This window comes from Psychrobacter sp. T6-6, assembly GCF_052258185.1.
In the GTDB taxonomy this organism is placed as follows: Bacteria; Pseudomonadota; Gammaproteobacteria; order Pseudomonadales; family Moraxellaceae; genus Psychrobacter.
Map to the genome: position 1 here is coordinate 173,014 of NZ_JBQQEX010000004.1, position 115,343 is coordinate 288,356.

The 115,343-nt window shown below is 44.6% G+C and carries 95 protein-coding genes and 2 riboswitches (2 of these 97 only partly in view); of the genes, 48 read left to right on the forward strand and 47 right to left on the reverse strand.

Features of this window, described 5'->3' with window-relative positions; genetic code table 11:
• Both ACTXGL_RS08565 and queC read right to left on the reverse strand, forming a co-directional pair.
• A protein-coding gene (locus tag ACTXGL_RS08565) for a hypothetical protein (protein ID WP_319050543.1) crosses the window boundary here: on the reverse strand, positions 1-255 show its 5' portion. Its footprint begins 75 nt before the window's first position; 255 of the gene's 330 nt are visible here — the first part of the coding sequence; the start codon lies at positions 253-255; its stop codon lies off the left edge, out of view.
• Positions 256-477: 222 nt separating this feature from the next.
• Positions 478-1,197, reverse strand: a complete 720-nt coding sequence (gene queC, locus ACTXGL_RS08570) for a 7-cyano-7-deazaguanine synthase QueC (protein WP_319050665.1) — start codon at positions 1,195-1,197, stop codon at positions 478-480.
• Positions 1,198-1,539: 342 nt separating this feature from the next.
• Between queC and ttcA the strand changes: the two genes are divergently transcribed.
• Positions 1,540-2,718: a tRNA 2-thiocytidine(32) synthetase TtcA gene (gene ttcA, locus ACTXGL_RS08575; RefSeq protein WP_443526225.1), complete on the forward strand. Its 1,179-nt coding sequence runs from the start codon at positions 1,540-1,542 to the stop codon at positions 2,716-2,718.
• A gap of 108 nt (positions 2,719-2,826) precedes the next feature.
• Here the strand turns inward: ttcA and ACTXGL_RS08580 are convergent, their stop codons facing one another.
• From ACTXGL_RS08580 to ccoN, 6 genes are all read right to left on the reverse strand, one after another.
• Complete coding sequence (locus ACTXGL_RS08580; RefSeq protein ID WP_443526227.1) at positions 2,827-3,408, reverse strand: FixH family protein; 582 nt, start codon at positions 3,406-3,408, stop codon at positions 2,827-2,829.
• A gap of 178 nt (positions 3,409-3,586) precedes the next feature.
• Positions 3,587-4,999 carry a cytochrome c oxidase accessory protein CcoG gene (gene ccoG / locus ACTXGL_RS08585; RefSeq protein ID WP_443526229.1) on the reverse strand — a complete coding sequence of 471 codons (1,413 nt, stop codon included), beginning with the start codon at positions 4,997-4,999 and terminating at the stop codon, positions 3,587-3,589.
• A gap of 439 nt (positions 5,000-5,438) precedes the next feature.
• A complete protein-coding gene (gene ccoP / locus ACTXGL_RS08590) occupies positions 5,439-6,584 on the reverse strand; it encodes a cytochrome-c oxidase, cbb3-type subunit III (protein ID WP_443526230.1) in 1,146 nt (381 codons plus the stop codon).
• Positions 6,581-6,763 carry a cbb3-type cytochrome oxidase subunit 3 gene (locus tag ACTXGL_RS08595; protein ID WP_194197257.1) on the reverse strand — a complete coding sequence of 61 codons (183 nt, stop codon included), beginning with the start codon at positions 6,761-6,763 and terminating at the stop codon, positions 6,581-6,583. Before ACTXGL_RS08595 ends, ccoP begins: the two co-directional genes overlap by 4 nt.
• Positions 6,763-7,401 (reverse strand): cytochrome-c oxidase, cbb3-type subunit II, encoded by a 639-nt coding sequence (gene ccoO / locus ACTXGL_RS08600; RefSeq protein WP_201601089.1) that lies wholly within the window; start codon positions 7,399-7,401, stop codon positions 6,763-6,765. The genes ACTXGL_RS08595 and ccoO overlap by 1 nt, the downstream gene beginning before the upstream one ends.
• A gap of 9 nt (positions 7,402-7,410) precedes the next feature.
• Positions 7,411-8,892 carry a cytochrome-c oxidase, cbb3-type subunit I gene (gene ccoN / locus ACTXGL_RS08605; RefSeq protein ID WP_319050538.1) on the reverse strand — a complete coding sequence of 494 codons (1,482 nt, stop codon included), beginning with the start codon at positions 8,890-8,892 and terminating at the stop codon, positions 7,411-7,413.
• Positions 8,893-9,746: 854 nt separating this feature from the next.
• Between ccoN and ACTXGL_RS08610 the strand changes: the two genes are divergently transcribed.
• Positions 9,747-10,136, forward strand: a complete 390-nt coding sequence (locus ACTXGL_RS08610) for an SCP2 sterol-binding domain-containing protein (RefSeq protein WP_319050537.1) — start codon at positions 9,747-9,749, stop codon at positions 10,134-10,136.
• Positions 10,137-10,276: 140 nt separating this feature from the next.
• Here ACTXGL_RS08610 and ACTXGL_RS08615 read toward each other — a convergent pair whose 3' ends face one another.
• Positions 10,277-11,251, reverse strand: coding sequence for a hypothetical protein (locus ACTXGL_RS08615; RefSeq protein WP_443526231.1), 975 nt, complete (start codon positions 11,249-11,251; stop codon positions 10,277-10,279).
• A gap of 444 nt (positions 11,252-11,695) precedes the next feature.
• On the opposite strand from ACTXGL_RS08615, the gene ACTXGL_RS08620 reads away from it, so the two are divergent.
• The 3 genes from ACTXGL_RS08620 to ACTXGL_RS08630 all read left to right on the forward strand — a co-directional run bounded on the left by ACTXGL_RS08620 (position 11,696) and on the right by ACTXGL_RS08630 (position 14,132).
• On the forward strand, positions 11,696-12,931 hold the full coding sequence (locus ACTXGL_RS08620) for a lipoprotein-releasing ABC transporter permease subunit (RefSeq protein WP_319050535.1): 1,236 nt from the start codon (positions 11,696-11,698) through the stop codon (positions 12,929-12,931).
• 44 nt (positions 12,932-12,975) lie between these two features.
• Complete coding sequence (lolD, locus tag ACTXGL_RS08625; RefSeq protein ID WP_443526232.1) at positions 12,976-13,656, forward strand: lipoprotein-releasing ABC transporter ATP-binding protein LolD; 681 nt, start codon at positions 12,976-12,978, stop codon at positions 13,654-13,656.
• A 167-nt stretch (positions 13,657-13,823) separates the two neighbouring features.
• Positions 13,824-14,132, forward strand: coding sequence for a hypothetical protein (locus tag ACTXGL_RS08630; RefSeq protein ID WP_319050533.1), 309 nt, complete (start codon positions 13,824-13,826; stop codon positions 14,130-14,132).
• Positions 14,133-14,188: 56 nt separating this feature from the next.
• On the opposite strand, the gene ACTXGL_RS08635 is transcribed toward ACTXGL_RS08630, so the two are convergent.
• The gene (locus ACTXGL_RS08635) at positions 14,189-14,764 is read right to left on the reverse strand and encodes a DUF2062 domain-containing protein (protein WP_443526234.1); all 576 of its coding nucleotides are present in this window, start codon (positions 14,762-14,764) and stop codon (positions 14,189-14,191) included.
• Between the two features lie 299 nt (positions 14,765-15,063).
• Here ACTXGL_RS08635 and ACTXGL_RS08640 point away from each other — a divergent pair, with 299 nt between their 5' ends.
• The 4 genes from ACTXGL_RS08640 to ACTXGL_RS08655 all read left to right on the forward strand — a co-directional run bounded on the left by ACTXGL_RS08640 (position 15,064) and on the right by ACTXGL_RS08655 (position 21,289).
• Positions 15,064-17,985, forward strand: coding sequence for a ComEC/Rec2 family competence protein (locus ACTXGL_RS08640; RefSeq protein WP_443526235.1), 2,922 nt, complete (start codon positions 15,064-15,066; stop codon positions 17,983-17,985).
• 189 nt (positions 17,986-18,174) lie between these two features.
• Positions 18,175-19,230 carry a signal peptide peptidase SppA gene (gene sppA, locus ACTXGL_RS08645; protein ID WP_443526237.1) on the forward strand — a complete coding sequence of 352 codons (1,056 nt, stop codon included), beginning with the start codon at positions 18,175-18,177 and terminating at the stop codon, positions 19,228-19,230.
• Between the two features lie 264 nt (positions 19,231-19,494).
• Positions 19,495-20,385, forward strand: a complete 891-nt coding sequence (locus ACTXGL_RS08650) for an alpha/beta fold hydrolase (protein WP_443526239.1) — start codon at positions 19,495-19,497, stop codon at positions 20,383-20,385.
• Between the two features lie 100 nt (positions 20,386-20,485).
• Entirely contained in the window at positions 20,486-21,289 is an 804-nt protein-coding gene (locus tag ACTXGL_RS08655) for a CPBP family intramembrane glutamic endopeptidase (protein WP_443526405.1), read from the forward strand.
• 84 nt (positions 21,290-21,373) lie between these two features.
• Here the strand turns inward: ACTXGL_RS08655 and dusA are convergent, their stop codons facing one another.
• The 4 genes from dusA to ACTXGL_RS08675 all read right to left on the reverse strand — a co-directional run bounded on the left by dusA (position 21,374) and on the right by ACTXGL_RS08675 (position 25,808).
• Positions 21,374-22,357, reverse strand: coding sequence for a tRNA dihydrouridine(20/20a) synthase DusA (gene dusA, locus ACTXGL_RS08660; RefSeq protein WP_443526240.1), 984 nt, complete (start codon positions 22,355-22,357; stop codon positions 21,374-21,376).
• 109 nt (positions 22,358-22,466) lie between these two features.
• Positions 22,467-23,771, reverse strand: coding sequence for an MFS transporter (locus ACTXGL_RS08665; protein ID WP_443526242.1), 1,305 nt, complete (start codon positions 23,769-23,771; stop codon positions 22,467-22,469).
• A gap of 222 nt (positions 23,772-23,993) precedes the next feature.
• Complete coding sequence (locus tag ACTXGL_RS08670; protein WP_443526244.1) at positions 23,994-25,637, reverse strand: phospholipase D family protein; 1,644 nt, start codon at positions 25,635-25,637, stop codon at positions 23,994-23,996.
• Between the two features lie 21 nt (positions 25,638-25,658).
• The gene (locus tag ACTXGL_RS08675) at positions 25,659-25,808 is read right to left on the reverse strand and encodes a hypothetical protein (RefSeq protein ID WP_443526246.1); all 150 of its coding nucleotides are present in this window, start codon (positions 25,806-25,808) and stop codon (positions 25,659-25,661) included.
• Positions 25,809-26,060: 252 nt separating this feature from the next.
• Here ACTXGL_RS08675 and ACTXGL_RS08680 point away from each other — a divergent pair, with 252 nt between their 5' ends.
• The 4 genes from ACTXGL_RS08680 (at position 26,061) to ACTXGL_RS08695 (ending at position 29,956) form a co-directional block, all read left to right on the forward strand.
• Entirely contained in the window at positions 26,061-27,368 is a 1,308-nt protein-coding gene (locus tag ACTXGL_RS08680; RefSeq protein WP_443526248.1) for an O-succinylhomoserine sulfhydrylase, read from the forward strand.
• A 111-nt stretch (positions 27,369-27,479) separates the two neighbouring features.
• Positions 27,480-27,809 (forward strand): YbaB/EbfC family nucleoid-associated protein, encoded by a 330-nt coding sequence (locus ACTXGL_RS08685; protein ID WP_319050524.1) that lies wholly within the window; start codon positions 27,480-27,482, stop codon positions 27,807-27,809.
• A gap of 118 nt (positions 27,810-27,927) precedes the next feature.
• The gene (gene recR, locus ACTXGL_RS08690) at positions 27,928-28,521 is read left to right on the forward strand and encodes a recombination mediator RecR (RefSeq protein WP_319050523.1); all 594 of its coding nucleotides are present in this window, start codon (positions 27,928-27,930) and stop codon (positions 28,519-28,521) included.
• Between the two features lie 124 nt (positions 28,522-28,645).
• Positions 28,646-29,956: a ribonuclease D gene (locus ACTXGL_RS08695; RefSeq protein WP_443526251.1), complete on the forward strand. Its 1,311-nt coding sequence runs from the start codon at positions 28,646-28,648 to the stop codon at positions 29,954-29,956.
• 47 nt (positions 29,957-30,003) lie between these two features.
• Here the strand turns inward: ACTXGL_RS08695 and ACTXGL_RS08700 are convergent, their stop codons facing one another.
• The 5 genes from ACTXGL_RS08700 to gcvT form a co-directional block, all read right to left on the reverse strand.
• Entirely contained in the window at positions 30,004-30,693 is a 690-nt protein-coding gene (locus tag ACTXGL_RS08700; protein ID WP_443526253.1) for an esterase/lipase family protein, read from the reverse strand.
• 197 nt (positions 30,694-30,890) lie between these two features.
• Positions 30,891-33,788: an aminomethyl-transferring glycine dehydrogenase gene (gcvP, locus tag ACTXGL_RS08705; RefSeq protein ID WP_443526254.1), complete on the reverse strand. Its 2,898-nt coding sequence runs from the start codon at positions 33,786-33,788 to the stop codon at positions 30,891-30,893.
• Between the two features lie 64 nt (positions 33,789-33,852).
• Positions 33,853-34,626 carry a nitroreductase family protein gene (locus ACTXGL_RS08710; protein WP_443526256.1) on the reverse strand — a complete coding sequence of 258 codons (774 nt, stop codon included), beginning with the start codon at positions 34,624-34,626 and terminating at the stop codon, positions 33,853-33,855.
• 318 nt (positions 34,627-34,944) lie between these two features.
• The gene (gene gcvH / locus ACTXGL_RS08715) at positions 34,945-35,325 is read right to left on the reverse strand and encodes a glycine cleavage system protein GcvH (RefSeq protein ID WP_443526257.1); all 381 of its coding nucleotides are present in this window, start codon (positions 35,323-35,325) and stop codon (positions 34,945-34,947) included.
• A 117-nt stretch (positions 35,326-35,442) separates the two neighbouring features.
• A complete protein-coding gene (gene gcvT / locus ACTXGL_RS08720; RefSeq protein ID WP_443526259.1) occupies positions 35,443-36,615 on the reverse strand; it encodes a glycine cleavage system aminomethyltransferase GcvT in 1,173 nt (390 codons plus the stop codon).
• Positions 36,616-36,783: 168 nt separating this feature from the next.
• A riboswitch (glycine riboswitch) is annotated at positions 36,784-36,932 on the reverse strand.
• 76 nt (positions 36,933-37,008) lie between these two features.
• A riboswitch (glycine riboswitch) is annotated at positions 37,009-37,159 on the reverse strand.
• 261 nt (positions 37,160-37,420) lie between these two features.
• On the opposite strand from gcvT, the gene ACTXGL_RS08725 reads away from it, so the two are divergent.
• From ACTXGL_RS08725 to ACTXGL_RS08740, 4 genes are all read left to right on the forward strand, one after another.
• A complete protein-coding gene (locus ACTXGL_RS08725) occupies positions 37,421-37,741 on the forward strand; it encodes a YcgL domain-containing protein (protein WP_319050517.1) in 321 nt (106 codons plus the stop codon).
• Between the two features lie 269 nt (positions 37,742-38,010).
• On the forward strand, positions 38,011-38,688 hold the full coding sequence (locus ACTXGL_RS08730) for a hypothetical protein (protein ID WP_443526261.1): 678 nt from the start codon (positions 38,011-38,013) through the stop codon (positions 38,686-38,688).
• A gap of 376 nt (positions 38,689-39,064) precedes the next feature.
• A complete protein-coding gene (locus tag ACTXGL_RS08735; RefSeq protein WP_443526263.1) occupies positions 39,065-39,913 on the forward strand; it encodes an AAA family ATPase in 849 nt (282 codons plus the stop codon).
• Positions 39,914-39,969: 56 nt separating this feature from the next.
• The gene (locus tag ACTXGL_RS08740) at positions 39,970-41,193 is read left to right on the forward strand and encodes a vWA domain-containing protein (RefSeq protein WP_443526265.1); all 1,224 of its coding nucleotides are present in this window, start codon (positions 39,970-39,972) and stop codon (positions 41,191-41,193) included.
• A gap of 130 nt (positions 41,194-41,323) precedes the next feature.
• Here ACTXGL_RS08740 and ACTXGL_RS08745 read toward each other — a convergent pair whose 3' ends face one another.
• The 3 genes from ACTXGL_RS08745 to ACTXGL_RS08755 form a co-directional block, all read right to left on the reverse strand.
• A complete protein-coding gene (locus tag ACTXGL_RS08745; RefSeq protein ID WP_443526266.1) occupies positions 41,324-42,136 on the reverse strand; it encodes a phosphodiester glycosidase family protein in 813 nt (270 codons plus the stop codon).
• 109 nt (positions 42,137-42,245) lie between these two features.
• Positions 42,246-44,069: an FMN-binding glutamate synthase family protein gene (locus ACTXGL_RS08750; protein ID WP_443526267.1), complete on the reverse strand. Its 1,824-nt coding sequence runs from the start codon at positions 44,067-44,069 to the stop codon at positions 42,246-42,248.
• Between the two features lie 180 nt (positions 44,070-44,249).
• Entirely contained in the window at positions 44,250-45,077 is an 828-nt protein-coding gene (locus ACTXGL_RS08755; protein WP_443526269.1) for an IclR family transcriptional regulator, read from the reverse strand.
• Positions 45,078-45,282: 205 nt separating this feature from the next.
• Here ACTXGL_RS08755 and ACTXGL_RS08760 point away from each other — a divergent pair, with 205 nt between their 5' ends.
• Positions 45,283-46,467 (forward strand): acyl-CoA dehydrogenase, encoded by a 1,185-nt coding sequence (locus tag ACTXGL_RS08760; RefSeq protein ID WP_443526271.1) that lies wholly within the window; start codon positions 45,283-45,285, stop codon positions 46,465-46,467.
• Between the two features lie 197 nt (positions 46,468-46,664).
• A complete protein-coding gene (locus ACTXGL_RS08765; protein ID WP_443526406.1) occupies positions 46,665-47,873 on the forward strand; it encodes a CaiB/BaiF CoA transferase family protein in 1,209 nt (402 codons plus the stop codon).
• Positions 47,874-47,923: 50 nt separating this feature from the next.
• Here ACTXGL_RS08765 and ACTXGL_RS08770 read toward each other — a convergent pair whose 3' ends face one another.
• Complete coding sequence (locus tag ACTXGL_RS08770) at positions 47,924-48,694, reverse strand: IclR family transcriptional regulator (protein WP_319050510.1); 771 nt, start codon at positions 48,692-48,694, stop codon at positions 47,924-47,926.
• Positions 48,695-48,915: 221 nt separating this feature from the next.
• On the opposite strand from ACTXGL_RS08770, the gene ACTXGL_RS08775 reads away from it, so the two are divergent.
• The 3 genes from ACTXGL_RS08775 (at position 48,916) to ACTXGL_RS08785 (ending at position 53,510) form a co-directional block, all read left to right on the forward strand.
• A complete protein-coding gene (locus ACTXGL_RS08775; protein ID WP_443526273.1) occupies positions 48,916-50,379 on the forward strand; it encodes an NAD-dependent succinate-semialdehyde dehydrogenase in 1,464 nt (487 codons plus the stop codon).
• A gap of 136 nt (positions 50,380-50,515) precedes the next feature.
• Entirely contained in the window at positions 50,516-51,775 is a 1,260-nt protein-coding gene (gene gabT, locus ACTXGL_RS08780) for a 4-aminobutyrate--2-oxoglutarate transaminase (protein ID WP_443526275.1), read from the forward strand.
• Between the two features lie 292 nt (positions 51,776-52,067).
• Positions 52,068-53,510, forward strand: coding sequence for an APC family permease (locus ACTXGL_RS08785; protein ID WP_443526276.1), 1,443 nt, complete (start codon positions 52,068-52,070; stop codon positions 53,508-53,510).
• A gap of 129 nt (positions 53,511-53,639) precedes the next feature.
• On the opposite strand, the gene ACTXGL_RS08790 is transcribed toward ACTXGL_RS08785, so the two are convergent.
• The 8 genes from ACTXGL_RS08790 to carA all read right to left on the reverse strand — a co-directional run bounded on the left by ACTXGL_RS08790 (position 53,640) and on the right by carA (position 65,239).
• Positions 53,640-55,004 carry a glycosyltransferase gene (locus tag ACTXGL_RS08790; protein ID WP_443526278.1) on the reverse strand — a complete coding sequence of 455 codons (1,365 nt, stop codon included), beginning with the start codon at positions 55,002-55,004 and terminating at the stop codon, positions 53,640-53,642.
• Positions 55,005-55,153: 149 nt separating this feature from the next.
• Complete coding sequence (locus ACTXGL_RS08795; RefSeq protein WP_443526280.1) at positions 55,154-56,026, reverse strand: TIGR03915 family putative DNA repair protein; 873 nt, start codon at positions 56,024-56,026, stop codon at positions 55,154-55,156.
• A gap of 77 nt (positions 56,027-56,103) precedes the next feature.
• Positions 56,104-57,372, reverse strand: a complete 1,269-nt coding sequence (locus tag ACTXGL_RS08800) for a putative DNA modification/repair radical SAM protein (RefSeq protein ID WP_443526282.1) — start codon at positions 57,370-57,372, stop codon at positions 56,104-56,106.
• A gap of 304 nt (positions 57,373-57,676) precedes the next feature.
• A complete protein-coding gene (locus ACTXGL_RS08805; RefSeq protein WP_443526284.1) occupies positions 57,677-58,579 on the reverse strand; it encodes a hypothetical protein in 903 nt (300 codons plus the stop codon).
• 551 nt (positions 58,580-59,130) lie between these two features.
• Entirely contained in the window at positions 59,131-59,607 is a 477-nt protein-coding gene (greA, locus tag ACTXGL_RS08810; RefSeq protein ID WP_057760725.1) for a transcription elongation factor GreA, read from the reverse strand.
• A 342-nt stretch (positions 59,608-59,949) separates the two neighbouring features.
• A complete protein-coding gene (gene carB / locus ACTXGL_RS08815; RefSeq protein WP_443526285.1) occupies positions 59,950-63,204 on the reverse strand; it encodes a carbamoyl-phosphate synthase large subunit in 3,255 nt (1,084 codons plus the stop codon).
• Between the two features lie 125 nt (positions 63,205-63,329).
• Positions 63,330-64,010: a hypothetical protein gene (locus ACTXGL_RS08820; protein WP_443526287.1), complete on the reverse strand. Its 681-nt coding sequence runs from the start codon at positions 64,008-64,010 to the stop codon at positions 63,330-63,332.
• On the reverse strand, positions 64,010-65,239 hold the full coding sequence (carA, locus tag ACTXGL_RS08825; RefSeq protein WP_443526289.1) for a glutamine-hydrolyzing carbamoyl-phosphate synthase small subunit: 1,230 nt from the start codon (positions 65,237-65,239) through the stop codon (positions 64,010-64,012). The genes ACTXGL_RS08820 and carA overlap by 1 nt, the downstream gene beginning before the upstream one ends.
• A gap of 508 nt (positions 65,240-65,747) precedes the next feature.
• On the opposite strand from carA, the gene ACTXGL_RS08830 reads away from it, so the two are divergent.
• The 12 genes from ACTXGL_RS08830 (at position 65,748) to ACTXGL_RS08885 (ending at position 81,676) form a co-directional block, all read left to right on the forward strand.
• Entirely contained in the window at positions 65,748-66,284 is a 537-nt protein-coding gene (locus tag ACTXGL_RS08830; RefSeq protein WP_319050497.1) for a gamma carbonic anhydrase family protein, read from the forward strand.
• 180 nt (positions 66,285-66,464) lie between these two features.
• Positions 66,465-67,166: an HAD family hydrolase gene (locus ACTXGL_RS08835; protein ID WP_443526290.1), complete on the forward strand. Its 702-nt coding sequence runs from the start codon at positions 66,465-66,467 to the stop codon at positions 67,164-67,166.
• Positions 67,167-67,290: 124 nt separating this feature from the next.
• Positions 67,291-68,386, forward strand: a protein-coding gene (gene prfB / locus ACTXGL_RS08840; RefSeq protein WP_443526292.1) for a peptide chain release factor 2 whose coding sequence is annotated in 2 segments (ribosomal slippage) — positions 67,291-67,362 and positions 67,364-68,386 — 1,095 coding nt in all. Because the reading frame shifts where the segments join, the coding sequence is not laid out codon by codon here.
• 61 nt (positions 68,387-68,447) lie between these two features.
• Positions 68,448-68,732, forward strand: coding sequence for a pyrimidine/purine nucleoside phosphorylase (gene ppnP, locus ACTXGL_RS08845; protein ID WP_319050494.1), 285 nt, complete (start codon positions 68,448-68,450; stop codon positions 68,730-68,732).
• Between the two features lie 207 nt (positions 68,733-68,939).
• The gene (locus ACTXGL_RS08850; RefSeq protein ID WP_443526294.1) at positions 68,940-70,070 is read left to right on the forward strand and encodes a DNA topoisomerase IB; all 1,131 of its coding nucleotides are present in this window, start codon (positions 68,940-68,942) and stop codon (positions 70,068-70,070) included.
• 345 nt (positions 70,071-70,415) lie between these two features.
• Positions 70,416-72,131: an AMP-binding protein gene (locus tag ACTXGL_RS08855; RefSeq protein ID WP_443526296.1), complete on the forward strand. Its 1,716-nt coding sequence runs from the start codon at positions 70,416-70,418 to the stop codon at positions 72,129-72,131.
• Between the two features lie 71 nt (positions 72,132-72,202).
• Positions 72,203-73,009, forward strand: coding sequence for an SDR family NAD(P)-dependent oxidoreductase (locus ACTXGL_RS08860; protein ID WP_443526298.1), 807 nt, complete (start codon positions 72,203-72,205; stop codon positions 73,007-73,009).
• Positions 73,010-73,120: 111 nt separating this feature from the next.
• A complete protein-coding gene (locus ACTXGL_RS08865) occupies positions 73,121-73,702 on the forward strand; it encodes a L,D-transpeptidase family protein (protein WP_443526299.1) in 582 nt (193 codons plus the stop codon).
• 216 nt (positions 73,703-73,918) lie between these two features.
• On the forward strand, positions 73,919-76,516 hold the full coding sequence (gene clpB, locus ACTXGL_RS08870) for an ATP-dependent chaperone ClpB (RefSeq protein ID WP_443526300.1): 2,598 nt from the start codon (positions 73,919-73,921) through the stop codon (positions 76,514-76,516).
• Between the two features lie 224 nt (positions 76,517-76,740).
• On the forward strand, positions 76,741-77,985 hold the full coding sequence (locus ACTXGL_RS08875) for a PQQ-dependent sugar dehydrogenase (protein ID WP_443526407.1): 1,245 nt from the start codon (positions 76,741-76,743) through the stop codon (positions 77,983-77,985).
• A gap of 166 nt (positions 77,986-78,151) precedes the next feature.
• Positions 78,152-79,795, forward strand: coding sequence for a BCCT family transporter (locus ACTXGL_RS08880; RefSeq protein ID WP_319050486.1), 1,644 nt, complete (start codon positions 78,152-78,154; stop codon positions 79,793-79,795).
• Positions 79,796-80,023: 228 nt separating this feature from the next.
• The gene (locus ACTXGL_RS08885; protein WP_443526301.1) at positions 80,024-81,676 is read left to right on the forward strand and encodes a BCCT family transporter; all 1,653 of its coding nucleotides are present in this window, start codon (positions 80,024-80,026) and stop codon (positions 81,674-81,676) included.
• A 129-nt stretch (positions 81,677-81,805) separates the two neighbouring features.
• Here ACTXGL_RS08885 and ACTXGL_RS08890 read toward each other — a convergent pair whose 3' ends face one another.
• The 7 genes from ACTXGL_RS08890 to ACTXGL_RS08920 form a co-directional block, all read right to left on the reverse strand.
• Entirely contained in the window at positions 81,806-82,150 is a 345-nt protein-coding gene (locus ACTXGL_RS08890; RefSeq protein ID WP_443526303.1) for a hypothetical protein, read from the reverse strand.
• A gap of 214 nt (positions 82,151-82,364) precedes the next feature.
• Positions 82,365-82,724, reverse strand: coding sequence for a DUF3144 domain-containing protein (locus tag ACTXGL_RS08895; RefSeq protein WP_443526305.1), 360 nt, complete (start codon positions 82,722-82,724; stop codon positions 82,365-82,367).
• 75 nt (positions 82,725-82,799) lie between these two features.
• Positions 82,800-83,966, reverse strand: a complete 1,167-nt coding sequence (gene metK, locus ACTXGL_RS08900) for a methionine adenosyltransferase (protein WP_319050483.1) — start codon at positions 83,964-83,966, stop codon at positions 82,800-82,802.
• A 162-nt stretch (positions 83,967-84,128) separates the two neighbouring features.
• The gene (locus tag ACTXGL_RS08905; protein ID WP_443526306.1) at positions 84,129-84,725 is read right to left on the reverse strand and encodes a DJ-1/PfpI family protein; all 597 of its coding nucleotides are present in this window, start codon (positions 84,723-84,725) and stop codon (positions 84,129-84,131) included.
• A gap of 154 nt (positions 84,726-84,879) precedes the next feature.
• Positions 84,880-85,575: an endonuclease III gene (nth, locus tag ACTXGL_RS08910; protein WP_443526308.1), complete on the reverse strand. Its 696-nt coding sequence runs from the start codon at positions 85,573-85,575 to the stop codon at positions 84,880-84,882.
• Positions 85,576-85,666: 91 nt separating this feature from the next.
• Positions 85,667-86,554: an RnfABCDGE type electron transport complex subunit B gene (locus ACTXGL_RS08915; RefSeq protein ID WP_443526409.1), complete on the reverse strand. Its 888-nt coding sequence runs from the start codon at positions 86,552-86,554 to the stop codon at positions 85,667-85,669.
• Between the two features lie 408 nt (positions 86,555-86,962).
• Positions 86,963-87,853 (reverse strand): LysR family transcriptional regulator, encoded by an 891-nt coding sequence (locus ACTXGL_RS08920; protein ID WP_443526309.1) that lies wholly within the window; start codon positions 87,851-87,853, stop codon positions 86,963-86,965.
• 93 nt (positions 87,854-87,946) lie between these two features.
• Here ACTXGL_RS08920 and ACTXGL_RS08925 point away from each other — a divergent pair, with 93 nt between their 5' ends.
• Positions 87,947-88,876, forward strand: a complete 930-nt coding sequence (locus ACTXGL_RS08925) for a DMT family transporter (RefSeq protein ID WP_443526311.1) — start codon at positions 87,947-87,949, stop codon at positions 88,874-88,876.
• Positions 88,877-88,928: 52 nt separating this feature from the next.
• On the opposite strand, the gene nudC is transcribed toward ACTXGL_RS08925, so the two are convergent.
• The 3 genes from nudC to dnaQ all read right to left on the reverse strand — a co-directional run bounded on the left by nudC (position 88,929) and on the right by dnaQ (position 93,547).
• Positions 88,929-89,849: an NAD(+) diphosphatase gene (gene nudC, locus ACTXGL_RS08930; RefSeq protein ID WP_443526313.1), complete on the reverse strand. Its 921-nt coding sequence runs from the start codon at positions 89,847-89,849 to the stop codon at positions 88,929-88,931.
• A 136-nt stretch (positions 89,850-89,985) separates the two neighbouring features.
• Positions 89,986-91,668 (reverse strand): hypothetical protein, encoded by a 1,683-nt coding sequence (locus ACTXGL_RS08935; RefSeq protein ID WP_319050476.1) that lies wholly within the window; start codon positions 91,666-91,668, stop codon positions 89,986-89,988.
• 259 nt (positions 91,669-91,927) lie between these two features.
• The gene (gene dnaQ / locus ACTXGL_RS08940) at positions 91,928-93,547 is read right to left on the reverse strand and encodes a DNA polymerase III subunit epsilon (RefSeq protein WP_443526314.1); all 1,620 of its coding nucleotides are present in this window, start codon (positions 93,545-93,547) and stop codon (positions 91,928-91,930) included.
• Between the two features lie 405 nt (positions 93,548-93,952).
• Here dnaQ and ACTXGL_RS08945 point away from each other — a divergent pair, with 405 nt between their 5' ends.
• Together ACTXGL_RS08945 and ACTXGL_RS08950 are read left to right on the forward strand one after the other, a co-directional pair.
• Positions 93,953-94,498 (forward strand): hypothetical protein, encoded by a 546-nt coding sequence (locus ACTXGL_RS08945; RefSeq protein WP_443526316.1) that lies wholly within the window; start codon positions 93,953-93,955, stop codon positions 94,496-94,498.
• Between the two features lie 100 nt (positions 94,499-94,598).
• On the forward strand, positions 94,599-94,904 hold the full coding sequence (locus ACTXGL_RS08950) for a hypothetical protein (protein ID WP_443526317.1): 306 nt from the start codon (positions 94,599-94,601) through the stop codon (positions 94,902-94,904).
• 159 nt (positions 94,905-95,063) lie between these two features.
• Here ACTXGL_RS08950 and ACTXGL_RS08955 read toward each other — a convergent pair whose 3' ends face one another.
• Entirely contained in the window at positions 95,064-95,576 is a 513-nt protein-coding gene (locus ACTXGL_RS08955; protein WP_443526318.1) for a YkvA family protein, read from the reverse strand.
• Between the two features lie 263 nt (positions 95,577-95,839).
• Here ACTXGL_RS08955 and ACTXGL_RS08960 point away from each other — a divergent pair, with 263 nt between their 5' ends.
• The gene (locus ACTXGL_RS08960) at positions 95,840-97,114 is read left to right on the forward strand and encodes an LD-carboxypeptidase (RefSeq protein WP_443526319.1); all 1,275 of its coding nucleotides are present in this window, start codon (positions 95,840-95,842) and stop codon (positions 97,112-97,114) included.
• 112 nt (positions 97,115-97,226) lie between these two features.
• Here ACTXGL_RS08960 and ACTXGL_RS08965 read toward each other — a convergent pair whose 3' ends face one another.
• Positions 97,227-98,249, reverse strand: a complete 1,023-nt coding sequence (locus ACTXGL_RS08965; protein WP_319050470.1) for a GlxA family transcriptional regulator — start codon at positions 98,247-98,249, stop codon at positions 97,227-97,229.
• Positions 98,250-98,431: 182 nt separating this feature from the next.
• Between ACTXGL_RS08965 and ACTXGL_RS08970 the strand changes: the two genes are divergently transcribed.
• The 6 genes from ACTXGL_RS08970 (at position 98,432) to arfB (ending at position 104,711) form a co-directional block, all read left to right on the forward strand.
• The gene (locus ACTXGL_RS08970; RefSeq protein ID WP_443526321.1) at positions 98,432-100,237 is read left to right on the forward strand and encodes an acyl-CoA dehydrogenase; all 1,806 of its coding nucleotides are present in this window, start codon (positions 98,432-98,434) and stop codon (positions 100,235-100,237) included.
• A gap of 22 nt (positions 100,238-100,259) precedes the next feature.
• Complete coding sequence (locus tag ACTXGL_RS08975) at positions 100,260-101,267, forward strand: NADP-dependent oxidoreductase (protein WP_443526323.1); 1,008 nt, start codon at positions 100,260-100,262, stop codon at positions 101,265-101,267.
• Positions 101,268-101,270: 3 nt separating this feature from the next.
• A complete protein-coding gene (locus ACTXGL_RS08980) occupies positions 101,271-102,065 on the forward strand; it encodes an SDR family NAD(P)-dependent oxidoreductase (RefSeq protein ID WP_443526325.1) in 795 nt (264 codons plus the stop codon).
• A gap of 208 nt (positions 102,066-102,273) precedes the next feature.
• Positions 102,274-103,038 carry an SDR family oxidoreductase gene (locus tag ACTXGL_RS08985; RefSeq protein WP_319050466.1) on the forward strand — a complete coding sequence of 255 codons (765 nt, stop codon included), beginning with the start codon at positions 102,274-102,276 and terminating at the stop codon, positions 103,036-103,038.
• Positions 103,039-103,381: 343 nt separating this feature from the next.
• The gene (locus ACTXGL_RS08990) at positions 103,382-104,236 is read left to right on the forward strand and encodes an HpcH/HpaI aldolase/citrate lyase family protein (protein ID WP_443526327.1); all 855 of its coding nucleotides are present in this window, start codon (positions 103,382-103,384) and stop codon (positions 104,234-104,236) included.
• A gap of 61 nt (positions 104,237-104,297) precedes the next feature.
• A complete protein-coding gene (arfB, locus tag ACTXGL_RS08995) occupies positions 104,298-104,711 on the forward strand; it encodes an alternative ribosome rescue aminoacyl-tRNA hydrolase ArfB (protein ID WP_443526328.1) in 414 nt (137 codons plus the stop codon).
• A gap of 169 nt (positions 104,712-104,880) precedes the next feature.
• Here arfB and ACTXGL_RS09000 read toward each other — a convergent pair whose 3' ends face one another.
• From ACTXGL_RS09000 to ACTXGL_RS09010, 3 genes are all read right to left on the reverse strand, one after another.
• Positions 104,881-106,734 (reverse strand): autotransporter domain-containing protein, encoded by a 1,854-nt coding sequence (locus ACTXGL_RS09000; RefSeq protein WP_443526330.1) that lies wholly within the window; start codon positions 106,732-106,734, stop codon positions 104,881-104,883.
• Positions 106,735-107,050: 316 nt separating this feature from the next.
• Positions 107,051-108,313 carry an MFS transporter gene (locus tag ACTXGL_RS09005; protein WP_443526332.1) on the reverse strand — a complete coding sequence of 421 codons (1,263 nt, stop codon included), beginning with the start codon at positions 108,311-108,313 and terminating at the stop codon, positions 107,051-107,053.
• 330 nt (positions 108,314-108,643) lie between these two features.
• Complete coding sequence (locus ACTXGL_RS09010; RefSeq protein ID WP_443526334.1) at positions 108,644-109,843, reverse strand: sugar transporter; 1,200 nt, start codon at positions 109,841-109,843, stop codon at positions 108,644-108,646.
• Positions 109,844-110,406: 563 nt separating this feature from the next.
• On the opposite strand from ACTXGL_RS09010, the gene ACTXGL_RS09015 reads away from it, so the two are divergent.
• Complete coding sequence (locus tag ACTXGL_RS09015; protein ID WP_443526336.1) at positions 110,407-111,042, forward strand: hypothetical protein; 636 nt, start codon at positions 110,407-110,409, stop codon at positions 111,040-111,042.
• A 221-nt stretch (positions 111,043-111,263) separates the two neighbouring features.
• Here ACTXGL_RS09015 and ACTXGL_RS09020 read toward each other — a convergent pair whose 3' ends face one another.
• Positions 111,264-111,902, reverse strand: a complete 639-nt coding sequence (locus ACTXGL_RS09020) for a TetR/AcrR family transcriptional regulator (RefSeq protein WP_443526338.1) — start codon at positions 111,900-111,902, stop codon at positions 111,264-111,266.
• A gap of 355 nt (positions 111,903-112,257) precedes the next feature.
• On the opposite strand from ACTXGL_RS09020, the gene ACTXGL_RS09025 reads away from it, so the two are divergent.
• The 3 genes from ACTXGL_RS09025 to ACTXGL_RS09035 all read left to right on the forward strand — a co-directional run.
• Positions 112,258-113,409 carry an acyl-CoA dehydrogenase family protein gene (locus ACTXGL_RS09025; RefSeq protein ID WP_443526340.1) on the forward strand — a complete coding sequence of 384 codons (1,152 nt, stop codon included), beginning with the start codon at positions 112,258-112,260 and terminating at the stop codon, positions 113,407-113,409.
• A 56-nt stretch (positions 113,410-113,465) separates the two neighbouring features.
• Entirely contained in the window at positions 113,466-114,674 is a 1,209-nt protein-coding gene (locus ACTXGL_RS09030) for an acetyl-CoA C-acetyltransferase (protein WP_443526341.1), read from the forward strand.
• A 71-nt stretch (positions 114,675-114,745) separates the two neighbouring features.
• Positions 114,746-115,343: the start of a 3-hydroxyacyl-CoA dehydrogenase NAD-binding domain-containing protein gene (locus ACTXGL_RS09035; RefSeq protein WP_443526343.1), read on the forward strand. 1,604 nt of this gene lie beyond the right edge of the window; 598 of the gene's 2,202 nt are visible here — the first part of the coding sequence; its start codon is at positions 114,746-114,748; the stop codon falls past the right edge of the window.

Sequence of the window (115,343 nt, forward strand, 5' to 3'; positions counted from 1 at the left end):
ATAAGGCAAGCCAGAGGGATCTTTTTTGTCTTTTGCGTAGCTTTCGATCTCCCACATCTGACCAATCGTCATATTACTACGCACGCCGATAGTACAATTACACAGTTTAGTAGCATCGTTTTTACTAGCAACTTTATATTTGACTGCGCCATTGACACAAGAGTTGATATTATCTTGCTTGATATCGGTAGCATTGGCTTGTGGCATGGCAAATACGGCAGCCAAGGCTAGGGGTAATACTGGCAATAACTTCATAAATTTCCTCTTACAGGTAGCGTCAGTTTTGTAGATTTGGTATTCAGTGCGTCATCAGCATATGAGCGACTATAACGGTCTATTTCATCTGATGACGCAGATAATCGTTCATACCATAGCAATTATATCGATTGAAATACAATGGCGACGTGCTGTGTTAATGCAAGCGAATGTTTCGCTAATGTTGATTGGTAGCGCTGTTTGATCCGCAGTCTGTCGTCTCTATCCTGCTTGATAATGAGTAGGATCAGTGACGCCAGCTTGGCTAAACCCTTGACGACGTAATGCACAGCTGTCACAAACTCCGCAAGCCAGGCCATTTGAATCTGCACGATAACAAGAAATCGTTTGTCCATAATCGACACCCAACGACAGACCAAGCTCAATCGTTTGTGCTTTAGACAGTTGTTGCAGTGGCGTTTGAATAGACAGGCGATGACCGGTAACGCCAGCTTTTGTGGCAAGATTGGCCATGTGCTCAAAGGCTTCTATGTACTCTGGGCGGCAGTCTGGGTAGCCAGAATAATCAACTGAGCTGACCCCAATGACAATATGGTTGGCATCCGTGACTTCTGCAACGGCTAGTGCATAAGACAAAAAGATTGTATTGCGTGCAGGCACATAAGTGTTTGGGATCGCGTCATTGTCAATCTCGTCACGCTTTTTGCTAGGGAACTTATCTGAATCACCATCTGGTACGATCATGCTATGGTCAGTGAGTGACGACCCGCCAAGTTGGGCGATGTCAATATCAATGATTCTATGATTAACACCTGCTGTCTCTGCGATGGTCTTTGCTGCGACAAGCTCGCTGTTGTGACGTTGACCATAATTAAAGCTGACCGCTGTTACAGAGGCATAGCGTGCTTTTGCCCAATACAAACAAGTGACCGAATCAAGACCACCCGATAATAGGACAACAGCGTTTTGATTTTTGTTAATGGTGTCCAGCTCAGTATCAGAGGATTGAGGGAGAGAAGTATCCTGCAAAGTAACGTTAGTCATAGTGATATCTATTATTGGTTTACGAAAACGGCTATTTTAGCAAAAATCCAGCGACTACAGAACCACGAAGCGACCAATCAGGCGTCATTAAGTAGCCAAGGCGAACGTGGTCAGTATGCTGATAAAAATAAAGTCCAAATGACTGTCCTCTTTTCAATCTGTTAGCAATATTTGTTATAATTGCAGCTTTAAAAGCACCAGCCACCACAGGTCATTCACTGTGCTTTACTGCAAACTGTTTTATCGCAAAACCCTTCTTATAAAGATATTGAGTAACTTATGACTGCAGCAACTTTATTTACGCCAAACATCCCTCCTAGTTTTGATGAGATGTCTGATCATATGTCTAGTGAAACGGGATTTAATAGCTATGCTTTAGAGGACGACACCGACATGGAGGCTACAGTGTCTATCAATGAGGATGTCGTTGCTGAGCAAGCTGCCGATACTCAAGCGCCTACTGCGTCTGCATACTTTCGTAAACTCCAAAAGAAGCTACGCCGTCAAGTATCATGGGCCATTCGTGATTTTAATATGATCGAAGATGGTGATGTGGTGATGGTCTGTGTCTCAGGCGGTAAAGACAGCTATACCTTACTGGATATTTTATTGCTACTAAAACGTATTGCCCCCATTCATTTTGACATTGTCGCGGTCAATCTGGACCAAAAGCAGCCCGGCTATCCTGAGGATATTTTACCTGCATATCTCAATGAGCAAGGCATTGCCCATTATATTTTAGAAAAAGACACCTACAGTATCGTCAAAAGCGTGGTACCAGAGGGTAAAACTTACTGTTCAGCGTGCTCACGTCTGCGCCGAGGCTCACTATATGGTTTTGCCAAACAAATCGGTGCCACCAAAATTGCGCTTGGGCATCATCGCGACGACATGCTTGCGACTTTCTTTTTAAACCTATTCCATGGCGGTGCGCTCAAATCAATGCCACCTAAATTGTTGAGCGATGACAAGCAAAACATGCTGATTCGCCCGCTAGCCTATGTCGAAGAAAAAGACATCATTGAATATGCCAAATTAAAAGAATTTCCGATCATTCCTTGTAATTTGTGTGGCAGTCAGACCAATTTACAACGCGCTATTATTAATGACATGTTACGTGAATGGGATGATGCGCATCCGCAGCGTTTGGCTTCTATCTTTAAGGCCATGCAAAACGTAGCGCCATCGCAATTAGCTGACCGTGAGTTGTTTGACTTTGAAACACTGAGTCTTGACCGTGATAATGATGAGCGTTTGTTTGAGGGTGACAATATTCAAGCAGGGCAGACTGATAGCTTGGCGGATATTGGTTTGCCAGTATCACCAAAAACGCAGACGTTCAATCCAAAGTTCGCCAGCGAGAAGTTACATTCGGTAGCGCCAGAATTAGCAGCAGACAGTACCTCAAAAAGTGAGCGTACCGCCCAAAAAATCCCAACGATTAATCCTATTATTTAGCCTTTATGAATGGATACTGATTGAGTAAACCATAAAAAACCAGCCACTGTTATGAGTGGCTGGTTTTTTTGCGTATGGATAGTAGAGCTAGGATATAACTTAATAACATTAACTCTTAGCGAAGACTGGTAATGGGTCAAAGCTAACTGTTGAGCGCGGTAGTTTTGCCACATCTTGCATGCGCCAATCATCCTGACCATCGTTGCTTACTTGCAAGTAATATTTGGCTTTTACTGAATCAAGCTCTACTTGCGCGCTGTATTTATTACCCTCGATATGCTGTAGCACGACGTCGTGGTCTTTTTTGACATCGGTTGCATGCGAGATAGACAGATCCAGCGTATCGGGGTAGGTGAGTGGTGCGCCGTTTAGTAGTTTGCCTGACTGCACGCTTTGCTCAGGATAATTAAGATAAAACACAATATCGCCATTATCTGTAAATTGCATTTCACCATGCAAGTCTAAATCATAAGTGAGCTTATCACGTGATACATCATGGTAGAGCGTCTTGCCATCCATATACCAGTCGTCACGTACCACGCTGTCACGGATTTGGTAGGAATAATAAACGAACCAGATGCACGCGATTACTACCACAGCTGGCATACCAATGACAAAGATAACAACCATATAGTTCTTGTACCATGGCTGAGTATCTTGATGCTTAAAGTTCGGTGCTTGATTAGACATAAAATACCTATTCATCAGATACTTATTTATCAGAAATCTATACATCAGATATCTATAAAAGGTATCAACGGATAATTTGACGGCTAAGCGCTGCCAGTTCAATGATAAATTCTTCATTCGATAGCTTACGATAGACCGCATCGCTAACTATCAAATGAAATATATAGGACCTAAAGGCTTACTGTCCTTGGGTGGTAAAGACATTCTGTTTACTGACCTGATACTTGCCGTCTTCACTGACCACGTTCAGGGTCACTGGCGTTTGACCAAACTCAATCACATCAGGGTCACCATAAATACTGACGGGCATATCAAAGCTTTCGCCTGCTTCTAATGGCACATCATTAAAGCGTAGCTCTAGACTCAGTCCATCTTGCGGTGCTAGCGTGATTTTATAAGCATGCGCATCTTGTGTTTTATTGGTCAGTTTAACGATATAGCTGTTTTCTATCATGCCTTCAGTATTGACGGAAGATAATTGATTGCGGTCACGGCGAATATCAATCTCTAACGGCACGCGATCTGTTAGAGCATATATGACCCCACCACACAGTACCGCTAATAAAGCCAAATAAGCAAACAGTCTGGGGCGAAGTACGCGGCTAGGCTCTTTTTCTGCCAGTTGACGCTCGGTTGTATAACGAATCAGCCCGCGCGGGTAGCCAACCTTATCCATGATCTCATTGCACGCATCAATACAGGCTGCGCATTGGATACAGGCGACTTGCAGGCCATCACGAATATCGATACCAGTGGGGCAGACCTGTACGCACATAGTACACTCGATACAGTCACCTAGATGCTCAGGATTTGTGCCTTTTTTGCGGGCACCGCGCGGCTCACCGCGCTCATAGTCATAAGAGACAATCAAGGTATCTTTATCAAACATCACGCTCTGAAAACGCCCATAAGGACAAATCTGTACACACATCTGCTCACGCATATAGCCTGCATTGGCATAAGTGGCAAAGGTAAAGATAAACATCGATACCCATACCCATGTAGGCCAATCAGGTATAGGAATCAGTCCTACTGTCTGCCAGCTATGATACAGAGAGTCTGTGCCCGCCACATAACTGACGAAAGTCGCCGCTGTGATAACTGAAAGCAAAAGCCAAATCGAATAGACCACCGTACGTTTGAAGATTTTACTCGCACTCAGGGGTGCCTTGTCAAATTTCATGCGTTTATTGCGATCACCAATGACCCATTTTTCAACATACTGATACAGATGTGTCCAAATCGTTTGCGGACAAGCATAACCACACCAAACACGGCCTGCATAGACAGTCACCATAAACAAAGTGAATGCGGCAATGATGGCAAATGCGGCAATAAAATAAAAATCTTGAGTCAAAAAAGTCATGCCAAAAATATAGTAGTGCTGTGAGGGCACATCGAACCATATTGCTTGTCTACCATTATAGCGCAGCCACGGCAAAAGTAAAAAAGCGGCTAAGAGCGCATACATCGTGATGACACGAATGTTTTGATAAAAACCTGTGACAAACCTTGGGTGGACACGATGCTTGGTCGCATCAAGATCAATCTGTTGGACAGGGATTTTATTGGGTGGTTGTTGTGCTGACATAAACGTGCCTCTTTAAAAAAAGAATCAGTCTGCTGGCATGATGAACAAATACCTCTAGCGTTGAAGTATATGAGTGTACGATGTTATCAATGTCAGTAAATAGAGGGTAGAGAACTGGACAAATACCAGTCTCATCCACTTACCAAATAGTCGATTATAGAGATCAAATTAGTAGAGACTAAGTTAGGACTTTATAGCGTCATACTTAACAGGCTATTTTGAACGACAGCTATTCTAACATTACCCCTACTAATAATGGGGTTATAATCTTGAAAAGCAATTACTATATCGTGATAATGTTTACTATCTATGATTGATTATCATAGTCATTCTGAATTCATAGTCATTTTGAATAAAATTCTGCAAAAATATATAAAAAGGGAGAACTGTAATGACAGTTCTCCCTTCATTAAATCTCGTCCATGTACAGTATTTATACTTAGTTAGCAGTTGCTTCTTGAGTTGCTACAGGCTGAGTCGCTGCTGCAGTAACCATTGATCCCTCAGGTGATTTACCAGTCTTGTCTGATAGTGAGTAGATGTAAGCAGCAAGAAGCATAATACGCTCATTACCTAGCTTAGTATCCCACTTAGGCATCACACCAGCACGACCATAACGTAGCGTCTCACGAATAGTCTCGCGGTCACCACCATATAACCAAATATTATCAGTCAAATTCGGTGCACCCGCTGAAATCATACCTTTACCATCTGGTCCATGACAAAGAACACAGTTGGTAGGCTCATTGAAAATAACCTTACCTTGAGCCACTTTCGTTTGATCAAGCTCATAGTCATTTTGATTGCCTGACATCGCTAAGACGTATTCGGCAACAGCACGTATGCCATCTTCACCAAGCTGATCACGCCATGCTGCCATACCACCGACACGCCCGTTATGTAACGTCGTTAGGATATTGCTGGCTTCACCACCATATAACCAATCATTGTCGGTCAGATTAGGGTAGCCTGTGGCACCTTTAGCGTTTGAGCCGTGACATACCGCACAGTTCTGCAAGAACAAACGGCTACCGACTTTCAATGCATTTGGATTTTCAGACAGTTTTTCGACATAGGGGGCAAGTTCTGCTACTTTACCATCGATTTGAGTCTGTAAGTCTGCTGGTGGGTTGTCACTACGACGCATAGTCGCTTGCAACTCATTCAGTGTCCCTAGCGTCGCGGTTGCACCTGCTGCATCGGCTTTGACCAAAATATTCTTTTCAAAGTTATCTGTAAATACTTTGTTGTTGCTTTCAAGCTCACTAAATAGCTCGTTCTTAGAGGTCCAAGGCACTGTTTCGCCATCGACTTCTACGGTTGCGATACCTTCCCAGTGTTTAGGGAACATGGCTGGGAAAAATACCCAATAGGCAACGCCCCAAATGATTGAACCAAAAAAGATTACCAACCACCATTTAGGGAGTGCTTTGTCGTATTCTCGGATGCCATCATACTCATGACCAGTCGTACCGTCGTCTTCTAGGCTCGGTTTGTATTTGATAACAAACAACAAGACACCAAGAATAAAAGCCCAGCAGCCGATACTGATTAGCGTGATCCAAGAACTCCAAAAAAATGTCATCGTTTATCCTTATTGCGCTGCTCTTCAGACAAGGATTTAATATCCTCGTCATCAAGCGCAAGTTGTGCATCTTCTTCGAAGCGTTTTTTGTTTTTTGGCGAATACGCCCACCATGCAACGCCTACGAAGGCAATAAAGGCAGAAACGGTCGCAATTGTTTGTAATTCACCAATACCCATTAGCGCTGTCCTTCCATTGCGGTACCTAACTGCTGTAGATAGGCAACCAAAGCGTCAAGCTCAGTGGCACCAAGTACAGCATCTGGAGCACCTTCGATGTCTTCTTCAGTGTAAGGAACACCAAAACGATCGCGGAATAGACGCATTTTAGCTTGAATGTCTTCACCATCTACTTCATTTTCAGCAAGCCAAGGGAATCCAGGCATCACTGATTCAGGCACTAGCGAACGTGGCGCAATCAAATGCTGCTTTTGCCAGTCTTCAGAATAACGACCACCTACACGTGCTAAATCTGGTCCAGTACGTTTCGATCCCCATAAGAATGGGTGATCCCACGTTGACTCAGCGGCACGCGAATACGGTCCATAGCGTTCGACTTCTGCACGTAGTGGACGAACCATTTGCGTATGACAAACGTGACATCCTTCACGGATATAAATATCACGACCTTCGAATTCAAGCGCTGTCCAAGGCTCCATAGCAGGTAGGGGAGCATTCACCCCACCTTCTTCAGGACCTTTGTTATCATAGATCAATGGTACGATTTCAACCAGCGTTGCAAAACTAATAGCAATCACGATACCAATGACCAACAAGCCTGTATTTTTTTCAATAATTTCATGCGGTGTACCAGCCATGATCGCTCCTTATACGTTAGCTGTCGAAGGTTTTTCGACACTAGGTTCATGATCCGTTGGATCAGCGACATCTACAGGCTTACCTTCTGGCATCTTGAGTGTTTTATAGCAGTTATAAGCCATAACAAACATACCCGATACATACAAGAAGCCACCAAAAGCACGACCGATATATGGGAAATGCGAGAATTCAACAGTATCAACGAAGCTATATACCAAAGTACCGTCTGGGTTCGTAGCAAGCCACATCATGCCTTGACCAATACCTGAGATCCACATAGATACGATATAGAAAATCGTTCCTGCAGTCGCCAGCCAAAAATGCGTGGTGATCAAGCTAATAGAGTACATCTTTGGTTTGTTATAAATACGTGGTAACAATACGTATAGCGAACCAATAGTAATCATACCAACCCAGCCAAGTGCACCTGAGTGTACGTGACCAATTGTCCAGTCCGTGTTGTGCGATAGCGCATTGACTGTCTTAATAGACATCATTGGGCCTTCGAACGTCGACATTGCGTAGAACGACAATGCCACAATCATAAAGCGGATGATCGGATCGGTGCGCAACTTATCCCAACTGCCTGATAACGTGAGTACACCATTAATCATACCACCCCAAGATGGCGCGAATAGAATGATAGAGAATACCATTGCCAATGACTGCGTCCAATCAGGAAGCGCTGAATAATGCAAATGGTGACCACCAGCCCACATATATGAAGCAATCAATGCCCAAAAGTGAACGATAGACAGACGATACGAATAGATAGGCCGACCAATCTGTACAGGAACGAAATAATACATCATTCCAAGGAAGGCGGCCGTTAAGTAAAAACCTACCGCGTTATGCCCGTACCACCACTGCACCATCGCATCAGTTGCACCGCCAAATAGCGAATAAGATTTGAACGCACTAACCGGAATTGCCATGCTGTTTACGATGTGTAGTAGGGCAATCGTAATGATGAAAGCGGCAAAGAACCAGTTAGCCACATAGATATGTGAGGTTTTACGTTTGATGAGCGTACCAAAAAATACAATGGCATAAGAGATCCATACCAAAGCAATCAAGATATCGATAGGCCACTCAAGCTCAGCGTACTCTTTACTTGTGGTCAAACCTAGCGGTAGGGTGATGATGGCTGCGACAATAACTGCCTGCCATCCCCAAAAGGTGAACCACGCCAAATACGGCGCAAACAAGCGTGTCTTACAGGTACGCTGGACGATGTAATAAGACGTTGCGAACAGGGCAGAACCACCGAACGCAAAAATCACCGCATTGGTATGCAGTGGTCTTAGATGACTAAAGGTCAGCCATGGAATGTCAAAGTTGAGTCCTGGCCATGCTAACTGTGAAGCAATGAACACACCAAGACTCATGCCGAAGATGCCCCAAACGACAGCCATAATCGTAAAAAATCTTACGACAGTAATTTCGTACTCACGGTCAACTGGGGCGACTGCTGTGTTTTGTAAACTCATTGGATGATTCCTTTACAGCCCGAATTATCAACAGAATTAACCAACAGTCCGCGCTATAGGTATTATAAAAACTGATAAACTATAATAGCTGCGGTACATACTGTTCTTTGCCATGCTTATCATCATAATCTCATTAACTATCAATATGGGCTGGTGTTTTCTATCAGTAGGTACTGATGGATAAAAAGAGGCGCTTTGTGCACCTTGTTTACAGCCAATCGATAGTAGGATTGTTAATAGATTATCGAGATAAATAAGAAGACGCGCCGTTTTTGAGCATCAAACATCTTGTAAGGCTAAATATATATCTTAATTATTACGAAAAAATCGGTACTAATGAAGATAGATACCCATACTATAGGGCTATAAAAACGCACTGACCATAGATGTATGCTAGCGGCGGCTGACAAAAAACATTTTTATGTAATGTTAGGTTAAAACTCCCGACTCTGTTTAAGGGTATTGTAACGCAATCCTAATCAAATATCATCAGAACTATGCGCCAAAATACAAACTCTTTGGTATAAAAATTCGCAAGCAACTTATTATTATTGCGCTATTTGCCTATTTTATACTCAATTTTATCACGATTCTAGATATGTATCTGTGTCAAACCAAGACAAACTTCATTAGAGGTAAATACGTGCTTCTAAAATAATTTTGTAACAATGGGCTTACAAGCGATACAAATAGGTTTTACTTATTATCAAATCGCCCCTTATAATGAGCCTGAACATCAGTGATAGCGACGTCTTATAAGTCTATCAATAACAATCATTTCAATAAATTGATAATGAGGTCAATACGCTAAATAGTAGTATTAACCCAACAAAATACCAATTAAGGATAATAACATGGCAGTTTTTTTGACAGATGAATGGTTTGAGCAAGTAGAGAAGATGGGTAGTGAAGCGGGTGAGTTAAACTTGCCACCAGCACTGGCTAATATGATCGTCAACCTAAAAGTATCTGATACGGAAAAAGATATCGAAGCCAATTTTGCTAATGGCCTATTGCATCGCGGTTTAAATAGCGATGCGACCACGACATTGCTATTGGATCGCAGCATTCTACAATCCATCATCACTGATTTTGACACTAACCAAATCATGGGTGCCTTTATGAGTGGCAAAATTCGTGTTGAAGGTGATATGTCACAGTTGATGGCAGTACAAACTGCTCGCCCAAGTGCAGAGCAAAAAGAGCTATATACTCGTATCAAATCAATGACGACAATGGCTTAATCACGTATTTGTACGACTTTTAATCTAGAGTTTTGAATGGTAAAAGTCGATAAGATAACAAAAAGCCCCTAATACTAGTTAGGGGCTTTTTGTTGTGTGAAAACAAGTCATAGCACGTAATACAGTCAGCTATCCAGTAACTAGCTGGCTTTTGATGGCTGTTTTGCGCTTTGCTGATTTTCTTTATATATCGCTGCTTGTAACCACACATTGGCTTGTACATAGTCGTGTACTTTTATACTGGCGGTCTCTGGTGTGTTTAGAGCACCGATACGCACCACAAACGGATCTGCATCCTGCTCACGTAGCGTCACCACATCAAACAAAATGATTGATTTGCCATTAAATTCAGTCTCTTGTTTCCCAAGGACTTGACCTTGACACCAAGCTTCGTCTTCTTGTCCTAAGGTATCGCCAAACAAGTAAGCGCACATATGACCTAGATTGATTTCAACAGGTGCCATTTGTTCTTTAGTTTCAGGTTTCCACTCACTGATTTGCGCTTGTAAGTCATCTGGAATTTTTCCGTCATTTGCTGCAACGATATCGTTAAAGGCGCGGTGATAGCGGATAGATTCCTGATCTTCTACCATGATCACCTCATTTTGTTCGCTTAGCTTAATCTCATGTGCCCATGCGCTAAAATTCACAAAATAAGAGGTATCGCGCTGATACAGATGGCGGTTGGTCGTATAGAGCTGATCAAATGCATAAATGATACTGCCATCAGCAGTACGCAGGCGTAACACTGCATCGTGTGAGTTGTCATTGGCAATGACGCGCTCGATTTTGCAGTCAAGCCCATAAGGGCTATCGACGCAAGGGTATGCATTGATAAAGCGCTCAGGCTTGCCATCTTTCATCGCTAGCACTTGATTAATATGACAAGGTCGGTCTTCTGATAACAACAAACAGCTGTCTTTTGCACTGACATTGTTGTTCAGGCCTTTGGGCATGGCGGCGACTTCAATCATTTTTTGTAGCCACTTTGGCACATCTTGACTCATGTCATCGGTCAAAATACGCCAGTGATCACCGTGACCTGCAGACTGCTCGTCGGTCAACGTGATCTTGGTAGGAGATTGAATGTTTTTATATTGATAATTTATGGTCATGAAAATACTCAAAATTAAGTCAGCGTGAGGTTTGTATCTAATACTGCTGTTACTTACACACCATTCAGTATTTCAAATTACTGGTTTATGATGTCAGCGATATGATCAGCAAAGCATGAACAAATCACAATGTGGGGTTAATGACAATTGTCTTTAGCATATAATATATAGGTATGGACACGGCTAATAGCAAGACCCTCTCTCAAAAATAATAACAGAAACCAGTTTTTTGGTAAAAAATCCTCTCAGTACTTGCTAATGACTGGCACATATCAGCCAAATTGTGTCAAACTAGCTCCCTTTTGACGGCTGTCTTTGGCTCGTCTGAAACCCTGTTTTTGTGTTCGATTTATATGTGAGCAGTAGCAAATGTCTGATGCATTGACTGCTGCTCATTATCCAACCTATATAAAGTCGCACGTAGATAAGATAAAGAGTTTGAATATGTTTCGTCCTTTAGCGTTATTTATCGGCTTACGATACACCCGAGCAGAGCGCAGTAATGGCTTTATCTCCTTTATATCACTCATCTCAATGATCGGTTTGACGCTTGGGGTTGCCGTATTGATTACGGTGCTATCAGTCATGAATGGGTTTGATCGCGAGCTAAAAACCCGTATTTTGGGTATGGTGCCGCAGGCCACGGTGGTATCTACTGAGATCATCGGCGATTGGGAACAATTGGCGGATAAAATAAAAGAAGACCCAGAAGTGGCGGCGGTGGCACCCTTTATCCAATTACAGGGCATGCTGACATCTAATGGTCAAGTCGCAGGCATCATGGTGACTGGCGTCGAGCCTGAATACGAAAAGGATGTCTCCATCATCAATGAGCACATGATTGAAGGCAGTATTGATACCTTGCAAAGCGGTGACTTTAGTATCGTATTAGGCGAGGAGATGGTTCAGTCTTTGGGCTTGCAGATAGGGGATAAGGTGACTCTAGTGCTTCCAGAGGCCTCACCGTCACCCGCAGGCGTAATACCGAGATTTAAGCGCTTCACCTTGACAGGCATCTTCACTATTAGCCCAGAAGTCGATAGTCTCATGGCATTTATCCCGATGGGTGATGCCGCCAAACTATTACGTCTGCCTGAGGGTGCGCAGGGCGTACGTATGAAACTGGACGACATCTTTACAGCGCCAGCTGCAGCAGAGAAAGCCGCTGCTATTGCTCCTCAGCAACTGTATCCTAACGACTGGACACAGACGCACGGCAATCTATTTGGGGCGATTCAAATGGAAAAAGCCATGGTCGGTTTGCTGCTGTTTTTGATCATCTTAGTGGCCGCTTTCAATATTGTCTCAAGTCTTGTGATGCTCGTCACTGATAAAAAAGCCGATATTGCGATCTTGAAAACCTTCGGCGCATCACCTCGACTGATTACCCAAGTGTTCATGGTTCAAGGTGTGGTTATCGGTGTGATCGGTACGGTTGCTGGTACGATATTGGGTGTGATATTTGCACTGACTGTCAGTGATATTTTGGGCTTTATCAATCAAGTCTTTAATCTAAATCTGTTTGATGCGTATTTTGTGAATTACTTGCCTTCACAGCTGCGTTTGCTTGATGTGTTATTGATTACAGGGGCGTCGTTTGTACTGAGCTTTTTGGCGACTATTTATCCAGCACGTCGCGCAGCCAAGATTCAGCCAGCTCAAACGCTACGCTACGAATAGCCTAAACGCACAAATATCAAAATAAATAAAATAAAGGAAGCGCTATGTCTGCCATTTTGAAGGCGACCAATATCAACAAGATATATGATGAGGGTGCAGTCAGTACACAAGTATTGACGGGTCTCGATCTAATGGTTCATGCTGGTGAGCGCATCGCTATCGTTGGTACCAGTGGCTCAGGAAAAAGTACCTTACTGCATCTACTTGGTGGTCTCGATACACCAACCAGTGGTGAAGTATGGCTACATGGTCAGCTACTAAATAGCATGAATGAGACTGAACGCGGTGCCATGCGCAACAAGCATTTAGGGTTTATTTACCAGTTTCATCATTTGTTGGCAGAGTTTACCGCTGTTGAAAACGTTGCGATGCCGCTGCTCATGCGTCCAGAAGTCTCAACGACCCAGGCACGCACCCAAGCGATTGAGATTTTGGAGAATGTCGGTCTTGAGCATCGACTGATGCACAGACCAGGCGAGCTGTCAGGCGGTGAGCGTCAACGTGTGGCGATTGCGCGTGCGCTAGTGACCAAGCCCTCGCTTATCTTGGCAGATGAGCCAACTGGTAACTTGGACTACGACAATGCGCAAAGCGTCTTTGGACTGTTGTCAGAGCTACAGAGCACGATGCAAACGGCATTATTGATGGTCACACATGATCGCAATCTAGCGGCGCTTGCTGACCGTCAATTGTTGCTGCGCAATGGTCATTGGGAGCAGTATTAACCCTCCATATGACGAGAATGTCAGATTGACATAAGTATTGTGTCTATTGGCGCTAATAAGCGCTGTTCTGGTGAAATATATTGTTGTATTATCGAGTAGATATTTAATAGCAAGAGATACTGAGGCGGCTACCAATCAGCTGCCGTATCTATTTTATAGGAACACATATGATGAATTTAGATGACGATCCAATCGCTGCTTTTGGTAGTGCTGAAGAAGGTGATGAGCCATTAAAGCCTTATATCGATCCGTCTGTGTTTGAGACTATTGATAGTCAAGAGCAAAAGGATTTAATCTCGCCAGTGTTTGATGCGATTACTCTAGCTGGGGTTGATTTTGATCTCAAGGTTCAAGACAGCGCAACTGGCAAGCGTTATACGCTATGCAAAAACGATGAAGTTATTGAGATTGTCTCTATGGACAAAGACTTTACAGATAAGCTCAAAGCCGCCATAGATAAGAACAAAGCAGAGTAGCGGTATCAAATGAAGGCAACCTTAATACCGCTGGACTGACACTGACATAAGCGGTATTAAGGCTCAAAGGATTTGTCAGTGGGTTTTTTCTGACGTTTTTGCCAACTTGCAACGGTTTTATAGCGCCACACTGCCTTAAAGGCAAGTCCACAAATAATGCTGGTTACAACCGCCAAAAGCGTTAATCCGATACAAAATGCTGTCAGCGATACTGTGCCTTTATAGGTAATAAATGGATTGGCACCATCCGATAGCGCCCATAAGCTAAAGTCTGCAATCATCCTACCGATAAACCGCAAACTGATCACAGGTGCGTCAATAATTTTTGCGCCGATATAATATCCAGCATAAAAGATTGGTAGACTAGTCAGTGGATTGGTAATCCATGTCAGACCGAGCGCCATAGGTACATTGGCTCGAAAAATAAGCGAGCCAATTAAGGCCAATAACATCTGCCCTGGCAATGGAAAAAACGCGCTGAGCACACCAATATAAACCGCCTTGTTGAGACTATGGCGATTAAAATGCCATAAACGTGGGTCTGCTAAATGCGGCGCGAATAATTTTAAGGTGCGACTTTCTAGGACTTTTTCTGGTGTAGGAAGTAAGTCTTTTAGACGTTTTTGGGGCACAGGATCGCCTTTAATCGTTAACCACAGTCCGCTCAATGATGTTGAGGGGCTGGTATAGAGTAATATTATGGATAAAAAGTAATAGTGAGTATACATAGGGCAGTGATGTCAGACAGGCATCACCTTCGTATTTCTCATCAGTATAGGGTAATATAAATATAAATGCTATTGCATCATAACTATGCTCATTCAGTTGCTTCCAATATGTCTACGAATGCAGTTATGTCTATGCCTTTATTGGCATAAATAACCATAGCGAACGACGTTATCTTATTTTGCCCATCAAGCAAGGAGTGCTGGTGTATTGGTTAATTGGCAGCCTCGTCGTTATTGCTATGATGGGGACTTTGACAGTCGCAGACAAGGTGGCGATCCCTACTGAACTGTTTTCGATAGGGCTGGCTAGTACGTCTGGTTTGTTTATCTTACTTATATTATTTTCTATTATTCTACTGACACTTACCCAGTGTCATGTATCCTCAGCAATAAATCATCACACCTCAAGCAGCATATTCAAAAATGCTGAACGCTCATCTCGTATCGTTAAGTACTTTTTATTTACCATATTAGCCATTTTGTTGGTAGCAGGTAGCGCGCTACAGGCGTTAGTGGCACATCATAAAGCTGCAGCCGCAGAAATCACCGATCCTATACGTGTGCAAGCGCTTGTTCGTATTGAAGGGCTAAGCGACAGTGTCTATAGTCCATCCGCAGATAGTGGCTATCGACAAGTAGCCGTGCTAACAAATATAACGCCATTAGTAACTGAATTAACGCCTCAAGATTTGGCAAATAGTACAAGAGACTATATAGCAAAAAATAGCCTAAGTAATAACAACACCAATCGTTCTAACCAAGACAACGACAGTAACGTCACGTACCGAGCATTACTTACTGCTTATCCAAAAGGTGCATCGACTGATGCCACACTCTCAAACCTCAATAATTTGCAGCCTGGTGATACGCTGTTTATGAGCTTAGCACTTGCGCCATTGGTGGCCTCCGATCAGGCAGTCAACAACGCTTCTGGTTTTGATAGCTATCGCTGGTTGCGAGGTCGGCATATTGATGGCAGCGCAAATATCTTGGCTATCAGCCCATTGACCGTAAGTAATAACAAAGCTAGCCTGAATGAGGCGTCACATCAAAATCCGACTTCTGACTCGTATCTTGAGCGCTTGCGCTTGCATATTGATATAGGGCGCTGGCAATTAAGACAGCATTTTTATAGAGACTGGTCAGCACAAACGACAGCAGAACAGCAGGCTAAAGCTGTCACGTTGAGCTTACTCACAGGCGATCGTAGTCTAATTAATCGAGATACCAAAGATTTGTATCAACTGGCAGGTATTTCTCATTTACTGGCTATCTCAGGGACGCACGTATTGTTCTTGGCTATTGTACTAGGTGGTCTCATTGTGCTGCTGCTTAATCAGTTATGTCCAGCACTTTATCGTTATATTCCGCGCTGGCAAGTGCGTTGGTGGACAATGATTGGCGCAGCCTTTATCTACGCGTTATTTACAGGTTTTGATGTACCTGCTGCTCGTACGGCTTGGATGCTACTAGCGATTGGACTTGTGAGAGTGACATTGCTACCTATTAGTACGATTCGAGTACTATTGGCGCTGGCCATACTGATGGCATGGTATGATCCTTATGTGCTCTGGCAGGCAGGATACTGGTTGTCCTTTATTGCAGTAGCGCTATTGCTCAAATATGACGATACGTTACATCAGCACAGTACCGCTGAGTTGGCAGGGCCATATACGAATAATAAAAGCACTCACGTAAGCACGGCGCTATTTAAGCATGCTTTGCGAGCTGTCCGGCGTATCCTTAAGCTACAGTTCTGGCTATTCTTTACTTTATTGCCCATCACATTGATCTTATTTGGCAAGGCCTCATTATGGGGATTGGTGGTCAATTTATTTGCCATTGGGCTTTTTGGTTGGTTGATTGTACCGCTTAATCTACTAGCAGGACTGTGTTATCTGTTATCACCTATGGTAGCCGATAGTATTTGGTCGCTAGTGATTACTATTGTCAGCAGCTTACATGAGCTGATTGGTTGGTTAACATCGTTGCCAGCACTGTCAGAGGCATGGCTCTATACACCAGTGAGTATGGCTATATTGCTTATGGTTGTATTGAGTATTTTGCCTTGGTTGTTGCCTAGAGGTCTGCTCAGTCGTTGGTTGATACTGCCACCATTGACGCTATTGATGATGACGGTGTATGCCAATCAGCAGTCGCTGACCATAGTGCCGACACTGTATGTCCTACCGACGGGTGATACGTATATAACGGCAGCATTGCTGACATATCCTACCGTAAACAAAGAAAGTAGTAACTGGTTATTCTTAGCTGATCACAGACCCGCTTCTACACGAACCACGCCAAATAGCCTGACAGCAGATACACTGTCTGCTTCTTTAGAGCAGCAACTGGGGAGCTTATCGGTTAATCGTTTGGAGAGTGTCATAGTACAGAGCAGTAGCGCCGCACTGACGGATACGCTGACCTCTGATAATCAACGAAAGATTTCTAGCACCAACAACTCTGAGTTATTACCAAAAACAGTCATTCATTTGGGAGAGCGTCTACCGATCAGTCGATATTGGCAAGCAGGGCGCTCTGAGCATTGGCTTACGTTTCAGCAAGCATACAAAACAACAAGCCGTGTCAAGAGTCAAACAAATATCAGTGCCCAAAACTGCAAGCAGGGAAGTGTATGGCAGCTTGCAAACGGAGATATATCAATACAGGCAATGACAGGCTGGAGTCAGATAGGTGACACTAGTGTTTGGGACTGTACAATTGCCATCGATAGCCGCACACCTATACAAGTACGAAGATACAATGCAGCTGATCCACTCAAGTCATCACCTATAAATCCTCATCTGCAATTGGCCAATAGCTATCTGAATGATAGTCGTACAGACACTTCTCGCTCACGACTGATTTTAGATACCGATACACACCAGCGCGTCTGGCAAATGTGGTCGCTACTATGTACGGCCGATCTGGCTGACGAGCGCGCAGTATTTAAAAATACAACCTGGCTAGGTCATAGTACCTCTCAGGTGACAGCCGATGTCATGGTTCGTCAAAGCGTTGATACTGTCATGACCTACGATAATAAACCATTACCAGTGGCATTGTCGTTGAACACGCTTGATAATAGTGTTGATATTGAAGCTGTTCGCCCTCAAGAATAATGCTGATACTACCAGCGTTACAATATAGTGATATTTCACAGTTATACTATTGAACCATGGTCGAAATACAACCATACTTAGCACCCCATGAATACCGATGACTGATTTGACATAGAGACCATTACTTCTAGTGGTATCTGTCAACCTCATCTTTTTATTGTTTTAGCTTGTTCTGACTTAGGAAGTTATATGCCCAACTGGCCACCAGACCCTAACAAACGTCCTGATAATTCGCCACATCAGCCAACACAAATGCAGCAACCAAACGCGCCGAGTGGACAAGAATGGAAGGTGCTAGAAAATACCTTATTAGCTAGTGTGGTCGAGCAGCGCCGCGCTCGTCGCTGGAGCATTTTCTTTAAATTATTAACCTTTGGTTATATTTTATTGATATTTTTGACCCTAGGTCGCGGGTGCAGTAGCGCGCCAACAGGTATGGATGCCGTAGATACCAGCTCGCCGCATTTAGCTGTAGTGGATCTGCAAGGTGTGATCAGTAGCGATGATGTGGCCAACGCCTATGATGTCAATGATGCGCTAAGAAGTGCCTTTGCAAACAGCAACTCCAAAGCCGTTGCATTAGATATTAACTCACCTGGTGGTTCACCTGTACAGTCTGATGAAATTTGGCAGACTATGATGGAATTACGTGAAGAGTATCCGGACAAAAAGCTTTATGCAGTGATCGGTGATATCGGCGCATCAGGTGCTTACTATATTGCTTCTGCAGCAGATGAGATTTATGTCAACCCATCGAGCTTGGTCGGCTCTATCGGTGTCATTATGCCAAGCTACAATGTCGAAGGTCTGATGGACAAAGTTGGTGTAGAAGATCGTACGATTACCGCTGGTGAGTATAAAGACATCTTAAGCTTGTCACGTCCATTGACTGATTATGAAGAAAAGCATGTTGAAGGAGTGCTGGCTAATACGCATAAGCATTTCATCAATGCAGTAAAAGAAGGTCGCGGCGACCGTCTCAAAAACCCTGAACAAAACAAACTGTTTTCAGGGCTGTTTTGGACAGGTGAGCAGTCTATCGAGCTAGGACTAGCAGACGACAACGGTAGCATTACCAGTTTGAGTCGTCGGTTAGAGCTAGATACCGTAATCAGCTATAGTCCAACTGACCCGTTCCAAATGTTTATGGATCGTTTTGCCGTAAAACTAGGGGCAGGTATCGGCTCAAGCGTCAGCCTTGATGGTTTCTTACCGCAAGAAGATGGTGATGCAAAAATGCGTTAAGCGTTTTATGTTTTAGATATAGTGTGTATGATTGTTAAGGCTGGGCATATAATTATGCTCAGCCTTAATTTTGTGCAACCTTAAATAAAACATATGGTTTAAAGTTATAAGAATTACCAGATAAGCGACGTATATATGCCAATTATCAGACTTGCTATAGAGCATGTCTGGTATTTATGTTGGCAATGCAACAATATGACAATGCAATAATATGACAACCACTAAAAATAATAGACAAACCAAACGATTCAACGAGAGCCTGTTATGAGTGATGAAATAAATTCGCAGACCTTTGCGGTGCTACCTGTCTCCAAGATCACCAATAAACCTGTGCTACATTTTGCCCATGCCAATGGGATGCCAAGCGCTGTTTACGAGCCATTCTTTGAGAGATTGTCAGCGTTCTTTACGATTGAATATATCGCCATGTTGGGCGATACCCCCGATTACCCCGTAGACGATCATTGGCGTAGTCTAACGCAGCAGATTATTGACAGTGTAAAAGATGCCTGTGACAAGCATGGCGTCGCGCAAGTAGTAGGTGTGGGGCATTCGCTAGGAGCCATGTGTACCTTGCAGGCAACGTACCGTCGGCCAGAACTATTTGCTCAAGCCGTGCTTATGGATCCGCCTTGGATTTATGGCAAAGTCAGCCTGTTATGGCATTTGGCAAAAACGGCAGATAGATTGCCACTTATGAATAACCGCTTGATGGACAAACTATCACCAGCAGGTGTGTCCAAATATCGCCGCGATGTATGGGATAGCCGAGATGAGGCCTATAAAAAGATGCGCCACAAAGGATTTTTTAAAAACTTTGATGAACGCAGTTTTCAAGGGTATATCGATCATGGCTTACATAAGCGCGCGGATGGTAAAGTCACATTGGCCATTCCTAAAGCCAGTGAAGTAGAAGTGTTTCGCACCAATCCTTCTTGGTATTGGCTAGCCCCAAATCGTGGTCCGAAGGTGCCTGTTACCTTAATTATAGGTCAAGACAGTATCTTCTTAAAACGCCGCTTTCCCCAGCAGATACAGTCGCGCCTAGGCATTCCTTATGAGACACATAAAGGGGGTCATATGTTCCCGCTAGAGCATCCAGAGTCTGTCTCAATGCAGGTTCTCGCCTTGATCGAGCAGCAACTGCCAAAATAAAAGTAAGGTACCATCAACTCGTCAGGCTCTTAGATCTGAGCTGACTGTCTACTTGCTAAGTGATATTGATATGTCCAAGAACTCTGTGTCCAACAAATCTATGCCAAAAAACTCTACGCCAAATGACCTAGCTGAACCGTCTGATAGGCAACGCTTGCCTCATCGTGCGCCATTGTTTTCACGCTTAGGAGCGTTTGTATTAACAGTAGGTATGGTATTTGCGTTTTTTATCAGTCAATTGGTAGGCGTATATATTGCTGGCAAGCTGGTATTACCTGCTACAAAAAATGCATCGATGGGGGATATATTCTTTTTTGGTAGTAATGATGGGACGGTCGTGAGTATCTCGATAGTCATAGGCTGCATACTGTTGGTAGCGACCAGTATTCTCATTATTCGTCTACGAGGCGGTAAGGTGCGTCAGTACCTAACATTGAAGCCGTTTTCATTTGCGGTAGGTATGGGTATGCTGGGCGTGCTATTGATATTTATGATTGCCAGTCAAGCGCTGACCTATATGCTAGATATGACACCGCTGGTTTTTGTCGATCCACTATATCAATCGGTAAGCTCAATATGGCTGTTGGTCTTTGCGATGGTAGTCGTTGCCCCAATTTACGAAGAAGTTATTTTTCGGGGCATCTTATGGTCAGCGATTGCAGAGCAGTTCACAGCGCCGTCATACTCTGTGCATCACGGCGCGATAGTAGCAAGTATCGTGACAAGTTTGATATTTGCTATTATCCATGTGCAGTACGGTATTTATGAGATCAGCACTATTGTGGTACTGGCACTGATATTTTGCTATGCCCGTATTAAGTCAGGGTCACTATTACTGCCAATCGCACTACATATCATTAATAATGGGGCAGCGATGTGGCAGTATCTCTCACAAGTATCGTAGCCAAAATTGACATTGTAATAGTGACAATATGACAGTAGTGACTAAAATCTGTAGTCTGTTAAATTGACTGCATGCCAATCTGTGCTATGCGTCAGGATTTAACAACAATACCTCATCTGCCGCTCTTTTGACATCATCGAGGGTAAGCTGAGGTTTGCCGCTTAGTGCTTGTCGCCATTTACGTGCGCCCATCAACCCTTGAAACAATCCCAAGTAATGTCGCGTCATTGTTGGGAGTGCTTCGCCTTTTTCAATTTGTCCTTCTAGATATGGATATAGCCGTGCCAAGATTTCTGAGCGCTTAGGGATAGTCTCGGGTGTTGTCTCGTCCCACAAGCTATTGGCCTCTGCTAATAGGTACGGGTTATGATAAAACGCTCGTCCTATCATCACGCCATCGATATGCTGCAGGTGCATTTTGATGTCTTCTATCGTGTCGATACCGCCATTGATTTCGATATCTAGCTCAGGAAAGTCTTGCTTTAAGCGGTAGACATCATCATAACGTAGCGGTGGTATCTCGCGATTTTGCTTAGGACTAAGACCTTGTAGCCATGCCGTACGTGCATGAACAATAAAACGTGTACAGCCAGCAGCAGCTACTGTCTGCACAAAATCAACCATAAATTCGTAGCTGTCAAAGTCATCAATACCAATACGGTGTTTGACCGTCACTGGAATATCGACAGCTGCTTGCATGTGCTTGACCAAGTCGGCAACCGTTTTGGGCTCTGCCATCAGACAAGCACCTATCTTATTATGTTGTACGCGATCAGAGGGACAGCCGACATTGATATTGACCTCGTCATAGCCATACTGCTGAGCAAATTCGGCGCATTGTGTCATCTCACTGATATCTGCTCCGCCAAGCTGCAATACCAGTGGATGCTCAAGTGTGTCAAAGCGTAAGTGCCGTGCACGGTTACCGTGTATCAATGCACCGGTGCTAATCATTTCGGTATACAGGTACGTGTGCGGGTTAAATAGTCGCGCAAAGTAACGATAGTCTGTCGTTGTCCAATCAATCATTGGCGCAACAGAGAGGCGTTTGTTGGTCATATCAACCATGGTTATCAAGCCTTAATATCTGTGTCTTAAACAAATGGATAAGGTGCAATGAGATATCTCATTGCACCTTAGTTTTAAACATCGTTCGAATCAGTGACTGATCCATTATTTATAAAATAACATGATCAATCTTTTTGAATTCAGGCAAATTATAGAAATAAAGCCCCATAATAATACCGATAGAGCCCACAAAGGCAATATATAGCGCTGGCGAGAAACTGATGAGTGTCGTGGCGTAACCAAGACCAAAGGGTATCAGCACACCAACGATACCGTAGGTAATATTATAACAAAAAGCGATACCTGTGAGACGTACATTGGTCGGAAATAGCTGAACTAAAATGGCAGGGACCATACCTATAATACCGGCACAGAATCCTAGAAGTGCATACATAATCAATATATAGTCGCCACCTGCCTGTAAGTGATAAAAGAACGCCAGCATCTGAGCGATAAGTAAAACAGAACCAATCACCAAAATTTTACCAAAGTTCTCATGGGTCGAGATCATGCCATAAAAGACACAGCCAAGAACCATAAATACGATGCCCAAGCTATGAGAAAAGCTAAACAAATCACTGTCTAAAGTAAAGTTGATTTCTATTAGTTCTGGCAGTAGTAGGACAATGACTATAGTGATACTAGATATCACTATAGTCAGTACCATACTGACAAAGATAGAATGTTTGCAGCGCTTGAATAATACCGTAAATGGTCTACCTAGATTCTTACCAGTTTTTGGCTTATCTAACGCCAAGAAAAACGGAGTCTCTTTAACCAGTCGCCATACCAACAATGGTAGACAGGTTAGTAAGGCGCCAACAAAAAACGGCAAACGCCAGCCATAATCAGTCAGCTGTACGGTGGTCATAAAGTCAGTCAGCCACAGAAAAAACGCATTAGAGAACAGTACACCTACCAAAAAGCTAGCCGTAACGTAGCTACAAGCCACTGACAAATACTGCCGAGGGACATGCTCCGCCACAAATACCCAAGATAGCGGTGCGTAAAGACCAAATGCCATACCTTGTATGATTCTCAGCAATATGAATAACGCAGGTGCAAGCGCACCCCACTGCGCATAAGTAGGCAGACACGCCATTGCGAGCAAGCTACCTGCCGTAACGATTATGCTCAGGAAAAAGGTCGGCTTTCGACCTTTGAGATCACCATAACGCCCGAACAGAATACCACCAAATGGCCGAGCCAAGTAACCAATGACAAACAGCCCCATTCCTTGCAGCTTAGCAACCGTAGGATCGTTATTAGCGGGGAAAATAGCAGCTGAGACAATGTCTGCAATGTACAAATAAATCAAGAAATCAAAAAAGATTACAGCGCTGATAAAGCTTACGAATATGACTGTATTTTTGTCTTTTTTAGACATCAGGGCGTATTGAGAACGAGTCGGCATAATAGATCACGCATCCACGGAGTAAAGTGGTCATTAAGACGATCATCGTTTAGATAATCGGCCATGATAAAAACCGGCAAATCAAAGTATATAAACAATGATTCGCCGGAACAGTAATTTTGTGTATTGTAATAAGAACTTTGATTACAGGATTTGGCTTTTAACAAAAGCAAAACTGCACATCCTGCAATTTTAGGGACTATTTAGAAAAGAGTTTACATATTACAGTAGCCAGTCAATGGGTAACCAAGACATAATAGTAAGCCAGATATGATCACTCATATCGACCCGTGGCTCTGAGTCATAAACAACTTCTTTGCCATCTTCCATGGTGTGCCACTCCAAGCTACCGTTGTCTAGCAGCTTAACTTCATAAGCTTGGTTTAGTAAATCATCACTCAGTGCCCCGTGCAGCTGTCTTGCCAACTCATCATCATTGATGATTACACCCATTTCAGTATTGATATTGGCAGACCGAGGGTCAACGTTGTAGGAGCCGATAAACACTTGATAGTCGTCTACCGCAAACGTTTTTGCATGTAGGCTGGTTGATGACTGACTGCGTGCACGCCAGAGTTTATTGTCACGTTTTTCTTCAGCTGCCGTCGATTTTAGCTCGTATATTTTTACGCCTGACCGCAGCAGGCTAGGGCGCCATTGACTATAACCAGAATGAACAGCGGTCACGTCGGTCGCATCAAATGAGTTGGTTAATATTTTGATATCAACGCCAGATTCAGCCAGTTTCACCAACGTATCGACGCCATCTTTGGTCGGTACAAAATAAGAAGAGATAATGGTCAGCTGTTTGGTTGGGCTACCAAGTAACGTACGCAGTTGGTGAACCAAATTGGTTTCAGAGGAGACGCTTTTAGACAGTTTGCCCACATCATCACTCAAGAACTGCATGTCCGTCCAACGAAAAGGCACCTGTTTGTTGATCAGATCAGTATCAATGGTAGAGTCTTCGATAGCGGCCTTATAGACAGTCAAACTGCTGCCTTCGTTGTTTTGCTCATCGATACCGAGCTTGTCCAAAGCCTTTAAAAAGTCAGGCGTAACGTCAGTATCAAATTCGGCTAAGGTCTCAATGTCAAACGCCAAAGGAGATGACCAGTAACTGCCAAAGCTATTGTCAATGTCTGCGACCACCTTTCCGATAAGCAAAACATCCAAATCTGCAAACTGACTGCTTTGATCGTTACTTAGGTATTCGTTGCCGATATTACGTCCGCCAATGATGGTGATTTGCTTGTCAAAAGTCATGCTCTTATTGTGCATACGGCGATTGATACGCGGCAAACCAGTGACGTAGTTTAAGGTCGGCATTTTGCGGTGCATCAAAGGGTTGATGATGCGCACTGCGATATTAGGGTGGCTAGCAAAACGTAGCAAGTGCTGATCAAACTTTGCACTGTTATTAAAATCATCTAACAACAAACGCACGATGATACCGCGTTCAGCGGCTTCCCATAAGTCTTTTAAAAGTAACTGCCCAGCTTGGTCATTGTGCCAAATATAGTACTGGGCATCGATATTGCGCGTGGCCATACCTGTCAAGATACTACGCGCTGCAAACGCATTTGCCCCAGTGACAATCGGATGGTAGCCTGATAAGTCAGGGTGGATCTCATTTTGGGCAGTGATGGCAGTCACCAGATCAGTGGGACTTGGCTCTGCTGTGGTTGCTGGTTCAGAGTCTGGGCTATCTGACTGTTGGTATAATGCATTGACTCGGGCAGATAACTCTTGGCTATCAGACAGGTGCGGCTGCTCAGGTAGACTCTGGCAAGCACTTAGACCCAAAGTCAGACCAAGCGTTAGACTGAGCGATAAAGTGTTTGCTTTTATACTGAACGTCGACATAACGAGTTTACCTTAGTGAGTCTAAATAATACTGATAAATAAAATGTATGAATAAGTAATGTGCTGAAATCGTTCAGCTATTTTAGAGATAATAGCATTGATTGGATGCTCTATCATCATATCACCAACGGCAAAACCCAAATCGCCGCTCAGCTTAGCAGCTGTTTGCATATCTGCCTATTATAAATACGTTATTTTTGTTAGATGAAATGGCTGCTTTTACTATAATCTAGCCAATTTATATCGCGATAACAGAATCTGTATACGTGAGCAGTGCAGCATATGATAATAATATTTCGGGGTACTCTGAAACCAGATGTGTAGAATAAGGCGACATGATATGATAACCCTGATGAATTTGCTTGATAATCAGAAAAATAAGCAGTCATTTTATACCAACCAAAGTAAAGCAACGGAACGTCTATGAGTCAGTCGCAAACGAAAGATGAAAGCAGTTTGAACCAAAAAACCTCAACCAAAGGGTTGGATCCAAACTGGCGTAATGATGCCTTAGATTTGGGTCTTGACTATGGCATGCAAACCATTGCTGTACGGGCAGGTCAACACCGTACCGATGAGGGTGAGCATTCAGAGCCTATCTTTACTACCAGCTCTTATGTCTACCAATCAGCTGCTGATGCTGCTGCTCATTTTGATGGTACAAAAACTGGTAATGTCTACTCTCGTCATACCAACCCAAGTGTACGTACTTTTGAGCGTCGGTTGGCTGCATTAGAAAATGGTGAGCGTGCTGTCGCGACGGCCTCTGGTATGGGCGCGATCTTGACCATGTGTTTGGCGTACCTTAAAGCAGGGGATCATCTACTCGCAGCCAATCAATTATTTGGCTCATCTATTGGCCTATTTAACAACTATATGGCCAAGTTCGGTGTGGAAGTCAGCTATGTGGATTGTTTTGACAATGACGCATGGGCAAATGCTGTTCAACCAAACACCAAAGTCATTTATTGCGAAAGTCCCAGCAATCCGCTAGCGCAGATTTGTGACATCGGTTACTTGAGTGAGCTATGCAAAGCCAATGATATCTTACTCGTCGTTGATAACTGCTTTGCCACGCCAGCTCTACAGCGCCCACTAGATTTAGGTGCGGACGTGGTTATTCACTCGGCGACTAAGTATTTAGATGGTCAGGGTCGGGTATTGGGCGGTGCGTTGGTTGGTAGTGATAAGCTGATGCAAGACGCATTTACCGTGGTACGCTCAGGCGGTATCAGCATGAGCCCGTTTAATGCATGGGTATTTACTAAAGGACTTGAGACACTTAAATTACGTATGCAGGCGCATTGTCACAATGCCAATCAAGTCGCAGAGTTTTTGGTCAATCATCCTAATGTCAGCACCGTGCATTTCTCAGGCTTGAGCGATCATAGCGCACACGAACTTGCCACACGTCAGCATCATATGAAAGACGGCTACGGTGCTATCATGGGTTTTGAAGTCAAAGCGTCTGATAGTAATGAGTCAAACAGCCGCGATACAAAAGAAGCAGCGTGGCATGTGATTGACTCGACCCAAATGGTCTCTATCACCAATAATCTGGGTGATGCCAAAACCACGATTACTCATCCTGCAACGACCACGCATTTCCGCCTGACTCCTGAAGCTCGTGCTGAAGCGGGGGTTAAAGATGGTCTGATTCGTCTATCAGTCGGTTTAGAAGATGTCGAAGATATCATCAAAGACTTGGCACGTGGTTTAGACAGTTTGTAAAGATAGCGGTATAATCACTGTTCACGCATGATATGAACTTTACGTGGTTCATGACTACTAATTACGATGCGCACCGTATAACATTCAAATATAAAAGATAAAGAGGCAACTATGAACATTCAAGCATTGATGCAACAAGCACAAACGATGCAAAAGAAAGTAGAAGCAAACGTTGAGTCGGCTAAAAAAGAGCTGGCTAACAAAGAAGTACAAGCCGAAGCGGGCAGTGGCTTGGTTAAAGTAACGATGACGGGTCGTCATGTGGTCAAGCGTTTGACTATTGATCCAAGTTTGCTAGAAGACGAGCCTGATATGATCGAAGATCTTATTGCGGCAGCCATCAATGATGCGGTTCGTCAAGCGGACGAGTTGTATGAAGAAACAATGGCAGGCGCGACCTCAGGTATGGGTTTACCACCAGGTATGCAAGGCATGTTCTAAGCGCTAAATATGTCGTACTGAAGTCAAAAATGGGGTTGTTATCGACATGATACGACCCCATTTTTATAGCTACGATTTATAAATTCAGTTAAATAAAGTCAACTAAAGGAAAGTCACTTTGCTTACAGCCAAATTTGATCAGCTAGTCAAGCAGCTGCGTATTTTGCCAGGTGTCGGTCAAAAAAGCGCCCAGCGAATGGCGTTACATCTGCTCAGCAAAAAACGCCCGCAGGGTATGGCACTTGCCCAAGCACTCGATGAAGCCATGCGCGATATCGTTGAGTGTCAGCGCTGTCATAGCTTTAGTGATGAAGAGGTATGTCCTCTGTGCCAAGACCCTAGGCGCGATGACAGTCTGCTATGTGTGGTTGAGACGGCGGCAGATGTGATGGCCATTGAGCAGACAGCAGGGTACCGTGGTCGTTATTTTGTACTGGGCGGGCATTTATCACCTATCGATGGTATCAGTGCTGATGATCTAAATATTGACCAACTGGTGTGGCGAGTCAAGCAAGAACCCGTAGAAGAGATTATATTAGCCACGGGCACAACCGTTGAAGGTCAGACCACTGCTCATTTTATTAGCGAAGCAGTCAATCGTCATGTGAGCAGAGTCACGCGTTTGGCACAAGGCGTGCCGATGGGCGGCGAGCTTGAGTATCTTGATAGCATGACACTTGGTCAAGCCATGCAGAACCGCTCTTTTTTATAGTATTTGATAAAGACTAAGTCTTAGCCACTTTGTTTCATGAAGTTGTTATAATTGTATTCTCCTTTAATCTTAATAAGACGCATATTAGTGTTTTATTTTCTCTTATTTATGCAGGTATCTGCCCGTGTCCAATAATGTCTCAAACGCTCCAGCCCATTCTGACCCAGATAGCATGACTACTGATGTCTCAGAGCAATCAGCTCGTACTGAAACGATGCCAACAGCGTTAGACGTTGATACACTAGACATTGACGCATTGCTGGATATTGCTGATGCGGTTGATATCACTTGGGTGCGTGAGCAGAATCAATTAGACGACGTTATTGACGCCTTGGCGACTTGCGGACGTGTGGCATTAGATACTGAATTTATCAAGCGTGACACTTATTATCCACGTTTGGCACTGGTACAACTCAATACTGGCGATCATGTGTATCTACTGGATGCCCCGCAATTACAGCTGGCAGAGTTATGGGAAGCACTGCGTAAAGTCGATGTGGCTATTTGGCATGCTTGCGGTGAAGATCTAGGTATTTTTTATCTGCTGTCTGGTTGTCCGCCACTGACCAATATCTTTGATACGCAAATTGCCTTGTCTTACTTAACAGGTCAATTGCAAATGGGCTACCAACAGGCGCTCGCTGATCAACTAGATATGCATATCGATAAAGAGCACAGTCAGTCTGACTGGCTACAGCGTCCGCTTACAGATGAGCAAGAGCAGTATGCAATCGATGACGTGCGCTACTTGCCAGCGTTATATCTGAGTATTGAGCATGCACTAAAATCACAAGGGCTGTACGAGTATGTCTGGGCTGACTGTCAGCTCTATGCCAGTGACTTATATGATACGCAGCATGTCGAAGACGAGGCGATGTATCTCACGATGGCTGACTATCGCTATACCTCACAGCAAATGGCAATCCTTAAAGGCGTGGCGACGTGGCGAGAAGAGCTGGCACGTGCGACTAATCAGCCGCGTACCTTTATCATCAAGAAACAAGCGGTACGTGAGATCGTCACCGAAAAACCAAACAGCATGCGTGAGCTGTCGCACAAAACAACGATGCACCGTAGTATGCTGCGTCTGTATGGTGAAGAGCTGCTAAAAGTAATAAGAGAGGCAAAGAGCCTGCCATTCACAGAACATCCAGACTGCCTAGTGCCGCCATATCGCTCAAAAAATAAAGTGCTGTCCAAAGCTGTGCAACAAGCGATTGATGAGCATGCACGAGAGACTGGTGTACCTGCTAGCGTACTAATGCGCAAAAAATGGCTAGGACAACTGTATGAAGTCGTCGCTCTCGATAAAGATGTCAGCCAATTGCCACAAGGACTGAAGGGCTGGCGTAATGACTGGGTCATACAAACCTTGATACCAGTGATCGAAAAGCACAAAACTGAGTTGCGTCAAGGTATGGGTATCAATGCCTAATAACGTCTAGTAAAGCTAAGAGCTGATATCCAAGATACGTTTAATCGTTAGCGTTTAAAGACGCCGTGCACTAAGAAGTATTTGGTCTGCTCAGCGACTTCTGGGTTTACGAGCATACCAGTATGAGAGACAGGCAGGGTGATATGATCTGCTGCCGCCTCAATCTTAGTTTCCTCTATATAGACGGTTCCGTCATGTGCCAGATGCTCTTTGAGCGGTGGCTTATCTGATTTACGCAGCTTACGGTTGTGATACTGCAAAAACATTTGACCCAAGCCATAAGGACGATTACCAGCGATCACGCCAAGGGTCACATGCTGCGGTAGTGGTGCGACAGTGCCATCTAAGGCATCGATGTAGGAGCGACCAACGATAGCAGGAGTCAGTCGCCAGATATAATCGGCACAAACACTGCCGACATGCGGCGTCCCTAGCGTTACGCAATGTCCAATCTGCCATTTTGGGTACTGAGTGACAAAGTCACGAATAATCAGCCCGCCTAAACTGTGTCCAACTAGATCTATGGGGTGGTCTGAATGATGGTTTTTCTCCAACCAACGATTTAAGCGTGCGCTATTGGTTTTGATACTATCACGCATGCTCCGATAGCTATATTGATAGGTATCAAACCCCGCGGCTTGCAGACGTTTGGCAAGTGGACGCATTACCCAAGCTGTTTGGTGTAAACCATGTATTAGGATGACGCGCGCCTTTCGTTTAGGTGATTTGTGCTGCATAGTATTGCCCAATTAACTGCTTCGAAAAATCTAAGTTAAGTGTCTCATTATTGATACATTTTCCATTTTTATAAATACTACTATCAGTAATAGTACCTGCTAATCGAGCAGATAAAAAGTCAGCAAAATAAAAACCTCCAAGTCAGCTGCTGACTTGGAGGTTTTTTACTACAGAGAATAACTATCGAAAGTGATAATTACATATAGTTTTCGATACTTGGGCAAGAGCACATCAGGTTCTTGTCACCATACGCATCATCAACGCGTGCCACACTTGGCCAGAACTTGTTCGCACGGATGTATGGTAGAGGGAATGCAGCAGTATCACGGCTATATGGATGCGTCCACTCTTCGCTAGTAATCATAGCAGCAGTATGCGGTGCATTGACCAATGGGTTGTCTTCTAGCGTCCAATTGTCTTCACCCGCTTTGGCTTTCATCGCTTCAGCTTTGATAGATTTTAGCGCGCTAATGAAGCGATCCAATTCTTCTTTTGACTCAGACTCTGTCGGTTCAATCATCAGCGTACCAGCGACTGGGAAGCTCATCGTTGGTGAATGGAAACCATAATCCATCAAGCGCTTAGCGATATCGCTTTCAGTGATACCAGTCTCTTCTTTTAACGGACGAATATCAATAATACATTCGTGAGCCACACGGCCGTTTTTACCCGCATATAGGACAGGGTAGTGACCTTTTAGCTCGGCTGCTACGTAATTGGCGTTTAGTAATGCCAGTTCTGTCGCTTTTAGCAGACCATCACGGCCCATCATAGCAATGTACATCCACGAGATAGGCAAGATGCTCGCTGAACCATAAGGGGCTGCCGATACTGCTGAGCAGTCTTTTTGCGCATTGTGTACAGGGCTCAAGGTATGATTGGCCATAAATGGTGCCAAATGCGCCTTCATACCGATAGGACCCATACCTGGACCACCGCCACCATGCGGGATACAGAAGGTTTTGTGCAGGTTCATGTGCAATACATCAGCACCAACGTCTGCAGGCTGCATCATACCAACCTGAGCATTCATGTTAGCGCCATCCATATAGACCTGACCGCCGTGCTTATGAGTCAAATCACAGATATTGCGGATACCTTCTTCAAACACACCATGCGTCGATGGATAAGTGATCATTAGCGCACCTAGACGATCACTGTGCTCTTCACATTTGGCTGTCAGATCATCGATATCAACGTTGCCATTCTCATCGGTTTTGACGACGACGACTTTCATGCCCATCATCATGGCGGTCGCAGGGTTGGTACCGTGTGCTGACATTGGAATCAGGCACACATCGCGATCGGTCTCGCCGAGTGACGCGTGATAACGGCGAATGGCGAGTAGACCAGCATACTCACCAGAGGCGCCAGAGTTTGGCTGCATAGACACGTCATCAAACCCAGTAATGGCTTTGAGCTGATCTTGCAAGCTATCGATCATCGCGATATAGCCGGTGACTTGGTCACGCGGTGCAAAAGGATGCACGTTGGCGAACTCAGGCCAAGTGATTGGTAGCATCTCACTGGTGGCATTCAATTTCATAGTGCAGCTGCCCAGTGAAATCATGCTACGGTTCATCGCTAGATCTTTGTCTTCGAGCGACTTGAGATAACGCAGCATTTCATGCTCGGTATGATGCGAGTTGAATACTGGATGTGACAAGATATTATCTGTACGCAGATGCGCACTATCGAGAGAAACGCGAGCGGTTTCAGGTAGCTCGTGAGACTTACTTACAAAAAGCTGAGTCAAGATTTTAAAATCTTGCTGATCGCTGGTTTCACTAAAAGCAACGCTTAACTTGGTGTCGCTTAGACGCCATAAGTTATAGCCCACGTTGTCTGCGTTTTTGAAGATTTGAGTAGCCAGTTTTTCTGAACCGCAATCAATCACAACGGTATCAAAGAATTGATCATGTACTACATTTAGGCTGCTGTCATTGGCTTCTTTGATAGCATCAGCGAAAGCAGTCGCAAAGGCATGAATACGCGTGGCAATGCGTTTGACGCCGCCTGGACCATGATAGACCGCGTACATACCAGCGAGGTTGGCTAGTAATACTTGCGACGTACAGATGTTTGAGTTGGCTTTTTCGCGGCGGATATGCTGCTCACGGGTTTGTAGTGCCATACGCAGTGCGGTATTGCCCTGCGAGTCTTTTGATACGCCAATGATACGACCAGGCGCTGAGCGTTTGGCTTTATCAGAGAATGCAAAGAAAGCGGCATGTGGACCACCAAAGCCCATTGGAATACCAAAACGCTGCGTGCTACCTAGTGCCACGTCTGCACCCATATCGGCAGGTGACTTAAGTAGCACCAAGCTCATGATGTCACTGACGACACTCACGTAGGTTTTGTTTTCTTTTACGGCACTGATGACATCTGTTAAATCTTTAACGTCGCCTTCTACGCCAACATACTGGAATAATGCGCCAAAGTAGTCACCAGATTTAGCCGTTTCAAAATCACCAACAACCACGTCCCAACCGAAGTATTTCGCGCGCGTATTAATCACATCTAGCGTCTGCGGATAGACACGTTCATCAACGAAATACTGTGTTGATTTACTTTTGCTTACGCGCTTTGACATAGCCATAGCTTCTGCCGCTGCGGTTGCTTCATCAAGCAATGAGGCACCAGCTAGCTCCAGACCAGTCAAATCGATACATACTTGTTGGAAGTTTAGCAATGCTTCTAGACGACCTTGAGCGATTTCAGCTTGATAAGGCGTATAAGCAGTATACCAGCCTGGATTTTCAAGGACATTACGTTGTATAACAGCAGGCATACGCACAGGCGAGTAGCCTTGACCGATATAGCTTTTATTAACAGTGATGTCGTCTGCCATCGTGCGCAGTTTGGCAAGTGCAGCATGCTCACTCATCGCCACTGGCAAATCCAACTCTTTATGCAAACGTACTGGTTCAGGCACTGTGTCATTGATAAAGCTTTGCATATCTTTATAACCAACAGCGCTGAGTAGGTCAGCTTGCTTGGTCTCATTTGAGCCTAAGTGGCGATAGACAAATTCAGCTTCGTTGAACAATCCTTGGAAGGTATCAAACGATGGGTTTTGAGAGATAGTCATGACAATCCTTGGTTAAGGGAGTAATAAACAAAATAGCAATTAAGAAAACATTGTGAGCGGTACGTTATACGTAATGCACAAACTGAGTCTGATCAAAGCGGAACTGAGTATTATACACGCCATTGTCAGCGCGCTCGCCAGCACCAATCATCATAATAATGTGTTGATCGTCGCCCAAGCCTAGTAAGCGTTTCATCGCAGGCTCATCAAAGCCGCCCATGGCACAGCTATCAAACCCATGAGCGCGTAATGCTAGCATGAGGTTTTCGGCAGCAAGTGAGGTGTTATTGGTTGCCCAGTTTTTGGTATCTTCAAACGTATAATAAGGCGACTTGATTGGCCCTTTTACGCGTCTGACCACTTGCGTCGCGCCCCATTTGGCTGCTGAGACTACGTTGGCTGGACCGCGCAAAAAGTCCATCGTGACGACTTTGTTGTAGTAGTCTTTCACTTTCTTTGGGACTGGCTGGTCAGGGTATTCGCGCAGTACTTGCTGAGCGTGGTCGTGCCAAATGTCAGTACGGGCAACGATGGCTATCAAACGTGCTGATGTTTTTGCTGCGTTTTGATTCATGCAGTTTTTGATGGCACGTTTTTTATTTTCAGCATCATCGATAACATAAAACTCCCACGGCTGCAGGTTGCTAGAGTTCGGCGCTAGCATTGCCAAACGCAGACAGTCTGCCAATACGTCGTCAGGGATAGGTGTGTCAGTGAAGCGGCGTACTGAACGGCGTGACTCTACGATATCGCGAAACGCTTGTAGCTGTGGCGTATGAGTAGGCGTGGCAATTAGGTCTTTATTGTCGGTCTCTAAGGTGGCGGCGTCTGAGTTCATATTAGGATCCATGCTGGGGATTGGGTCATCTGTCCGAGTCGGTATTGGGGCACATCTATAATAGAGGTCAAACATGTGAGCAATACGAGCCAATAAGATAACGCTTGAGAGCAATAACATCGAGCGATCATGATTTGTGACGGTCTATATGATCTATGTACAACTATTCTCATATAACAAACGCATAAAACGACCAAGCGCTTTTGATGAGACAGGGTATTGAAGTAGAGAATATAGATACCAGCTGCTGCCAGTATCTATAACGTTTAGTCGGAGCTAATAATTTGTATGAGCTAATATTTTATAAGTTCTAAAGTCTTACAAGTCGCTTTCGTATTCATCAGCAGTCATCAATGCTTCGTAGTCAGCGATATTGTCAGGCTTCATTTTAAAGAACCAACCTTCGCCATATGGGTCAGAGTTGATGATTTCTGGATCATCTTCTAGTGCTTCGTTGATCGCAATAACTTCACCTGAGATAGGCGCATATACGTCAGAAGCTGCTTTTACAGACTCTACTACTGAGATTTCGTCATCAACAGCGATGATGTCGCCCACATCTGGTAGCTCAACGAATACCACATCACCCAATAGGTCTTGAGCATGGTCAGTGATACCAACAGTGATCGTACCGTCGTCTTCTAAGCGTAACCACTCATGGCTCGCAATATATTTTAGCTCTGCTGGGATGTTGCTCATGGTCTCTCTCCTAAATGATAGAGTTTATTTAACAAAAGTAATGGAGGCTGGGCGTGTCGTCATTTTCATAATCGTGTGCAAAATGACAACGCGCTCTAATGATAGAATTTATAAGACCTAAGAGTCAAACTGTTGCTTGCCGTTACGGACAAAAGGCAGCTTCAATACGCGCACATCGACGAATTTACCTTTGCCGCGTAGATCGACTTGTACACTGTCAGCTTCTGATAGGCTGGCAGGCACACGGGCAATCGCGATTGAGTTTTTTAGGCTAGGAGAGAATGTACCGCTGGTGATAATACCAGTTTGCTCGTTATCAGTGCCTTGATTGATAGTCACTGTCATGCCTTCACGCAATACGCCGCGCGTGGTCAATAGCAGACCCACTTGTTTCATAGCGGTGTTGTCTTCTTTTGACTGCTTACGTTTGCTGACCAATGCTTCGCGGCCGACAAAGGCGCGGTCGTCTTTTAGTGCAAGCGTCCAGCCCATGTTGCACTCGTAAGGGCTGATGGTCTCGTCCATATCGTGACCATACAGGTTCATACCGGCTTCCATACGCAGCGTATCACGCGCGCCAAGACCGGCAGGCTTGATACCATTTGCTTTTAATTGCTCAAAGAAAGCAGGGGCATCATCACCATGCATGATGACCTCGACGCCATCTTCACCAGTATAGCCAGTACGAGCCACAAACCAATCAGTGCCTTCAATATCTGTCAAATCAGCGCCAACGAAAGGTTTTAGTCCTGCTAAGGTATCTGCCCAGCTTGGCTTGGTAGCTGCCAGTTTTGCAATAGCATTTGGACCTTGAACAGCAAGCATAGCAAGTTCAGGACGCTCGGTAATTGTGATGTCAAAACCTGCAGCGACTTTATTGAACTGTGCTAAGTCTTTGTCACGAGTGGCAGCGTTAGAAACAATACGGTACTCAGTTTCCTCTGCATTCATGAGATAGACGATCAAATCATCAATGACGCCGCCTTGCTCATTGAGCATACCAGAATACAGCGCTTTACCAGTGGTAGTGAGTTTATTGACATCGTTGGCGAGTAGCTTTTGTAGCCATGCTTTAGTATCAGCACCTTTGATATCAGTCACAACCATATGTGAGACATCAAACATACCAGCATCTGTTCTTACAGCGTCATGCTCTTCGATTTGTGAACCGTAATTGATGGGCAACTCCCAACCAGAGAAGTCGACCAGTTTGCCTTCACTATCAATGTGAGACTGGTAAAAAGGGGTACGCTGAGGCGCTTTAGAGTGAATATCTTGGGTATCAGTCATAACAAATCCTTATGTGTACATCAGTCAAGCTCAGTAGAGCTGGGCATAATGCGCAACGTAAAAGTAGCGAGAAGCAATACTGCAAGGTGCAAATATTACATCAAAGGGTGACACAGAAAGCAAATATAAAGACGTAAGCCAAATAGACGCTGAACGTCAATTTGAGCTAAAGCCCCATCTGTCCTGTGACCTGAGATTTTCAACACGAATCATCATTTATGGGTAATGATATAAACCCTACAATCGATGATAGCGTATTTTCTCCCCTTCGGTGGGTAAGACGTCGTCCGTTCTTACCACTCTCCAGATTTGTTATGCCTTATGTTTAAAGTGTTTTGAAGGGGTAGTGCGCTATGAGCGTGATGCTACCAGACACTATCAAACAACAGTGACATGTGTTTTTCAGTCCTTTTACCTGAGCGATTGGCAGGGTGGATGCGCCTTCGGTGGTTGTATGGCAGTTATGATTTTCATATCGCCATTTGTATAACCAATGCGGTTCAATACAAAATGGATGCCATAAACTCTCTCCTGAAAAACGCTTTTATTATGAAAGGTTCAAAGCGCTTTTACAAGTCATCCGAGCCATTAAAATCGATAAATTTAGCAAAAATCATATTTTGTTTGGGCAGCTTACTGACAGTATGCGAGCGTTAGTATTGTATTTTCTGTCTCTATCAGCAGTTTTTAAACCCTTTCAAACCATATATAATCGCAAAAATTACCATAGCAAAACGCAAAGCAACTACTGGTATTTGCCTGAAATATGCTAACCTACGCCCATAGTTTCTGATAGGTGGTTTTTATGCATTGCGATATTTATAAATTTCCCAAACATGACGATATGTATGTCTACATTGCGCGTCCTGATTATCCTGATGATACTGATGAAATAAAAGACTGGCTTGGTGTGTTACCAAAAGATTTCCGTGCAGGGTTAGGTCGTAGCAAGTTTGTCATGCATTTGGACTTGGCAGCGACGCCAACACTTGCACGTGTTGATAAAGCAGAAGTACTGGCAAAACTACAGTCTCAAGGCTATTTTGTACAGCTGCCGCCGCAAGATGTGATGCGTCGCCAAGCAGAGCTACGCGCTCGTGAGGCACAAGACAGCATTTATGATTAGTGTGCTGGTTGAGGTATGATGGCAAAGTGATCTAGAGTGTGGTCTCTACAGCGATATGGTTAAAGCGTCCGTGACACATTCGTTCACATGCATTTGGGTAGAGAGTCGTGATAAACTGACAGTCCGCGACATCTATATAGAGAATTAAATAATCGGCACCGATAATATGTATCGATTATTTATTGAGTCTTATTTTGGTACGATAGCACGCACCATACACTGCTAGGCACAATGTGTCATCGGTGATAAACGCAGGTAACAACACACGCATGGACTGGTTAAAAAATATCTTACACAGCTTACCATTAGAATCTATCAGTGACATTCTCGGCGAGATTGCTATTTGGTGGGGTCAGATGGTAAAGAACGTACCGCCTGCGGATCTGCCAATGTATGCTTATCTTGGCGGTGCTATTGTGGTGCTGGTATTGTGGCTACTGGTCGCACGCGTACTACCAAAGCCTTTAGGCGGTATGAGTTGGATGATATTGTTTGCCGTGCTATTAGCGCCAGGTACAGCGCTTGGTGATGCCAGTGAGCTTGCACCAGCCAGCATCAGTGTGGTCTACGCTATCATGATGAAAGATTTTGCAGGTGCGATTGCCAATATGTTACCGATATTAGTGGTATTGGTTTTCGGATTATTCATCGGTTTTTTGTGGCAGCTGATACGCGGTGCTTTTGCCTCCAGTCTGGATAAAGCACGTAGCCGCAGCGCAGAAGATACACAGGCGACGATGCAACTGACGACAGGCAGCTATTTGGCGGACAGCGCTACGCTGAGTGAACCGTCTGATGAATCTACACTGTCTGCTAATACTGAAACCAGTCATCGTAAAGACAATATTTATAAAGACGGTATTAGTGAAAAAGCAGATAATGTTAGTCTAACGAAAGACAGTACACTATCCAAAATAGCAGATAATAAAATCTCTGAAAAGCGATAGAATTTGGAAAGCGACAGATCTGGAAAGCGACAGAAAGGTAGCGCCTGCTTATAAAATGGACTCATATGTTCAGAATATAAAGAGTAAATAAAAAAGACACCAAGGCGTGTCTTTTTTTGTGCCAGATTGATGTTGTGGCATATTACTTTCGCGCTAGACTATTTGTGTGCAAGATTGTTTGTAGGTTATATCAACAATGACAGCTTATTAGGCACATTATTAGGCATACATAACAATTGTTAATAACTGCGAACGCATGAGTATTTTGGCAATACGTCAGGCTGTGCTAATCTAATTTACTATATTTATTTGTCATCCACTTTTTATACCCATTCATCTACAACCCCTCATTTATAACAACAATCGAGATCTGACTATGACCGACAAAACCTTTACAGGCACACAAAACTATATCGCAACAGATGACCTGCAACTGGCAGTGAATGCGGCTATGACACTACAAAAGCCGCTACTGATCAAAGGTGAGCCAGGGACTGGTAAGACTCTGCTGGCCGAAGAGGTCGCAGAAAGCTTAGGTATGCCGCTGATTACGTGGCATATCAAGTCGACCACCAAAGCTGAGCAAGGTCTGTATGAGTATGATGCAGTATCGCGCCTGCGTGATTCACAGTTGGGTGATGACAAGGTTTATGAGATTGGTAACTATATCAAGCCAGGTAAGTTATGGGATGCCTTTACCAGTAAAGAGCGTAGCGTACTATTGATCGATGAGATCGATAAAGCAGATATTGAATTCCCAAATGATTTGCTACATGAGCTTGATAAGATGTCTTTTTATGTTTATGAGACGGGCGAGACCATCACCGCAGAGCAGCGTCCAGTAGTGATTATTACATCAAACAATGAAAAAGAGCTACCAGATGCTTTTTTGCGTCGTTGTTTTTTCCATTATATCGACTTCCCAGAAGAGCAAACCATGCGCCAGATCATTGAGGTGCATTTCCCTGATATTCAAGAAAAACTGGTCAACGATGCTTTGGATATATTCTATAAATTACGTAATATTCAGGGCCTCAAAAAGCCACCATCAACGTCTGAATTGGTCGATTGGTTGACCTTGTTACTGGCCGATGATATGGCACAAGAGGAGCTAGAAGAAAACCTACGTGGCGAAAAGTCTATTCCGCCACTATATGGCGCGCTGCTCAAAAACGAAGCGGATGTGAATTTATTGCAGCGTTTTGCCAATATGATGCGCCGTTAAGCGCATATAGGTGAAGATGCTTTTTTTGTTTTACGTCAATTAGTGGTGCAGTGCTTATGTTTATAAAACTATTCTATACTTTGCGGACCTATGGCGTGCCAGTCAGTACGCGTGAACTGCTTGATCTCAATGCCGCTTTAGATAAAGGGCTGATGATGCAGACGCATCCTGAAGACCCAGCACTCACTACTTTTGCGAGTCGTGAAGACATGTACCGGTTGATTCGGCTGTGTATGGTCAAAGACGAGCGTCATTTTGATAAATTTGATCGGGCAATGGCAGATTACTTTGAAGGGGTAGATAGCCTTGATATGGATGCGCTTTTGGCAAAACTGACAGACGTACCCAAAGAATGGCTTGATCTAAAGCTGGATCCAAAAAACCTAACCGAAGAGCAAAGACGTCTGCTTAAGAAGTATGGCTCATTAGAAGAGTTGATGAAGGCGCTAGAAGAGCGGTTAAAAGAGCAAAAAGAGCGTCACCAAGGTGGTAGTAAATGGGTCGGCACAGGTGGCACTTCGCCATTTGGGGCTTACGGCGACCATCCAGAAGGCGTACGTGTCGGCGGTGAATCTCGCAAACGCAGCGCCGCAAAAGTCTGGGAGCAGCGTAAATACCGTAACCTCGATGACAACAATCAGCTTGGTACCCGTCAAATCCAGATGGCACTACGTAACCTGCGTCAGTTTGCACGTACGGGCAGTGCAGATGAGCTCGATATTCATGAGACGATCAAACGTACCGCAAAAAAGGGCGTGCTCGATATTCATATGCAAGCGGAGCGTCGTAACCGCGTCAAAGTACTGATGCTGTTCGATGTGGGCGGTAGTATGGATATCCATGTAGAGGCACTAGAAAAACTGTTTTCTGCAGCAAAGAATGAATTTCAAACGTTAGAGTTTTTTTATTTTCATAACTGCTTGTATGACTATGTGTGGAAGGATAACAACCGTCGACATAGCGCCCCGATGCCGACTTTTGAGTTACTTAATAAATATGGTCGAGAGTATCGAGTCATCTTCGTCGGTGATGCTTCTATGTCCCCCTATGAGCTGATGACAGTAGGCGGCAGCGTCGAGTATATGAATGACGAGGCGGGTATCGTATGGCTCAAGCGCGTACTTGAGCATTTTGATAAAGTAACTTGGCTCAATCCTGAAAATCCAAGCTACTGGCAGTACACCCAAACCATCGTTGAGATCAAAAAGCTGTTTGAAAACAAAATGTACCCGATGACCTTGCATGGTGTTGAGGAGATGACTCAATATATGGCGCGGTAATGCTATTGCTACGCTCGTATGCGCAACATAAAAAGCACTTAAGACGATAGCATCGTCTTAAGTGCTTTTTTAATGAGTGACAAATAGTGATAAAAAATGGCAAGTTCATATTTTATAATAAATACTGCGGTTATTCTTCGTTTTCAACCAGACTGATCATCACGCCCATTTCTTTTTTGTCTTGCTTGTCGATACTAGGCGCATATAACGCTGAGGCAATGCCGCCATCTAAAAAAAGTGCGTTTGGACAACTCAGTTCATCCTTGAATAATTCTGCAAACTGATAAAAGGTCACAGGTGCATTGCTATTGACAAATTGTATGCTACCATCAGTACAAACGCCTGCGCCATTACGCAGTTTGACTGAGCTACTATCAGGGTTGAACTGCGGATGTATCTCATCATTGATGACCAGCATGGGGCCAGACTGCGTCGCATACCAAGGCTGCACATCACCATTGTTTAGCTGTTCATTTAACGCGTTACTTTCGGTGATTTGCACGTTGCCAGCTTTGTCCCACCACATCACCCCATTAGGCAATAGATGAAAATTGCCGCCACCTTCTTTTAGGTTTAGTGACTTGACCTCTTTGCCCTCAATGATAGTGTAGCCAATCGGCGCATAGCGCTCATCATACATACCGGCATTCATCGCAAAATTGAGGGTTTTGTCTTCTGGTAATGCTGTCAACAATCCATCAAAGGTCAATAGCGGCTGAGCACTATTGGCGGACTGCCAAAATAACTGTAACGAATAACGGGCGCTTGTCAACGCGCTAGCATTCACACGGCAGACGCTATAAGTAAAGGGATAGTCTGCTGTCTGACAAGACCAGCTGTCTGTATCGGTATTCAAGGCAACAGTGTCTTCTTGCTGACAAGCACTAAGGCTGAGCGTAAGCACTGCCAATGATAGCGATAGAGTAAAAATAGAGGTCGGCATCGATCACGCGTCTCTTAACAGGGTGGTTGTATGGGATTACTAAGGTTCGCTGGCATGTCGAATTTTTATTAGCATTTATCAATAATCAGCATCATTTAATCATTAATTATCAATCGCCAGTCGGTGGGAAGTTACGAAAGGTATTGTTGACATTGCCGATGAGTTGTCCGCCGTTAGTAGCATCCGAGTGTTCAGAGTCATATTCAGCGTTATATCCAGTACTATGCTCTGTTGGCGCACTTGTCTCTTTACCCTTATCACGTGAGTCCTTGTTATAAGCAATGAGCGCATCGTTATTGGCTAAGAAGCTATCAGGGTTTGCCATGACCCACATCTGATTGAAAATATCGGCACGGGCGCTATGATCGAGCAGGGCGTCTTTGTCCGCAAAGTAGAAAAACTTGGACAATAGCTTGATCTGTCCATCATCGAGACGGCGAGCGATATGATAAGGCTGTAATTGGCTAGGATGCTGTAGACCGACTGCACCGACGATGCTAGCGAGCGATTTTAGCGTATTTTTGTGGAAGCTGGCAACGCGTTCTGCTTTGCTTGGGACATCGAGTGCTTGTTGACGGTATGGGTCTTGAGTTGCCACACCTGTCGGACACGTATTGGTGTGACAAGAGCGCGACTGGATACAGCCAACCGCAAACATAAAGCCGCGTGCTGAGTTACACCAGTCTGCACCCAGCGCAATCATGCGTGCAATATCAAAACCTGAGACAATCTTGCCACTGACGCCAAGCTTGATCTTGTCACGGATACCTGCACCGACTAAAGTATTATGAACGAGCAGAAACCCTTCAACCATTGGCATACCGACATTGTCCATGAACTCGACGGGCGCGGCACCTGTACCGCCCTCAGCCCCATCAATGACAATAAAATCAGGATAATTGTCCGTCTCGATCATGGCTTTGACAATTGCCATAAACTGCCAAGGTTGACCCACACATAGCTTAAAACCAACAGGCTTGCCGCCAGATAAGTCACGTAGCTGCTGCCAAAAGGCGACAAGCTCGCGCGGTGTGCTAAATGCAGTGTGCGAGGAGGGCGAGATGCAATCTTGACCCGTGGGCACTTGACGGGTATCCGCAATCTCTTGCGTGATTTTGCTCGATGGCAACACGCCACCTTTACCAGGCTTAGCGCCTTGTGACAGCTTGATTTCGATCATTTTAACTTGTGGATCAATGGCTTTTTCGGCAAAAGACTGTGGATCAAAATTGCCTTCAGCATCACGACAGCCAAAATACCCAGTGCCCAACTCCCAAATCAAATCACCACCGAACTTACGATGATGAGGACTGATAGCTCCTTCGCCCGTATCATGCGTAAAGCCGCCTATTTTTGCACCCTGATTGAGTGCCATAATGGCGTTCGCTGATAGACTACCAAAACTCATCGCTGAGATATTAAATACCGACATGTCGTGTGGCTGCTGACAACGCTCGCCGCCCACCGTGATGCGAAAGTCTTTGTTTTCTAGTGGGGCACTGATAGCAGATTGCAAAAACCATTCTTTGCCATGAGTATAGAGATTGTCCAAGGTCCCAAACGCATTGGTGTCGCTGACGTTCTTTGCCCGCTGATACACCAAAGCACGCTGTTGGCGTGAAAACGGTACTTGTTCTTTGTCATCCTCAAGTAAATACTGACGAATCTCAGGACGAAAATCTTCCAATACATAGCGAATATGCCCAGCTATTGGGTAGTTTTTTAGCACTGAATGCTTGGATTGAGTCAAATCATAAATGCCTAATGCAACTCCTAAGCCGCCAATCAGAATCAGCCAGCCATGCATCAGTAGCAATCCTGCTAATAGTAGACAGATGGCTGCCCCAAACATACTATAACGCAGCAATAATCCGATAAAATACGGTGAGCTGGTTTTGGCTTCAGGATTTAGGTTGGTGCGAGATTCAGGCATAACGAGGCTCAATAGTTATTCTTTGGATAGATAAGATGCTTACATTTGTCGCGTACATCATACACGTATGAGGTCGCGACGTCGGTATCAATGGGTAACAGCATTGCATATGCTATCTTATCAGGCCAATTTTTATCAGGCTTTCACCCATAACCTATCAGGCTTACACCCATAGCTAATCTAAACCCCGCCACCAATCCGCTCCGCCAAGGCCTGCAATTTTGGCACTATCATGGCAGCATACTCATCGGCTTCCCAGTTGGCACTTGGCACACTGGCATTCAGCGAATACGCGTATTGACCTGTTGCGACATCATATACCCCAACCGCGACTGCCAATATGTCAGTAGAAAATTCCCCATCAGACACGGTATAGCCGTATTTTTCATAATGCTCAGCTGCGCTGGATAGAGCGCTTTGCGCACGGTTGAATTCCTCAACAGATAAATTCTCTTGTAGATTGCTAATAATGACAGTCTGTCTCGCTTGCGAGCTTACCGCATAAAAAGCACGTCCAATGGCAGTGCGTGCGACGGGTACAGCGGAGCCAACTTGTAAATTGACCGATAGGCGAGCAGGACTACGGCAGCAGGCGTGATAGCGCATCTCTCCTTCGACTTCGGTCGCTAGATTTACTGATACTTCATTGTCACTAGCGAACTGCCGCAGCAATGGCTCAGCATATGCCACCATATCATGACGACTCCAGGCAGTCGCACTAAGACGTACCGCACTACTGCCCAATTGATATTGCCCGTATTTATTCGTACGCAATAACCCAAGCGTAATCAAAGTATGGATAAGGCGAGTGATGGTTGCTTTTGGTAGATCTGTCATCTGACACAACTGCTGGTGGGTGAGCTGCTCATCATGTTCAAAAGCAGCCAGTATGACCAATCCACGACCTAGCGCCATTACAAACTGTCGATCGTTATCTTTTTTGCTCTGATTCATGATGCCATGCATGCGTTCTAATAGTGGCGTAGCTGTCGATGAGGGTTTTGTCATTTTATTTCCATTTGTCTTAATGATTATCTCTTTTGATATCTATTTTTTGATAAAGGTTTACAGGGCGGCAAAAGTTTGTTTTAATAGTTTTAATTTATGAAACTAAGTTTCGCACAGCGGAATAACGAAGTCAACCACTTGTTAAACCAAATGATGTATCAATCACTATTTGTCAGTCAGGACGACTGATATCAAGGAGATCCAAATGGCAACATCTACCAGCCCGCGCTTTGATTGGGAAGATCCTTTTTTATTACGTGACCAGCTCACTGAAGAAGAACGCATGGTCACCGACAGCGCCCGCCAATTTTTTCAAAAAGAGCTGATGCCAGGCATCGTTGAAGCCAATCGTAATGAGAATTTTGATCGCAATATCATGCGTCAAATGGGCGAGATGGGTCTGCTAGGTGTCACAATTGAAGGTTATGGCTGTGCTGGTTTATCGAGTGTTGCTTATGGCCTAATTGCTAAGGAAGTAGAATCCGTTGATTCGGGCTACCGTTCAGCGATGAGCGTACAGTCAAGCTTGGTCATGCATCCTATTTGGGCATATGGCACAGAAGAGCAGAGAGAGAAGTATTTGCCAAAGCTTGCTACAGGTGAGTATGTAGGCTGCTTCGGTCTGACTGAGCCGGATTCAGGATCAGATCCGTCATCGATGTCAACGCGTGCGCGCGCCGTCGATGGTGGTTACGAGCTGACGGGCAATAAAATGTGGATTACCAACAGTCCTATTGCTGATGTGTTTGTCGTGTGGGCAAAAGATGATGCAGGCGAGATTCGCGGTTTTGTTTTAGACAAAGGCATGGAAGGATTATCTGCGCCCAAGATCGAAGGCAAATTCTCGCTACGTGCGTCGGTCACTGGTGAGATTGTCATGGACAAAGTATTCGTCCCTGAAGCCAATGCTTTCCCAGACATCCGTGGTCTAAAAGGGCCATTTGGCTGCTTGAACAAGGCCCGTTATGGTATCGCTTGGGGCTCGATGGGCGCAGCAGAGTTCTGCTGGAAAGCGGCGCGTCAATATACGTTAGATCGTAAGCAGTTTGGTCGTCCACTTGCCGCAACGCAGCTGGTGCAATTAAAGCTCGCCAATATGCAGACAGAAATCAGTCTAGGTCTACAAGCCGCGCTACGTGTGGGTCGTCTGATGGATGAGAACAATGTCGCCCCTGAGATGATCTCCATGATCAAGCGTAATAACTGCGGTAAGGCTTTAGATATCGCTCGTATCGCTCGTGATATGCATGGCGGTAATGGTATCTCTGATGAGTTCCACATTATCCGTCACGTGATGAATTTGGAAGCGGTCAACACTTACGAGGGCACACATGATATCCACGCGCTTATCCTAGGCCGTGCACAGACAGGTATCCAAGCATTCTTTTAAACTGATGTTGAGTTAAACATTCAGATTTAAGACATGCCTTAACGTACGTTGCTGCTTGGCTTTTTACGAAGCATATATAAGTAGTAGCGTACGTTTTTTAGTTGTTCTTCATGATTTAACAGCTTAGCAATTACATCATGAAGAACAACTCTATGATCAAAAAATACGCGACATAATAAGGAAGTTTCATGGCAGATATGACTGATATAGCTAATATGCCAGAGGGCGCATTGCAAGGTATAAAAGTGCTTGATTTATCGAGAGTGTTGGCAGGGCCTTCTTGCACGCAAGTACTCGCTGATCTGGGCGCAGACGTTATCAAGGTTGAGCGTCCACATATCGGTGATGAGACGCGGCACTGGGCACCGCCAGTATTCAGCGACGATACCTCCGCTTATTACGCGACCATTAACCGTAATAAGAAATCACTGACAGTGGATATCACAACGCTAACAGGACAAACCATTATTAAGCAGCTCATCGCTGAGAGTGATATTTTGGTCGAAAACTTTAAAGTCGGTGGTCTGAAAAAATACGGCTTAGACTATGACAGTCTCAAGCAAGACCATCCGCGTCTGATTTATGCCTCATTGACAGGGTTTGGACAGACAGGACCAGATGCGGCGCGCCCTGGTTATGATTATATTATTCAAGGGTTGTCAGGGCTGATGAGTATCACGGGTCCTAGCGATGGCGAACCGCACAAAGTTGGCGTCGCAGTTGTTGATCTGTTTGCAGGGTTACAGCTGACAATAGGTATTCAAGCGGCACTATTGGCGCGTCAACATACTGGTACTGGTCAACACGTAGACGTCGCGTTGCTCGACAGTGCGCTGTCTATGCTAGCCAATGTCGGTATGAATCATCTGGCATCAGATAAGATACCGCCAAGACTGGGCAATCAGCATCCTAATATCGTGCCGTATCAGGTGTTTGCCGGTCAGGGTGAGCAGCACTTTATCTTAGCTTGCGGCAATGACCGTCAGTTTGCCAAACTGTGCGATGTGCTCGCAGTTGACTGGCATACTGATAAGCGTTTTTCGACCAACCCACAACGCGTTGCCAATCGCGAACTGCTGTGCGGTGAGTTGACTCAGCAATTCGCCAAGCAACCGCGTACATACTGGCTAGAGATTTTAGATCAGGCGGGTATTCCGTGCGGTGCGATTCATAATGTCGCTGAAGCATTGGCCATGCCGCAAGCACAAGCACGAGAAATGATCGTTAATTTCACCGAGCAAGGTAGCCCAGTCAGAGCACTCGGCAATCCTATTAAGTTGTCCGCATCGCCAGTCACGTATCGTACGCCGCCACCGCAGCTCAGTGAGCATACTGACAGTACACTTACTGATTTGGGTTATGATAGTGAGATGATTGCTAAGCTAAAAGCCGACGGTATTGTTTAATAGCATTTTTTAGATTGTTTTTAGTTTTGCACCGATACTTAACCCTAACGCTATCTTTCAGCGTTAGGATTAAAGCCCAAGCACTGCTCAATTTGCTCTGCCAATTCTATCAGTACCGCACTGACCTCAGCCCGCTTAGACTCATACTCTCCTTGCAAAAAACTCACTGCCATACCAGCAACCGCTGTACCTGACGCATTACGGATATAAGTACCCAAACAATACATCCCATCACGCAGTTGCCCATCATCGAGTGATATTCGACTTTCTTGAATTGCCTCAAGCTCAGCGGATAAGTCCGCAAAATTATTGACCCCGTGCTGGGTCATAGGTACCGGAAACTTTTCTTCATACAATGACTTGATACTGTCCATAGACAATGTAGATAGCATGGCTTTACCTGTCGCTGAAAACACCGCAGGCACGCGCACGCCGGCACGAAACGTAAAGCCAAGCGGGGCGGGTGATTCATGACAAGCCAAAAACACCACTTCTCCCAAATCCAGCTTTGACAACGTGACAGTGTGCTGAAGCAGCACTGGATACTGCACAATCAAATCTTTAAATAGCTGTACAACACCCTGCTGCTGCTCATACTTACCTGCCCAATACATCAGATAAGAGCCAAGATGAAAGCGGCTGTCAGTATCTTTATAGATGACATGCTTGGTCAGCAGACTCTGCAAAATATTATGGGTGGAGCTGCGCGGTAGCCCAAGCTCTTTTGCGATATGAGCCGCAGTAAGTGGCTGTGAGCTATCGGTAATCAAATCCAAAATCTGAAACGTTTTGTCTAATGCAGGCACGGCAGTTGAGCTCATAAGTAACCTATAACAATGAAATAAAAGAAAAATACAAGGTAATTATTAAAATAATGAGATTAAAGGTTGCAAATCGCGTCTTATCGTTCTTATAATGACGTCTCGTATATAGAATACCTGTTCAGTATATTGAACAATAATAAATTTATCAATAAGTATTTACCACTCACGATTATATCCATTCTTATAACCATACCATCTATATGACAAGGAGCGTCAATATGTCAAATACGCTACAGTTATCAAATCCAGACTTACTCAAACAATCTTGTTTCATCAAAGACGGCTGGCATGCTGCTAGCGATAACGCCTCACTCGATGTCAACAATCCTTTCAACGACGAGCTCATCGGTACAGTACCTAGTCTCACGACTGACGATGTCAATGAATCCGTTGCTTGTGCGCATGAAGCACAAGCAGATTGGGCTGCAAGAACCGCTAAAGAGCGTTCAGAGTTGCTACAAAAGTGGGCAGACCTTATCGATGCCAACAAAGAAGATCTTGCGATCATTATGACTGCTGAGCAAGGCAAGCCGCTCACTGAGTCACGTGGTGAGATTGGCTATGCCAATAGCTTTATTCGCTGGTTTAGCGAGGAAGGCAAGCGCGTTTATGGTGATGTCATTCCTGCCAACAGTACTCAATTGCGTCACGTTGTGCTCAAGCAGCCAGTCGGCGTTTGCGCAGCAATCACCCCTTGGAACTTCCCAGCAGCGATGATCACGCGCAAAGTTGCACCCGCAATGGCAGCAGGCTGTACGATTATCGTCAAACCTGCCACCGAAACACCGTTTTCAGCATTAGCGCTCGGCGCATTAGCAGAGCAAGCAGGTATTCCTGCAGGCGTACTACAAATCGTGACAGGTAAATCATCAACCATTGGCGAAATCCTAACGGGCGACGCTCGTATTCATAAGCTGTCATTCACTGGCTCGACAGAAGTCGGTCGTACGCTGATGGCGCAATGTGCACCAACGATTAAAAAGCTGTCACTAGAGCTGGGTGGCAACGCGCCATTTATCGTTTTTGATGATGCCGATCTTGAAAAAGCTGCTGCAGGTCTCATCGCTTCCAAATATCGTAATGCAGGTCAGACCTGTGTTTGCGCCAACCGTGTCTACGTGCAGGACAGTATCAAAGATGAGTTCTTAGATGTCTTTGTCAAAAAAGTCGCTGCGCTAAAAGTGGGCAATGGCTTGGAAGAGGGCGTCGATATTGGCCCGCTAATCAACCAAAAAGCATTGGATAAAGTACAAGCTCTGCTCAAGGATGCTCTAGACAAAGGTGCCAAACTGGTTACTGGCGGTAGTGTCAATGACGCCTCAGAACTGACGTATAACCCAACGGTGATCACTGATATCAGCAGTGATATGGACATTGCGTCTGAAGAAATCTTTGGCCCGATTGCCACAATCTTCACGTTCAAAGACGATGCAGAAGTTATCCGTGCTGCTAACGATACGATTTATGGCTTGGCCGCTTACTTTTATAGTAGTGATTATGCTCGCTCATGGCGCGTTACCGAAGGTCTGGAGTACGGCATCATCGGCCACAACACTGGTTTGATTTCTACAGAAGTTGCCCCATTTGGCGGTGTGAAGCAATCTGGCTTTGGCCGTGAAGGCTCAAAATACGGTATTGAAGACTATATCACGACCAAATACTGGTGCTCTGATATCAGCTAACAAAGTTTTGAATATCTTTGGTGCCGTGAAAAAGGTGCCATTCGATAGTCAACAAGTATGAATTAAGTCACCCCTTACTACAAACCGCCAATCCCTAGATGGCATCTATGTTACGAACACAGAAAAGGACATTCCCATGACTACCAATCAATCATTACTTGAGCGCCGCAAAGCTGTTTTACCAACAGGACTTGGGGTTGCCTTTCCTATCTTTGCAGAACGAGCAAAGAACTCAGAAATTTGGGACATCGAAGGCAAGCGTTATATCGACTTTGTCGGTGGTATCTCAGTATTGAATACCGGTCACAGCCATCCAAAAATCACCCAGCGTGTGCATGAGCAGCTCGACAAATTTACGCACACTGCGGCACAAATGATCAACTATGAGTGCTACGTGGACTTGGCAGAAAAGCTGTGCGAAAAAGCGCCAATCAGCGGTGATACCAAGGCATTCTTTTTGACCACTGGTGCAGAAGCGGTCGAAAACTGCATCAAGATTGCGCGTGCTAAAACCCGTCGTCCAGGCGTAATTTCTTTTGTCGGTGGCTGGCATGGTCGCACGATGATGTGCATGAGCTTGACTGGTAAAGTACTACCATACAAAAAGAACTTCGGCCCAATGCCAGGACCTGTGTTCCATGCGCTGTTCCCTGCAGAAGAGTTGAATGTGACAGAAGCGCAGGCATTACATAGCCTTGATATGATCTTCCAAGCAGATATCGACCCTAGCGAAGTGGCCGCAATGATCGTTGAGCCAGTCCAAGGCGAGGGCGGCTTCCATCAGGTCACGCCATCATTTGCCAAGGCACTACGCGAGATCTGTGATGAGCATGGCATCGTACTTATTTTTGACGAAGTGCAATGTGGTTTTGCCCGTACAGGTACGTTGTTTGCTACTGAACAGCTGGGCGTTGAGCCTGATTTGATGACCGCTGCGAAGAGTTTGGCAGGTGGTTATCCTATCTCTGCGGTCATCGGCCGTGCTGATATCATGGATGCCCCGCAAGTTGGCGGTTTGGGTGGTACGTACTCTGGTAACCCACTCGCCTGTGTGGCTGCGCTTGCTGTCATGGAAGTGATCGAAGAAGAAAACCTATTAGAGCGTAGTGTTGAAATTGGCGATACCATCGCGTCTTTCCTAAAAGGCTTGAATCTAAGCAACATCGGTCATATCCGATATAAAGGCGCTATGCTTGCGTTTGAATTGATCGATAGCGAAGGCAAGCCTGATGCCGCAGCCGCTACCAATCTAAAAGCAAAATCATTTGAAAAAGGTCTACTATTAGCGTCTTGTGGTATGTATGGCAATGCCATTCGCGTCATGGTGCCATTGACAGTTGAAGGTGAAGTGCTACAAGAAGGTCTTGATATCATCAAAGACATCCTAACGGCTTAATAGTTACCGAGTGTCATTTACTGTAGCGATGGATCGCTTTTGACCAAACACGGATTTTGGTCAAAAAGTTATATTTAAGATAACGGCAAGGCCGCCCTCATAGCACTCACTTATGGTGTGTTTCTGAACGGCGTCTTGCCAGTTAAGACGCCGTTTTTGTTTTTTGAATATTAGAAAATATCAAACGATAAGGTCTGAGCAAACCAGTAAATATGGTGGGTTTATCCCACTAAACAGAAATAGTGTAGCTGTAAGAGGCTTACACGGATGACACACAGACAAGGAGTAGGTTATGTCTGAATTAAAGAAATCGTTAGGTGTTTTTGATATCATTGCATTGGCATTTGGTGCGATGGTCGGGTGGGGCTGGGTAGTACTGGCAGGCAGTTGGATCATCTCGGCAGGTATATGGGGTGCCATCAGTGCCTTTTTAATCGGTGGTTTGGTCGTTGTGCTCATCGGTGTGACCTATGCTGAGCTGGCTGCATCCATGCCTATCACTGGGGGCGAGCACACATATACCCATCGTGCCTTAGGAGTAAACATCTCCTTTATTTGTTCATGGAGTATTTTGTTTGGTTACTTCTCTGTTGTGGCTTTTGAGGCGGTAGCATTGCCTACCGTTGTTGAATATATCATCCCAAACTATAGCCAGGGCTATCTCTGGAATATCGCTGGCTGGGATGTCTATGCTACGTGGGTCGCTGTCGGTATGCTCGGCTCAGTGATCGTTACCTGGCTCAATATTCGCGGTCTAGAAGTCAGTGCTTGGTTTCAAAAGCTGGCAGTTGTCGGTATTTTTCTTGTCGGTATATTATTATTCGTTGGGGCGTTATTGTTTAATGCTGAGACCTCTACTACCGTACAAGCGCCTAACTTCATCGGTGGTATAGGCGGCATCATGACGGTAATGGTAATGGTGCCGTTTCTGTTTGTCGGTTTTGACGTCATCCCGCAAGCCGCAGAAGAGATTAATTTATCTCGTCCAAATATCGGCAAGTTCCTGATTGTGTCTATTATCATCGCTGTACTTTGGTACGTTGCTGTCGCATGGAGTGTGGGCAAAACCTTGCCACTACTACAAGCGCAAGACTCAACATTGGCAACCGCTGATGCGATGACCAATGCTTGGAATGGTAAATGGGCAGGTACGCTACTGGTTATCGGCGGTGTACTCGGTATTTTGTCGAGTTGGAATGCGTTTCTTATCGGTGGTAGTCGTCTGTTATATGCAATGGGTAAAACGCATATGCTACCGCAGTTCTTATGCAAACTGCATCCTAAGTACAACACCCCAGTCAATGCCATCTTGTTGATCGGTGGCCTTGCAACACTAGCGCCACTCTTTGGTCGTAAAATGCTCGTGTGGATTGTGGATGCGGGCGGATTCGGTATCGTCATCGCCTATACTTGTGTGGCGCTTTCATTCTTAGTGCTGCGTTACCGCGAGCCTAATATGGTACGTCCGTTTAAAGTACCAGCGGGCAAGCTAGTTGGCGTCATGACTATTCTGCTTAGTCTGGGTATGCTGGCACTCTATCTACCAGGTATGCCGTCAGCACTCGTCGCTATTGAGTGGTGGATTTTCCTTGGCTGGACAGTTCTAGGGGCTGCATTATATGGCTATGCTACGATGAAAAACCCTGGCAAGAGCAAAGAGATCATGGATCACGAATTACATGAGCTAAAAATTGCTAACCAGCAGTGGCTAAAAGAAAACCCATATAAAAACTAATCGTATTTTAATTCGCTAACTAAAAAAGCCTAACGTCAAACGTTAGGCTTTTTTAGTTTATTCAATCAAATAATCATGTCTCTTAAAGCCACCATAATGAGTTTGTGTAAGGTAATTATCACGATCAGCTTATGACTTCTCACTGTCTTTAGAGGCTTCTGGGTTTATGTCTATTTTAGATGGTGCTTCTACTTTATTTGCTTCCACCGCATCTGGCTCTGCTGTATCTGATTTTTTCTTAATCAGTTTGACTTTAGGGCGCTTAGGAATAGGCTCGACATGCTTCACCGCTGCACCAACGGCAGGTTTCTTAAGCGCTTTTTTGATTCGCCGTACGGCGATTGCATCGGCTCTGGCTTGCTCTTCTGCTATCGCCGCCTCATGTAAGCTTTGATAGACTGCAAGCGTTTTTTCGATCATCTCACGCATCGTGAATTGGTTGGTCATTTCAGGACGAGTCACACTCTCTAACTGATTGCGTACAGCTTTGCATAACGAGTTAGCATTGTGTTTTTTGACCAGTCCTTGCGGATAGAGCGGTTGTAGGATTTCACTAAAGGCTGCCTGATCCCAACCAATCACAGGTGTGCCCAAGTGGATCGCTTGTAGGGCGTTGATACCAATTGATTCAGGTTCGTTGGCAAGCGCCATAACGATGTTGGCGGCTGAGAGCCATTCGCGCATATCATTACGCTTGCTGCCCACATAGGTAATACGTTCAGAGAGTCCCAAGCTATTGGTACGCTGGCGAAAGTCTTCATGAATGACATCACCATCTCTATAATCATCATCCATAATAATGACATGAATATTGGGAAACTGCTCTTGCAGGTTGCCCAAAATATCAATCAGCCACTCTTGACCATACTCATTTCCGATAACTGTTGGAAAAACGAGCCACTTCTTGTGCTCAAGCTCAGGATATTCGGCAAACGTATGACGTAGCCAATAGACCGAAGGATTGTGCCGATAAGGATAACGCCGAGTATCAATGCCGCGATGAATACGTACGACCTTTTTTGGGTCTACTTCTTCTCGGCGCAGGCCTTTGTGTAGATATTGGGTGACACTATCAGAGACGGTAATAATGGTATCGACATTGAGTAGCGCTTGGGAGTACTTATTGATAGGGTAGAACCCATACATGGTGGAGACCAGCTTTGGGAAATGCTTAACTCGTGCACGTCGCAGCGCTAAATGTAGTATCCATGCAGGGGTACGCGAATGTATATGAATAACATCAGGTTCATACTTTTCGATCAGGTGCCGTAGTGCTGAGACCTGCAGCAATGACAACCAAGACTTTTTATTCATATGTAGCTGATGATAGATATTACCATCGCGCTTGAGCCGTCTGACCAGATCATTGCTCTCATCTGCACTAGAGACGATGATAGAGGTATGCTCGTTTTTGACCAATGCACGCCCAAGATGAAAAATGCCGCGCTCGGATTCATCATGCTTCAAAGACGACAGTAAGCGCATAATCTTCATAGTAGCGTTGGTCACCGGTTAAGAATATTGAGCTGCTATTGTCAGTTAAAAGCGATTAAAACTCAACCATCAAGATACAAAGATGACTCAGAGGTTTGGTTTCTTAAAATATATCAGCATGCCTGTCTTGGCTATCCCGCTAAAACTTACTAACGACGCTTTTGTAAATGTTCAGCATTGGGCAATACTTGTTTCTCGCTCAAGTACTTCCAATAGCGCTGCGGTAAATACTGTCTATGTAGCTTGGGGTTTTTTCGCTCTTTGATATTGACGTTGGTAAAATAACCCTGCCAAAATTTTTGATAGCGCTGCTCATCAGTGCTATGAATACTGGTAGGATTACGTAGTACAGCATCGTCAAGATCAGTAATGGTCTGTAGCGGTGCAGGGCGAGTAGGCGTGCTATTACTTTTATCATAATAAATGCCATAACCACGCGTCAGGTCATAGATTGCCCAGTGTTGATCTTGATAACGTTGGCGAAAATGCTCTCCGATCAGTGGCAATACATTAAAGTCAGGTTCGACCCGCGCAAAATAGATATCATCAGTCGTGTGCTCAAAGCGTACAAATGCCTCCATACGATGCTTTTCGCGCCCGACCGACTTGACCGTTTGTGCTAACTCCAGAACGTCTAAATGACCTAAATCTTGCATGATCTGACGGCTAGGGTAATCGATGGCATACTTGACCACACGAAACAACGTCGTACCGATATCATCCTTCTCCGACAAGAACCCCCATAAAAGATTGCGCATACCAGAGCGTCCTAGCAACGTATTTAGCTTTACCAACACGCGCTCAGCGTTATCTGCATCCATCGCAACGCTAGTCGCTTGCGCTATTAATGAAGGCACATAACAGTCTTGAGCGGTGAGCTTTAATGAAATGTCGTTTTGCAATCGGTTGGCATAGACATAAAATACCGCACTGAGCCACCCCTCAAAACTTGGTTCATATAGCACGATACTAGGCGTTAACTGACCGATAGCGTAAGCGTCGTTTTGTATAAGTGCTGACATGGTTGGTCCTAAGTTTTTATGGTAAATAACCATCATAAATACCGTAGCGGAAAGGCTATTTTTTTAGCAAACACTATCTAAAACAAAGCCAACTGTCCGCTACGTTGATCTTTAAACTTGGTCTGTGTTTGTGCCAGTACATATTGACGAAAATTATCGCGCGTCAAGTGAGCCAAATGCTCGTTTTTGCCAGTGGTGGCGATAAAGTATTTGGCACGGTTGACCGCAGCGCCCATCTTTTTTAGATGATGTAGGGTCAATTGGTTGAACCGACGCGCCTTCACAATTTTCTTGGCAGTTTTGGTACCGATACCTGGTATACGTACAATCATCTCATAGGTCGCTGTCTGAATATTGACTGGGAAGTGCTCGCGATGACGTATCGCCCAAGCCAGTTTTGGATCACAATCTAAATCCAAGAATGGTGACTCTGGCTCTACAATCTCATGCGCGCCAAACCCATAAAAACGCATTAACCAATCCGCTTGATATAGGCGGTTCTCACGTACCATAGGTACAGGCGTCCCAATCGCTGGCAAGCGGTTGTCAGAGAGCATAGGTACATAGCCTGAATAGTAGACACGCTTTAGATCGTAGGCTTTATAAAAGTGACTTGATAGCTGTATCACTTGCAAGTCAGTCTCGTTACTAGCCCCGACAATCATCTGGCTGGTCTGACCTGCAGGCGTAAATTTAGGTGCTTTTTTGTGGGTTTTACGACTCTCACGAATGGTAATGATTTCTTCTTTTACTGTCTCCATCGGTGCTTTGAGCTGGTCATGTGATTTTTCTGGCGCAAGCAAAGCCAATCCTGATTTGGTTGGAATCTCAATATTGACGCTCAGGCGGTCAGCATATAGCCCTGCCTCTAGTAGCAGTTCCTTTGACGCGCCTGGTATGGTTTTTAGATGAATATAACCGTTGAAACGCTCGCGGGTACGTAGGAGTTTGGCGACTTCTACCAGTCGCTCCATCGTATAGTCGCCATTTTTGAAGATGCCAGAGCTCAGGAACAACCCTTCGATATAGTTGCGACGATAAAACTGCATGGTCAAGTCCACGACCTCTTCGACACTAAAAGCCGCACGCGGGGTGTCGTTGCTTTTACGTGAGGTGCAATACGCACAGTCATAAATGCAGTGGTTGGTAAACAGAATCTTTAGCAAGCTGACGCAGCGACCGTCTTCGGTATAGCTGTGGCAAATACCAGTGGCTGAGGCATCGCCTAAACCGCCGCCTTGATTTTTGCGCGTACCAGCCGAGGATGAGCAAGACACATCGTATTTTGCCGCATCGGCCAGAATATTGAGTTTGCCCTGTAATCTTTCATAATTGATGTTTGCCATAAGTCGCTTATTACCAATTAATTAATGAACGACTATTTTACCAAAATATGTATTAAGTCATTGTATTAATAGGAAAATTAATAAAATAACACGACAGATAGTGTCGTATACGACAATGGGATTAGGAGGGAGGTGATGGGTGTAATTATCAATACTGATTGATGTAAATTATGGAAAGAGGGTTAAGAGTCAGTTATACCATGGTCATAGTAGAAGAGTCATATGTTAAAACAGGTCTTGAACATTCAAGACCTGTTTTAGAGCGATACGTATAAAAAACATACGCTATAGTCGAGGCAGATGCTTACTGAACCTTTGCACGTATGACGACGGTTTGATTGCCATTGGCATTAAGATTTGCCAAGTTCCATTTCAGACCAGAGTAATTTTCTTGTATGGTGACCGTATTGCCAACTTGCTGGATGGTTTGATAGGTGTCGCCGCCAGTGGTGGCAAATGTCGGTAGCGGACTATTTAACGATACCAACTGCACGCCGCTAGGGAGTGAGATCATAGCATTAATATCATTAACGGGCTGCGCTGTGGTATTGGTATAGGTGGTGTGATATTCAATGACATCACCTGGAGCAATATGATTGGCAGGCACAGCAACTTCACGGCCAGTACCATTTTTCATGATTTTCATCACTTTGGTGTTCGCGTTTACGACACCAGGGGTACTAAAGGTAGGGGTCAACCGCAGGGTATCTAAGGTAGTCGTAGTTACTTGACTCGTTGTAGGTTGATTGGTGATGACGGTTGTCGCTGGCGCGTTTATAACAGGCAGCTGAGTGGCTCTGGTAACAGGTAACACTTGCGTTACGGTATTGATAGGTGTGGCGATGACATCTACTTTAGTAACACTGTTGGTCATTCGATTGGTGACGGGTACGCTTGTCACCGTCGTGCTACCTTGAGTGATGACTGCGCTGTTGGCACCTTGGCGGACGACATAGCGTGGCACGTTCGTGACCTGCGTCACCGCATAAGGCATGCCATCTTGCATCGTGATGCCGTTTGGTGTTGCCGTGATAGTGGCTGTTTGACCATTGGAGTATTGCTCAACCACGGTAGTGCTACTGCCTGCAGATGAGCTGATAGCGATTTCAGGCGCAGCATGTGCTGAAGAGGCGGCAAGTATCGTACCTGCGAATATGGCAGATACAGTGGTGGTTAGCGCTGTTGGTATATAAGTTCTCATGGTCATGATAGACTCCTTAGCAGTATCAATAAACAAAATAGCAGTAAGTAAAGCAGCAATAAATAATGCCCAGATAAGCGAAACCCCCGCCAATTGACACCACAAAGTATGCCAAATAACGAGGGTATCAGTACTGACGATAGCCGGTGTCTATGATCAGACCATCATTATCTTGAGTAATGAGCAACGCAGTATGAACTTATTCGAAAGCTCATAGATGTGACGTAGCGTCGACTGTGTTCAATATCAACGATGCTCAATATCACAATAATTGCGCACTCATAAACTCAAATAATTATGCGCCAAAACAAATCATGTATAAAAGCTGCATTGTGTAACCAAAGCGGTATAAATGCTATCAATGCGTAATGTCATTTTTCGTTATGACATGGGTTGCATTGAGGACACGCACTAGATCGACAGTCGCATCTATGATGATGAAAAATGTCTACAATTGAATCGAGCGGCTACTTACAAAGTAAATGTTTATTGTCTGGCAATATAAAGCCTTAACTAATAATGTACTGCTTAAATTGCCTGCCATTCAGAGCGTATGATTAATCGTAGATAACTTTCATGACTTCGTATTCAACCACACCTTTTGGTGTTTCGATGCGTACTTCATCGCCTTCAAACTTACCAATCAGACCGCGCGCGATTGGTGAGTTGACTGAGATTTTACCTGCTTTAAAATCAGCCTCATCATCACCAACGATTTTGTACTGCTTTTCTTCTTCAGTGTCCATGTTTTCGATCACGACACTCACGCCAAAGACGATACGACCTTCTTTTGGTAGTGTCGAAGGATCGATGACTTGAGCGCCACCAAGTTTGGCTTCGATATCACGAATACGTGCTTCACAAAACCCTTGTTGCTCGCGAGCAGCATGGTATTCAGCGTTCTCTTTTAGATCGCCATGTTCACGCGCTTCAGCAATTGACGCTGTGATGCGTGGACGGTCAACACTTTTTAACTGTTTTAATTCGGCTTCTAAAGCCGCATGTCCTTGCGGAGTCATTGGGTAACGTTGCATGTTTTTTCCTTAAACCAATAACACCACACCATCTCATAATGAGATGGTGTCAGTGCTGTTGCAATGGATATAAAATATAAAAGAATGATAATTAAGACGTCGTAATAAGTAAGCTGACTATCATTTATGAGTGTATCTCACCTTAATTCAAGCATAGCCACACTTAAGCTTACGTAATAAAAAGCATAGTCGCAATATTGCCACTATGCTTTTGGGTCTATCATGATAAAGGTGTCGCTCTCTGGCATCACTCGGTTGTATTTAGCGATGCCTTTGTGAGCGATTAGGCAAGCCTAATGGTTATGCTTAATCTACTGAAATTATTCTACCAAGTCAATAGAACTAGCCAATAGACTTTGCTTGCTCGTGCAAATCTTGTAACTTATAGACATCAAACGGTAAGTCAATCGCGTAAGATTTACAAACAGCATCTGCCGCACCTAGTGTCGTGACATAGAAGACTTTGCCCTGTAGCGCACTACGGCGGATAGAGAACGAGTCCTCTTGTGCCTGCTTGCCTTCAGTCGTATTGATAATAAGGTCAATTTTGCCGTTTTTCAAGGCGTCAACGATATGCGGGCGACCTTCAGTGACCTTGTTGATTTGCTGACATTCGATACCGGCGTCGCTCAGTACCTTTTTCGTGCCAGTCGTTGTGACGATTTTGAAGCCAAAGTCTACCAGCTGACGAGCGATTGGAGCGATTTGCGCTTTATCACTATCACGAACTGAGATAAAGACGGTCTTGGTCTCGCCTTCAGTGGGTAGACCTGGCAGACGCTCGTTACTACCGATGATGGCCTTGTAAAATGCTTCGCCAAAGGTCTTGCCCACGCCCATGACTTCGCCCGTTGATTTCATCTCAGGACTCAAGATTGGATCAACACCAGGGAACTTAGCAAATGGGAATACTGCTTCTTTGACCGCATAAAATGCTGGAACAATCTCAGTCGTAAAACCTTGGTCTTTAAGTGACGTACCTGCCATACAGCGAGCCGCAACCTGCGCTAATGAGGTGCCGATACACTTAGAGACAAACGGTACGGTTCGGGCAGCGCGTGGGTTCACTTCTAGGATATAGACCGTTTCGCCTTTGACAGCAAACTGAACGTTCATCAGACCCACAACGCCAAGCTCTTTTGCCATTGCAACTGTTTGCGCGCGCATCACATCACACAGCTCGTCAGACAGTGAGTACGGCGGTAGTGAACATGCTGAGTCACCTGAGTGGACACCCGCCTGTTCGATATGCTGCATGATACCGCCGATGACGACATCAGTACCGTCACATACACAGTCGACATCGACTTCGATGGCGTCATCCAAGAAGCGATCTAGTAGCACAGGCGCTTCATTCGAGGCTTGTACCGCGGTACGCAGGTAATGTCTTAGCTCGTCTTCGTTATAGACAATTTCCATCGCGCGGCCACCTAATACATACGACGGGCGTACAACCAATGGATAACCCACGTCTTTTGCTTTAACCAAGCCGTCTTCCAAGCTCGTTGCTAAGGCGTTTGAAGGTTGTATTAGGTTTAGCTGCTGAATCATGTGCTGGAAACGTTCACGATCTTCAGCGCGGTCGATCGCATCAGGACTCGTACCGATTATTTTTACGCCCGCAGATTCTAACGCGCGCGCCAGTTTCAATGGCGTTTGACCACCGAACTGCACAATCACACCGTCTGGGTTTTCGATACGGACGATTTCTAGCACGTCTTCTAACGTGATTGGCTCAAAGTATAGACGGTCAGAAGTGTCATAATCGGTTGAAACCGTTTCAGGGTTACAGTTGACCATGATGGTTTCAAAACCATCTTCACGCATGGCAAGCGCTGCGTGTACACAGCAGTAATCAAACTCAATACCTTGGCCGATACGGTTAGGGCCGCCACCGATAACCATGATTTTCTTTTTGTCGGTTGGGTTGGCTTCACATTCGCTATCGTAGGTTGAGTACATATAAGCGGTGCTGGTAGCAAATTCTGCAGCACAGGTATCGACACGCTTATAGACGGGATAAACGTTCAAATCCCAGCGTTTCTTACGTAATTGCTTTTGTGATACGCCTAGCAATTTAGCCAAACGCAAATCTGATAAACCTTTACGTTTAAAGCTACGTAGGTTTTTCTCGGTTAACCCGCCAAAACCCAATGATTTTACGATGTCTTCAGTTTTCACGATGTCTTCGATTTGTACCAAGAACCATGGGTCAATTTTGGTGTAATTAAACACCTCGTCAACACTCATACCAACGCGGAACGCATCAGCGATATAGTAGATACGATCAGGGGTTGGAATGGTTAAGCGATTGATAATCTCGCTACGAGCTTTCTCAGCACTTACTTTGGATAAATCAACTTGCTCATCAAAACCGTCCGCACCTGTTTCCATACCGCGTAGGGCTTTTTGCATAGACTCTTGAAAATTACGACCAATCGCCATGACTTCGCCGACCGATTTCATCTGCGTCGATAGGATATTGTCCGCTTGTGGGAATTTTTCAAAGTTAAAACGCGGTATCTTAGTGACGACATAATCAAGCGCAGGCTCAAAGCTCGCTGGGGTTTTACCACCAGTGATGTCATTTTGTAATTCATCTAGCGTGTAGCCGATCGCTAGTTTTGCTGCGATTTTGGCAATCGGGAAACCAGTGGCTTTTGAAGCGAGAGCAGATGAGCGCGATACGCGTGGGTTCATCTCGATGACCACCATACGGCCCGTATCGGGATTGATACCGAACTGTACGTTTGAGCCGCCTGTTTCTACACCGATCTCACGCAGTACCGCGAGTGATGCGTTACGCATGATTTGATATTCTTTATCCGTCAATGTCTGCGCTGGGGCAACGGTGATTGAGTCGCCAGTATGTACGCCCATTGGGTCAAAGTTTTCGATGGCACAGATGATGATACAGTTGTCGTTTTTGTCACGAACCACTTCCATCTCGTATTCTTTCCAACCGATGAGTGACTCATCAATCAATAATTGATGGTTTGGTGATAAGTCAAAACCGCGCTCACAAATCTCGATGAATTCATCGCGGTTGTAAGCAATACCGCCACCTGAACCGCCCATAGTGAATGATGGACGAATGATACACGGATAGCCCATTTTTTCTTGGGTAGCAAAGGCTTCTTCCATGGTCTCAGCCGTTTCAGCGCGTGGGCACTCAAGACCGATGCGCTTCATCGCTTTGTCAAATAAGTCGCGATCTTCTGCCATCTCGATTGAGTCTTTGGTCGCGCCAATCAGCTCGCAGTCATACTTAGTCAGTACACCATGCTTATCTAGGTCTAATGCACAGTTGAGCGCGGTCTGTCCGCCCATGGTTGGCAAGATTGCATCAGGACGCTCTTTGGCAATGATTTGCTCAACCGTCTGCCATGTGATCGGCTCGATATAGGTGGCATCCGCCATGACAGGATCGGTCATGATAGTCGCAGGGTTCGAGTTGACCAAGATGACACGGTAGCCTTCTTCCTTTAGTGCTTTACACGCCTGTGCGCCTGAGTAGTCAAACTCACATGCTTGGCCGATGACGATGGGGCCTGCGCCAATGATAAGAATGCTTTTTATGTCGGTACGTTTTGGCATAATATTTTTAAGTCCTATTTTGGCGGTTTAGATTTATAAAGTATTGAGTAATATGTCTGATCTTTAGGGTGCTATGTTTTAATCCAAAATCGTAATATCTTCAAAAATAATTTATTTGATAATATTTAGCGCGCAAGTCTACATCTCTTTTCAGAGTCACCTACAGCGCCACCCAGCAATAAAAACTTCATTGGAGCGGAGTCGAAAATAAGATTATCTTCTTTGACCGGCTGACCTACTATAATTAGTAAGTCTTTATAGCGTTCATCTACAATCATATCTTGAAATATTAAAGCATCTTTCTTCGTGAGAAGATCTAGTGCAGGAGAAGCTGATAGATGTTCCTCATCAAACTCAATTGCATTTGGAGCGTTATAAAAAATATCAGCGATAGAAATTAGCAAATCTAGTTTGTCTAAATATAAATCAATATATTCGGAGTTTTTAGCTACTAAATCTTCTATCATATAATTAGAGAGGTCATAAAAAGCCTCTCTATCAATATTACTGAAAACGCACTGCTTTTCTTCTTTTGAATTAATATCATCAGATAGTAAAGAATTAACAAAGTTAGGATCGTTTATAGCCCTGATAGAAAAATCAGCAAGTCTAATTTTCTCTGCTAACAGCTCTTTTTTATTTTCAAAGCTCAATTCTGGCTTGCCTGTTACCTCAGTATTAGGCAGAGTCAGTTTCTGCTGAGTTTGTAGGTTAGAATGGTCAACAGTTGGTTTGGTAGTAGTACATGCCACCAAACCAATCGTTAATAGTCCAATCACAAAACCACTTTTGATAGAATTTATCACTATTTAGCCGCTTCCATCATCTCAGCAAACTTATCAAACAATGGCGCGCAGTCATGTGGGCCTGGGCTGGCTTCTGGGTGACCTTGGAAGCTAAATACAGGTTTGTTGGTCAGCTCGATACCTTGGTTGGTGCCGTCAAATAGTGAGCGATGAGTCGATTTGACATTGTCAGGTAGCGTGTCTTCATCAACCGCAAAACCATGGTTTTGACTGGTGATCATCACTGTGCCAGTCGCCAAGTCTTGTACGGGATGGTTGGCACCATGATGGCCCGTTTTCATCTTGATAGTATTTGCACCGCTGGCAAGACCAATCAGCTGATGACCTAAGCAAATACCAAACGTTGGTACATCAGTCTCTTCGATAATGTGACGCACGCTATCGATTGCATAATCACATGCAGCAGGATCACCAGGGCCGTTTGATAAGAAAATACCATCTGGGTTCATGGCTAGCACGTCTGCGATAGGCGTCTGTGCTGGTACAACCGTTACGTGGCAGCCACGGTCGACGAGCATACGTAGGATATTGGTTTTGCTACCGAAGTCATAAGCAACGACATTGAATTTGGCATCAACATGGGTGCCGAGTTGTTTAAAGAAGCCGCCCGTACCGCTGTCATGGCTACCAGGGATATCACGATTGAGTAGGGTATCTGATAGATCCCATGTGCCTGCTGTCCATTCAAAGCTGTCTGTCGTGCAGCACTCTTTTGCTAGATCCATACCTTTTAGACCAGCAAAGCCTTGAGCCAACTCAATTGCTTTTTGCTCATCATCAGTGCTGATAGTCTCGCCATCTGATGCGGTCATGATACAGCCACTTTGCGCACCCTTATCACGTAACAGGCGTGTCAACTGACGCGTGTCAATCTCAGCGATAGCAACGGTCTCATTACGCTGTAGATAGTCGCTTACAGATTCTGAGTTTCGAAAGTTAGAAGTGACCATTGTGGCGTCACGGATGATTAGGCCTTCTGCCCATACTTTGTGACCATTGCCGGACTCGGTGTCCTCAGCGTTGGTACCCGTGTTGCCGATATGCGGATAAGTTAGGGTCACCAGCTGGCGTGCATAACTTGGGTCAGTTAGGATTTCTTGGTATCCTGTCATGGCGGTATTAAATACGACCTCACCAACACGATGACCTAGGCTGCCTATACTGACACCACGAAAAATTGTACCGTCTGCTAGTGCCAAAATTGCTTGTGTTTCTGCTGATGAATTCAAGGATTGCCTCCGCTATTATTGGTGAGTGCCATCATGTTTCGCTAGTCAATATATTGCTCCGTATCCTTTTATTTACGGCATCTGACGACTGTCACATAAAGATAATAAAAGGGCGATACACAAAAATTTTCCACAAAAAAGCGAGAAGACATTATTGATGAAAACTACAAAACCCACTAGATAGTGAATAGGTAACTTGCATCATGTCCGCTCGCTTAGGCACAGATTTTGCGTATTATATATAAAATAGACGAGTATGGCTAGCCGATTCTTTGGATTAATAGTCATTACATAAAGGAAAGTTGAGTTTTTATGAGGAATACAGACTGAGTAAAATAGCCTAAGCATAAAAAAGTAACTTTGCACCATCTTCAATAACATTGATATTCATCAGCCATTAATAGCGCTGGATTTTAGCAGTTGGCTTTGCCACAATGAACAGCGCAGCGATATACTCAATTTTTATGATCGTTTGTTATAACAATAATGAAGATAACAAGGAGTCGTTATGATTTATCAGTATTTGGACAAAACCCCTGAGTTTGCCGCACCATTCAATGGTTGGGTAGCAGATTCAGCGCAAGTGATGGGTGATGTGTATCTGGGTCATCAAGCCAATGTTTGGTTTGGTGCTGTGATACGCGGTGACAATGATCGCATTCATATCGGTGATTATAGTAATGTTCAAGAAAACAGTGTGATTCATACCGATGCAGGCATAAAGGTCACAGTTGGCAATTATGTTACCATCGGCCATCTGGCGATGCTACATGGCTGTGAGATTGGTGATAACAGTCTTATTGGTATTGGTGCCGTGGTGCTCAATAATGTCAAGATTGGTAAAAACTGCCTCATAGGGGCAAAGGCCTTGGTTACTGAAGGGCAGGTCATTCCAGATAACTCTCTGGTGATGGGCGCGCCTGCAAAAGTTGTCAAAACACTAACCGATGAGCAAGCTGCTATGCTAAAAATGTCAGCGCTACATTATGCTGAGCGTTGCCAGAAGTTCAAAACAGGACTGACAGAAGTGGCAATGCCTGACTAAAGACAGACAGAACCAGTCTATATAGACGAAGCAAACTCTAAAAAAGATCATGGAGTGGCAGCTGGGTTTGCTTGATGCTGTCATTCTTAGTCAATGACCACCCTCATTTCTTGTACTTTTTATTAGATCACTTTTATCAAATCACTCATATTTTTTCGCAATTAACGATAAGGTCTCACTATGCAGGTAGATCCAGCACAAAAACAACAAAAGCAACTGGCGTTATTTGATTTAGATCATACGTTACTCGATGTCGATAGCGATTATCTCTGGGGCGAATATATCGTCAAGCATGACCTGGTCGATGAGGCTCAGTATCGAACTGCCAATCAGAAATTTTATAATGATTATATAGAGGGCACGCTAGACGCAACAGAATACAATGAGTTTGTCGCGCAATTTTTGAGCAGTCTACCGCTTGATCGACTTGATGAGTTAAGAGAAGATTATATCAAGAGCGAAATCGAGCCAAATATTCGTCCAAAAGCGATGGAAGTATTGTGTCAGCATATCGAGCAAGGGCACCATGTGGTGATTATTTCTGCGACCAATGACTTTGTGGTATCCGCCATTGCCAAGCGTTTTGGTATTGAAGCTGCCAATGTATTGGCAACGCCGCTTGAGATTAAAGATGATCGCTATACAGGTAAGCTCACTGACAAACCAAACTTTCAAGCAGGCAAAATATACCATCTAGATAAATGGCTGAATAATAAACAAGCTGCTGGCATCACCTTTGAAAAAACATACGCCTATTCAGATTCCAAAAACGATATTCCACTGCTCGAATGGGCTGATGTGGCTGTTTGTGTATCGCCTGATGATGCGTTACATGCTCACGCCTTGGCACATCGCTGGGCAGTAGAGGATTGGTCTTTGTAGAGGGTTTGGTTTAGATATAACAGAAATACTAACAATAATGATAATTAGCCAATTATTTATACTTAATCTCACTTAAAATAGCGCCGTATTCGTTATTTATTTTTTAGAAGAAACAGGAAAATTTATGGAAATTAATCCGTATCAAGAACAGATCAAAGACTTATCCGAGCGTGGGCAGGACTTGCGGAGGTATCTTTGACTTCGATGGTAAGCAAGAACGCTTAGAAGAAGTCAATCTAGAGCTAGAAAACCCCGAGCTTTGGAATGATCCAGAGCGCGCGACCAAAATTAATAAAGAAAAGAGTCACCTTGATGGTGTCATCGATGTGGTGGTCTCTCTTGAAACCACACTAGAGGATGCCACTGCTATGCTAGAGCTGGCTGTCGAAGCAGAAGATGAGTCACTGCTAGCTGACGTGCAGAGCGAGCTAGATAGCGCTGAGAAACGCGTGGCTGATCTAGAGTTCCGCCGAATGTTCAGCGGTGAGATGGATCCAAATAACTGCTACTTGGATATCCAATCGGGCAGTGGCGGCACTGAAGCACAAGATTGGGCAGAAATGCTACTGCGTATGTATACACGCTGGGCGGAAGCGCATGGCTTCAAAGTGGATGTGATTGAAGTGTCATCAGGTAGTGTGGCTGGTATCAAGTCGGCGACGATTGAGATCAAAGGCGATTATGCCTTTGGTTGGTTGCGCACCGAAATTGGCGTCCATCGTTTGGTACGTAAGTCACCATTTGATAGTAATAATGGTCGTCATACCTCGTTTGCTGCGGTGTTCGTCTCGCCTGAGATTGACGACAATGTCGAGATTGATATCAATCCAGCTGATTTGCGTATCGATACCTATCGTTCATCTGGCGCAGGTGGTCAGCACGTAAACACCACAGATTCTGCGGTACGTATTACCCATGAGCCGTCGGGCGTGGTAGTAACCTGTCAGAATGGGCGTAGTCAACATGGCAATAAAGCCACCGCAATGAAAATGCTACGTGCTAAGCTCTATGAGCTTGAGATGCAAAAACGTATGGAGTCACAGCAAGCGGTCGAAGATGGTAAGTCTGACGTCGGCTGGGGCAGTCAAATTCGCTCATACGTGCTCGATGACTCTCGTATCAAAGACTTGCGCACTGGTGTTGAAACCTTCAATACTGGTGCTGTGCTAGATGGTGATCTTGATCAATTTATCGAAGCCAGTCTAAAAGCAGGACTATAAAGCAGAATCGAGATATTCATAACTGTTTAATATATCTACCCACATTTAATTAAGGAAAATTATGCCAAGCGTTAATAACTATTTTGATGATAAAGTGACTTCTATCGCCTTTCAAACAGCGACCAAGCCTGCGACAGTCGGTGTTATGGAAAGTGGTGAGTATGAGTTTGGCACCAGCGAATTTGAAACCATGAGCGTGGTAAGCGGTGCATTAACTGTCAAGTTACCAGAGAGTGATGAGTGGCAAACGTTTAATGCTGGTGAGCAATTCACGGTTGAAGCCAATCAAAAGTTCCAAGTAAAAGTAGATGTCGAAACCGCTTACTTATGTGTATATGGTAAATAGTAAGCTCTAAGTTATAGCGATATCAAAAAAAACGCCAAGTATTTTATGCATGGCGTTTTTTTTGTGTCATATTTTAAATGAGGTTTAAGCTACCATTCTAAAAACCCTATTTTACACAGCATTACACTTTGTCTGTGCCAAATAAACAGCAAAAAAAACACTCATTAATTATGCTAAGACCATGAATTCTCGAAGGTATACAGTGTTATGACAAAGGCAACAGAAAAGGCAAGCCAGCAGGCGATTACAAAAGATGCGCGACACGATTACGAGCATCTAGCACGCCGTGCTAATTTGCGCTATGTGAGTGACGATGAACCAGGCTACGAGCGTAGACGCTGGGGTCGCGGTTTTACTTATCGTGATGCCACAGGCAAGACTGTCAAAGACAAAGCGCTGCGTCAACGTTTTGATGCGTTGGTGATACCGCCCATGTGGTCGGAGGTGTGGATATGCCAAGATGAAAAAGGACATCTGCAATCAACAGGACGAGACGAAAAGTCACGTAAGCAATACTTATATCATCCCTCATGGAATAATATTCGTGACCAAGCCAAATTCGATGCGATGATAGGATTTGCAGAAGTGCTACCTAACCTACGCGCACAAGTTGAGATAGATCTAGAGGCCGAGTCGCTGTCACGCACCAATGTACTGGCAGCCATCGTCAAACTACTTGAGACGACACTGATTCGTATCGGTAATAGCCGCTATGCCAAGCAAAATAAAAGCTATGGTCTGAGTACGCTACGTAGCAAGCATGTGAGCGAAACGGATACTGGACTGGCGTTTGATTTTGTAGGAAAGAGCGCAAAAGAGCATCACATTGAGCTACAAGATGAGCGATTGATTGATATCGTACAAGCCTGCTCAGAGTTGCCGGGTTATCAGATATTCAAATACTTAGATGATGACGGACATAAACAAGTCGTTGATAGTAGCGACATCAACGAATATCTGCGCATGCATACATGCGGTACAGATTGTGAGAGTAAGCTATACAGTGCAAAGGATTTTCGCACGTGGATGGCAAGTGTGCTTGCAGCAAGCTACCTATATGACGAGCTGCAAACGTCCGCAGGCGCGAGCATATTGGCAAGTGCTCCAGAAAGTGCTGAGCGTCAGCAGTTAGTCGTTGATATGGTAAAAAGTGTGGCAGCAGAGCTGGGCAACACGCCGACCGTATGCCGCGCCTCTTATATTCATCCTATTGTTATTCAGCGTTTTTTAGCAGGGCAGTTCTTTGAGCGCTATAAGCAAGCGCGTCGCGCCCGAACGAAAAAGTACCAAAGCTGCGAAGAAAAAGCATTGTTAGGTTTGCTGAGTGCTGCCGTTTAAGTATTGCCATTTATAGATAAGTATTTAGATACGGGTGCTCAAGCCTTAATATTGCAGTATCAATGTCTTTCTGAAGGCTTCGAGCTAAAGGGTTCAAAAATAGCTACAACCTATAATTATTGAGGTATTTAGCACTAGACCATAGCTCATTAATAATAATGAGTTATGGTTAAATTTTATCTATATAAAATAAAAATGATACGTTATGTATTGAAATAAGAGTAAAAATGCGTTACTAATAGAGCATGATAAATACGAACGTATAAAACGGTCTATAGGATGTGACCATTTTGCAATCATACATACTATTTTAACAGTTACCTGCTATTGCTAAAGGATTAGCTTATGAACACCACCACTCAAACTCCGACGAATATTGATACAGACACCAATTTCACACCAAAAAACTATACCGATTACTATAACAATTTTGATATGAATGCACTGCTGTCAGAAATATTTGGCGAGCATGTGGACGATCGTTTAAATGCTTATATGGCTTGTTGTGGTCGTCACATACGTGATGGCCGCGCTGACAATGCCGCGCTAGTACACGAAGATACCGCGGGCAACATAACGCGCATGAGTTTTGGTGAGCTTGATAAAGCAAGTGCCCAAATCGCTAACTTGCTACAGTCGTATGGAGTAAAAGCGGGCGACAAGGTAGCGACGATGCTACCGCGCACGCCCGAGCTGCTAACCGTTGTGTTGGCAACATGGCGCATCGGAGCCGTATATCAGCCGCTATTTACCGCATTTGGCTATGATTCAATCAAATACCGCATGGATAAGGCTGACACCAAAGTTGTTTTTACCAATCTAGAGAACCGCAGCAAGTTTGAAGACTTAGCCGCGCAAACCAAGATGGTATTGGTCGGCAGTGCGGAAGACGCTCAAACATGGGGTGACGACCACTACAGCCAGTCTATGGCAGCACAACCGCAGATGATAGAGGCAGTCACGCTCGATACTGATGCGCCATTTTTGCAAATGTTTACCTCAGGTACAGTCGGTAAATCAAAAGGCGTCAGCGTTCCGTTAGCGGCATTACCTGCTTTTTACCTATATATGCGTTATGCCATTGATCTACGCGACGATGACCAGTATTGGAACATGGCAGATCCTGGCTGGGCATATGGCTTGTACTACGCGATCACAGGACCTCTTCTATTGGGTATCACCACTTATTTTAATGAAGCAGGATTTGATGCGACCAATACCCGTGATTTTATGGTGCGTCACAAGATTACCAACTTGGCCTCTTCACCCACCGCATTTCGCATGATGAAATCCAGCGGCGTTTTCGACAATGTTGATGAAAGTGCTCATAATGATGCCAATGCTAAGCTGTCTTTGCGCTGTGCCAACTCAGCAGGGGAGACGCTGAATACCGAAGTCGTCAACTGGGTCGAAACCTATCTAAACTGCCAAGTAAAAGATCAATATGGGCAAACAGAAACAGGTATGACTTGCTGTGCGCATCATGCGTTAACGCACGAGTCTCCAGTGGGGTCAATGGGAATGGCACTACCAGGTCATACGTTAGTGGTATTAGATGACGATATGACTGTACTGCCAGATGGTGAGCAAGGACAGCTAGCAGTTGTGGTCAGTCAGTCGCCTGCGTTCTATTTCCGTGGTTATAGCTGGAATGAAAAACAAGCCTTTGTAGAGGATTACTATCTAACAGGCGATGTGGTCGAGCGTCATAGTGACGGTAGCTACTGGTTCTCAGGCCGTGATGATGACATTATTATTACCGCAGGTTATCGCGTAGGGCCTACGGATGTCGAAAACACCGTATTAGAGCATGACGCCGTTGCAGAATCTGCGGCCGTGGGCGTGCCGGATGAAGTGCGTGGTCATACCATCAAGTCTTATGTGGTGCTAAAAGACGGTGTGGAAGGCAGCGATGAGATTGCCAAAGAAATCCAAGAGTTGGTACGCAAACGCTTATCTACTCATGCGTATCCGCGTGAGGTTGAGTTTGTGACAGAACTGCCCAAAACGCCAAGTGGTAAGATTCAACGCTTTTTGCTACGTAGTCTGTCTGCTGCATAAATAAGTTGATAAAGCATCCATAAATTTAATAGAAAAATATCTAATAAGAAGCAAAATCTAAAGGAATAATCATGCAAGTTAAACAAAACAGCTTTTTGGTCACAGGCGGTGCATCAGGTTTGGGCGAGTCAGTGGCTCGGGTGATTGTCGATCAAGGTGGTAACGTCGTCATCGCTGACCTGAATGAGTCAGCAGGGCAAGCATTGGTCACTGAGCTAGGTGATAGTGCACGTTTTGTGCGTTGTGATATCACCAACGGTGATGAAGTGCAATTAGCGGTTGAGATGGCAGAGTCAGCTTTTGGCGGCTTACAAGGCTCAATCAACTGTGCGGGCATCGTAGTCGTACAAAAGCTGCTGGATCGTGACAACAATCCAGCAGATCTTGAGGCATTTAGCCGCGGGGTCAATATCAACTTGGTCGGTTCATTCAATGTTGCCCGTTTGGTCGCAGCGAGTATCGCCAAGCGTTTGGCTAATGACAGCACTGCAGATGCCAATGCAGAAAAGAACCATGTAGGAAAAAATGCGGATCAAGGTATTATTATCAATACGGCCTCTATCGCCGCCTTTGATGGTCAAGTGGGCCAAGCCAGTTACTCATCGTCCAAGGCAGGGGTGGTTGGATTAACGTTGCCACTTGCTCGCGAGCTGGCTCGTCATGGGATTCGCGTGATGACTATCGCACCGGGTGTCTTCGCTACGCCGATGATGGAATCTATTCCAGAAAAAGCCCGCGAACAGTTGGAGGCGGGCGTACCTTATCCTAAACGTTTGGGCGCTCCCAATGAGTTTGCCAAATTGGTGACTCATATTATTGATAATGCCTATCTAAATGGTGAAGTCATTCGCTTAGATGGTGCCATTCGTATGGTCTAGCTCTCGTTGCTTTCATTATTTTCACACAAAATTGATCTACATAATATGGCATGACTCTTTGATACAGTATTATTAATTACTCTTGAGAGTTGATAATAAGGATCAAGTTTCATGTCATTTTTTTGCAAAAAATCTTACCAATTAAGCGAATCATATTCGCAATGGTTGCTGACATTCATCAGTATTAGCCTCATTTTCTTTTCGAGCACCAGCGCCATTGCTTATGCCAAAAGTACCTCAAAACCCAAAAACCCCATTCCTTCTTCTATAGTGATTGATCGAGTCTTCGTCGATAAATCAGACCGTATCTTAAAACTGATGAGCGATGGTAAAGTTATTAGGTCGTATCGTATTGCCCTTGGGGGCAGTCCAACAGGTCATAAGCAACAGGAAGGTGACCAGCGTACGCCAGTTGGGGTCTATACATTAGATTATAAAAATGAGAACTCTATTGCGCATCGCTCTATTCATATTAGCTATCCAAATGCTGCGGACAAAGCACATGCAAATTCGCTAGGCGTTAGCCCAGGCGGCGATATCATGATTCATGGACAAATGAATGGCTTTGGACATTTGAGCTGGTTGAACCAAAGCCGCGATTGGACTGATGGTTGTATCGCGGTTACCAATGACGAGATGGATACCATTATGGCAGCCGTTAAGGTTGGTACGGTGATTGAAATTGTTGAGTAAACGGTTTAAGTTTATGATAATTATAAGATGTAAGTATAAATTGATGCTTTATAAAGGATAGTTTTTCCCTATTTTAAATATCATTGTTTTTAGTAAGGTTTTATGGCGTAACTGTCTTGAAATAATTGTATATATACCTTATATAAATGACAGATAACAGAGGGCGCTAGCGTCTAAAACGACCTCTGATAATACGAATTATAAAAGGATATACATATGAGATTTGAGAAATTCACTCAAAAACTGCAGTCCGCCATTCAAGAAGCACAGAGCCTAGCGTTAGGTCGCGATCATACCGGTATCGATCCTGTGCATTTGCTTGGCGTACTACTGCAAGATGAGTCTAATTTATCTATCTGTCAGCAAGCGGGTGCTTCTATTCCAGCGCTAAAAAATGGCGTTGCCAAGGCATTAGACAATCAGGCGACTATTTCGGAACCGACAGGTGACGTCAATCTAAACCCAAACTCGGTTAAAATCTTGAACTTGGCAGATCGTCAGGCTCAAAAAGAAGGCGATGATTTTATCGCGACTGAATGGGTGATGTTGGCACTCGCTGAGCAAGGCGAAACCAAAAAGATATTTGAAAGTGCCGGCGTAACGGCTAGCAAACTAAAAGCGGTCATTGAGCAGCTACGCGGTGATGATACGGTCAATAACCAAAACGCAGAAGATCAGCGCGATGCACTCAATAAATATACGATCAATCTGACTGAACAAGCAGAGCTGGGTAAACTTGATCCAGTAATCGGTCGTGACGAAGAGATTCGCCGTACTATTCAGGTACTGTCGCGCCGTACCAAAAACAACCCTGTACTCATCGGTGAACCAGGTGTTGGTAAAACCGCCATCGTAGAAGGATTGGCACAAAAAATCATTAATGGTGACGTGCCAGAGGGTCTGCGCCGCAAAGAAGTGCTGTCGTTAGATCTAGGGGCGCTCATTGCTGGGGCGAAATTCCGCGGCGAATTCGAAGAGCGCCTCAAAAGCGTATTGAGTGACTTAGCGAAGCAAGAAGGTAACGTCATCTTGTTCATCGATGAGCTACATACGATGGTCGGTGCGGGCAAATCAGAAGGCGCGATGGATGCAGGTAATATGCTAAAGCCAGCACTGGCACGCGGTGAGCTGCATTGTGTTGGAGCTACGACGCTGGACGAGTACCGTAAGTACATCGAAAAAGATGCTGCTCTTGAGCGTCGTTTTCAAAAGGTTTTGGTTGATGAGCCAACGGTCGAAGATACCATCGCGATATTACGCGGTCTAAAAGAGCGTTACGAGCTGCATCACGGCGTCGATATTCAAGACAGTGCCATCATCGCAGCAGCACGTATGAGTCATCGCTATATCACCGATCGCAAGTTGCCAGATAAGGCGATTGACTTGATTGATGAAGCAGCCAGTCGTCTGCGTATGGAGATGGACAGCAAGCCTGAGTCACTAGGTAAGCTTGATAGCCGCCTCATCCAGCTAAAGATGCAGCGCGAAGTACTCAAAAATGAAGAAGATGCTGGCGCGCAAGCCGAGCGTAAAGTGCTCGATGCACAAATAGCTGAATTGGAAAAAGAGTATGCTGATCTTAATGAGGTTTGGCAAGCAGAGAAGGCGTTGGTCAAAGGCAGTCAGCAGCTCAAAGACGAGCTGGACAAAGCCCGTATCGCCTATGACAAAGCTAGCCGTGAAGGCGACTACGAGACCATGAGTAAGCTGCAATACGAAACTATTCCGCAGCTTGAGCGTCGTATCCATGAGTCTGACTTGGCTGAGCAAAAAGAGCAGACAGGTGAAGGTAGCGGTGTCAAATTACTACGGAATAAGGTAACAGACAACGAAATCGCAGAAGTCGTGGCAGCGGCAACGGGTATTCCAGTCAGCAAAATGATGCAAGGCGAGCGTGATAAGATGATAGCCATGGAAGAAAAGCTCCATGAGCGTGTCATCGGTCAGAACGAAGCGGTCGAAGCCGTTGCAAACGCGGTACGTCGTAGCCGTGCGGGCTTGTCTGACCCCAATCGTCCTTCTGGTTCGTTCTTGTTCTTGGGACCTACGGGTGTTGGTAAAACTGAGCTCACCAAATCACTGGCAAACTTCCTATTTGACTCTGAAGAGGCGATAGTACGTATCGACATGAGTGAATATATGGAAAAACACAGTGTCAGCCGTCTAGTTGGTGCGCCTCCAGGCTATGTCGGTTACGAAGAGGGCGGTACATTGACGGAAGCGGTACGCCGTAAGCCATATAGCGTTATACTCTTTGATGAAGTGGAGAAAGCCCATCCTGATGTGTTTAATATCTTACTGCAAGTATTGGACGATGGTCGCTTGACTGACTCACAAGGACGGGTGATAGACTTCAAAAACACCGTGATTATCATGACCAGTAACTTAGGGTCACATAAGATTCAAGAGATGGTAGGTGAGAGCTACGATGATATCAAGGCAGAAGTGATGGATTCGGTTGGGCAGCATTTCCGTCCAGAGTTCGTCAACCGTATTGATGAAATTGTGGTCTTCCATCCGCTTGGTATGTCACAGATGGCAGGTATTGCCGATATTCAATTAGATCGCTTGCGTCAGCGTATCCAAGAGCGTGAGATGGATATTGAGCTGTCAGCAGATGCCATGAATAAGCTCGTGGCAGTCGGTTACGATCCTGTTTATGGTGCGCGTCCACTCAAACGTGCCATTCAACAAGAGATCGAGAACCCATTGTCATTGAAACTATTAGCAGGTGATTTTGTCGCGGGTGACATCATCAAAGTCGATGTGGGTGCCGATGACAAATTAACTTTTGATAAGCTAAGAATGAGCTAACCACTTTATCGTTAATGTCTGTTTGACCTTACTATATACGCTAAATCAACCCCTTATCTACAATCGTAGGTAAGGGGTTTTTCGTTTAGACAATTATTTTGCGCTACGATTCTTTTACGTTTTAAATCTCTCTTAACTATCAGGACTGTGCTATAAATAAATGACTAGCAATATAAGTGCAAACCGAATAAAGAGGAAAAACAATGACAACTCATATCGAGCGTATTAATAAACCTTTAGTATTGCCACTAGTAATCGCAGCTTTACTGTTCAGCACTGCAGCTTGCTCTAACTCTTCAACAGTAAACACCAGCAACAAGGTGACAGAGTATAAAGAAGTGCAAGTGCCCAAAGCGGATATGCAGGTAAGCGATGCTCAGGTCAGTCTAGAAAAGCCTGAGTTTACAACAAAGTCAGTGGCTAGCTTTGATGAGCCTTGGGCCATGACCGCACTACCCAGTACCACCAACAAATCGCCACAGCTACTGGTCACCCAAAAAACAGGCGAGTTATTCATTGTGGATACCGCAACAGGTAGCAAAACACAGGTCGGAGGCGTACCTGAAGTTGCTTATGGTGGGCAAGGTGGGTTAGGAGACATTATACTAGCACCAGATTTTGCGACTTCTAATGCGGTGTATTTGAGCTACGCGGAAGCGGGGATGGGAAGCGAGAGCAATACATTTGGCGCAAAAGTTATCAAGGCGACGCTCGCGGGACTAGGTACTAACGCACCCATGCTGCAATCCATCACGCCCATTTGGGAGCAGTTTCCAAAAGTGACAGGACAAGGGCATTATAGTCATCGATTGCTATTTTCACCAGATGGACGCTATCTATATATCAGCTCAGGCGAACGCCAAGACAAAGAACCAGCACAAGATATGAGTATGAATTTGGGTAAAATCATTAGGCTTCATGCTGATGGTTCTGTGCCAAAGGACAATCCATTTGTCAGTGACAGCAATAATATTGCCTCTCAGTTCTGGACAATGGGCAATCGCAATGTGCTCGGCATCAGGTTCGATGAAAATGGCAGGCTTTGGGCTAACGAGATGGGACCAAAGGGTGGTGATGAATTTAATCTGATTGAAAAAGGGAAGAATTACGGCTGGCCTATTGTCTCAAATGGTCGCAATTATTCAGGGACACCAATCCCAGACCATGATACTCGTCCTGAGTTCGAGATGCCTAAAATCACATGGACGCCTGTTATCTCACCATCTTCACTAAGTCTATATACCGCTGGTAGCCATAATGACTTCCCAGCATTGCAAGGTAATTTCTTAATCAGTGGTTTGTCGTCAAAAGCGCTCATCGTAGTGAGTGTCGATGAAGATAATAGTGCTACTGAGCGTTATCGTTATGATATGGGCGAGCGTATTCGTAGTGTGATGGCAGTCGATGGGCAAGTGTGGGCGCTGGAGGATGGTGATGGCGGGCAATTACTCAGGTTAATGCCTAAATAGTCACTGAATCAGATAACTTATTATCATGATTTTATGTAGTTATTCTAAAATAAGCATAAAATCATTTAGGATAAACGAGAGGCTTTATCAAGTTTTATTTTGTAATTGATTGATAGTTAAAGCCTATTTTGTTAAGGTAATATTCCTTGAATTTTGAGACTTGCACATGGAAGAAGTAAAAGTAGGTAGATTAGGGCCTTTTCCACGGGTGAGCAAACCTGTGTTTATTACATCGTCACTGTTGATTGTTGGATTTATTATTTTCGGTGCGCTTTTCACCGAAACAGCAGGGGCTGTCTTTAGTTTTTTGCAGAACTTTATTACTGATAAGTTCGGTTGGCTATTTATTATATTGGTCAACGTCGCGCTTATACTTTGTATTTACTTGGCGATGAGTCGTTATGGTGACATTAGGCTTGGTAACCAAACGGAACGACCACAGTACAATCTGTTTTCTTGGATTGGCATGTTGTTCTCCGCAGGTATTGGTATTGGCCTAGTATATTGGGGTACAGCGGAGCCGCTATATCACTTTATGGCACCGCCATTGGGTGAGGCTGAGACAGTAGAAGCAGCTAAGCAAGCGATGAATATCTCGTTCATGCATTGGGGACTACATGCTTGGGCGATCTATACGATCGTAGCGCTATCGTTGGCATATTTCCATTTCCGCCGCGGTCTGCCGTTATCGATTCGCTCTACTTTGTATCCTTTACTGGGCAAAAGAATTTATGGTCGATGGGGTCATACTGTTGATATCTTGGCCGTGTTCGGTACGATGTTTGGGGTAGTTACCTCACTCGGACTTGGCGTCATGCAGATCAACTCTGGACTAGAAAAGCTATTTGGTACGCCAAATAGTCTGACAGTACAGTTTGGTCTGATCGCTTTCATCACAGCGCTAGCAGCGGCTTCCGTTATGATGGGACTGGACAAAGGTATCAAGCGCCTTAGTGACATCAACATCGGTTTTACAGTTGTATTGCTCGCGTTTATGGTCATTTTAGGACCAACGCTCTTTATCTTCGATAGCTTCATCGAAAACATCGGTAATTATCTGACTGCGATTGTACCACTAGGTACATGGGGTGAGTCTTACAGTGAAACCGATTGGCAGAGCGGCTGGACAGTATTCTACTGGGCATGGTGGGTTAGCTGGGCACCATTTGTTGGTATCTTTATCGCCCGTATTTCTCGTGGTCGTACCATTCGTGAATTTACGCTTGGGGTATTGTTAATCCCAATGCTTATCTTGTTCTTCTGGTTTACGACTTTTGGCGGCGTTGCTATTCACATGGAACTTGCTTCTGCTGTGACAGGTATTAGCCCAGGGTTGGTTGAAGCGGTACAAGCAGACAGTGGTAGTGCCATCTTTAAATTGGTTGAATACTATCCGTTGGCAAAACCTATCACGCTATTGATTGTGGTTATGATCATGCTATGGTTTGTGACGTCATCGGATTCGGCCAGTTTTGTTATCGATATGCTGACGGCTGGTGGTGATACCAATCCACCAAAAATCCAGCGCTTGTTTTGGGCAACGACAGAAGGCATTATTGCTGCTATATTGTTAGCAGCTGGTGGACTTTCTGCCCTACAGGCGGCGGCTATTGTCGCAGGCTTACCGTTTGCTCTAGTGATATTTGTCATTATGTATGCGTTACTGCGCGGACTTAGCCGAGATCGTTTGATTTTGTACCGTGCGCAGCAGCGATTTATCACAGATGAGTCAGCAGATCATAACTCTGCTAACGAGTTCGTCGATGAGCATTTACTAAAAGGTCCACCTAAGATCGTAAAAGGTGACTAAGCACTAAAGTTGTTATTCAGTTTGTTCAAAGAAGCCCCAATTTGATAAATTGGGGCTTCTTTATTGGACTCTATAAATGAGGACTATTTAGAATAAATGAACTGTGGTTAAAACAGCTACCAAAGTGTCGGTACCATACCTATACATTAGCGACTGTTTTTTGAGTGTTATATTTGATAATTGGCTCATACCTTGGTATGGTTACGCACTTTTTTTTGGGGAATACCTATGGATCATGTAAAAGTTGGCCGAGTAGGCCCTTTTCCGCGGGTAAGCAAACCTGTATTTTTGACGTCAGCAATATTGATACTTGCTTTTATTATCTTTGGCGCGTTATTCAACGAGCAAGCAGAAATAGTATTTAATCAAGCAAAAGCATTTGTTTCTTTGCGCTTTGGCTGGTTCTTTATTGTCGTGGTCAATTTAACATTGGCCATGAGTATTTATATGATATTTAGCCGTTATGGCGATATCAGGCTTGGTCATCAAAATGAGAGACCTGCGTACAATCTTGTTTCTTGGGTTGGTATGTTGTTTTCGGCAGGTATTGGTATTGGCCTGCTCTATTGGGGTACCGCTGAGCCACTGTATCACTTTATGGCGCCACCATTAGGAGAACCAGAAACTGTTGCTGCAGCAAAACAAGCGATGAACATCTCGTTCCTTCATTACTGTTTTCATGTATGGGGGCTTTATGGCATGGTCGCGCTATCACTGGCATATTTCCATTACCGGGTAGGCTTACCACTGGCGATACGCTCAACCTTGTATCCAATGTTGGGTAAAAAGATCTACGGTGGTTGGGGTCATACGGTAGATACACTAGCAGTATTCGGTACGATGTTTGGGGTGGTCACGACGTTAGGTCTTGGTGTCCTACAGATCAATTCAGGTCTTGAGACCTTATTTGGTATTCCTAATAGTATTACGGTGCAGATTATCTTGATAGGTATTATCACGATGCTAGCAGGGTTGTCTCTGTTTGTAGGACTTGATAAAGGTATCAAACGCCTAAGTGATATTAATATATTATTCACTATCATATTACTGAGTTTTGTGATTATTTTTGGACCAACTCAATTTATTTTTAATAGTCTGATAGAGAATATTGGTAATTATTTGCATCAAATTGTACCGTTAGGTCTTTGGACAGAGTCTTATAAGGGCGAAGAAAACTGGCAGTCCTCTTGGACGATATTTTATTGGGCATGGTGGATCAGCTGGTCACCATTCGTTGGGGTATTTATTGCACGTATCTCTCGAGGACGCACCATTCGTGAGTTCATATTGGGAGTGTTGTTCATCCCTGTCACGATTTTATTTTTATGGTTTACCGCATTTGGTGGTGCTGCAGTAAATATGGAACTTATGGCAGCAGCAGATCCCAGTATTGCTAGTCCAGGACTTATCGAGGCGGTACAAGCAGATACAGGTAGTGCTATCTTTAAGTTGATGGAGTCTTATCCGCTAACGGGCGCGGTCAATTTGCTTATCGTAATAATGATTGTATTATGGTTTGTTACATCATCAGATTCAGCCAGTTTCGTTATCGATATGTTGACCTCAGGTGGCGATACCAACCCGCCAAAAATCCAGCGTTTATTTTGGGCAGGCTCTGAGGGCGTTATCGCTGCAGTATTATTAGCAGCAGGGGGTTTGAGTGCACTACAAGCTGCCTCTATTGTCTCAGGTTTCCCATTCGCTATTGTAATCGTCGTGATGATGTATTCTTTATTACGTGGCCTGAGCCGAGATCGTTTGATACTGTATCGCAATCAGCAGTGGTTCACTACCGAAGAGTCAGCAGAGCACAACTCTGCCAATGAGTTCCGTGACGAAGAGTTGTTAAAAGGACCACCAGCCATCGAAAAAGAAGTTTAATTCTTAGATCGAATGTTTTAATGTTAATGGTGCCATTAGTCTTCGCCGTCATAAAAATACCCAGCTTATGACAGTTGGGTATTTTTATGTGTGCTTGAGTAGATGCTGCTACTAATAATGCCCTAATGGTTAATGACACTCGCCTTCTGTATAACCGATGGTTTCAGGTAGGTTGCATGCCGAACAAGCATTACCCGCAGTACGGTAGCTTATCACTGAGCCTGTTTGAGTCTTCACGCAGATAGGCTCATATTGCATGGTGCACATGGTGTTGTTAGAGGTAGAAGCTGGACACTGGGTAAGCGTATTCTCAATATTATTCGTGCCTGACTGAATAGGAGTAACGCTATCAGGAGTATAGCTACAACCTGTTAGTATTAGTACCGATGTAAGAGCGAGGGACAAAATAAGCCATGATGATTTAAACGGGTTAACGAATGCTAAGAGTAGTAATTGAGGTAGGTTGTGTTGCATGAGGCTAATTCCTTGTTTATGTCGTCCAATAGCGTCCTGTTATCGCCTATGAATTATATAGTGCGACTGCTAAATCGTATAATAGCCAATCTATAGCTGTCTACTCAATAATCTTTCACAAAAAACCCAAGCCTAATGAGCTTGGGTTTTTATTTGATAAAGACGGTTACTGCTGCCATGCTTAGATATAAGTTCCTAAGAGGATAAGATCTACTTATTCAGCTGGCTTATCATCTTGGTTTAACTGCACATACTTATCGAAGTTTTGCGCATAATCTGTCAAGTTGTCGCTTAGCATCTGGCGATACTGTTTAACATAAAACTCAACAATATCGTCTTTTTCTTTGGCAAAATCATCGCCTTTAACAAAGCCGATAGAAGCAACTGATGCGCTATAGCGAGCAGCTGCATACAATAGAGAAGCGCCTACTTGTCCTGAATGAGCATCAGGGCCTAATTGACTGTTTGCAATGCCAATAATGGCGTCAGCACGCTGATAAAACGCCTGCATTTCAGGAGTGATTTCGACAGTGCCGTCTTGAGTGTTACCATCTTGAATATTGTCTTGAGACATAAGCTGCTCCTAGTAATAAGTGTCGGTAATTTTTAGTATATAAAATGGGTTATAAAGACTCTAAAGCAGTAACGCTTATAATCCAGCGTCAGCTTTTAAGATGTCAGCTTTGTCTGTTTTTTCCCACGTAAAGGCAGTCTCTGAGCCTTGACGACCAAAATGTCCAAAGGTAGACGTTTGCTGATACATAGGTTGTAGTAAGTTCAACATACGAGTGATGCCATATGGGCGCAAGTCAAAATGGGTACGAATCAGGCGGATGATCTCATCGTTGCTGATTTTATTCGTCCCAAAAGTATTGACTGAGATAGAGGTTGGCTCAGCCACACCAATGGCGTAACTGACTTGTATCTCACAGCGATCAGCAAGACCAGCGGCGACGATGTTTTTCGCCACATAACGTACCGCATAAGCGGCGCTGCGATCTACTTTTGAAGGATCTTTACCACTGAATGCACCGCCACCATGACGTGCCATACCGCCGTATGTATCAACAATGATTTTACGACCCGTTAGACCCGCATCACCCACAGGACCACCAATCACAAATTTGCCTGTTGGGTTGATATGATAGCGTGTACCAGCATGTAACAGATCGGCTGGTAGTACTTGCTTGATAATAGATTCCATCACCGCTTCTTGTAGATCTGATTGCGAGATACTTGGGTCATGCTGTGTCGATAGAACGACTGCATCGATAGCGACAGGACGATTGCCATCGTATTTTAGAGTGACCTGTGCTTTAGCATCGGGGCGCAACCAAGGCAGATCGCCTGCACGGCGCAGCTCAGACTGACGCTCCATCAGACGGTGAGCGTATTCGATAGGGGCGGGCATCAATACGTCAGTTTCATTACTGGCATAACCGAACATTAAGCCCTGATCGCCTGCACCTTGCTCTTCAGGATCGCTACGATCGACACCTTGAGCGATCTCAGGAGACTGCTTGCCCAGCATGTTGATGACGGCACAAGTCTCGCCATCAAACCCTAAATCTGAATGATGATAGCCAATACCATTAACCGTATCACGAACCAGACGCTCTAAATCGATGTTTGCTGTTGTGGTGATTTCGCCAGCAAGGATGACCGCTCCTGTTTTTACTAAAGTTTCGCAAGCTACGCGGGCATGTAGGTCTTCACGTAAGATAGCATCGAGGATAGCGTCTGATATTTGGTCAGCCATTTTATCAGGATGACCTTCGCTCACAGATTCTGAGGTAAATAAGTTGTATTCACGCATAATGGGGTCGCTTAATTGCAGGGACTGTAGTCGACAAACTCAGTCATTATTAAATGTATAGAAAAATGAAAGACGAAAACGAATCAAAAAATTAGCATATTTTACCGTGTATCGAGGTAAAACTCTAGCAATGTATGGTGTTGTGAGGTAACTGGTGATGGATTAAGGGCGGTAAAAGTCATCAATGTCGCTATTTTCTTGCCAACGAAATTCAGTATGTTGCGCCACTTGGTAGGCTTTATCGATGCCATGTCTATCAGCGATAAAACCAAGTGCCATATCCATGCCTGCGCTAACCCCTGATGAGGTATAAAACTTACCATCAATGACCCAGCGTACTTGCTTGATCCAATTCACTTGATCCGACTGACAAGTCACCCATTGCCATGCCATTTTATTAGAGGTTGCTCGCTTGCCATTTAACACACCGCTTTTTGCCAACAAGGCGCTACCAGTACAGACGCTCAGTACCCAATCAGCCTCATCAGTGAGAGTTGTTAGCGTTTGCAAAAAGGATGAATCGTAGACTAGCTGGCGTGTACCAAACCCGCCTGGTACCAAAACAATATCCGTCTGACAGGCTAATTCGCTGACAGCGACTGTTTGCATAGGTACGTCATGCTTACTGCGGATGATGCCACCAGCCATTGAGGTAAATTGGATACGATAATGCTCAGGCAAGCTCCCAAACATCTCAACGGGTCCGAATAAATCCAAGGTCTCAAAATCATCGAACACTAGCGCGGTAATCGTACGCATGTGGCACCCTTATTTAAAAGTATCTCTTATAAAGTACAGCTATCGTATTATGGCAGCTTGTCACACCATATCATGACATGTCATCACACCATCAATACTTTATCGGTCCATAAAAGTAAAACACAGTGATCAAACGGCAAACAATCAATGGTCATTATAGTTCTAAAAATTTAGCTTTGTCTTTGAACATGCACTCCTCATAGACAGGGCAAGCACCGCATTTGGGTGTGCGTGCTTGACAGGTATAACGCCCGTGTAAAATAAGATAATGATGGGCGTCAACTATGAAGTCATCGGGTATACGTTCAACCAGCTTATTTTCGACGATTAGCACGTTTTTACCAGTAGCAAGACCGGTACGATTACCCATCCGAAAAATATGCGTATCAACCGCCATAGTAGGTTGACCAAAAGCGGTGTTCAACACCACATTGGCGGTTTTACGTCCAACGCCGGCTAGTGATTCTAAATCTTTGCGATTATCAGGGACGGTGCTATTGAATTTCTCAATCAAATCGCGGCAGGTTTTGATGACGTTTTTGGCCTTGGCATTATATAAACCAATATTTTTGATATAAGATTTGAGACCCTCTTCACCTAGCGCGAGTATCGCCTCAGGTGTATTTGCCACAGGATATAGTTGCTGAGTGGCAATATTAACGCTCACATCGGTAGCCTGTGCGGATAAAATGACCGCAATCAGCAGCTCAAAGTTACTTTTATAATGCAGTTCAGTGACGGGCTCATCGATGGCCGCTTCTAACTTTTCGAAGAATGGACGCACATCGCGGTTGGGCATTCGCCGTGAAGGTGGGGTATCAGCTGTCTTATGTTTGACCGTTTTACTCATGGTGTTATGGCTATTATCTAATGAAGTGAGTATGCAAAATTATATGACAGTAAGACCAGTTATATTACTCATTAAGGTATCAATCACGTAATCACAAGGCTATTTGCAATGAGTCTAGCTCTGCTTGTAGCGCCTCAAGCTCTACTTGCTTTTTATCATTAGCACGGACGCTAAGCTGTTTCTCTAACTTTTTGATTTTGGTACGTAGTTTGGCAGCTGCAATGGTATTTTTTGCTTGTGCTTCGCTAATGTTTAGAGACTGGCTCGCTGCATTATTCAGTTTGGCTTCGACCATACTCACCACAGGTCTGCTATTGCTGGTATCAGCCAATTGCTCTGTCACACGTTTGAGATGCGTGTGGTAGCGCTGCCTCAAATCTTCTTGTTCGGCCAGTCTTTCAGGTTCAGATATTTCGCGATCAATCGTGACCAAATCGATGCAGTCGACAGGGCAGGGTGCGATACACAGCTCGCAGCCCGTGCATAAATCGGTAAAAATCGTATGCATATGTTTGCCCGTACCGACAATAGCATCGACTGGGCACGCTGGGATGCACTTGGTGCAGCCGATACAGTCGTCCTCACGAATCACCGCACGAACCTCTGTTGGACGACCAGATGTCATATCTACTGGCCACTGTGATGGTGCAGCGCTAAGGGTATTGCTCTGAGTGTCTATCCCAATCGTCTGAGCGATCGCGTCAGTCACCGGCTGACCACCAGGCACGCATTTGTTGTACGGCTCACCCTCTAATACGATAGCAGCTGCATACGGCAGGCAACCGTCTGGATGCTCACAAAGTCCGCATTGTGTTTGCGGTAGACAAGCATCCACGCGTGCAATTCTTGTCTGTATATCAGCGGGCAGGGTATCGATATGTAGTGATTTAAACAAAATCGGTAAGTCTGTCAAACGTGTCTGCTCAGCATTTTTAGTGACACGTGATGCTGCTTGTGGATAGTCGTCGGTCTGAGACATGGTATTACTGGCCTTAATGTCAGTCATTGTCAGTAGTGTCATTGATAGGGATCAATAGTTAGATAAGTAGTGACTTGTCGGATGTGCTATAGACATATCACAGGTCTAACTAGCAGTATCATACGTTTAATAGCTAACCAGTCTATCTATACGGTTTATCTACACAATCTATAATAATCGCTCTTGTCTTGCGCCGCAAAAGATTAACATATTTGCAGTCGTAAAACATCATGATCAAATACCAAGATAGCAACATTAAAAAAATAGCATTACTAAAAAAACAGCACTGCCTTAAAGCCACAGCATCCTCAAAAAGTATAAGCCCAAACCTAACGATGACAATTTGATGCCATCGGCTCAAACCTAATAATGCTAATAGGTATTACAAAACGAGTGTTTGCGTAGCACTTATTTGCCAAAACGTTTGAGGATAAAATCAATTAATAAATGCATACGATGAGGCATGTTATCACGGTCACGATAGAGCATCTGGCAGCCTCTTGGCTGATTATTCCATTCAGGCAGTACCCATTGCAAACTGCCTGAGTTGATCAAAGGATTTGCATCATAATCAGGAATAAAGCCTAGACCGATACCATCAGCAATAGCTCCAGTTAATAGGCTGATATTATCAACCCTTAGACGTACATCGTTCATGGGCTGGTAGGTGTGTACTTCTCCAGTCATACGATGTTGTAGATGCCAAGTCGACATAGGCGTGCACAGTACCGTAGGATACTTCGCCAAATCGCTAGGCACTTGAATATCAGACACATCGATATTGCTAGCGGCACAAATCATAAAACGAATATGGGTCAACTGTCGTCCAATCCAGTGGTCGGCACTATGCTCACCAATACGAAAAGCAATATCAATTGCCTGCGCATCAATATCAATGGTTTGATTGGACAAACGTAAATCTAAGTTGATATCTGGATATTGCTTCAAAAAGGCGTTGAAATGCGGCGCTAAAATATCACTACCAAAGTTGACAGGGGCGCTGATTCTGATGGTACCTTTAGCTTGATCTTTATCTTGTAGCAAGCAAGATGCGATATTTTCTAGCTCGTCAAAGAGATGAGCACTGCTTTTATAATATTGTTGCCCTGCATGGGTTAGCTGGACACGATGTGCATCACGATTGAGCAACCTCAGTCCCAGATCGGTCTCTAATTTGGCAATGCGGCGGCTCAAGGTGGATAGTGGCATATCAAGCATCACTGAGGCTTGGCGAAAGCTGCCATAGCGTACAACCGCACAAAAGCTGCGCATATCGTCAAGGGAGTAGTTAAATTTCATATTCGGAATCTATGCTCTCGTTATTGCTTGTTTATACCGTATTTAAAATATATACACTGGTGCTTATCTTTTCGCAAGTTTTTTGGAAGTCATATGAGCCGTTCAGCGAATACCACCGCCGTATTGTGTTTGCTACTGTGCACGTTCTTTTGGGGCGCAAGTTTTCCCGTTGGCAAACACGCTTTGAATGAGGTCAATGCCTTGACTTTGGTCGTATGGCGTTTTGGTATTGCCTCGGTATGTCTGTACCTCTATGCAAAATACAAGCACATGCCACTGCCAACGCTCACACCAAAACAATGGGCATGGGCGATTGGTGTCTCTATCATCGGTGTTGGCGGCTTAAACTTGGGGCTATTCACAGGCCTGGCGCAGACCAATGCCAACAACGGCGCCTTGATTATGGCGCTGAGCCCGTTGGTTACTTCTTTGATTGGTTCTGTGGCACAGCGTCAGTTCCCTACGAGAGGCGCATTGTTTAGTTTGGTGGTCTGTCTCTCTGGGGTATTACTAGTACTGACCGATGGCGCATTTGCCAAACTATTAGGGTTTGAGTTCAATCATGGTGATCAAATTATCTTTTTGGGCATGTTGTGCTGGAGTCTATATACCTATCTAACCCAAGGTATCAGTCGCTGGATGCCAATGATTCCTTATACTTTGGTTGGTATGTTATCAGGGCTTGGGGTGATCTCACTTATGGTATTGTTTAGCGCAGATGTCCATCCTATGCAAGAGAGCCTAGCGATCAGTCGCAGTGTCTTTGGTGACCTGATGTTCATTGGTATCTTTGGTACGGTTGGTGGTTATCTACTATGGATTTCTGGTGTTAAGCAAGTAGGCGCTACCAATGCCTCTTTATTTTTCAATTTTGTACCCGTATTTGCCGCGCTCACCGCGTTTGCTTATGGTCAGCAAGTGACTGCTTTGCAATTGTTAGGCATGGCGATTGTGATTGCAGGATTGTTGATACCTAGACTGGTAGAATGGCAGTATCAGCGTGTAGGCTTGCGCAATGCATGAGCCACTACAAAACTCTCAATATAATGTAGCATCACGCTGATACCAGCGCATTCTAATCTAATAGTAAGACGCCTTGCTCGGTAGCAATTTGATCGATCAAATCTCGAGCGATGCTACCTTTTGGCGGGATTCTGGGTAGATTAGATAGATCAAAAAAGTCAGCATGTGATAACTCTTCTTCTTGAATGATGATATCACCATCGGCATAAGACGCGCGAAACCCTAGCATTAAGTTGGAGGGAAACGGCCATGGTTGACTGCTCACATAGCGGATGTCTGAAACGCTAATATGCACCTCTTCTGCCACTTCGCGGACGACTGCATGCTCTAGACTCTCTCCAACTTCTACGAATCCTGCGATCAAACCATACATGGGTGGCAGTTTTTGCTGTCCATGGCGATGGTGATGAGCCAATAGGATTTGTAGCTCGCCGGTCACTGGGTTTGGGCGAGTAATGGCAGTAATGACGCACGGCTGTACGCGAGGATACTGGCGCAGCCTACATACAGGGCAAACCATAGCACGTTCGCCTTGGTTGGCATGCACCGTAGGGCTAGCACAGCGACTACAAAATCGTGTATCTGCTTGCCAGCCCAATAATTGTATGGCTTGGCTAATCTGATCTGACAAAGCAACTGGCAAATGAGTCATCAGCTGGCGATAAGGAACAAATACACTATCACTGCTTTCAGCGATGATAGGCAGCGTTACGCCGTGCGCGACTGCATAATCATAAGTCATGGCAGTGGTTGCTTGGGCAGTAAAGGTTTGAGCGTCTTCGTTATCAGCAGTACTGTTGGACAGCCAATGATGCGGCGACAGGCTTTCGTGTAGCGTGACATGACCAACATGATAACCAGGCTCATCTGAGTTATTGCGACTTGAGGGCAGTTCAATTTGCCACGGCCACCAGCCATCTGGCATTTGACGACATAGAACAGTGTCGCCACTCAGTACGAAAGCATGTGCCATAAAGTTTTCCAAACAGTTTGAGATAAACCTGCATCGGCTTAGATACAGACTTATTTAAAGTAAATGATCTTATCGATGATAGTTAAGATAAATGTCATGGCGGTAACGTTATAACCATGACATTCAGACCACTTTATCACGCAGCAAGTAAGTGGCTCAGGCTTTGCTGACCAATATCAAGGGCTTGCTTGCTAACAGGACGGTTATTCTCAAAGCCATCTAAATGATGATCGACGGCCATAATGACATCAGCGATGCAGGCCAATGTGCTGTCTTCAATGCGTCGTTCGCTTTCTATACGTTGCTCGATATAGTTAGCCAATTGACTCAGCATACTAGCAGGAGTAGGCAGCTGTAAGAAGCGTACTGCACCTGCGACTTGACGCATCATGCCAGGGACGTTTTGAATATTTAACATATCACGCTCAGGCTCTGCCAAGTAGTCATTGATGGCTTGCTCGACACTTGCGATAGCAGTACGACTCTCTTGTATCAACGTATCGTTGGCTGTATTGAGCTGATGCAATGAGATGTGAGGGTTGTTTAGCGGTAGATAAATCGCCCCTGGTGTATGCATCTCTGCCATGGCAATGGCTGCGTTCTCTGCATGCATTAATGCCAATAATAAATGGTCAAAATCATCTGGTGACGGCGCTTGCCAATGACTGACAGCGTCTGCTGCGGTGCTAAGACTGTTGGCAGCATTTGAGAGTCCAAGCAGACGTAGCGCTGAGCTAAGCTCAGTCAAAGCTTCGATTATCTGTGCGGTATGCATATCGATTGGATTGATCGAGTCACCACGTGCATAGCTGTCCACATTTTCTTTGATCGAACCAATCTGCGTTTGAATAATAGTATTTAAGGTATCGGTAAGCGCGCGATTGGGACCAAACAAGAAACGCTTCATTTCATCAAGCTGAGTACCTTCTAAATGGTTACTTGCATACTGCTCACGCAAGTGCTGTGCCGCTGCGCTATCACGCTGGCAGGCAAAGCTAACCAAATCAGCAAAGCGTGTGTCCATCACTGGTAAATAGCTGTGAAATTGCTGCTCTAAATATATCAACGTATGTTTTTGGCTCAAACTTAATGGCATAACCGCTGCAAGATCAGTAACAGCAGTCGTCGCTGCTTGCCAAAATAAACTATTGGTCTGTGACGCTATCAATGCACAGGCAGCGCTCATCGCATCGAGTCTTTGCTGCTCGTTGGCATCGATATCGCCATCTTGATTCAGTAGCGCTACTCCAAGACCACTGCGATACGCATCAGTGAGTAGTTCTGTATCCAAATTAAGTGAGCTGAGCGGTTCGAAATTTTGTTCCGGATTGGCGATAATGACGCTACTGCTGCCAAAGGCAGCAAAGTCTTCGACCACCATAGGCGGTTTCTGCCCGTGAGCATTAAGCTTGTTGACCACGGGTAATAATAAAGTCGGCTCTACCGATTCAGTTAGTAGGACAAACTCGATATAGCGATCCAACGTCATGATGGCTTCTGATAGATCCATGATTAGATCGACATCATTATTATCGCCACTATCATAAAGACGCTGTAGACCATCAACGATGGCATCGTTCAACAGCTCTGCACCGACCAAAGAGATCAGTTTAAAAATACGGGACAGCTGTTTTAGGACACCAATAGAGTCTAATAATAAAGGGGCTTGACTGTTATCGTCGTTGAACTCACTTAAGTGAATCTCAGTATCCTTAAGTGTGGCGACAACCTCATCATGCAACAAATGAAGGGAGGGTAGATTAAAATCAGTAACACTAAGCGTAGGGGCGGTTAATTTCATTTGCGCAGACTGGTCCATAAGTATTTTTCCATAATGTACTGATGAGAATAACAATGGTATAAATTCGAATTATAAAATAGTTGTTAGTGATGTTTTAACGTTTTATTTAATAATAATCAAGACTATATTGTACAATTGTCGATGTGGAGTCAGTCGACGGCAACAGAATATTAGACAATTTTGTTTACAGTATGCATCGTGCTTCGGCACTTGACTGCCTATATTTGTTTGCGCTGAGTTAACGACCATCAGCTGCCAAACGTCAACTAGACATCAGTTAGAGATTGGCGTTGAGTGCAGGGTAGTCTTCTGCCAAAGCGCTATACCAGCTTTGATTGGCGGTCTCGTCTGTAGATGATGCTAGCAATAAATTTGCCAAATCAGCAAAATTTGCATGAGCGGTCTGTCCACCATCTGCTTGAGTGTCCTCTTCAATGGCGAGGGTGACCTGTCCACCTGTCATTGCCAAATACACTTCGGCTAAAATCTCTGAATCCAGTAAGGCGCCGTGAAAGGTACGGTCTTGCTTGCCAACGTTTAGGCGACGCACTAGGGCATCTAGGGTGTTTTTTTGCCCTGGGTATTGCTGCTTTGCTATGACCAAAGAGTCAGTGACTTGTACCCGATTGGCAAAGTCATTCAAACCAACTTTCGCAAACTCCATATTTAAGAAGTTCATATCAAACGTGGCGTTATGAGCGATAATCTCAGCGCCATCCATGAAATCATATAAGGCCTGTGCCACTTGATCAAAAGTAGGCTTATCGGTCAAGAATGCCTCAGAGATACCATGAATACGAATGACTTCTTCATCCATGCCCCGCTGCGGGTTGATGTAGACGTGTAGTTTCTCACCAGTGAATTTACGTCCAACCATCTCTACAATACCCACCTCAATGACTCGGTCACCTTTTAGGGCATCAAGTCCTGTGGTCTCCGTATCCATAATGAGCTGGCGATCTGCCTCATGACGATGTATTGGTTCTGGTAGCAGCGGTTTGAAATGAGGGTTGGCACGGCTCGTATCCCCATCAAACTTAGGAGTATCAGGATCTATACTCATCGTTTCGCTATTTATGGTGGTATCAGTCATAGATGTTTTGACCTCTGGTATATCATTGGTAATCATCGGGGTATTGGTGTTGATATTGCTGTGATGATGCGTAGCCAGCGCGCGATCATCTTTATTTGTGGTAGTGCTGGTAGTAGCTTGATGGGAGTCATGAACCTGCGAATCATCCTCTAATATTTCTTCTTCATACTCATCGTCTGCCATATCTAAACCCAATGGGTCGAACTTCAGCCAATCATCATTAGATGAGTTCTGGGTCTTATCAGACGTCACGTGGTCTTTTTTTTTAGTGCTGTCTGACTCAGTTATTGCTGTATGACCGCTATTTGATGTGACTCCTAAATTTGCCAGCTCATCTGCTTTTTCGTTACCTGCATGTCCAGCATGACCCTTGACCCAGTGCCAACTCACATCGCGCATCTGGCACAGTTTATCTAGTTGCTGCCATAGGTCTTTGTTCGCGACGGGCTTTTTGCTGGCTGTTTTCCAGCCTTTTTTCTTCCAACCTTCAATCCATTCGGTGATGCCTTTTTGGACATAACTGGAGTCTGTCCAAATCTCAAGCATCTGCTCATGTGGACTATGCGTCAGGGCCTGTATCGCACCCATTAGCTCCATGCGGTTGTTGGTGGTTTCGGTATCGCCGCCATATAGGTCTTGTGTATTGCCATCACTGAATATAAGATGCGCGCCCCAACCGCCAGCGCCAGGATTGCCTTTGCAGGCACCATCAGTATAGGCGACAGTGGTATTTGCTTTGGCGGCTAGTGGATTGGTTGCATTGTCTGTGATGGATGGCATAGGGTTACTACCGTTGTCTGACATAAAAGAATATTGACCTGATAAAGGATGGGCATAGCATTGTGCTAAAGCATCTTGTTCATGCTATATGTACCAAGTGCTGACGTTGTGAGTATAGCAAATCTATAATAAATAGGGGCAATCACCACGCACAAAATCGCAAAACCCTTCTGTCTACTCACAACATAATAGTAACCTGATTGTTTTCTGTTAAAATAACATTAGCGTACTGCCAGCAACATCACACACAAGCGCCGTAGCAAAAAGTAGCGAAACTAAGTTGTAGATAACTAGTTATAGATGACCAGCTATATATGACTGGTTCTAGATGGCTCCTTGATATTGCTTTGACAACGTCGCTTTGATGATTATGCAATAATGATTCGCTCAAAGACAGCTTCTAACACATAACTGCAGGGTAACCCTATTATGTCCTTACGCTCAAACATTTCTTATAAAAGACTGACGTATCTGATGCTCAGTGTGACTGCCAGTAGCGCGCTCTTTTTGAGTGCTTGTAATGATAGCAGTACTCAAGCAGATAGTGAGGTTGCGACAGACCTGTCTGTCTTTGAGGGTTGCTATACCGTGAGCCAAGACGAGCCTGCCCAGATAAAGGTTAGCCAACAAGAAGGCGCTTGGGTGATGCAGATGAAAGAGCCGGCCACAGCCAAACGTGTTTGGGATAATCCTGAGACATTAGAGGTGATTGACAATACCGATATACCGCAGTTCTTCTCTATTGATCCTGACAACGTTGATGCGGTTATCGGTCGTCCTGATCGAGTGCTGGTACTGGCCCATGTCAAGCCCTCCTATGCAAATATCGACCCGCTGTTGGACAGTGAGTACTTGTCTTATATTTACCGAGGTGCCAACACTATCTACCGAGTAGAGTGTGATGATATCAATACGGATATTTTAGGTAATCCCCATGCTGATATTATTATCGATAATGTCAATGAGAGTATCTAAAATGGTTTCCATCAGCATTATTGATAAAATACAGTATTTTTAGATCGTATCTTAAAACTGTATTTCGCTATAAACAGTCATACCATTAGAGTTAAGTAATATGAATTTTTTCAGTTATGTCATGTTAGGCGGGTTTTCTTATGCAGCGGGCTGGGCGATAAGAACCTATGTATTAGAAAAACAGCCGACACCTGAACAGCCCTACAATCTAAAGCACCCTGCTATTTTGGCATATTTGGGTGGGTTTTTTATCATTATGCTCATTGTTTCGTGGTTGATTGGTCGTTATGCACTTGGTCATGCTTCGATTGATTTACCTTTTATTATTATCAATAGTTTGGTGGCAACCTTTGTCTATTCGTTCGGACTCAATCCAGAAAAAGCGAGATACGATGTCCCTGATTAAAGCATGCCAGTAGATGGGCTGACAGCAAAAAGCCACGACCGAATCTTAAATGAACGGTCGTGGCTTTGGTTTATCAGCTTGTTCGATAATACAGTTTTATTGGCATTTAATGTGTCATAAAACTTGATCGATTGATTACTTGGATTAGTTAATTAATGGCTATGATGCTTTTTTTAGGTCGGCGCTGTTTTCATCACTGTCTTTCTTGTCGCCATCTTTCTTATCACTGTTAGTTTCTTTATCAGTAATAGCCTTGTCGTCACTATTTTTATCGGCATCTTTTTTGGCTTCTGACTTAGCTTTGGCATCTGATTGTTCTTGTTTCCATTCTTTGTATTTTTGCAGATCTTTTTTGGCTTGTTTTAAGCAAAATCTAAGTACCAGTGCATCATCGATATGACCGATGAATGGAATAGAATCAGGAATCAAATCAATTGGGTTTAGCGTATATATCGCACCAACAACGCCAGCTGAAATGGTTTTAAAAGGAATCTTACGGTAGTCACCTTTGTAATAGTCTTTGACAAGACTCATAAATAGCATTAGATCATCACTAAAAGGTTCAAGGTATCCGCTGTCTTCTAGCTTTTCTTTTAGTTTGCTTTCTTTACTAAGTAAATATTCCAAATTAGAGTCAAGCGCTTTATCTTTGTTCGTTTTTTTATTAAACATAAATTTTGCCTTTTTTTATTTTCGATGAATTCGTATTTACAGTAACAAATTCAATCAACCTATATTGTGTGTCTCGGTAGCGAAAAAGTAAATATAGGTAAAGGTTGGGCAACTTGTCTGCTGGTGAGATACGTTACAATATGAGCGCACGACTATAGTAACGGGTATGGACATAAGTATGTCTTGCGATAAATATATATCAGTACAAAATCGCTCAGCATAGATAAACAACAAAAATAAAAGTATATAGGCAGTAGTAACGTATGGGTTCAAACACTCTATTAGCTAGAAATGAGCGCTCAAAACTAGTGACTAGTATCAGCGCCAGACTAAACCGCCGGCAGTTTTTGCGTCACGTGGGTATCGGTGCGGGCACAGTTGCATTAGCGACTCAAGGCATCTCTCAAGTACTTGCCGCGAGTACTGCCGATGTTAATAATATATCGCAGCTGACCAAAGACGATTTACCAATGGCACTATCGGGTGAGCACTCATCATTACCCTCACAGTCGTCATCAACCCAAACGCGCTGTATTACCCCAACTATTGAGACACGGATTTTTGCCAGCTCCAATGTGGGCGGCAGTGACGATCGTAACCAATTGGCATTGGATCGTATGGCTTGTGCGGGGTTTAAAGTGAACAATCCTGCCATTACCAATCGTCAGTATTTGCGCTTTTCGGGTACGGACTCCCAGCGGGCAAGTGACTTTCAGAATATCGCCACTGGTGCGATAGCGGCACCAAAACTCCTACTTGGTGTCCGCGGTGGTTACGGTGCGATGCGACTATTGCCCATGGTTGACTGGGTGACACTTGGTCGTATCACAAAAGAGCGCGGCACGATACTCGCAGGGTTTAGCGATGTGACAGCTCTTCAGTGTGCATTACTGGCAAAAGGGTCAATGAGCTCGCTGGCGGCCCCCATGCTCTATAGTGAGTTTGGCAAATCAGCGCCCGACCATGTCAGTTGTCGGCAGTTTGCCGAAGCGCTAATCAATCCTCGCTTAACCATCAGCATACAAGACGCATCTTTGACCAGTCAAAATTTGCCTAGCATCTTAGCAAGTGGTGAGCCAAAACCAATAACAGGTACTATCTGGGGTGGTAATTTGAGCGTGGTATCTGCATTGGCAGGTAGTGAGTATCTGCCTCGCATTGATGGTGGTATTGTGTTCTTAGAAGACGTGGGGGAACAGGCATATCGTATTGAGCGTATGTTGTATGACTTGTACCTAGCAGGTGCCTTTAAACACCAACAAGCGATTGTACTTGGGGCGTTGTCTGGTGCAGGCGAGGACAGTTATGACAAGCGCTATGATGTTGCTACAGTCATTCGCCAATTGCATGAACTAACAGGATTGCCGGTTTATAGTGGTATGCGTTTTGGTCATATCGGTCAAAAGCACAGCTTCCCACTTGGTGCCACGTGCCAGCTCAACCCTGATACAGATGGTGGCTATCAGCTGGTATTTAGCGACTATCCAACTATCAAGGCTGACGCTATTCATGTAGAGGGCTTGTGGCAGCCTACTTAGCCCTTGAGCCCTTGAGCCCTTGAGCGCTAAGCACTAAGTGCTAAGTGCTAAGTGCTAAGTATTGGGCATTAGTCTCTAACTACTAACTTTAAACCAATAATCATTAGCATTACTAAATCGCCAACCGTGAAAACTTATCTTGATACTCCTTAGGAGTGAGCTCTGTTGCACGTTTGAATAGCCGGGTAAATGACGAGATGTCCTCATAACCAACTTGATAGGCCAGTGATTTTATCGAGACGTCGCCCAACTCTAGTAAGCGTTTGGCCTGCTCGATTCTGACAGCTTGAATATACTCAATCGGTCGCATCGCGACGCAAGACTGAAAGCGTCTGTTCAACGTCCGCGGTGTGATGTTTATCATGGCAGCTAGGCTACTGATCTGTAACGGTTGGCGGAAGTTTTCTTCTATGTAGTCTTGGACTTGTTTAATCAAATGATCCGAATGTGGTTTATGCAAAGTCACATTGGTATAGCTGTTTTGACTGCCTCTTTTACTATCGATAATTTGGGTCTTTGCTACTTGCGTAGACATCTCACGGCCACAGTAACGCTCTATTAATAAAAGTCCTAGGTCATAAAAAGCACTACCACCTGCCGCACAGAATATATTGCCTGATTGTGTACTCGACTGACTTCTTGACTGCGTGACAAACTGGTTTTCTTGCAAATCGACCAGTGGGAAATCTGTCTTAAACTTGTTGGCGTAGCCCCAGTGAGTAGTGGCTACTTTGTGATCCAATAATCCTGCCTTTGCCAAAAAAAACGCCCCGCTACAATTACTCGCAATATCAGCATTGGTATTTGCAAGCCGCACTAGGTGTGGTAGCAGCTCGCTGTTTTGCGTCAATACTTTGTCAATAGAATCTCCAATAGTAGGGACGAGCAATAAATCGCACTCTGTCACATCTTGAATATCGCAGTGAGCTTGCATGATCAAACGGTTACTACATCTGATATCCCCGCCGCCTAGACTTGCTATCTGCACGTTAAACCGAGGCTCTACAGACTCATTTGAGAACCGTTGCCAGCTGACGCCTGTAAACGAAAATAAATCCAATGCGCCAGAGAGGACACTACCAAGTACGCCATCGAAGCCGAGGATAATCATTTTAAAAGGTTTGAAGTAAGGCATCAGTCACTAATTCTCCATTGATATATGTACCAAAACAGCCGTTTGGTTGGTGTTTTTGTCCAACTGTGTACGCCATATCTGTCTTATTTGACCATAATTATGTCATAAATGACAATACGGAGGCAGGTTAAATTAGATTAATATCAATTGATAACCACATTTAATTCGTTAGCGAGAATACTATGGCAGCAGATACCCTCCTCAATGATTTTGAGTTACCGTTCCAGTTGTATGACGTACTAGGTACTGAGACACTCACCGAGCACTCAAAGTTTTCAGAACATAGCCGCGAGACGTTTGACGCAGTATTAGAGACCGCAAACAAAATCGCAACCGATTTGTTTTTGCCGCACAATCATATTGCAGACAAGGACGAGCCTCAGTTCGATGGCAAAAAAGTCAGCATGATCAGCGATGTCAAAGTTGCTTTTGACGCCTTTCGCGAATCTGGCTTTATCGCCGGTCGTTACAGTTTCGAAGATGGCGGCATGCAATTGCCTGAAACCGTCATGACTGCCGTGGCAGGCTACTTTATGGCAGCCAACCCGTCGACAACGGCTTATCCATTTTTGACCACCGCAGCAATCAACGTCATCTCGCATTTTGCTAGCGACGAGATCAAAGCTGCCTTCATGCCGCGTATGTTAACAGGTGAGTTCACTGGAACCATGGCGCTGACCGAGCCACATGCTGGCTCATCACTTGCTGATATCAAGACTACTGCAGTCAAACAAGACGACGGCTCGTACCGTGTCAAAGGTAGCAAAATTTATATCTCGGGTGGCGATCATGAATTGTCTGACAATATCGTGCATTTGGTATTGGCCAAAATCCCGGGTGGACCAGGCGGAGTAAAAGGCATTTCTTTATTTGCGGTACCAAAATATCGCTTGAACGATGACTTGTCTGTTGGCGAGCGTAACGATGTGCATCTGACAGGACTTATTCATAAGCTTGGGTATAGAGGTGCGACCTCTACCGCATTGAGCTTTGGTGATGAAGGCGAGTGCTATGGTTATCTGATTGGTGATGAGCACTTTGGCTTGCGCTATATGTTCAAGATGATGAATGAGGCACGTATCGCGGTAGGTTTTGGTGCGTCGATGATTGGCTATCGCGGCTATCAGTACTCACTAGATTATGCCAAAGACCGTACCCAAGGCCGAATCGCACCGAATAATAAACCTGAAGATGATGCCACTGCAATTATCCAGCATGGTGATGTAAAACGCATGCTACTGGCACAAAAAGCCTATTCTGAAGGTGGTATCTCATTATGCCTATACGGCTCAAACCTAATCGATCGTATCAATACTTGTGAAGATGATACGCTAAAGAACGAGCTAACCGAATTGTTAGATCTTCTCACGCCAGTACTAAAAGCATGGCCATCTGAATATGGCCCAAAAGCCAATGACTTAGGTATTCAAGTACTAGGCGGAGCAGGCTATACGCGTGAATATCATGCTGAGCAGTTTTGGCGTGACAATCGTCTAAATCCGATTCATGAAGGCACAAATGGTGTACAGGCATTAGATTTGTCATTTCGTAAGTTGTGGCAAAAAGGTGGCTTAGGTATTCAAATCCTAAAGCGTGAAATCACCCAAGACCTAGAGAGCATTACCACACCTGAGAGTGCAGCGCTTGCGGGTAAACTGACACCTTATATGGGTCATCTGCACGAAGTACTGGTACATCTAAGCAAAGTGTTGCAGACAGAAGAGGCATTAACGCTTACAGGTAATGCCCAAGCACTAATGAATATCTTTGCCTCAATCGTGCTGAGCTGGATTTGGATTCGCCAAGCCAGTAAAGCCGAGCAGCTACTAAGCACTACCCAAGATACTGAGCAGCAGAACTTTTATAAGGGCAAAATACAAGCAGCTAAGTATTTTATCGATTGGGAATTGCCATTAATCAAGCGCGATATCGAGATTTTAACCAACACCAACGCTGTTTGTACTGATATGCAAGCGGATTGGTTCTAAGAACAACTCTAAGGAAAGAGACATGACAGCGATAAACAAACAATGGCGCCTAAAAGCAAGACCTGTTGGCGCACCAAGCGCCGAGACTTGGGATTATACCGAAACAGAAGTACCGACTATCAGTGATGGTCAATTACTGATTAGAGTTGACTATATCTCTATCGATCCTGCTATGCGCGGCTGGCTAAATGATGCAAAATCCTATATCGAGCCAGTACAGATTGGCGATGTGATGCGCAGTGGTACGGTCGGTGAAGTGATCGAGAGTAAACATGAAAAGTTTGCAGTCGGTGATTATGTGGCAGGACATAATGGCGTGCAGTCATATGCGGTCAGTGATGGCACAGGATTGCACAAAGTCGATCCAAACTTAGCACCGTTGTCCTATTACCTAGGCGTACTTGGTATGCCAGGTATGACAGGGTATTTCGGTTTGCTAAAAACAGGCCAGCCAAAAGCAGGCGAGACGGTAGTGGTATCAGGTGCTGCTGGTGCCGTTGGTAGCTTGGTCGGTCAGATTGCCAAGATTAAAGGCTGCCGCGTCGTTGGTATCGCAGGTGGTGCTGAGAAATGCAAATTCTTAGTCGACGAGCTTGGGTTTGATGCGACGATTGATTACAAAAACGAAGACGTAAAAAAGGCATTAAAGAAAACTTGTCCGGACGGCGTTGACGTCTATTTTGACAACGTTGGCGGTGATATCTTAAATGATGTGCTGACCAAAATTAACCTACATGCTCGTATCGTTATTTGCGGTGCCATTAGCCAATATAACAACACTACAGAAGTAAAAGGTCCATCGAACTATCTGTCATTATTGGTCAATCGTGCTCGTATGGAAGGCATTGTGGTTTTCGATAACATCAAAGAATATCCAGTCGCTATGAAAGAAATTGCTGGCTGGATTCAGTCAGGTGATATGAAAGTAAAAGACCATATTGTTGAGGGTATCGAGACGTTCCCTGATACGCTTATGATGCTCTTTAACGGTGAAAACTTCGGCAAACTAGTACTTAAGGTAGAGGGATAGATCATGACACCAAATACAAATGGAATTGCATCAAACGTAGCTAGTAATGTAGCTGGCAAACGAGTTTTGATCACGGGTGGTGCCTCAGGCATTGGTGCCGCAAGTGCATTGTTGTTAGCCAGTCGCGGCGCAAAAGTGGTCATCGGAGATATGGCAGAAGAGATGGGCGCTGCTGTTGCGCAGCAAGGTCAGGATGCTGGTAACAGTATTGTCTTCAAAAAAGTAGACGTGACCAGCGGTGATGAAGTGCGCGCGTTATTTGATTTTGCCATGGAAACGCTTGGTGGTCTAGACGTGGTGGTAAACAATGCCGGCATCGATCATAAACCATCACCGATGCATGAGCTGAGTGATGAAGAGTTTGATCGCAATATCGCCGTGAATTTAAAAGGCGTCTGGCACTGTATGCGTGCCGCAGTTAAGTGTATGTTACCGAGTGGCGGTGGTCATGTGATTAACGTAGCGTCTATTGCAGGTCTACGCTCAGCGCCTATGATTTCAGCCTATAGTGCTGCCAAACACGGAGTTATGGGTCTCACCAAATCAGCAGCCCATGAGTATGCTCGCGCCAATATTCGTTTTAATGCGGTCTGCCCAAGCTTCATCGATACGCCAATGGTACGCAATACTATGGCGTCTATGGATGAGCGTACGCAGCAAGCAACCATCAAAGCCAGTCCGCTGCGTCGCTTAGGAAACGTTGATGAGATTTCTAATGCGATTGCATGGCTTGCCAGTGATGAGAGCACCTTTATGAACGGTCATGCATTCACCTTAGATGGTGGTATGCTAGCGTAATCGGTGAGCACGTGTATTTTGCTCATTAGTGCTTGATAATCGCTGTTGTGTATGACAGCGATTGTCTGCGTTCAGCGGTCTAGGCTTGAATATATAGGCTTTAATATATAGTCTCAAACATACAAGCTGAGTAACCGAATTACTTTAGCCACTAATATGTATAGCCGTGAGTCTCACACGTATAAAATATCTAAAAATATAAGGAGTAATGATGAAAGATTTATTTGATTTAACGGGCAAGATTGCCCTAGTAACGGGTGCTAGCCGAGGCATTGGTGAATCTATTGCCCGTCTATTGGCATCAAGAGGCGCACATGTCATCGTCTCTAGCCGCAAAATCGACGCTTGCCAAGCAGTCGCTGACAGCATTGTCGCTGATGGTTATAAAGCAAGCGCTTTTGCTTGTCATGTGGGAGATATGGAGCAAATTGACGCAACGTTTGCACATATCAAAAGCGAATTTGGTCAAATCGATATTTTGGTCAACAACGCCGCAGCCAACCCATACTATGGTCATATTTTAGATACGGATTTGGCTGCCTTTGACAAAACAGTTGAAGTAAATATCCGTGGTTACTTCTTTATGTCTACTGCCGCTGGCAAAATGATGAAAGAGCAGGGCGGCGGTGTGATTTTAAACACAGCATCCGTCAACGGCTTAGTAGCAGGGGACAAGCAAGGGATCTATTCAATTACTAAAGCTGCAGTCATTAGCATGACCAAAGCATTTGCCAAAGAATGTGGTCCACTAAATATCCGTGTCAATGCGTTATTGCCAGGCTTGACCGATACCAAATTTGCCTCGGCCTTGACGACTAACGATAAAGTCTTGAAAATGGCATTACACTCGATTCCGCTAGGACGTGTGGCTGACCCTGATGAGATGGCAGGTACCGTACTGTATCTGGTATCGGATGCCTCAAGCTATACAACTGGAGCAACTATTGTTGTCGATGGTGGTATGCTGGCTTAATTAGATAATCTATATAGTCATTCCACTATAAAAGTATTACAGCGTTAACCTCGCTTGAAGTATTACATATACATCTGCACTCGGTTGCCTTGTACTACTTTTAAATTGAAGCGACTATAAGACATAGGTTAGATAAGAAAGTAATTGTGTAAAACTGCATTAGACTCAAAGTCCGCATGAGATTGATTTTCATGCGGTTTCTTTGTTTTTATTTTTCGATTAATTTTCTAAGTAGTCTTGGTTTTGTGCTGTCAAATGAATCAATAATTTCAAATGATCATCAGTTATATAGTGGCATAATAGACACGTTAAAAATCGCTTGGATAATATAATGGAGTTATACATGGATTCAGTGATCAAAAATAAAATAAATACAATATCTCAAAATAAAAAATGGCTATTTGTACCAGCGACTCGAATGGATAGAATAGACAAGGCCTTTGCTAGTGGTGCAGATGCGGTCATCGTAGATTTAGAAGATGCGGTAGCTCCAGAGGATAAAGCATTCGCACGTGAATCATTACAGCAATATCATAATAGTGCAGGTTATCAGCCGATTTGGGTACGTATCAACAAGGCAGGCAGTGAAGCGTTCTTCAAAGATGTTGTACTGTGTCAGAAAATGCCACACTTAGCAGGTGTGGTATTAGCCAAAGCTGAGAAAGCAGAAGACATTAATAGTGTACATCAGGTCACAAGCTTACCTGTCATCGCATTGATTGAGAGTGCTGTTGGGTTATACCAAATCGATAGCATGGCAAAGGCAGTTGGGCTAGAGGCATTTAGCTATGGGTTTTTGGACCTATGCAACGATTTGCAGGTGCAAGTAGGGACAGCTGCTGCGGATATTATCGCCAATCAGATTCGTTATCAACTCATTCTAACGTCAACAGTACACCAGTTATCGCCGCCTATCGACACTATTTATGCAGACTTTGACGATGAAATAGGACTGAGCGCGCGAGTGCAGCTATGGTCACAGATGGGCCTATCAGGAATGCTGTGTATTCATCCTAAACAAGTGGCTGTCGTCCGGCAGGCATTACAGCCAACAGCTGAGGCACTATCCTTTGCTCAGCGTGTGGTGGATGAGTACGAGCGCAGCGGGCAAGCAGTGTTCAAAATAGAGGGAGAGATGGTGGATGCACCAGTGATTGCGCGCAGTCGTCAATTATTGAACCAGCTACTGGCAAAGTAGCAGGCAAATCTATAATACGATATCATGGACGACATCTATCCATACTCTACAAAAGCATATTATGATATTTATCAACAACCGTATCAGCCTCAATGACAACGAGGTTGAAATCAGTGCGATACGCGCCCAAGGTGCAGGCGGGCAGAATGTCAACAAAGTATCCTCTGCCATTCATCTGCGTTTTGATATTCATTCCTCAAGTCTGAGCGACGAATACAAGCGGCGATTGCTAGATAGTAAAGATAGCCGTATCACCAAAGAAGGTGTGCTCATCATAAAGGCGCAGCAGTTTCGTACGCAAGAGCGTAATAAGATTGACGCATTTGAGCGACTGCAGGGCTTTATCACAAAAGCCACTTACGTCAATAAAACCAGAAAACCGACCAAGCCTAGTAGAAATGCCAAACGCAAACGCGTAGACCAAAAAACCCAGCGTGGTAAAACAAAAGCCTTACGCGGTAAAGTGGATTTTTAGAAGGTTTGCTATATTAGATTTTGTTGTTAAGACATATTTTCAGTAGAAGATAATTGCATTAGAAGATATTACGCGGTAAAAGCCATTATAGGTATCTTAAAATAAAAATCGGTATAGGAGATTAGTTATCACCTATACCGCAATCCATTATTACAGATTCGCTAGTTGTTTAGAATGCACCGCTAAGACCAACAAATAAGCTGGTTGAGTCGTCATCATCACCTTGTGAGTGTGTGACGCCAGCATTGGCGTTCAACAAGCCAAAGCTTCTAGACAGGCCAAGTGTCATAGCAACGTTATCATCATCAGTTTCGATCGTAGGCGTCTCAAAGCTGATGTTCGGTAGCGTATTCAAACGTGCAGTCACCGCATCGCGATTGTCACTCAGCTGCTTTTGATAATGAATATCACCAAATACGTTGAGGTTTTCCATCAAAGTATGATTGGCTTTTAGCCCAAGCTTGCCATATGTCGTAGAGTATTTTTGTTCATCGAACTGCATGGCGATGCCAGACATCTCTTTTTCTTTGAGTCCGTCAATTTTTACGCGGCTCGCTGTCGCACCGATATAAGGGGTGATGGCAATGCGACTGACTTGCATAGGGTAGCCTGCCTGTACATTGGCATAGAAGCGCTTACCATCAGCATTTGACTCAAACTGTTGCCGGTTGCCACCAAGTGTGACATTACGTGTGACATCGACATCCATGTTGCCAAACCCTGCAGCACCATTGAGCTGCAAACCGCCAAGGTTGTTGCTATGGTAGACACCAAAACCAACCTCTCCAAGATCAATGTCACTCAAACCAGTACCGACGTCTGAGTTTTCAAAGTCTTTTTGGGTGATATGGCCATATAAACCTGTCACCGCGTTGGCTGAGCCCGGATGAGAAAAATCTACACCAAGCAATACCTGAGTATTATTGTCACCGTCAAACCCTGCAATCTCTTGATTGGCAACTTCACCGACTGCCCATAGGGTACGGGCAGGTTTTTGCACGCTATTTTGGACTTGATTGATGTGTGACTGCAAGCGCTCATTGGTTGCCAGTCCAGTGGTCGTCGCAATATGAGGTAAAACGCCTATCAGGCTTGGTGCCGTGACAACCGCATTTGCATAATCGGCAATCAATTGATGCGTGCGCCCTGTGGGGTGGATACCATCAGCGAAGAAGTAGTTTTCGTTGGCGTTTGCCTCTACAAGATCATCAGGTCCACAAGTTAGAGAGCTGTTGTTGTCACCGCAGGCTTCATCAGTAACATTGGTAAAGCCATACTGAGCAGGTGATGCAATGATTTCTCGTGACAAGCTAAACATATCTAGGGGTATGATATTAGCCCCGGTACCCGCCACGCCACTCAGCATAAATTGATTATATAGACTGGTAGCCCCAGTGCTTTGCGCCTGAGCAATAGGCCCTTGATCAATAGCTCTAGGCGTTAGACCAACATCAGGGATGTTAGGTACTAGAATGTAGTTCGCGCCATTATCTTTTAGAGTATTAATCGTGTCGATTTGGCTAGCTACTGCACCTAGTATCGTAGCTTGAGCATTATCAGAATCTTCAGCCGCCGCTAGCAAATCATTTGCACCTGCCCACACGACATAGAGTCCATTAGGATCGACGTTGTTATCAGCTAAGTAATTATTGACTTGTGTATTAGCAGAATCAATGGGTACACCACCAGGGAAAACTTCCTCTTCGCCTGCTCTTGCACCGCCAATAGCATAGTTATTACCAGTCTGAGGACTACCAAAAACCACAGGGGTAGCAGTTGTACCTAGTTGCTCAGCAAATGAGACTGCCCACACATTATCAGGGTTAGTGGTGAACTGAGCAGGACCTGGCACGATTTGGCTAAAATAGCCGCCATCGGTTAGGCTATCACCAAAAAAAGTCACGCTATTATAATCATTAGCGTGAGCAAATCCTGCCGTACATAGCGTAATGGCTAACATGCTTTTGGTGAGCGTTTTGAGCGTAGTCTGACTGACTGCCGGGAGAAGGGTATGACGAGACATAGCGACTTCCTTGTCGTAAATGTAATAGTTTGTCAGCCGAGTGTAACCGCTTTTGGGCAAGCTATCAATCCTTTTGATAGCAAAAATAAAAGAACATAGCGGTCAAAATATCAGTTGCAAAGCTTTAAAAAATCTGTAGCAATTAATTACGGTCCTCTATTATAGAGAAGCGGTAAGTATATGATGCATATGGAGATTGCAACTTTTTAGGTCAGCTGCTTTAGCTGACTAACCTCTCTATTTAACTCAAAACATGTCCAACCATATAAAACACATCTAACCATACATAGTATAGAGAGTGTCGCCTATAGCAGCCTCAAGTTGATTTTTGTGGACGCAATAATAGAGCAAGTCCAAGTGCCACAAAAGCTGCGATGCCAGATAGTAGATAGCTGATACTAAAATCCCCAGTGATCTCTGCAAGATAACCTGCCAGCACAGGTCCAAGCGCTTGCCCACCTGAGAAAGCAAACGTTAGTGCCGCGAGCGCACTTGCTGCGGCTGCCGCTCCAAAATAATCGCCTGCAGAAGCAGCCATAATGACAGGAACACTCCATACCACTATGCCAAACAAGACAATTGATAAATACAGCCCTAACCGCCAATCAGTGAGTCCGACCAAAAGATAGGCGATAGCCAAAAAGAAAAAGGCTAATGCAAGACCAAGGCGTCTGCCAATGTGGTCAGAGATCCAGCCAAATAACATGCCTGAAAACATGCTAAGCAATCCAATCCACGCCCAAACGCCACCAGCAGTTGCTTCGCTCAGTTGATAAGAGCCGACCATGCTAGTGACGATAAAGGTGACGTAAACCATATAAGTGGCACCATAAATAGCAAATATAATACCCAAATGTGCGAGTAGTTTGATGTTGCTGCGTTCTAGATTTTTTTTGTTTTTGACAGGTGAGGTAGGGATACGCCCAAAAGGGTCTTGCCTCACATCATCTGGATGATTGCGAATCAAAGTAAAAGTCAGTAAAGCCACTACCACGTTGATAACAGCAAAAATGAGCCAGCCTGTCTGCCAAGATAGTAGGTCTAAAAGGGGCACAAGTTTGGGTACCACAAAACCTGATAGTATAATGCCAAATCCCGGACCTGCCATGACGAGTCCTAAGGCAAGTCCGCGATGCGATGGAAAAAACCAATGTGACATGACGCTCATCATTGGTAAAACCACACCGCCGCTACCGATACCTGTCAGCACATAGAGTGCACATAATGCCGGAAACCCTGTCGTAAAAGCCATACCAAGCATAGAAACTGCAATAAGGAGCAGACTGGCTGTTGCAGTATTGCGAGTGCCAAGTCGCGGTAGCACTAATGGACTCAGAAGTACGGCGACGAGATAGCCTATTAGGTTGGTAAATCCCAATAGGCCACTTTGGGTGTAATTCAGCCCCAAAGAAGATGACATAGAGGGCAATAGCATACCGAAGGCAAATCGCCCCAATCCTAGTCCGCAGAACATTGCCACAGACCCAGTCATAGCGACGATCCAAGCATAATGCACATTGCCTAGCCTAAGCGGTGCGGTGCTGTTCTGGTTCTCTCGTTGAGTTGATCCGTTAGGCATCACCAACCTCCAACAAGCTGAAAATTGGCAATATTCAATGCCGTTAAAGGCAGATCGTAGACAACAGCGTCCCTGTTTTTAGTGTCATTCATTTTACACGCATCCTTGTGTGCTCAATCCTTGTCGATCTTTTATTAAGTATGCTTATCGATTAAGCATACTTTTGTCCAATAGAAATCAGTATAACGATACGTGAACGTTCGTTCAATGAATGTTTAAGTAAATTATTGCAATGATCTAAGAGACAATGACAAAAAAATACCAGCCCGTTTATATGGCTGGCATGTTTACTGCTATTTTTTAATGACTATCTTTTGATAGTGTTTTTGATTAACCCAGTCGCCGACTCAGCTCAGGAAAACGCTTTATCATAAATAGCATGAGCAGTAGCGCAAGACTGGCAATTGCAGCACCCGCATAGCCGACGCTAGACAGCGAGATGTGGGTGACAGCATAACCGCCAAATAGCGCACCCGTACCGATTCCCAGATTAATGATGCCTGAGAACATCGACATGAGCATGTCTTGCGCGTTGACATCCACCATAATGACTTTGGCCTGCATCGAGATGATCAGTAGCATCAGCGCCGTACCCCACAAGATGGCGTTAATACTAAGCGCCCATACTGAGGTCACGACAAACAGTAGCGTCAGCATCGCGACCAGTATCAGTATCGTCGATATCAGCATCAACTGAGTATTGAATCTATCACCCCAACGACTAAATATAATACTGCCCAAAATACCTGCCGCGCCAAACAACAGCAACACAAAAGTCGCTGCGTTTTCGCTGATGTTACCAACCTGACGCATAAACGGCTCTATATAAGAATACGCCGTATAGTGGGCGGTAAAGACCAATAAGATAAGCAAATATAAGCAGACCAAGAGTGGGTTTTTGAGTAGTTCTGGAATTTTTCTAAAAGACCCCTCAAACATACTGGGCAGCGTGGGCAAAAGCCTCGCCTGTAGCATAAATACAACCAGCGCAATGACACCAATACCGCCAAAGGTGGCGCGCCAACCGAACCATTGACCGACCAAGCGACCTAGCGGCACACCCAATACCATTGCCAATGAAGTGCCAGTCGCCAGTACACTGAGTGCCAACGCTTTTTTGCCTTCAGGAGCCACGCGTATGGCAATAGCTGCTGTGATGGACCAAAATATCGCATGCGATAGTGCAATACCGACGCGGCTAATGAGCAGCACGTCAAAACTCCATGCAAATACAGACAGCACATGACTGGCGATGAATACCGCAAAAATTCCCAACAGCAGTCGTTTGCGCTCAAATCGGCTGGTCAGTAGCATCAGGGGTAATGACATCGCTGCGACAATCCAAGCATAGAGTGTCAGCATCCATCCCGTCTCCGCCGTAGTGATAGAGAAGTCTTGAGCGATATCACTGAGCAGTGCCACAGGAACGAATTCTGTAGTGTTCATAATGAAGGCACTAACGCCCATCAAAAATACTTGAAAATACTGAGTTCGGCGAGCGTTTGCGCTGGCCTCAAGGTTATGTGTCATAAGATCCAATATAAAGCAGGTGCTAATACTACGGGTGATAACTCAAGGTGGGGTAGACATTTGGTAATACAAGGGTCGCGGTGCAAGATAGCAAGTCAAAGAGGATCGTCATAGATATTTTCTGATAAGAGATGTTACGTAGACTTTACTAAAAGAGTGCATGGTATACAGTGCTATTGAGCAATGATATTAGAGCGCTTTAATTCTATCATTTGGGGAGATAAGGCGAGATATCATAACGAAGATTAAAAAATACTTATAGCCCAAAACAGCAGCTGCTGATATTTGCAAAATAAGTAAACATATCAGTATTTATTTTCTGTCATCTGATGTGCTATCATCGTTGAACGATCTATCGTGGGTTTAACAGTTTTGACTGACCGATCATGAGGCCAACCTTGTGACAGCATTCAAACCTTGCAACTTCCAGCACGATATAAAACAACTCTGGTAAAGCGCATGAGCCTGTACTCCGACACCCTCATTTGTGCCTGATTTTTTGCCTAATTGGCATATCTCAACCTTTTTTGTCGGAGTTACAGGAGTCTAAGGTGTTCAATATCATGAGCCACATTGCTAATCCATCCAAATATACCCGTCGTTATCATCCACGCCATTCTCTAGCGCAGTATATAATTAATCAAATAGAGTCGCTTGAGCTGCGCCCGCAAGATATCGTCAAGCAAATGGGCTATCCTCTCAAACACACCATACCTGCCTATGACCGCCTGCGCCATGTGCTATCGAACAAGCACCTCGGACTCGATGGCAGCTATATGGATAAATACTTTACGGCAGATGAATTTTTGATAGCACTTTTCGCTATGCTTGAGATACCGTATCAGCCATTCGCAGAAGACATCGCTCAGATTAAGGATGATGTAGCGAACCATTCCAATACACTACCCAAATATAGCTTGCGTGCCGATGTGGGTTTTACCTTTGTCAGTAGCACAAACTGGATGTCTCGCGATGCAGCGTCGCGTTTTGCGCAAGTATATCTGCCCAATGGTTTTGCCAAATTAGACGATGCTGCACGTAAGTCAGCGATTGAAGAGTGTATCTGTGAGCACTATCAGCAGTATGAGAGCCATTTGCCATATGATGGGGTTATAAAAAGTTATCAGCTGACTATCGAGAAACCCAATCACAGGATCGAACATATAGAGTACGGATTGCCAAAATCTAGTAGCATCTGAAATACTGTGAATATACGAGCAGCTTAACTGATTAGTTATATTGACTGAATAATCAGATTGATTTTAAAAGACAAATAGTTTCAAAAAACAAAAAAATTTAAAAGACAGAAAAAAGCCTCACTTTGTCGTGGGGCTTTTTGGTTTTTTGAATTACGGTTAGTGTGTTGAATACCTTCTTATGCTAAACATTGAGGCATAAGAATCGTTGTACAAGTACCATATTAAACCTTAGGTTTAGAGATAGCACGCCACAAAATAGTGAATAGTGCATCAAACTCTGCATTTATGGGTGTCTCTGTTTGGCGAATGGTATGCATGAGTCCAAGACGACTGATAAAGCCCATAAACACATCAAAGAGTATATGCAAAGGAACGGTATCATTGAGTACCCCACGATTTTGTCCATCTTCTAGTACTGCCAAAAACGCCCCAATCAGCTCTTTGTTTTCGTAGATTGCGATATTACGTATTCGTGATGCCGACACAGATGAGAGCACCATCACTGCATCTGGGTGCGAGTCGACAAAGTCAAAACACACCCACAGCGTCTTTCGCAGACGATCTTGGACGCTATCAATACCCTGCAAATGATCCATAATACGAGCAGCCAATCTGCCCAGCACAATATCCATAATGGTATAAAATAGCGTTTGTTTGTCGCCGAAGTACTTGTAAAGCGTTTGCAATGAGACATTTGCAGATTTTGCAATCTGTGCCATCGTTACCTCATTTGCGTCAAATCCTGCAAAATCTTGACGAACCGCCTTCTCAATTTTCTCCAAAGTTGCAGTCCGCATATCGGATAGAGAGGCTAGAGTTCGAGTTGGGTTGGCATCATCTAACTGATTGGCGACGGTCATACTTATCATTCCTTGTTTGTTACTGCTTGTTTATCACTACCTATTCAGCATCGATAATTTAACACTACGTTAAGTCATGGTCTATCTCATGCATATCACTCGCTAGATATCTGATGATATAGCCGGGTTGATAAAAGCATATTTCATTTATATTTAATGAGTAACGATAATTACCATTTTTACTCATTTGATTGCGAATTTATTTTTCATCACCTAGTATAAGACTCAGTTATCAGCAAATACAATGAATTTATAGCCTATAGCTAATGGTAATATAAATTACCGTAATTTGTATCTTTACTAAAATAACGTAGATATCGTTGTTGTTCACTTAACCTTGTCAAGGATAGACATTATGAGTATCGAAAAATTCACTCCGAACTGGATGACCGAAGAGCATCAGATGGTGCACGACAGTGCCCTAAAAATGTTCCAATCTTGGGATTCCAAAGACGAGCAGTGGCGCAAAAACGGCATGATTGATCGCGATGCGTGGGAAGAGGCGGGCGAAATGGGGTTTCTGTGTGCGGCGATACCAAGCGAGTATGGCGGCGGCGGTGGTGATTTTGGTCATGAGGCGGCGCTTATCTACGCACAGACTGAGGCCAATCAGTCAGGATTTGGCGGCATGGTGCACTCAGGTATCGTCGCGCCCTATATTTTAGACCACGGTACTGAAGAACAAAAACAAGCGTGGCTACCCAAGATGGCAACAGGCGAATACATTGGCGCTATCGCTATGACCGAACCTGGTACAGGGTCTGATTTACAAAACATCAAAACCTATGCGATAAGAGATGGTGATGACTACATCATTAATGGTTCAAAGACCTTTATTACCAACGGTCAGCATGCCAATCTGATTTTATTAGCTTGCAAAACAGACCGTGAAAAAGGCGCACAAGGCGTTTCTCTTATTATCGTAGAAACCGATAAAGTAGAAGGGTTTGAGCGTGGACGCAATCTCGACAAGATTGGTCTGACGTCGCAAGATACCTCAGAGCTGTTCTTTAGTAATGTACGTGTGCCGCAAACCAACCTCTTGGGTACGGTAGAAGGTATGGGTTTTATCCAGATGATGCAGGAGCTACCACGTGAGCGTCTTATCATTGCGTTATCAGGTATTGGTTCGATGAAGCTGGCGATCAATTTGACCCTAGATTATGTAAAAGGTCGCGAAGCTTTTGGCAAGCCCATCTGGAAGTTTCAAAATACCCGCTTCAAGATGGCAGAGTGCTATGCCGATTATCTTGCTGCTAGCAGCATGTGTGACGCGGCAGTAGATGCAATGCTTGAGAATAAATTGTCTGTACCGCATGCGTCACTGATCAAATACTGGGTCACCGAAAAACAATGTGAAGTGCTGGATGAATGTGTACAGCTGTTTGGTGGCTATGGCTATATGACAGAATATCCTATCGCACGTCTATACGCTGATGCCCGCGTACAAAAAATCTATGGCGGTACCAATGAGATTATGAAAGAGCTGGCGTCACGCTTCATGTAGACGTGTCGCTTATTGATTGAAATGATGGTTTATTTAAAAATAAAAAAGGATTTTTTATGACTGAGACTGCATATATTTACGATGCTATCCGTACGCCACGTGGCAAAGGAAAAAAGGATGGATCCTTATATCAGGCATCACCGATTTGGCTAACGCGTACCCTATTAAAAGAGATGCAACAGCGTCACAACTTGGATACCAGTTTGGTTGATGATGTGGTGCTTGGCTGCGTGACGCCAGTCGGCGAACAGGGCTCTGATATTGCGCGTATCGCCGTGATTGATGCTGGCTGGGCACAAAGTGTGGCTGGGTTAACTTTGTCTCGCTTTTGTGCCTCTGGTCTGGAATCTATCAATCTGGCGGCTGCCAAAGTCATGTCAGGTATGGAGGATATGGTGGTGGCGGGCGGCGTTGAGTCCATGAGCCGTGTGCCGATGGGCTCTGATGGCGGCGCTTGGTACATGGATCCACGCGTCAATGAAGCGACGCATTTTGTACCGCAAGGCGTGGGTGCGGATACTATCGCGACGCTCAAAGGCTTTAGTCGTAGTGATGTCGACGCCTTTGCCACCGAGTCGCATCGCCGCGCTGCAAATGCTTGGGAGAAGGGCTATTACGACAAATCTGTCGTCCCTGTCACCGACCTCAACGGTATGATGCTGCTGGATAAAGATGAAACCATCCGCCCTAATACCAATGTCGAGACTTTAGCAGGTCTTAAACCTTCTTTTGTTATGCCAGGTAAAATGGGCTTTGATAGCGTGATATTGGACCGATATACCACGATTGAAACCGTCAACCATGTACATCATGCAGGTAACTCTTCAGGCATCGTTGATGGGGCCGCGATTTGTTTGGTCGGTAGTGCTGCTGCTGGTCAAAAAGCAGGTCTAAAACCACGCGCCAAAATCAAGATGGCATCAGTTATTGGCTCAGAACCTGCCATCATGCTGACAGGTCCAACGCCAGCTTGCCAAAAAGCCCTCGATAAAGCGGGCATGCAAGCCTCTGATATAGACCTGTGGGAAATCAACGAAGCATTCGCTGCTGTCCCGATGAATACTGCTGATGATTTTGGAATCTCGCTTGATATTGTCAATGTTAATGGTGGTGCAATATCCATGGGTCATCCGCTTGGGGCAACGGGTGCGATGCTAATGACGACCGTCCTCGATGAGTTAGAGCGCCGTGACCTCAAGACCGCCATGATCACGCTATGTGTGGGCGGTGGTATGGGCATTGCCACCATCATCGAGCGCGTTTAACTTCTTTCTCAAATAAAATGAAAAACAAGTAGGCAAAAAACAATAGATAAAGAATCATTTAAGGGATAAAAATGATGACAAACAACCAGGCAGCTAACCAGACAACAGATAGCGTGACAGTCATTAAAGCATTAGAAAACTTCTCCGCCCAGCGTGATGACGATGGCATCGTTACCGTTACAATTGACCAAAGCAAACGCAAAATGAATGTCATCGGTGACGGTTTTACGGAGTCGTTTGCCACAGTGGTCGATAGCGTTATCAATGATGACTCAGCCAAAGGCTTGATTCTCACATCGGCTAAAGAGACCTTTGTGGTTGGCGCAGATATCGATCAATTGAACCAGATAAAGACAGCCGAGCAAGCATTTGCACTGACTGAAGATCTCAAAGGGAGTTTGCGTAAGCTTGAAACATCAGGCAAACCTGTGGTCGCTGCTATGACAGGAACCGCATTAGGCGGTGGTTTAGAGTTGGCGCTTGCCTGTCATTATCGCATTGCCATTGATACGCCGAAGGCTAAGCTTGGTCTACCCGAGGTGAAATTGGGCTTGCTGCCGGGCGGCGGCGGTACGCAGCGCTTGCCGCGATTGGTCGGTATTCAAGTGGCACTAGAGCTGATGACGCAAGGCAAAGAGTTGCGCGTCGCTGCGGCGAAAGACATCGGTC

Bases quoted from the DNA above. Each gene is read 5' to 3' on its own strand.
- ttcA (WP_443526225.1), top strand. From the start codon at position 1,540: ATGACTGCAGCAACTTTATTTACGCCAAACATCCCTCCTAGTTTTGAT.
- ACTXGL_RS08580 (WP_443526227.1), bottom strand. From the start codon at position 3,408: ATGTCTAATCAAGCACCGAACTTTAAGCATCAAGATACTCAGCCATGG.
- ccoG (WP_443526229.1), bottom strand. From the start codon at position 4,999: ATGTCAGCACAACAACCACCCAATAAAATCCCTGTCCAACAGATTGAT.
- ccoP (WP_443526230.1), bottom strand. From the start codon at position 6,584: ATGACATTTTTTTGGAGTTCTTGGATCACGCTAATCAGTATCGGCTGC.
- ACTXGL_RS08595 (WP_194197257.1), bottom strand. From the start codon at position 6,763: ATGGGTATTGGTGAATTACAAACAATTGCGACCGTTTCTGCCTTTATT.
- ccoO (WP_201601089.1), bottom strand. From the start codon at position 7,401: ATGGCTGGTACACCGCATGAAATTATTGAAAAAAATACAGGCTTGTTG.
- ccoN (WP_319050538.1), bottom strand. From the start codon at position 8,892: ATGAGTTTACAAAACACAGCAGTCGCCCCAGTTGACCGTGAGTACGAA.
- ACTXGL_RS08610 (WP_319050537.1), top strand. From the start codon at position 9,747: ATGGCAGTTTTTTTGACAGATGAATGGTTTGAGCAAGTAGAGAAGATG.
- ACTXGL_RS08615 (WP_443526231.1), bottom strand. From the start codon at position 11,251: ATGACCATAAATTATCAATATAAAAACATTCAATCTCCTACCAAGATC.
- ACTXGL_RS08620 (WP_319050535.1), top strand. From the start codon at position 11,696: ATGTTTCGTCCTTTAGCGTTATTTATCGGCTTACGATACACCCGAGCA.
- lolD (WP_443526232.1), top strand. From the start codon at position 12,976: ATGTCTGCCATTTTGAAGGCGACCAATATCAACAAGATATATGATGAG.
- ACTXGL_RS08630 (WP_319050533.1), top strand. From the start codon at position 13,824: ATGATGAATTTAGATGACGATCCAATCGCTGCTTTTGGTAGTGCTGAA.
- sppA (WP_443526237.1), top strand. From the start codon at position 18,175: ATGCCCAACTGGCCACCAGACCCTAACAAACGTCCTGATAATTCGCCA.
- ACTXGL_RS08650 (WP_443526239.1), top strand. From the start codon at position 19,495: ATGAGTGATGAAATAAATTCGCAGACCTTTGCGGTGCTACCTGTCTCC.
- ACTXGL_RS08655 (WP_443526405.1), top strand. From the start codon at position 20,486: ATGCCAAAAAACTCTACGCCAAATGACCTAGCTGAACCGTCTGATAGG.
- dusA (WP_443526240.1), bottom strand. From the start codon at position 22,357: ATGGTTGATATGACCAACAAACGCCTCTCTGTTGCGCCAATGATTGAT.
- ACTXGL_RS08665 (WP_443526242.1), bottom strand. From the start codon at position 23,771: ATGCCGACTCGTTCTCAATACGCCCTGATGTCTAAAAAAGACAAAAAT.
- ACTXGL_RS08670 (WP_443526244.1), bottom strand. From the start codon at position 25,637: ATGTCGACGTTCAGTATAAAAGCAAACACTTTATCGCTCAGTCTAACG.
- ACTXGL_RS08675 (WP_443526246.1), bottom strand. From the start codon at position 25,808: ATGCAAACAGCTGCTAAGCTGAGCGGCGATTTGGGTTTTGCCGTTGGT.
- ACTXGL_RS08680 (WP_443526248.1), top strand. From the start codon at position 26,061: ATGAGTCAGTCGCAAACGAAAGATGAAAGCAGTTTGAACCAAAAAACC.
- ACTXGL_RS08685 (WP_319050524.1), top strand. From the start codon at position 27,480: ATGAACATTCAAGCATTGATGCAACAAGCACAAACGATGCAAAAGAAA.
- ACTXGL_RS08700 (WP_443526253.1), bottom strand. From the start codon at position 30,693: ATGCAGCACAAATCACCTAAACGAAAGGCGCGCGTCATCCTAATACAT.
- gcvP (WP_443526254.1), bottom strand. From the start codon at position 33,788: ATGACTATCTCTCAAAACCCATCGTTTGATACCTTCCAAGGATTGTTC.
- ACTXGL_RS08710 (WP_443526256.1), bottom strand. From the start codon at position 34,626: ATGAACTCAGACGCCGCCACCTTAGAGACCGACAATAAAGACCTAATT.
- gcvH (WP_443526257.1), bottom strand. From the start codon at position 35,325: ATGAGCAACATCCCAGCAGAGCTAAAATATATTGCGAGCCATGAGTGG.
- gcvT (WP_443526259.1), bottom strand. From the start codon at position 36,615: ATGACTGATACCCAAGATATTCACTCTAAAGCGCCTCAGCGTACCCCT.
- ACTXGL_RS08725 (WP_319050517.1), top strand. From the start codon at position 37,421: ATGCATTGCGATATTTATAAATTTCCCAAACATGACGATATGTATGTC.
- ACTXGL_RS08730 (WP_443526261.1), top strand. From the start codon at position 38,011: ATGGACTGGTTAAAAAATATCTTACACAGCTTACCATTAGAATCTATC.
- ACTXGL_RS08735 (WP_443526263.1), top strand. From the start codon at position 39,065: ATGACCGACAAAACCTTTACAGGCACACAAAACTATATCGCAACAGAT.
- ACTXGL_RS08740 (WP_443526265.1), top strand. From the start codon at position 39,970: ATGTTTATAAAACTATTCTATACTTTGCGGACCTATGGCGTGCCAGTC.
- ACTXGL_RS08745 (WP_443526266.1), bottom strand. From the start codon at position 42,136: ATGCCGACCTCTATTTTTACTCTATCGCTATCATTGGCAGTGCTTACG.
- ACTXGL_RS08750 (WP_443526267.1), bottom strand. From the start codon at position 44,069: ATGCCTGAATCTCGCACCAACCTAAATCCTGAAGCCAAAACCAGCTCA.
- ACTXGL_RS08755 (WP_443526269.1), bottom strand. From the start codon at position 45,077: ATGACAAAACCCTCATCGACAGCTACGCCACTATTAGAACGCATGCAT.
- ACTXGL_RS08760 (WP_443526271.1), top strand. From the start codon at position 45,283: ATGGCAACATCTACCAGCCCGCGCTTTGATTGGGAAGATCCTTTTTTA.
- ACTXGL_RS08765 (WP_443526406.1), top strand. From the start codon at position 46,665: ATGACTGATATAGCTAATATGCCAGAGGGCGCATTGCAAGGTATAAAA.
- ACTXGL_RS08770 (WP_319050510.1), bottom strand. From the start codon at position 48,694: ATGAGCTCAACTGCCGTGCCTGCATTAGACAAAACGTTTCAGATTTTG.
- ACTXGL_RS08775 (WP_443526273.1), top strand. From the start codon at position 48,916: ATGTCAAATACGCTACAGTTATCAAATCCAGACTTACTCAAACAATCT.
- gabT (WP_443526275.1), top strand. From the start codon at position 50,516: ATGACTACCAATCAATCATTACTTGAGCGCCGCAAAGCTGTTTTACCA.
- ACTXGL_RS08785 (WP_443526276.1), top strand. From the start codon at position 52,068: ATGTCTGAATTAAAGAAATCGTTAGGTGTTTTTGATATCATTGCATTG.
- ACTXGL_RS08790 (WP_443526278.1), bottom strand. From the start codon at position 55,004: ATGAAGATTATGCGCTTACTGTCGTCTTTGAAGCATGATGAATCCGAG.
- ACTXGL_RS08795 (WP_443526280.1), bottom strand. From the start codon at position 56,026: ATGTCAGCACTTATACAAAACGACGCTTACGCTATCGGTCAGTTAACG.
- ACTXGL_RS08800 (WP_443526282.1), bottom strand. From the start codon at position 57,372: ATGGCAAACATCAATTATGAAAGATTACAGGGCAAACTCAATATTCTG.
- ACTXGL_RS08805 (WP_443526284.1), bottom strand. From the start codon at position 58,579: ATGACCATGAGAACTTATATACCAACAGCGCTAACCACCACTGTATCT.
- greA (WP_057760725.1), bottom strand. From the start codon at position 59,607: ATGCAACGTTACCCAATGACTCCGCAAGGACATGCGGCTTTAGAAGCC.
- carB (WP_443526285.1), bottom strand. From the start codon at position 63,204: ATGCCAAAACGTACCGACATAAAAAGCATTCTTATCATTGGCGCAGGC.
- ACTXGL_RS08830 (WP_319050497.1), top strand. From the start codon at position 65,748: ATGATTTATCAGTATTTGGACAAAACCCCTGAGTTTGCCGCACCATTC.
- ACTXGL_RS08835 (WP_443526290.1), top strand. From the start codon at position 66,465: ATGCAGGTAGATCCAGCACAAAAACAACAAAAGCAACTGGCGTTATTT.
- ppnP (WP_319050494.1), top strand. From the start codon at position 68,448: ATGCCAAGCGTTAATAACTATTTTGATGATAAAGTGACTTCTATCGCC.
- ACTXGL_RS08850 (WP_443526294.1), top strand. From the start codon at position 68,940: ATGACAAAGGCAACAGAAAAGGCAAGCCAGCAGGCGATTACAAAAGAT.
- ACTXGL_RS08855 (WP_443526296.1), top strand. From the start codon at position 70,416: ATGAACACCACCACTCAAACTCCGACGAATATTGATACAGACACCAAT.
- ACTXGL_RS08860 (WP_443526298.1), top strand. From the start codon at position 72,203: ATGCAAGTTAAACAAAACAGCTTTTTGGTCACAGGCGGTGCATCAGGT.
- ACTXGL_RS08865 (WP_443526299.1), top strand. From the start codon at position 73,121: ATGTCATTTTTTTGCAAAAAATCTTACCAATTAAGCGAATCATATTCG.
- clpB (WP_443526300.1), top strand. From the start codon at position 73,919: ATGAGATTTGAGAAATTCACTCAAAAACTGCAGTCCGCCATTCAAGAA.
- ACTXGL_RS08880 (WP_319050486.1), top strand. From the start codon at position 78,152: ATGGAAGAAGTAAAAGTAGGTAGATTAGGGCCTTTTCCACGGGTGAGC.
- ACTXGL_RS08885 (WP_443526301.1), top strand. From the start codon at position 80,024: ATGGATCATGTAAAAGTTGGCCGAGTAGGCCCTTTTCCGCGGGTAAGC.
- ACTXGL_RS08890 (WP_443526303.1), bottom strand. From the start codon at position 82,150: ATGCAACACAACCTACCTCAATTACTACTCTTAGCATTCGTTAACCCG.
- ACTXGL_RS08895 (WP_443526305.1), bottom strand. From the start codon at position 82,724: ATGTCTCAAGACAATATTCAAGATGGTAACACTCAAGACGGCACTGTC.
- metK (WP_319050483.1), bottom strand. From the start codon at position 83,966: ATGCGTGAATACAACTTATTTACCTCAGAATCTGTGAGCGAAGGTCAT.
- ACTXGL_RS08905 (WP_443526306.1), bottom strand. From the start codon at position 84,725: ATGCGTACGATTACCGCGCTAGTGTTCGATGATTTTGAGACCTTGGAT.
- nth (WP_443526308.1), bottom strand. From the start codon at position 85,575: ATGAGTAAAACGGTCAAACATAAGACAGCTGATACCCCACCTTCACGG.
- ACTXGL_RS08915 (WP_443526409.1), bottom strand. From the start codon at position 86,554: ATGTCTCAGACCGACGACTATCCACAAGCAGCATCACGTGTCACTAAA.
- ACTXGL_RS08920 (WP_443526309.1), bottom strand. From the start codon at position 87,853: ATGAAATTTAACTACTCCCTTGACGATATGCGCAGCTTTTGTGCGGTT.
- ACTXGL_RS08925 (WP_443526311.1), top strand. From the start codon at position 87,947: ATGAGCCGTTCAGCGAATACCACCGCCGTATTGTGTTTGCTACTGTGC.
- nudC (WP_443526313.1), bottom strand. From the start codon at position 89,849: ATGGCACATGCTTTCGTACTGAGTGGCGACACTGTTCTATGTCGTCAA.
- ACTXGL_RS08935 (WP_319050476.1), bottom strand. From the start codon at position 91,668: ATGGACCAGTCTGCGCAAATGAAATTAACCGCCCCTACGCTTAGTGTT.
- dnaQ (WP_443526314.1), bottom strand. From the start codon at position 93,547: ATGTCAGACAACGGTAGTAACCCTATGCCATCCATCACAGACAATGCA.
- ACTXGL_RS08945 (WP_443526316.1), top strand. From the start codon at position 93,953: ATGTCCTTACGCTCAAACATTTCTTATAAAAGACTGACGTATCTGATG.
- ACTXGL_RS08950 (WP_443526317.1), top strand. From the start codon at position 94,599: ATGAATTTTTTCAGTTATGTCATGTTAGGCGGGTTTTCTTATGCAGCG.
- ACTXGL_RS08955 (WP_443526318.1), bottom strand. From the start codon at position 95,576: ATGTTTAATAAAAAAACGAACAAAGATAAAGCGCTTGACTCTAATTTG.
- ACTXGL_RS08960 (WP_443526319.1), top strand. From the start codon at position 95,840: ATGGGTTCAAACACTCTATTAGCTAGAAATGAGCGCTCAAAACTAGTG.
- ACTXGL_RS08965 (WP_319050470.1), bottom strand. From the start codon at position 98,249: ATGCCTTACTTCAAACCTTTTAAAATGATTATCCTCGGCTTCGATGGC.
- ACTXGL_RS08970 (WP_443526321.1), top strand. From the start codon at position 98,432: ATGGCAGCAGATACCCTCCTCAATGATTTTGAGTTACCGTTCCAGTTG.
- ACTXGL_RS08975 (WP_443526323.1), top strand. From the start codon at position 100,260: ATGACAGCGATAAACAAACAATGGCGCCTAAAAGCAAGACCTGTTGGC.
- ACTXGL_RS08980 (WP_443526325.1), top strand. From the start codon at position 101,271: ATGACACCAAATACAAATGGAATTGCATCAAACGTAGCTAGTAATGTA.
- ACTXGL_RS08985 (WP_319050466.1), top strand. From the start codon at position 102,274: ATGATGAAAGATTTATTTGATTTAACGGGCAAGATTGCCCTAGTAACG.
- ACTXGL_RS08990 (WP_443526327.1), top strand. From the start codon at position 103,382: ATGGATTCAGTGATCAAAAATAAAATAAATACAATATCTCAAAATAAA.
- arfB (WP_443526328.1), top strand. From the start codon at position 104,298: ATGATATTTATCAACAACCGTATCAGCCTCAATGACAACGAGGTTGAA.
- ACTXGL_RS09000 (WP_443526330.1), bottom strand. From the start codon at position 106,734: ATGTCTCGTCATACCCTTCTCCCGGCAGTCAGTCAGACTACGCTCAAA.
- ACTXGL_RS09005 (WP_443526332.1), bottom strand. From the start codon at position 108,313: ATGCCTAACGGATCAACTCAACGAGAGAACCAGAACAGCACCGCACCG.
- ACTXGL_RS09010 (WP_443526334.1), bottom strand. From the start codon at position 109,843: ATGACACATAACCTTGAGGCCAGCGCAAACGCTCGCCGAACTCAGTAT.
- ACTXGL_RS09015 (WP_443526336.1), top strand. From the start codon at position 110,407: ATGAGCCACATTGCTAATCCATCCAAATATACCCGTCGTTATCATCCA.
- ACTXGL_RS09020 (WP_443526338.1), bottom strand. From the start codon at position 111,902: ATGACCGTCGCCAATCAGTTAGATGATGCCAACCCAACTCGAACTCTA.
- ACTXGL_RS09025 (WP_443526340.1), top strand. From the start codon at position 112,258: ATGAGTATCGAAAAATTCACTCCGAACTGGATGACCGAAGAGCATCAG.
- ACTXGL_RS09030 (WP_443526341.1), top strand. From the start codon at position 113,466: ATGACTGAGACTGCATATATTTACGATGCTATCCGTACGCCACGTGGC.